This is a genomic window from Rhodococcus zopfii NBRC 100606 = JCM 9919 (assembly GCF_001895025.1).
In the GTDB taxonomy this organism is placed as follows: Bacteria; Actinomycetota; Actinomycetes; order Mycobacteriales; family Mycobacteriaceae; genus Rhodococcus; species Rhodococcus zopfii.
This window is the reverse complement of the sequence record NZ_BCXI01000030.1, coordinates 1-115,343: the sequence shown is the minus strand read 5'-3', so window position 1 is coordinate 115,343 and position 115,343 is coordinate 1. Positions and strand designations below refer to the sequence as shown.

Annotated in this window: 107 protein-coding genes and 1 pseudogene (1 of these 108 running past the window's edge); 83 read left to right on the top strand and 25 right to left on the bottom strand. The window is 68.9% G+C overall.

The window, feature by feature from the left end; translation table 11 throughout:
- From RZ1_RS19095 to RZ1_RS19070, 6 genes are all read left to right on the top strand, one after another.
- Window positions 1-403, top strand: the 3' end of a protein-coding gene (locus RZ1_RS19095; RefSeq protein WP_072814068.1) for an MCE family protein. Its footprint begins 851 nt before the window's first position; the window shows 403 of its 1,254 coding nt (coding positions 852-1,254); the start codon falls outside the window, past its left edge; its stop codon occupies window positions 401-403.
- The gene (locus RZ1_RS19090) at window positions 400-1,647 is read left to right on the top strand and encodes an MCE family protein (protein ID WP_072814067.1); all 1,248 of its coding nucleotides are present in this window, start codon (window positions 400-402) and stop codon (window positions 1,645-1,647) included. The genes RZ1_RS19095 and RZ1_RS19090 overlap by 4 nt, the downstream gene beginning before the upstream one ends.
- Before the next feature lie 74 nt (window positions 1,648-1,721).
- Window positions 1,722-2,276, top strand: coding sequence for a hypothetical protein (locus tag RZ1_RS19085; RefSeq protein ID WP_072814092.1), 555 nt, complete (start codon window positions 1,722-1,724; stop codon window positions 2,274-2,276).
- 21 nt (window positions 2,277-2,297) lie between these two features.
- Complete coding sequence (locus RZ1_RS19080) at window positions 2,298-3,080, top strand: hypothetical protein (RefSeq protein WP_072814066.1); 783 nt, start codon at window positions 2,298-2,300, stop codon at window positions 3,078-3,080.
- 358 nt (window positions 3,081-3,438) lie between these two features.
- Window positions 3,439-6,945 carry a DNA-directed RNA polymerase subunit beta gene (rpoB, locus tag RZ1_RS19075; RefSeq protein WP_072814065.1) on the top strand — a complete coding sequence of 1,169 codons (3,507 nt, stop codon included), beginning with the start codon at window positions 3,439-3,441 and terminating at the stop codon, window positions 6,943-6,945.
- 134 nt (window positions 6,946-7,079) lie between these two features.
- On the top strand, window positions 7,080-11,051 hold the full coding sequence (locus RZ1_RS19070; protein ID WP_072814064.1) for a DNA-directed RNA polymerase subunit beta': 3,972 nt from the start codon (window positions 7,080-7,082) through the stop codon (window positions 11,049-11,051).
- A 98-nt stretch (window positions 11,052-11,149) separates the two neighbouring features.
- Here RZ1_RS19070 and RZ1_RS19065 read toward each other — a convergent pair whose 3' ends face one another.
- Both RZ1_RS19065 and RZ1_RS19060 read right to left on the bottom strand, forming a co-directional pair.
- Complete coding sequence (locus tag RZ1_RS19065) at window positions 11,150-11,641, bottom strand: SixA phosphatase family protein (protein WP_072814063.1); 492 nt, start codon at window positions 11,639-11,641, stop codon at window positions 11,150-11,152.
- The gene (locus tag RZ1_RS19060) at window positions 11,638-12,498 is read right to left on the bottom strand and encodes an acyl-[acyl-carrier-protein] thioesterase (RefSeq protein ID WP_083583778.1); all 861 of its coding nucleotides are present in this window, start codon (window positions 12,496-12,498) and stop codon (window positions 11,638-11,640) included. Before RZ1_RS19060 ends, RZ1_RS19065 begins: the two co-directional genes overlap by 4 nt.
- Before the next feature lie 169 nt (window positions 12,499-12,667).
- Between RZ1_RS19060 and RZ1_RS19055 the strand changes: the two genes are divergently transcribed.
- The 5 genes from RZ1_RS19055 to RZ1_RS19035 all read left to right on the top strand — a co-directional run bounded on the left by RZ1_RS19055 (window position 12,668) and on the right by RZ1_RS19035 (window position 17,468).
- A complete protein-coding gene (locus RZ1_RS19055; RefSeq protein ID WP_072814062.1) occupies window positions 12,668-14,350 on the top strand; it encodes an FAD-dependent oxidoreductase in 1,683 nt (560 codons plus the stop codon).
- 218 nt (window positions 14,351-14,568) lie between these two features.
- Window positions 14,569-16,119 (top strand): DHA2 family efflux MFS transporter permease subunit, encoded by a 1,551-nt coding sequence (locus tag RZ1_RS19050; RefSeq protein WP_072814061.1) that lies wholly within the window; start codon window positions 14,569-14,571, stop codon window positions 16,117-16,119.
- Window positions 16,120-16,234: 115 nt separating this feature from the next.
- Window positions 16,235-16,711, top strand: a complete 477-nt coding sequence (locus RZ1_RS19045) for a Rieske (2Fe-2S) protein (protein ID WP_072814060.1) — start codon at window positions 16,235-16,237, stop codon at window positions 16,709-16,711.
- Window positions 16,712-16,776: 65 nt separating this feature from the next.
- Entirely contained in the window at window positions 16,777-17,145 is a 369-nt protein-coding gene (locus tag RZ1_RS19040) for a YidH family protein (RefSeq protein WP_072814059.1), read from the top strand.
- Window positions 17,142-17,468, top strand: coding sequence for a DUF202 domain-containing protein (locus tag RZ1_RS19035; protein WP_072814058.1), 327 nt, complete (start codon window positions 17,142-17,144; stop codon window positions 17,466-17,468). Before RZ1_RS19040 ends, RZ1_RS19035 begins: the two co-directional genes overlap by 4 nt.
- On the opposite strand, the gene RZ1_RS19030 is transcribed toward RZ1_RS19035, so the two are convergent.
- The gene (locus RZ1_RS19030; RefSeq protein ID WP_072814057.1) at window positions 17,465-17,887 is read right to left on the bottom strand and encodes a PaaI family thioesterase; all 423 of its coding nucleotides are present in this window, start codon (window positions 17,885-17,887) and stop codon (window positions 17,465-17,467) included. The genes RZ1_RS19035 and RZ1_RS19030 overlap by 4 nt on opposite strands.
- Window positions 17,888-18,133: 246 nt before the next feature.
- Between RZ1_RS19030 and RZ1_RS19025 the strand changes: the two genes are divergently transcribed.
- From RZ1_RS19025 to RZ1_RS18970, 12 genes are all read left to right on the top strand, one after another.
- Window positions 18,134-19,033, top strand: a complete 900-nt coding sequence (locus tag RZ1_RS19025) for a LysR family transcriptional regulator (RefSeq protein ID WP_072814056.1) — start codon at window positions 18,134-18,136, stop codon at window positions 19,031-19,033.
- Between the two features lie 110 nt (window positions 19,034-19,143).
- Window positions 19,144-19,470: a TerD family protein gene (locus tag RZ1_RS19020; protein WP_072814055.1), complete on the top strand. Its 327-nt coding sequence runs from the start codon at window positions 19,144-19,146 to the stop codon at window positions 19,468-19,470.
- 64 nt (window positions 19,471-19,534) lie between these two features.
- Window positions 19,535-20,110 (top strand): TerD family protein, encoded by a 576-nt coding sequence (locus RZ1_RS19015; protein WP_072814054.1) that lies wholly within the window; start codon window positions 19,535-19,537, stop codon window positions 20,108-20,110.
- Entirely contained in the window at window positions 20,110-21,252 is a 1,143-nt protein-coding gene (locus RZ1_RS19010; RefSeq protein WP_072814053.1) for a DUF475 domain-containing protein, read from the top strand. The genes RZ1_RS19015 and RZ1_RS19010 overlap by 1 nt, the downstream gene beginning before the upstream one ends.
- A 174-nt stretch (window positions 21,253-21,426) precedes the next feature.
- A complete protein-coding gene (locus tag RZ1_RS19005) occupies window positions 21,427-22,218 on the top strand; it encodes a TIGR03084 family metal-binding protein (protein ID WP_072814052.1) in 792 nt (263 codons plus the stop codon).
- Window positions 22,215-23,930 (top strand): acyclic terpene utilization AtuA family protein, encoded by a 1,716-nt coding sequence (locus tag RZ1_RS19000; protein WP_072814051.1) that lies wholly within the window; start codon window positions 22,215-22,217, stop codon window positions 23,928-23,930. Before RZ1_RS19005 ends, RZ1_RS19000 begins: the two co-directional genes overlap by 4 nt.
- Window positions 23,927-25,075, top strand: coding sequence for an acyl-CoA dehydrogenase family protein (locus tag RZ1_RS18995; protein WP_072814050.1), 1,149 nt, complete (start codon window positions 23,927-23,929; stop codon window positions 25,073-25,075). Before RZ1_RS19000 ends, RZ1_RS18995 begins: the two co-directional genes overlap by 4 nt.
- Window positions 25,072-26,670, top strand: a complete 1,599-nt coding sequence (locus RZ1_RS18990) for an acyl-CoA carboxylase subunit beta (RefSeq protein WP_072814049.1) — start codon at window positions 25,072-25,074, stop codon at window positions 26,668-26,670. The genes RZ1_RS18995 and RZ1_RS18990 overlap by 4 nt, the downstream gene beginning before the upstream one ends.
- A gap of 7 nt (window positions 26,671-26,677) precedes the next feature.
- Window positions 26,678-28,762: an acetyl/propionyl/methylcrotonyl-CoA carboxylase subunit alpha gene (locus tag RZ1_RS18985; RefSeq protein WP_072814048.1), complete on the top strand. Its 2,085-nt coding sequence runs from the start codon at window positions 26,678-26,680 to the stop codon at window positions 28,760-28,762.
- Window positions 28,759-29,919 (top strand): acyl-CoA dehydrogenase family protein, encoded by a 1,161-nt coding sequence (locus RZ1_RS18980; protein WP_072814047.1) that lies wholly within the window; start codon window positions 28,759-28,761, stop codon window positions 29,917-29,919. Before RZ1_RS18985 ends, RZ1_RS18980 begins: the two co-directional genes overlap by 4 nt.
- A gap of 52 nt (window positions 29,920-29,971) precedes the next feature.
- Window positions 29,972-30,757: an enoyl-CoA hydratase family protein gene (locus tag RZ1_RS18975; protein ID WP_072814046.1), complete on the top strand. Its 786-nt coding sequence runs from the start codon at window positions 29,972-29,974 to the stop codon at window positions 30,755-30,757.
- Window positions 30,758-30,814: 57 nt separating this feature from the next.
- A complete protein-coding gene (locus tag RZ1_RS18970; protein WP_072814045.1) occupies window positions 30,815-31,441 on the top strand; it encodes a TetR/AcrR family transcriptional regulator in 627 nt (208 codons plus the stop codon).
- A 79-nt stretch (window positions 31,442-31,520) separates the two neighbouring features.
- On the opposite strand, the gene RZ1_RS18965 is transcribed toward RZ1_RS18970, so the two are convergent.
- Window positions 31,521-32,072 carry a TetR/AcrR family transcriptional regulator gene (locus RZ1_RS18965; RefSeq protein ID WP_072814044.1) on the bottom strand — a complete coding sequence of 184 codons (552 nt, stop codon included), beginning with the start codon at window positions 32,070-32,072 and terminating at the stop codon, window positions 31,521-31,523.
- Window positions 32,073-32,230: 158 nt separating this feature from the next.
- Between RZ1_RS18965 and RZ1_RS18960 the strand changes: the two genes are divergently transcribed.
- The 7 genes from RZ1_RS18960 to tuf all read left to right on the top strand — a co-directional run bounded on the left by RZ1_RS18960 (window position 32,231) and on the right by tuf (window position 38,674).
- The gene (locus RZ1_RS18960) at window positions 32,231-32,860 is read left to right on the top strand and encodes a TetR/AcrR family transcriptional regulator (RefSeq protein WP_072814043.1); all 630 of its coding nucleotides are present in this window, start codon (window positions 32,231-32,233) and stop codon (window positions 32,858-32,860) included.
- A gap of 11 nt (window positions 32,861-32,871) precedes the next feature.
- Window positions 32,872-33,414 (top strand): DUF3558 domain-containing protein, encoded by a 543-nt coding sequence (locus RZ1_RS18955; RefSeq protein WP_083583780.1) that lies wholly within the window; start codon window positions 32,872-32,874, stop codon window positions 33,412-33,414.
- Entirely contained in the window at window positions 33,411-33,974 is a 564-nt protein-coding gene (locus tag RZ1_RS18950; RefSeq protein WP_072814042.1) for a DUF3558 domain-containing protein, read from the top strand. The genes RZ1_RS18955 and RZ1_RS18950 overlap by 4 nt, the downstream gene beginning before the upstream one ends.
- A 322-nt stretch (window positions 33,975-34,296) precedes the next feature.
- Entirely contained in the window at window positions 34,297-34,671 is a 375-nt protein-coding gene (gene rpsL / locus RZ1_RS18945) for a 30S ribosomal protein S12 (protein ID WP_072814041.1), read from the top strand.
- On the top strand, window positions 34,671-35,141 hold the full coding sequence (gene rpsG / locus RZ1_RS18940) for a 30S ribosomal protein S7 (protein WP_068159523.1): 471 nt from the start codon (window positions 34,671-34,673) through the stop codon (window positions 35,139-35,141). The genes rpsL and rpsG overlap by 1 nt, the downstream gene beginning before the upstream one ends.
- A 146-nt stretch (window positions 35,142-35,287) precedes the next feature.
- Complete coding sequence (fusA, locus tag RZ1_RS18935; protein ID WP_072814040.1) at window positions 35,288-37,390, top strand: elongation factor G; 2,103 nt, start codon at window positions 35,288-35,290, stop codon at window positions 37,388-37,390.
- A gap of 93 nt (window positions 37,391-37,483) precedes the next feature.
- A complete protein-coding gene (gene tuf / locus RZ1_RS18930; RefSeq protein ID WP_072814039.1) occupies window positions 37,484-38,674 on the top strand; it encodes an elongation factor Tu in 1,191 nt (396 codons plus the stop codon).
- A gap of 1 nt (window position 38,675) precedes the next feature.
- Here tuf and RZ1_RS18925 read toward each other — a convergent pair whose 3' ends face one another.
- A complete protein-coding gene (locus tag RZ1_RS18925; protein WP_072814038.1) occupies window positions 38,676-39,578 on the bottom strand; it encodes a LysR family transcriptional regulator in 903 nt (300 codons plus the stop codon).
- A gap of 102 nt (window positions 39,579-39,680) precedes the next feature.
- Here RZ1_RS18925 and RZ1_RS18920 point away from each other — a divergent pair, with 102 nt between their 5' ends.
- The 5 genes and pseudogenes from RZ1_RS18920 to RZ1_RS31420 form a co-directional block, all read left to right on the top strand.
- Window positions 39,681-40,058 carry a YybH family protein gene (locus RZ1_RS18920; protein ID WP_072814037.1) on the top strand — a complete coding sequence of 126 codons (378 nt, stop codon included), beginning with the start codon at window positions 39,681-39,683 and terminating at the stop codon, window positions 40,056-40,058.
- 309 nt (window positions 40,059-40,367) lie between these two features.
- Window positions 40,368-40,520 (top strand): hypothetical protein, encoded by a 153-nt coding sequence (locus tag RZ1_RS30955; protein ID WP_218020470.1) that lies wholly within the window; start codon window positions 40,368-40,370, stop codon window positions 40,518-40,520.
- 332 nt (window positions 40,521-40,852) lie between these two features.
- Window positions 40,853-42,856 (top strand): ABC transporter ATP-binding protein, encoded by a 2,004-nt coding sequence (locus RZ1_RS18915; protein ID WP_218020469.1) that lies wholly within the window; start codon window positions 40,853-40,855, stop codon window positions 42,854-42,856.
- Entirely contained in the window at window positions 42,853-43,617 is a 765-nt protein-coding gene (locus tag RZ1_RS18910; protein ID WP_072814036.1) for an energy-coupling factor transporter transmembrane component T family protein, read from the top strand. The genes RZ1_RS18915 and RZ1_RS18910 overlap by 4 nt, the downstream gene beginning before the upstream one ends.
- A gap of 17 nt (window positions 43,618-43,634) precedes the next feature.
- Window positions 43,635-43,805, top strand: a pseudogene (locus RZ1_RS31420) (sterol carrier protein domain-containing protein); the annotation flags it as partial.
- A 75-nt stretch (window positions 43,806-43,880) separates the two neighbouring features.
- Here RZ1_RS31420 and RZ1_RS18900 read toward each other — a convergent pair.
- From RZ1_RS18900 to RZ1_RS18855, 10 genes are all read right to left on the bottom strand, one after another.
- Window positions 43,881-44,507, bottom strand: a complete 627-nt coding sequence (locus tag RZ1_RS18900) for a TetR/AcrR family transcriptional regulator (protein WP_072814034.1) — start codon at window positions 44,505-44,507, stop codon at window positions 43,881-43,883.
- Complete coding sequence (locus RZ1_RS18895) at window positions 44,504-45,262, bottom strand: tyrosine-protein phosphatase (protein ID WP_072814033.1); 759 nt, start codon at window positions 45,260-45,262, stop codon at window positions 44,504-44,506. Before RZ1_RS18895 ends, RZ1_RS18900 begins: the two co-directional genes overlap by 4 nt.
- Entirely contained in the window at window positions 45,259-46,110 is an 852-nt protein-coding gene (gene phnE, locus RZ1_RS18890; protein ID WP_072814032.1) for a phosphonate ABC transporter, permease protein PhnE, read from the bottom strand. Before phnE ends, RZ1_RS18895 begins: the two co-directional genes overlap by 4 nt.
- Window positions 46,094-46,933, bottom strand: a complete 840-nt coding sequence (locus tag RZ1_RS18885) for a phosphonate ABC transporter ATP-binding protein (RefSeq protein ID WP_083583777.1) — start codon at window positions 46,931-46,933, stop codon at window positions 46,094-46,096. Before RZ1_RS18885 ends, phnE begins: the two co-directional genes overlap by 17 nt.
- Window positions 46,930-47,841: a phosphate/phosphite/phosphonate ABC transporter substrate-binding protein gene (gene phnD / locus RZ1_RS18880; protein ID WP_072814030.1), complete on the bottom strand. Its 912-nt coding sequence runs from the start codon at window positions 47,839-47,841 to the stop codon at window positions 46,930-46,932. The genes RZ1_RS18885 and phnD overlap by 4 nt, the downstream gene beginning before the upstream one ends.
- A 199-nt stretch (window positions 47,842-48,040) precedes the next feature.
- Entirely contained in the window at window positions 48,041-48,604 is a 564-nt protein-coding gene (locus RZ1_RS18875; RefSeq protein WP_072814029.1) for an Asp23/Gls24 family envelope stress response protein, read from the bottom strand.
- Complete coding sequence (locus RZ1_RS18870; protein WP_072814028.1) at window positions 48,601-49,587, bottom strand: Asp23/Gls24 family envelope stress response protein; 987 nt, start codon at window positions 49,585-49,587, stop codon at window positions 48,601-48,603. The genes RZ1_RS18875 and RZ1_RS18870 overlap by 4 nt, the downstream gene beginning before the upstream one ends.
- Window positions 49,580-49,759, bottom strand: coding sequence for a DUF2273 domain-containing protein (locus tag RZ1_RS18865; RefSeq protein WP_072814089.1), 180 nt, complete (start codon window positions 49,757-49,759; stop codon window positions 49,580-49,582). The genes RZ1_RS18870 and RZ1_RS18865 overlap by 8 nt, the downstream gene beginning before the upstream one ends.
- Window positions 49,760-49,770: 11 nt before the next feature.
- Window positions 49,771-50,133, bottom strand: coding sequence for an Asp23/Gls24 family envelope stress response protein (locus RZ1_RS18860; protein ID WP_238071801.1), 363 nt, complete (start codon window positions 50,131-50,133; stop codon window positions 49,771-49,773).
- A gap of 2 nt (window positions 50,134-50,135) precedes the next feature.
- Window positions 50,136-50,597 carry an Asp23/Gls24 family envelope stress response protein gene (locus RZ1_RS18855; protein ID WP_072814088.1) on the bottom strand — a complete coding sequence of 154 codons (462 nt, stop codon included), beginning with the start codon at window positions 50,595-50,597 and terminating at the stop codon, window positions 50,136-50,138.
- Between the two features lie 222 nt (window positions 50,598-50,819).
- On the opposite strand from RZ1_RS18855, the gene RZ1_RS18850 reads away from it, so the two are divergent.
- Entirely contained in the window at window positions 50,820-52,025 is a 1,206-nt protein-coding gene (locus tag RZ1_RS18850) for an NAD(P)/FAD-dependent oxidoreductase (protein ID WP_072814027.1), read from the top strand.
- A gap of 49 nt (window positions 52,026-52,074) precedes the next feature.
- Window positions 52,075-52,851, top strand: a complete 777-nt coding sequence (locus RZ1_RS18845; RefSeq protein ID WP_072814026.1) for a glutamate racemase — start codon at window positions 52,075-52,077, stop codon at window positions 52,849-52,851.
- A gap of 4 nt (window positions 52,852-52,855) precedes the next feature.
- Here the strand turns inward: RZ1_RS18845 and RZ1_RS18840 are convergent, their stop codons facing one another.
- Complete coding sequence (locus tag RZ1_RS18840; RefSeq protein ID WP_072814025.1) at window positions 52,856-53,485, bottom strand: TetR/AcrR family transcriptional regulator; 630 nt, start codon at window positions 53,483-53,485, stop codon at window positions 52,856-52,858.
- Window positions 53,486-53,562: 77 nt separating this feature from the next.
- Window positions 53,563-53,925, bottom strand: a complete 363-nt coding sequence (locus RZ1_RS18835; RefSeq protein ID WP_072814024.1) for an SPW repeat domain-containing protein — start codon at window positions 53,923-53,925, stop codon at window positions 53,563-53,565.
- Window positions 53,926-54,110: 185 nt separating this feature from the next.
- On the opposite strand from RZ1_RS18835, the gene RZ1_RS18830 reads away from it, so the two are divergent.
- A complete protein-coding gene (locus RZ1_RS18830; RefSeq protein WP_072814023.1) occupies window positions 54,111-54,836 on the top strand; it encodes a DNA alkylation repair protein in 726 nt (241 codons plus the stop codon).
- 52 nt (window positions 54,837-54,888) lie between these two features.
- Here the strand turns inward: RZ1_RS18830 and RZ1_RS18825 are convergent, their stop codons facing one another.
- The gene (locus tag RZ1_RS18825) at window positions 54,889-55,944 is read right to left on the bottom strand and encodes a ferredoxin--NADP reductase (protein ID WP_072814022.1); all 1,056 of its coding nucleotides are present in this window, start codon (window positions 55,942-55,944) and stop codon (window positions 54,889-54,891) included.
- A 372-nt stretch (window positions 55,945-56,316) separates the two neighbouring features.
- Here RZ1_RS18825 and mdo point away from each other — a divergent pair, with 372 nt between their 5' ends.
- The 5 genes from mdo (at window position 56,317) to ggt (ending at window position 62,717) form a co-directional block, all read left to right on the top strand.
- Window positions 56,317-57,588, top strand: coding sequence for an NDMA-dependent methanol dehydrogenase (gene mdo / locus RZ1_RS18820; RefSeq protein WP_072814021.1), 1,272 nt, complete (start codon window positions 56,317-56,319; stop codon window positions 57,586-57,588).
- 121 nt (window positions 57,589-57,709) lie between these two features.
- Window positions 57,710-58,810: a MadB family AAA-type ATPase gene (locus RZ1_RS18815; protein ID WP_072814020.1), complete on the top strand. Its 1,101-nt coding sequence runs from the start codon at window positions 57,710-57,712 to the stop codon at window positions 58,808-58,810.
- Between the two features lie 10 nt (window positions 58,811-58,820).
- Window positions 58,821-60,338 (top strand): MadC family VWA domain-containing protein, encoded by a 1,518-nt coding sequence (gene madC, locus RZ1_RS18810; protein ID WP_083583779.1) that lies wholly within the window; start codon window positions 58,821-58,823, stop codon window positions 60,336-60,338.
- Between the two features lie 120 nt (window positions 60,339-60,458).
- The gene (locus RZ1_RS18805; RefSeq protein WP_072814086.1) at window positions 60,459-60,698 is read left to right on the top strand and encodes a hypothetical protein; all 240 of its coding nucleotides are present in this window, start codon (window positions 60,459-60,461) and stop codon (window positions 60,696-60,698) included.
- Window positions 60,699-60,758: 60 nt separating this feature from the next.
- Window positions 60,759-62,717, top strand: a complete 1,959-nt coding sequence (gene ggt / locus RZ1_RS18800) for a gamma-glutamyltransferase (RefSeq protein WP_218020471.1) — start codon at window positions 60,759-60,761, stop codon at window positions 62,715-62,717.
- On the opposite strand, the gene RZ1_RS18795 is transcribed toward ggt, so the two are convergent.
- Window positions 62,698-63,192 carry a hypothetical protein gene (locus tag RZ1_RS18795; RefSeq protein ID WP_072814018.1) on the bottom strand — a complete coding sequence of 165 codons (495 nt, stop codon included), beginning with the start codon at window positions 63,190-63,192 and terminating at the stop codon, window positions 62,698-62,700. The genes ggt and RZ1_RS18795 overlap by 20 nt on opposite strands.
- 245 nt (window positions 63,193-63,437) lie before the next feature.
- Here RZ1_RS18795 and RZ1_RS18790 point away from each other — a divergent pair, with 245 nt between their 5' ends.
- The 3 genes from RZ1_RS18790 to RZ1_RS18780 are packed head-to-tail and all read left to right on the top strand — an operon-like array spanning window position 63,438 to window position 66,648.
- Window positions 63,438-64,595: an iron-containing alcohol dehydrogenase gene (locus RZ1_RS18790; RefSeq protein WP_307718285.1), complete on the top strand. Its 1,158-nt coding sequence runs from the start codon at window positions 63,438-63,440 to the stop codon at window positions 64,593-64,595.
- Window positions 64,592-65,983, top strand: a complete 1,392-nt coding sequence (locus RZ1_RS18785; RefSeq protein ID WP_072814017.1) for a MadS family sensor histidine kinase — start codon at window positions 64,592-64,594, stop codon at window positions 65,981-65,983. The genes RZ1_RS18790 and RZ1_RS18785 overlap by 4 nt, the downstream gene beginning before the upstream one ends.
- On the top strand, window positions 65,983-66,648 hold the full coding sequence (locus RZ1_RS18780; protein WP_072814016.1) for a MadR family response regulator transcription factor: 666 nt from the start codon (window positions 65,983-65,985) through the stop codon (window positions 66,646-66,648). The genes RZ1_RS18785 and RZ1_RS18780 overlap by 1 nt, the downstream gene beginning before the upstream one ends.
- A gap of 67 nt (window positions 66,649-66,715) precedes the next feature.
- Here RZ1_RS18780 and RZ1_RS18775 read toward each other — a convergent pair whose 3' ends face one another.
- Entirely contained in the window at window positions 66,716-67,933 is a 1,218-nt protein-coding gene (locus tag RZ1_RS18775; protein WP_139281895.1) for a lipase family protein, read from the bottom strand.
- 210 nt (window positions 67,934-68,143) lie between these two features.
- On the opposite strand from RZ1_RS18775, the gene RZ1_RS18770 reads away from it, so the two are divergent.
- Both RZ1_RS18770 and RZ1_RS18765 read left to right on the top strand, forming a co-directional pair.
- Window positions 68,144-69,049, top strand: a complete 906-nt coding sequence (locus RZ1_RS18770; RefSeq protein ID WP_072814083.1) for an ABC transporter ATP-binding protein — start codon at window positions 68,144-68,146, stop codon at window positions 69,047-69,049.
- Window positions 69,046-70,707, top strand: a complete 1,662-nt coding sequence (locus RZ1_RS18765) for an ABC transporter permease (protein ID WP_072814015.1) — start codon at window positions 69,046-69,048, stop codon at window positions 70,705-70,707. The genes RZ1_RS18770 and RZ1_RS18765 overlap by 4 nt, the downstream gene beginning before the upstream one ends.
- 70 nt (window positions 70,708-70,777) lie before the next feature.
- On the opposite strand, the gene mftM is transcribed toward RZ1_RS18765, so the two are convergent.
- The gene (gene mftM, locus RZ1_RS18760; RefSeq protein WP_072814014.1) at window positions 70,778-71,584 is read right to left on the bottom strand and encodes a mycofactocin oligosaccharide methyltransferase MftM; all 807 of its coding nucleotides are present in this window, start codon (window positions 71,582-71,584) and stop codon (window positions 70,778-70,780) included.
- On the bottom strand, window positions 71,581-72,210 hold the full coding sequence (mftR, locus tag RZ1_RS18755) for a mycofactocin system transcriptional regulator MftR (RefSeq protein ID WP_072814013.1): 630 nt from the start codon (window positions 72,208-72,210) through the stop codon (window positions 71,581-71,583). The genes mftM and mftR overlap by 4 nt, the downstream gene beginning before the upstream one ends.
- Before the next feature lie 142 nt (window positions 72,211-72,352).
- On the opposite strand from mftR, the gene mftA reads away from it, so the two are divergent.
- The 11 genes from mftA to RZ1_RS18700 all read left to right on the top strand — a co-directional run bounded on the left by mftA (window position 72,353) and on the right by RZ1_RS18700 (window position 84,463).
- On the top strand, window positions 72,353-72,448 hold the full coding sequence (gene mftA, locus RZ1_RS18750; protein ID WP_068159438.1) for a mycofactocin precursor MftA: 96 nt from the start codon (window positions 72,353-72,355) through the stop codon (window positions 72,446-72,448).
- A 2-nt stretch (window positions 72,449-72,450) separates the two neighbouring features.
- Window positions 72,451-72,750, top strand: coding sequence for a mycofactocin biosynthesis chaperone MftB (mftB, locus tag RZ1_RS18745; RefSeq protein ID WP_083583774.1), 300 nt, complete (start codon window positions 72,451-72,453; stop codon window positions 72,748-72,750).
- Between the two features lie 26 nt (window positions 72,751-72,776).
- On the top strand, window positions 72,777-74,021 hold the full coding sequence (gene mftC, locus RZ1_RS18740; RefSeq protein WP_072814011.1) for a mycofactocin radical SAM maturase: 1,245 nt from the start codon (window positions 72,777-72,779) through the stop codon (window positions 74,019-74,021).
- A gap of 19 nt (window positions 74,022-74,040) precedes the next feature.
- On the top strand, window positions 74,041-75,249 hold the full coding sequence (gene mftD / locus RZ1_RS18735; RefSeq protein WP_072814010.1) for a pre-mycofactocin synthase MftD: 1,209 nt from the start codon (window positions 74,041-74,043) through the stop codon (window positions 75,247-75,249).
- 24 nt (window positions 75,250-75,273) lie between these two features.
- Window positions 75,274-77,172, top strand: coding sequence for a mycofactocin system FadH/OYE family oxidoreductase 1 (locus tag RZ1_RS18730; protein ID WP_072814009.1), 1,899 nt, complete (start codon window positions 75,274-75,276; stop codon window positions 77,170-77,172).
- Between the two features lie 32 nt (window positions 77,173-77,204).
- Window positions 77,205-78,017 (top strand): mycofactocin-coupled SDR family oxidoreductase, encoded by an 813-nt coding sequence (locus RZ1_RS18725; RefSeq protein ID WP_072814008.1) that lies wholly within the window; start codon window positions 77,205-77,207, stop codon window positions 78,015-78,017.
- Between the two features lie 3 nt (window positions 78,018-78,020).
- The gene (locus tag RZ1_RS18720; RefSeq protein ID WP_083583773.1) at window positions 78,021-79,979 is read left to right on the top strand and encodes a mycofactocin system FadH/OYE family oxidoreductase 2; all 1,959 of its coding nucleotides are present in this window, start codon (window positions 78,021-78,023) and stop codon (window positions 79,977-79,979) included.
- Window positions 79,980-80,069: 90 nt separating this feature from the next.
- A complete protein-coding gene (locus tag RZ1_RS31415; protein WP_072814007.1) occupies window positions 80,070-80,987 on the top strand; it encodes a carbohydrate ABC transporter permease in 918 nt (305 codons plus the stop codon).
- Window positions 80,984-81,910 carry a carbohydrate ABC transporter permease gene (locus RZ1_RS29675; RefSeq protein WP_238071640.1) on the top strand — a complete coding sequence of 309 codons (927 nt, stop codon included), beginning with the start codon at window positions 80,984-80,986 and terminating at the stop codon, window positions 81,908-81,910. Before RZ1_RS31415 ends, RZ1_RS29675 begins: the two co-directional genes overlap by 4 nt.
- Before the next feature lie 112 nt (window positions 81,911-82,022).
- The gene (locus RZ1_RS18705; RefSeq protein ID WP_072814080.1) at window positions 82,023-83,330 is read left to right on the top strand and encodes an ABC transporter substrate-binding protein; all 1,308 of its coding nucleotides are present in this window, start codon (window positions 82,023-82,025) and stop codon (window positions 83,328-83,330) included.
- Window positions 83,331-83,377: 47 nt separating this feature from the next.
- Window positions 83,378-84,463, top strand: a complete 1,086-nt coding sequence (locus RZ1_RS18700; RefSeq protein ID WP_072814006.1) for an ABC transporter ATP-binding protein — start codon at window positions 83,378-83,380, stop codon at window positions 84,461-84,463.
- 1 nt (window position 84,464) lies between these two features.
- On the opposite strand, the gene RZ1_RS18695 is transcribed toward RZ1_RS18700, so the two are convergent.
- Entirely contained in the window at window positions 84,465-85,445 is a 981-nt protein-coding gene (locus RZ1_RS18695; RefSeq protein WP_072814005.1) for a GNAT family N-acetyltransferase, read from the bottom strand.
- A gap of 68 nt (window positions 85,446-85,513) precedes the next feature.
- Here RZ1_RS18695 and RZ1_RS18690 point away from each other — a divergent pair, with 68 nt between their 5' ends.
- The 10 genes from RZ1_RS18690 (at window position 85,514) to eutC (ending at window position 96,086) form a co-directional block, all read left to right on the top strand.
- Window positions 85,514-86,083 carry a CGNR zinc finger domain-containing protein gene (locus RZ1_RS18690; protein WP_083583770.1) on the top strand — a complete coding sequence of 190 codons (570 nt, stop codon included), beginning with the start codon at window positions 85,514-85,516 and terminating at the stop codon, window positions 86,081-86,083.
- Window positions 86,080-86,505 (top strand): SRPBCC family protein, encoded by a 426-nt coding sequence (locus RZ1_RS18685; RefSeq protein ID WP_072814004.1) that lies wholly within the window; start codon window positions 86,080-86,082, stop codon window positions 86,503-86,505. Before RZ1_RS18690 ends, RZ1_RS18685 begins: the two co-directional genes overlap by 4 nt.
- A 10-nt stretch (window positions 86,506-86,515) precedes the next feature.
- Complete coding sequence (gene mftE / locus RZ1_RS18680) at window positions 86,516-87,202, top strand: mycofactocin biosynthesis peptidyl-dipeptidase MftE (RefSeq protein WP_072814003.1); 687 nt, start codon at window positions 86,516-86,518, stop codon at window positions 87,200-87,202.
- Window positions 87,199-88,608, top strand: coding sequence for a mycofactocin biosynthesis glycosyltransferase MftF (mftF, locus tag RZ1_RS18675; RefSeq protein WP_072814002.1), 1,410 nt, complete (start codon window positions 87,199-87,201; stop codon window positions 88,606-88,608). Before mftE ends, mftF begins: the two co-directional genes overlap by 4 nt.
- 1 nt (window position 88,609) lies before the next feature.
- Window positions 88,610-90,046: a mycofactocin dehydrogenase MftG gene (mftG, locus tag RZ1_RS18670; RefSeq protein ID WP_072814001.1), complete on the top strand. Its 1,437-nt coding sequence runs from the start codon at window positions 88,610-88,612 to the stop codon at window positions 90,044-90,046.
- A gap of 84 nt (window positions 90,047-90,130) precedes the next feature.
- Window positions 90,131-91,423: a sigma-54-dependent transcriptional regulator family protein gene (locus tag RZ1_RS18665; protein WP_072814000.1), complete on the top strand. Its 1,293-nt coding sequence runs from the start codon at window positions 90,131-90,133 to the stop codon at window positions 91,421-91,423.
- Window positions 91,424-91,524: 101 nt separating this feature from the next.
- Window positions 91,525-93,048 carry an aldehyde dehydrogenase gene (adh, locus tag RZ1_RS18660; protein ID WP_072813999.1) on the top strand — a complete coding sequence of 508 codons (1,524 nt, stop codon included), beginning with the start codon at window positions 91,525-91,527 and terminating at the stop codon, window positions 93,046-93,048.
- Between the two features lie 194 nt (window positions 93,049-93,242).
- Window positions 93,243-93,779 carry a DUF779 domain-containing protein gene (locus tag RZ1_RS18655; protein WP_072813998.1) on the top strand — a complete coding sequence of 179 codons (537 nt, stop codon included), beginning with the start codon at window positions 93,243-93,245 and terminating at the stop codon, window positions 93,777-93,779.
- Window positions 93,780-93,888: 109 nt separating this feature from the next.
- Window positions 93,889-95,304, top strand: a complete 1,416-nt coding sequence (locus RZ1_RS18650; protein ID WP_072813997.1) for an ethanolamine ammonia-lyase subunit EutB — start codon at window positions 93,889-93,891, stop codon at window positions 95,302-95,304.
- The gene (gene eutC, locus RZ1_RS18645; protein WP_072813996.1) at window positions 95,301-96,086 is read left to right on the top strand and encodes an ethanolamine ammonia-lyase subunit EutC; all 786 of its coding nucleotides are present in this window, start codon (window positions 95,301-95,303) and stop codon (window positions 96,084-96,086) included. Before RZ1_RS18650 ends, eutC begins: the two co-directional genes overlap by 4 nt.
- Here the strand turns inward: eutC and RZ1_RS18640 are convergent.
- Window positions 96,069-97,088 (bottom strand): ABC transporter substrate-binding protein, encoded by a 1,020-nt coding sequence (locus tag RZ1_RS18640; RefSeq protein WP_072813995.1) that lies wholly within the window; start codon window positions 97,086-97,088, stop codon window positions 96,069-96,071. The two genes, eutC and RZ1_RS18640, sit on opposite strands and share 18 nt — an antisense overlap.
- A 152-nt stretch (window positions 97,089-97,240) precedes the next feature.
- Between RZ1_RS18640 and RZ1_RS18635 the strand changes: the two genes are divergently transcribed.
- The 7 genes from RZ1_RS18635 to RZ1_RS18605 all read left to right on the top strand — a co-directional run bounded on the left by RZ1_RS18635 (window position 97,241) and on the right by RZ1_RS18605 (window position 106,040).
- Window positions 97,241-97,789, top strand: a complete 549-nt coding sequence (locus RZ1_RS18635) for a hypothetical protein (RefSeq protein ID WP_072813994.1) — start codon at window positions 97,241-97,243, stop codon at window positions 97,787-97,789.
- Between the two features lie 166 nt (window positions 97,790-97,955).
- Window positions 97,956-99,341, top strand: a complete 1,386-nt coding sequence (locus RZ1_RS18630) for an MFS transporter (protein ID WP_072813993.1) — start codon at window positions 97,956-97,958, stop codon at window positions 99,339-99,341.
- 154 nt (window positions 99,342-99,495) lie between these two features.
- The gene (locus tag RZ1_RS18625; RefSeq protein WP_072814078.1) at window positions 99,496-101,154 is read left to right on the top strand and encodes an AMP-binding protein; all 1,659 of its coding nucleotides are present in this window, start codon (window positions 99,496-99,498) and stop codon (window positions 101,152-101,154) included.
- Window positions 101,151-102,794, top strand: coding sequence for a sigma-54-dependent Fis family transcriptional regulator (locus RZ1_RS18620; protein ID WP_072813992.1), 1,644 nt, complete (start codon window positions 101,151-101,153; stop codon window positions 102,792-102,794). Before RZ1_RS18625 ends, RZ1_RS18620 begins: the two co-directional genes overlap by 4 nt.
- Before the next feature lie 168 nt (window positions 102,795-102,962).
- Window positions 102,963-104,462 carry an aldehyde dehydrogenase family protein gene (locus RZ1_RS18615; RefSeq protein WP_072814077.1) on the top strand — a complete coding sequence of 500 codons (1,500 nt, stop codon included), beginning with the start codon at window positions 102,963-102,965 and terminating at the stop codon, window positions 104,460-104,462.
- Between the two features lie 40 nt (window positions 104,463-104,502).
- Window positions 104,503-105,615, top strand: a complete 1,113-nt coding sequence (locus RZ1_RS18610; RefSeq protein WP_072813991.1) for an NDMA-dependent alcohol dehydrogenase — start codon at window positions 104,503-104,505, stop codon at window positions 105,613-105,615.
- A gap of 158 nt (window positions 105,616-105,773) precedes the next feature.
- Window positions 105,774-106,040 (top strand): GlsB/YeaQ/YmgE family stress response membrane protein, encoded by a 267-nt coding sequence (locus RZ1_RS18605; protein ID WP_072813990.1) that lies wholly within the window; start codon window positions 105,774-105,776, stop codon window positions 106,038-106,040.
- A gap of 101 nt (window positions 106,041-106,141) precedes the next feature.
- Here the strand turns inward: RZ1_RS18605 and RZ1_RS18600 are convergent, their stop codons facing one another.
- Window positions 106,142-106,780 (bottom strand): SACE_7040 family transcriptional regulator, encoded by a 639-nt coding sequence (locus tag RZ1_RS18600; RefSeq protein ID WP_072813989.1) that lies wholly within the window; start codon window positions 106,778-106,780, stop codon window positions 106,142-106,144.
- A 103-nt stretch (window positions 106,781-106,883) separates the two neighbouring features.
- Between RZ1_RS18600 and RZ1_RS18595 the strand changes: the two genes are divergently transcribed.
- The 7 genes from RZ1_RS18595 to RZ1_RS18565 all read left to right on the top strand — a co-directional run.
- Window positions 106,884-108,488, top strand: coding sequence for a carboxyl transferase domain-containing protein (locus tag RZ1_RS18595; RefSeq protein ID WP_072813988.1), 1,605 nt, complete (start codon window positions 106,884-106,886; stop codon window positions 108,486-108,488).
- 7 nt (window positions 108,489-108,495) lie between these two features.
- Window positions 108,496-110,562 carry an acetyl-CoA carboxylase biotin carboxylase subunit gene (locus RZ1_RS18590; RefSeq protein ID WP_072813987.1) on the top strand — a complete coding sequence of 689 codons (2,067 nt, stop codon included), beginning with the start codon at window positions 108,496-108,498 and terminating at the stop codon, window positions 110,560-110,562.
- Between the two features lie 10 nt (window positions 110,563-110,572).
- Window positions 110,573-111,733: an acyl-CoA dehydrogenase family protein gene (locus RZ1_RS18585; protein ID WP_072813986.1), complete on the top strand. Its 1,161-nt coding sequence runs from the start codon at window positions 110,573-110,575 to the stop codon at window positions 111,731-111,733.
- Window positions 111,734-111,738: 5 nt separating this feature from the next.
- Window positions 111,739-112,248 (top strand): MaoC family dehydratase, encoded by a 510-nt coding sequence (locus RZ1_RS18580; protein ID WP_072814075.1) that lies wholly within the window; start codon window positions 111,739-111,741, stop codon window positions 112,246-112,248.
- 5 nt (window positions 112,249-112,253) lie between these two features.
- Window positions 112,254-113,108, top strand: a complete 855-nt coding sequence (locus tag RZ1_RS18575) for an HpcH/HpaI aldolase/citrate lyase family protein (RefSeq protein ID WP_072814076.1) — start codon at window positions 112,254-112,256, stop codon at window positions 113,106-113,108.
- A 175-nt stretch (window positions 113,109-113,283) separates the two neighbouring features.
- Window positions 113,284-113,634, top strand: coding sequence for a hypothetical protein (locus tag RZ1_RS18570; protein ID WP_072813985.1), 351 nt, complete (start codon window positions 113,284-113,286; stop codon window positions 113,632-113,634).
- A gap of 382 nt (window positions 113,635-114,016) precedes the next feature.
- Window positions 114,017-115,343 (top strand): condensation domain-containing protein (locus tag RZ1_RS18565; protein ID WP_244899356.1); only part of this gene is annotated, 1,327 nt, incomplete at its 3' end.

Below are 115,343 nucleotides of genomic sequence, written 5' to 3'. Positions count from 1 at the left end.
CATCCCGACCGTGCCGTTCCCGGATGGTGTCGAGAAGATCGCACTCGGAAGTTCGGTGAACCTGTTCCTCAGCGTCGATCTGCAGATCGGGGACGCGCTCGCGTCCCTCGGCGTGGGACAGGGCGACCCGGTCTACCGCGAACCCAAGTTCGGTAACCCCAAGCCGCTGGTCGACCCGTCGAATCCGTACTACAACGGCAACGGTCCGCGGCCGGGATGGCCGACGGTGTCGCTGCTGCCGATTCTGCCGACACCGACGCTGCCCGAAACGGTCGCGCTGCCGGGTCTGCCGGCGGGTGTGTCCCTGCCGGCAGGCGTCGCCGATCCCGGGGGCGACGGAGCCGCGCCGGCCGATCCGTTGGAGGGCCTGATGAACCAGCTCGGACTCGGGGGTGGCCGATGAGATCGCGCCTGATCAAAGCGCAGCTCGCGGTGTTCGTAGCGATCGCGCTGCTCGGTGTGCTGTTCGTCGGCGCCAGATACGTGCGCCTCGACAATCTGCTGGGATTCGGCCAGTACAGGGTGAACGCGCAGTTCGCGAACTCCGGTGGAGTGTTCCAGAACGCGGAGGTTACCTACCGCGGGGTCCCGGTCGGCCGAGTCGGCGGCCTGTCGCTCACCGCCGAGGGCATCAACGTCGAGCTCATGCTCGACAACGGCGGCCCGGACATTCCGGCGTCGGCGCGGGCCGTCGTCGCGAACCGCTCTGCGATCGGTGAGCAGTACGTCGACCTGCGGCCCGATACCGACGAAGGCCCGTTCCTGAAGGACGGGTCGATCATCGAGCAGGACCGCACCGAGGTTCCGATTCCCGTCGAGGACCTGCTGGTGAGCACGAACGACCTGGTGCGTTCGGTCCCGGTGGACGCGCTGCACACGGTCATCACGGAACTCGGCGACGCGTTCGACGGTCGCGGTGACGACCTTCAGGTGCTCGTCGACTCGCTCGCCGAACTCAGCGCCGCCGGAGTGGACTACCTGCCGCAGACGGTCACCCTCGTCCGGGACAGCGAAACCGTCCTGAACACGCAGTCGGCGCAGTCGTCCGCGATCCAGCAGTTCAGTTCGGATCTGGACCTCGTCGCGGCGCAGTTGCGCGACAGCGATCCGGATATCCGGCGCCTCATCGAAACGGGGCAGGCCGCCAGCGACCAGCTGTCCCAGCTGGTCGAGGACACCGGTCCCGGTCTGACCACCGATCTCACCAACCTCGCCCTGCTCGGCGACAAGCTCGCGCCGCAGGCGGTCGCGTTGCAGCCGCTGCTGGCGTTCCTGCCTGCGGTGGCGGGCAGCTCCGGGACGGTCGCGCCGGGTGACGGCACGGTCCGGCAGGGAATCGTCCTCGAGACGAACAACCCGCCGTCCTGCACGATCGGTTACGAGGGCACCTACGAGATCCTCGACGAGCTGCACCGGCAGAATCCGAACTTCGACGACACCCAGCAGGACTTCCCGTTCAACACGAACGCGTCGTGCGAAGTGCCGCAGGGCAGTGTCACGGGCGTGCGCAGCGCCAACCGGATCGTGTTCGCCGATCCGCTGACCCTCCAGCCGTGGGACTTCATCCCGAAGAAGGACCCGGACAAGTTGAACCTGAATCCGATCGCGACGCAGCTGGCGCCGCTGCTCGGCGTCACCCCGAAGTGAGAAGTGAGTAGGTTGTTGGAGTGAGCGAGGAGACCACAACCCGGCCGGCCGGTGACGGGCTTCGCACGGCGGGACTGGCGGTCGTCGCCGTCGTCACGCTGGTCGCGTTGGCCGCGGCGGTCTGGTTCGGAGTCGGCTGGGGGCGGTCGCTGTTCGTCGAACGGCCCACGGCGGACGCGCGGGACGCGGCGCTGTCCGGCGCGATGCAGGCGGCGATCAATCTGAACAGTGTCGACGCGGACAATGTCGACGAATCACTCGACAACATGCGTTCGTCGATCACCGGTGAGGCGCTGGTGAACGATCTGAACGCCACCGAACAGCAGATCCGCGAGCAGGTTGCCGCGACCGGTACCGGCATGGCGGCGAACGTTCTGTTCGGATCGCTGACGGCGCTGAACACCGACGACGACACCGCGCGTGCGCTCGTCGTGTTGTCGGTGACCACGACGACGCCGGCGAACTTCGTGAAGAACAAGGTGTCGGTCGAGGTTGCGGTCCGCAAGGACGGCGAGACGTGGAAGGCCGAGACGATCCAGCCGCTCGGCTCGGTCGAGCTCGAGTCCGGCGCGAATCCGGAGGCTGCTCCGGCGCCCGCGGAACCGACTGCACCCGCCGAAGGTGAGTGAGCCGATGAAGGAGTGTGTGTAGTGCCCCCGCAGCGACGCAACCCGGGGACCGGCGGTCCGCGCCGACGCCCGAAGATCGCCGGTACCGGCCGTCTGCAGGGCGCCGGGTCCGCGCAGCCGTCGTCTCCGGCGAATGACGCGACCGTGCCGGAACCCGAGGCGGTCGAACAGGCGGCCGGGGCCGCCGAACCCGACGAGACGGCGGTCGATCTGGCGAAGAAGGCCGAGCCCGCCGCCGAGACCGGGCCGGAGCCTGTCGAGGTCCCTGCCCCCGACGTCCCTGCCCCCGACGTCGCTGCAGCGTCCGGACCTGCGCAGCGCAACATGCGTCCACTCGTGTTCCTCGGTGTCGGCGCCGTCGCGCTGGGTGTGTTCGCGGTGCTGGCCGCATTCCAGCCCGGTGCGCAGGTCGAGAACCGGGCGTGGGTAGACGCCGCCGCGACCGAGGAGGTGCAGCGGGCCGCCACGCAAGCCATCGAGACGATGCACGGCTACAACTACGAGACGATCGACGACAACTTCGCTGCGATCCGCGAATTGCTGACGCCGCAGATGCAGGAACAGTTCGACAGGACCGCGGAGGTGACGAAGCGGGCCGCGGTGCAGACGCACACGGTCACGGAGGTCACGGTCACGCACATCGGGGTGTCGATGCTCGACGATTCGCGTGCGGAGGTGGCGGCGTACATCAACGTCAGTGCGACGGGGGACGGGATCGCCCAGGGGAGCGCTGCGGCGCCGCTGCTCGTGCGGATGGAGAACGTCGACGGACGCTGGCTGGTGTCGGAGCTGACCGACAGCTGACAGCCGGGGCAGTTTCGGTGCGGTCCGGGACGCTCTCGGAAATCGATCTCTTGACGCGGAGAGCGGCAGCGGTCACTCTATCGGTACGCCCGCGCGAACTCGCGAGAAGTCCGAGTTCCGGAGAGGGGCTTGCTTCAGGCACCCCTGTTGGACATCTGCCGTTTTTCGGTGTAGGTTAGGACTTTGCGCTGGCTGCCTCCTGTCCAAACCTCGTTCGCAAAGCCGGAAGTACCCCCTCGCGGGGTGTTCGCCGCCGGTCTTCGTGATGGGGCTGTCGTTCGGGTTGTGACCAGCCGAAACGCCCCACTGAAGAAGCAGGTACAGCGGCGGTCGCACCGGTTGGAGCGGCCCGCGTGAGGTGCTGGAAGGACGCATCTTGGCAGTCTCTAGCCAGACCAAGGCAGTTGCCGGAATCCCCGGAGCCCCGAAGAGAGTCTCGTTCGCGAAGATTCGCGAGCCGCTCGAAGTCCCAGGGCTCCTCGATATACAGACAGATTCCTTCGAATGGTTGATCGGCTCCGAGCGCTGGCGGGCGAAGGCTGCCGAACGTGGTGACGGCCCGGTCGTCGGCGGCCTCGAGGAGATCCTCACGGAACTCTCGCCGATCGAGGACTTCTCGGGTTCGATGTCCCTTTCCTTCTCCGACCCGCGCTTCGACGAGGTCAAGGCCTCCGTCGAGGAGTGCAAGGACAAGGACATGACGTACGCGGCCCCGCTGTTCGTCACGGCCGAGTTCATCAACAACAACACCGGCGAGATCAAGAGCCAGACGGTCTTCATGGGTGACTTCCCGATGATGACCGACAAGGGCACCTTCATCATCAACGGCACCGAGCGCGTCGTGGTGTCGCAGCTCGTGCGGTCCCCGGGTGTGTACTTCGACCGCAACGTCGACAAGAGCACCGAGAAGGACCTGCACAGCGTCAAGGTCATCCCGGGCCGTGGTGCGTGGCTCGAGTTCGACGTCGACAAGCGCGACACCGTCGGTGTCCGCATCGACCGCAAGCGCCGCCAGCCAGTCACCGTGCTGCTCAAGGCGCTCGGGTGGACGAACGAGCAGATCGTTCAGCGCTTCGGGTTCTCCGAGATCATGATGTCCACGCTCGAGAAGGACAACACGGCCGGTACCGACGAGGCCCTGCTCGACATCTACCGCAAGCTGCGTCCGGGCGAGCCGCCGACCAAGGAGTCCGCGCAGACCCTGCTGGAGAACCTGTTCTTCAAGGACAAGCGCTACGACCTGGCGCGCGTGGGTCGTTACAAGATCAACAAGAAGCTGGGCCTGAACAGCGGCCAGCCGATCGCGGCGTCCACCCTCACCGAGGAAGACATCGTCGCGACGATCGAGTACCTGGTGCGCCTGCACGCGGGTGAGACCGTGATGACCGCGCCCGAGGGCGTCGAGGTTCCGGTCGAGGTCGACGACATCGACCACTTCGGCAACCGTCGTCTGCGCACCGTCGGCGAGCTCATCCAGAACCAGATCCGTGTCGGCCTGTCCCGCATGGAGCGCGTGGTGCGCGAGCGCATGACCACGCAGGACGTCGAGGCGATCACGCCGCAGTCGCTGATCAACATCCGTCCCGTCGTGGCCGCGATCAAGGAGTTCTTCGGAACGTCCCAGCTGTCGCAGTTCATGGACCAGAACAACCCGCTCTCGGGTCTGACCCACAAGCGCCGCCTGTCCGCGCTGGGCCCCGGCGGTCTGTCTCGTGAGCGTGCCGGCCTCGAGGTCCGCGACGTCCACTCCTCGCACTACGGACGCATGTGCCCGATCGAGACGCCGGAAGGCCCGAACATCGGCCTGATCGGCTCGCTGTCGGTGTACGCGCGGGTCAACCCGTTCGGTTTCATCGAGACCCCGTACCGCAAGGTCGAGAACGGCATCGTCACCGACGAGGTCGTCTACCTGACCGCCGACGAGGAGGACCGCCACGTCGTGGCGCAGGCCAACTCGCCGATCGCTGCGGACGGCCACTTCGCCGAGGACCGCGTTCTCGTCCGCAAGAAGGGCGGCGAGATCGAGTACATCCCGGCCGGCGAGGTCGACTTCATGGACGTTTCGCCGCGTCAGATGGTCTCCGTCGCGACCGCGATGATCCCGTTCCTCGAGCACGACGACGCCAACCGTGCCCTGATGGGTGCGAACATGCAGCGTCAGGCGGTGCCGCTGGTCCGCAGCGAGTCGCCCGTCGTCGGTACCGGCATGGAGCTGCGTGCCGCCGTCGACGCCGGTGACGTCATCGTCACCGAGAAGTCCGGGGTGGTCGAGGAGGTGTCCGCCGACTTCATCACCGTGATGGCCGACGACGGCACCCGCAAGACGTACCGCCTGCGCAAGTTCGACCGCTCCAACCAGGGCACCTGCTCCAACCAGCGTCCGATCGTGGACGAGGGGCAGCGCGTCGAATCCGGCCAGGTCCTCGCCGACGGCCCCTGCACCCAGAACGGTGAGATGGCGCTCGGCAAGAACCTGCTCGTGGCGATCATGCCGTGGGAAGGCCACAACTACGAGGACGCGATCATCCTGTCGCAGCGCCTCGTGGAAGAGGACGTGCTCACCTCGATCCACATCGAGGAGCACGAGATCGACGCCCGCGACACCAAGCTCGGTGCCGAGGAGATCACCCGCGACATCCCGAACGTCTCCGACGAGGTCCTTGCCGACCTCGACGAGCGCGGCATCGTCCGTATCGGTGCCGAGGTCCGCGACGGCGACATCCTCGTCGGCAAGGTCACCCCGAAGGGCGAGACCGAGCTGACCCCCGAGGAGCGCCTGCTCCGCGCGATCTTCGGTGAGAAGGCCCGCGAGGTGCGCGACACGTCGCTCAAGGTGCCCCACGGCGAGACCGGCAAGGTCATCGGCGTCCGCGTGTTCTCGCGCGAGGACGACGACGATCTGCCCCCCGGTGTCAACGAGCTCGTCCGCGTGTACGTGGCGCAGAAGCGCAAGATCCAGGACGGCGACAAGCTCGCCGGCCGCCACGGCAACAAGGGCGTCATCGGCAAGATCCTCCCGCAGGAGGACATGCCGTTCCTGCCCGACGGCACCCCGGTCGACATCATCCTCAACACCCACGGTGTTCCGCGTCGTATGAACATCGGCCAGATCCTCGAGACGCATCTCGGCTGGATCGGCAAGGCCGGCTGGAACATCCAGGTCGCCGATGACGGCAGTCGTCCCGAGTGGGCGCAGAACCTGTCCGACGAGATGCTGGCGGCGGATCCGAACACCAACATCGCGACCCCGGTGTTCGACGGTGCCCGCGAGGACCAACTGACCGGTCTGCTCGGCTCGACCCTGCCGAACCGCGACGGTGAGGTCATGGTCGGTGCGAACGGCAAGGCGACGCTGTTCGACGGTCGTTCCGGCGAGCCGTTCCCGTACCCGGTGTCGGTCGGCTACATGTACATCATCAAGCTGCACCACCTGGTCGACGACAAGATCCACGCGCGTTCGACCGGTCCGTACTCGATGATCACCCAGCAGCCGCTCGGCGGTAAGGCCCAGTTCGGTGGCCAGCGCTTCGGTGAGATGGAGTGCTGGGCCATGCAGGCCTACGGTGCGGCGTACACGCTGCAGGAGCTCCTCACCATCAAGTCCGACGATGTCGTCGGTCGCGTGAAGGTGTACGAGGCGATCGTCAAGGGCGAGAACATCCCGGAGCCGGGTATCCCGGAGTCCTTCAAGGTTCTCCTGAAGGAACTCCAGTCGCTGTGCCTGAACGTCGAGGTGCTCTCGAGCGACGGCGCGGCCATCGCGATGGCCGACGGCGACGACGAGGACCTCGAGCGGGCGGCGGCCAACCTGGGCATCAACCTTTCCCGCAACGAGTCGGCCACGGTCGACGACCTCGCGAACTAGGAAGCCGACCCCGAGGGAGGCGCACATGGACAACTCGTCACCGTTGCGGTGATGTTCGGTGCGCCTCCCCGGGGGCCCGGCAGCGATAGCGACAACTAGCAGCAACACAACCCGCACAGGGGAAAGGAAGTTACGTGCTCGACGTCAACTTCTTCGATGAACTCCGCATCGGCCTGGCCACCGCAGAGGACATCCGCAACTGGTCGTACGGCGAGGTCAAGAAGCCGGAGACCATCAACTACCGCACGCTCAAGCCCGAGAAGGACGGACTCTTCTGCGAGAAGATCTTCGGTCCCACCCGGGACTGGGAGTGCTACTGCGGTAAGTACAAGCGCGTCCGCTTCAAGGGCATCATCTGCGAGCGCTGCGGCGTCGAGGTGACCCGCGCGAAGGTACGCCGTGAGCGGATGGGCCACATCGAACTGGCCGCACCCGTCACCCACATCTGGTACTTCAAGGGCGTGCCGAGCCGTCTCGGCTACCTCCTCGACCTGGCGCCGAAGGATCTCGAGAAGATCATCTACTTCGCCGCCTACGTCATCACCTCGGTCGACGACGAGCTGCGCCACAACGAGCTCTCGACCCTCGAGGCCGAGATGGAGGTCGAGAAGAAGACCGTCGCCGACCAGCGCGACGCCGACCTCGAGGCCCGCGCCCAGAAGCTCGAGGCCGACCTGGCCGAGCTGGAGGCAGAGGGCGCCAAGTCGGACGTGCGCCGCAAGGTCAAGGACGGCGGCGAGCGTGAGATGCGTCAGCTGCGCGACCGCGCGCAGCGCGAGCTGGACCGCCTCGACGAGATTTGGACCACCTTCTCCAAGCTGGCTCCGAAGCAGCTCATCGTCGACGAGCTGATCTACCGCGAGCTGCAGGACCGCTACGGTGAGTACTTCACCGGCGCGATGGGTGCCGAGGCCATCCAGAAGCTCATCGAGACCTTCGACATCCACGCCGAGGCCGAGTTGCTGCGCGAGATCATCCGCAGCGGCAAGGGTCAGAAGAAGCTGCGTGCGCTCAAGCGACTGAAGGTCGTCGCGGCGTTCCAGCAGTCCGGCAACTCGCCGATGGGCATGGTGCTCGACGCCGTTCCGGTGATCCCGCCGGAACTGCGCCCGATGGTTCAGCTCGACGGTGGCCGCTTCGCGACCTCCGACCTGAACGACCTGTACCGCCGCGTCATCAACCGCAACAACCGCCTCAAGCGACTGATCGATCTCGGCGCCCCCGAGATCATCGTCAACAACGAGAAGCGGATGCTGCAGGAATCCGTCGACGCGCTGTTCGACAACGGCCGTCGCGGCCGGCCGGTCACCGGTCCGGGTAACCGCCCGCTCAAGTCGCTGTCCGATCTGCTCAAGGGCAAGCAGGGTCGTTTCCGTCAGAACCTGCTCGGTAAGCGCGTCGACTACTCGGGCCGTTCGGTCATCGTCGTCGGCCCGCAGCTCAAGCTGCACCAGTGCGGTCTGCCGAAGCTGATGGCGCTCGAGCTGTTCAAGCCGTTCGTGATGAAGCGTCTGGTCGACCTGAACCATGCGCAGAACATCAAGTCCGCCAAGCGCATGGTCGAGCGTCAGCGCCCGCAGGTGTGGGACGTCCTCGAAGAGGTCATCAACGAGCACCCGGTGCTGCTGAACCGCGCACCGACGCTGCACCGCCTCGGCATCCAGGCGTTCGAGCCGCAGCTCGTCGAGGGCAAGGCCATCCAGCTGCACCCGCTGGTGTGTGAGGCCTTCAACGCCGACTTCGACGGCGACCAGATGGCCGTGCACCTCCCGCTGTCGGCGGAGGCGCAGGCCGAGGCCCGCATCCTGATGCTGTCCTCGAACAACATCCTGTCGCCGGCATCGGGCCGCCCGCTCGCCATGCCGCGTCTGGACATGGTCACGGGTCTGTTCCACCTGACCCGTCTCGTCGAGGATGCTCCCGGCGCGTACGCCCCGGCAACGGCGGACCAGCCGGAGCAGGGTGTCTACTCGTCCCCGGCCGAGGCCATCATGGCCGTCGACCGCGGTGCGCTGTCGGTGCAGGCCCCGATCAAGGTGCGTCTGACGCAGCAGCGTCCGTCGCGCGAGGTCGAGTCGGAGCTGTTCCCGGAGGGCTGGAGGTACGGCGCCGCGTGGACCGCGCACACGACCCTCGGCCGCGTGCTGTTCAACGAGCTGCTGCCCGTCAACTACGGCTTCGTCAACGACATCATGCCGAAGAAGCGCCAGGCCGCGATCATCAACGATCTCGCCGAGCGTTACCCGATGATCGTCGTCGCGCAGACCGTCGACAAGCTCAAGGACGCCGGTTTCTACTGGGCGACCCGTTCGGGTGTGACCGTCTCGATGGCGGACGTGCTCGTTCCGCCGGAGAAGAAGGAAATCCTCGAGCGGTACGAGGCGCAGGCCGATCAGCTCGAGCGCAAGTTCGCGCGTGGTGCTCTCTCCAAGGAAGAGCGTCGCGACTCGCTGGTGAAGCTGTGGCAGGAAGCGACCGAAGAGGTCGGTCAGGCCATGGAGGCGCACTACCCGGATGAGAACCCGATCCCGACGATCGTCAAGTCCGGTGCTGCCGGCAACATGACCCAGATCCGCGCGCTCGCGGGCATGAAGGGTCTGGTGACGAACCCGAAGGGCGAGTTCATCCCGCGTCCGATCAAGTCCTCGTTCCGTGAGGGCCTGACCGTTCTCGAGTACTTCATCAACACGCACGGTGCCCGTAAGGGTCTGGCCGATACCGCCCTGCGTACCGCCGACTCGGGTTACCTGACCCGTCGTCTGGTGGACGTCTCGCAGGACGTCATCGTCCGCGAGGTCGACTGTGGCACGCCGCGCGGCATCGAGATGACCATCGCGGAGCCGGAGCGCGACGCCGAGGGCAACGAGACCGGCAAGCTGGTTCGCGACGCCCACATCGAGACGAGCACGTACGCCCGTACCCTCGCCTCCGATGCGGTCGACGCGAACGGGAACGTCGTCGTCGAGCGCGGTTCCGACCTGGGCGACCCGGCCATCGAAGCGCTGCTCGAGGCCGGCATCCAGAAGGTTCGCGTCCGTTCGGTCCTGACCTGCGACACCGGCACCGGCGTCTGCGCCACGTGCTACGGCCGCTCGATGGCGACCGGCAAGCTCGTCGACATCGGCGAGGCCGTCGGTATCGTCGCCGCGCAGTCCATCGGTGAGCCGGGTACGCAGCTGACGATGCGTACCTTCCACCAGGGTGGCGTCGGTGAGGACATCACCGGTGGTCTGCCTCGTGTCCAGGAGCTGTTCGAGGCCCGCGTCCCGAAGGGCAAGGCCCCGATCGCCGACGTCTCCGGCCGTATCCGGCTCGAGGACGACGACCGCTTCTACAAGATCACGATCGTCCCGGACGACGGTGGCGAAGAGGTCGTGTACGACAAGCTGTCGAAGCGTCAGCGCCTGCACGTCATCCGCAAGGCGAACGGCACCGAGGGTGTTCTCGCCGACGGTGACTTCGTGGAGGTCGGTCAGCAGCTCCTCGAGGGTGCTGCCGATCCGCACGAGGTGCTGCGCGTGATGGGTCCCCGCCAGGTGCAGATCCACCTCGTCAACGAGGTCCAGGAGGTGTACCGGAGCCAGGGCGTGTCGATCCACGACAAGCACATCGAGGTCATCGTGCGCCAGATGCTGCGCCGCGTGACGATCATCGATTCGGGTGCGACGGAGTTCCTGCCCGGTTCGCTGGTCGAGCGCAGCGAGTTCGAGGCGTCGAACCGTCGGGTCGTGTCCGAGGGCGGCGAGCCCGCTGCCGGTCGTCCCGTGCTCATGGGTATCACGAAGGCGTCGCTGGCCACCGATTCGTGGCTGTCGGCGGCGTCGTTCCAGGAGACCACTCGCGTGCTGACCGATGCGGCGATCAACTGCCGCTCGGACAAGCTGATCGGTCTCAAGGAGAACGTGATCATCGGTAAGCTGATCCCGGCCGGTACCGGCATCAACCGGTACCGGAACATCCAGGTCCAGCCGACCGAGGAGGCCCGCGCGGCCGCGTACGCCATCCCGGCGTACGACGACCAGTACTACTCGCCGGAAGGCTTCGGCCAGAACACCGGCGCCGCGGTCCCGCTCGACGACTACGGTTACTCGAGCGACTACCGGTAGGCGACTGCCGTAGACACGAAGGTCCCGCCCCTTTCTCTTCGGGGGCGGGACCTTTGTGTTCCCGTGCGTCTGGGGGCGCCCGAAAGACGCACGAGCAGCTACCTCGGTATATGAAAATCCGTGAGCTCGGCGCGGCCGGCCTCGAGTTCGTGCCAGGCTCCGCGGACGGTCAGCACCGCAACCGCGGACGTCGGGAACTTCTCGGCGAGTTGGTGCGCGGCCTCGCTGTCGTGATCGGGGGCGAGGAGCAGCGCCGTCCGCGACAGGCTCGGTTCGTGGCCGACGACCAGCAGTGTCGTCACGTCGTCGCGGACTGCGCGGATCGCACCGACGAGGATGTCCGGGGTCGTGTCGTACAGATCGTCCCGGTAGTCGACCGGTGCCTCGATCGCTGCTTCGGCGAGCGTCTTGCGGGTGCGCACGGCCGTGGAGCACAGAACCGCGTCGATCGGCGGCTGATTGGCCCGGAGCCACCGGCCGGCGAGCCCGGCTTCTCGTCGTCCGCGCGGGGCCAGGGGACGCTCGTGGTCGGCGACGCCGTCCGGGTAGGCGGACTTGCCGTGGCGCAGCAGCATCAGGGTACGGGTCATGCGTCCCACCGTAAGTGCTCGGGTTCGTCGGCGGCCGGAGCGCCGATGTCGGATCTGCCGGGTGTCGACGTCGTGGATCGCGCGACCCTTGCGACGGCCCGGACCTGGTCGTCGACGGTGAACCAGAGCGAGAGAGCGTCGGGCTCATGGTGGGCGCGGATGGTCAGGTCGTCGCCCGCGACGACGGGCCGCAGGTGTTCGACGATCGCGCGATATGGACCTTCCTGCAGGTCGCCGCGCTCGGCGAGGTGTTCCTCGACGCCGTGCCAGTAGGTCGCATTGTTGACGTGGTCGAACGGGTCGATGTCGGTGACCCGCAGCGGGAACGGTGTCGCGGTGTGGTCCGCGTCGGTGGGGTCGGGGGAGAGCCAGGCGTGCCACCGGAGCCGGGTGTCGTGGGCGTGCCTCGACATGTGCTCGAACAGCGGGTCGCTGATGCGGGTGGGTGTGCCGCTGGTCGGGCTGATGTCGATCCAGAATCCCGCGGTCTCGATGAGTGAGCCCTCGCCGTCGGGCTCGACCCCGTCCATCCGCACGCGGACGTTCGCCCATCGGGTGGACAGGGCGTCGCACCAGCGGCGCAGACGCAGCTGCTGGGGATACCGCGCCGGGCGATGCACGTCGATGACGGTGCGGCGGACGATCCACAGCGGATCGGTGCGGGTCGCGTCGACGGCGGCGAGATTGTCGGTGCCGATGTCCTGGAGATACCGGGCGATGCCGTCGAGCCGCAGTCTCTGGTTGTTGTCGACGTCGCCGGTTCGGACGGTGCGTTCGGTGGTGTACGGAGACGCGTTCGCAGGTAGTTCGCACAGCGGCTGTGTCCAGCGCGGTGTGGCAGTCGTGTCGGTCCCCATCCCATGCCCCCTCGTGTTCGTGGATCGCCCGATTCTCGCAGCAACGGTTGTCGTGCGCAGTGCGTCTTGCGGTCTTCGTGCGGTGGCGACTACAGTCTCATTTAACTGTTACGCAGTGTCACATGAAATGCGGCCGGTTGTGCCGCCCGGCGCCCCGAGGACCCAGACCATGGCCTACGTGATCACCCAGACGTGCTGCAACGACGCGAGCTGCGTGGCCGTCTGCCCGGTCAACTGCATCCACCCGACCCCCGAGGAACGCGAGTTCGCGACCACCGAGATGCTGCACATCGATCCGCAGGCGTGCATCGACTGCGGTGCCTGCGCGGACGCGTGCCCGGTCGAGGCGATCTTCCCGGAGGACACCCTCACCCCGGAGCAGGCCCGGTTCACCGAGCTCAACGCCGCCTACTACACCGCTCACCCGACGCCCGACGGCTGGATTCCGCTCACGCCCACCCCGGCTCCGCCGCGCGACCGCGGCACGTTGCGGGTCGCGATCGTCGGAGCCGGACCCGCCGCCTGCTATGCCGCACAGGAACTGCTCGAACGATCCGACGTCGAGGTCGAGATGTTCGACCGCCTGCCGACTCCCTTCGGCCTGGTCCGCGCCGGCGTCGCCCCGGACCATCCCGGTACCAAGACCGTCACCGACTCGTTCGAGCGGTCGTTCCGGCGCGACGCATTCGGGCTGCACCTCGACGTCGAGATCGGCCGCGACCTCACCCACGCCGATCTGCTCGACCATCACCACGCCGTGATCTACGCGGTCGGTGCGTCCGCCGACCGGCACCTCGGCATCCCCGGTGAGGACCTGCCCGGTAGTCACGCCGCGACCGAGTTCGTCGCCTGGTACAACGGGCACCCCGACTACGCGGACCAGACCTTCGACTTCAGCGGCACCACCGCGGTCGTCGTCGGCAACGGCAACGTCGCGATCGACGTCGCGCGGATCCTGACGACGGACGTCGACGAGCTGGCTCGCACCGACATCGCCGACCATGCGCTGGAGGCGCTGCGCCGTAGCAACATCCGGGAGGTCGTGCTCCTCGGGCGTCGCGGCCCGGCCCAGGCCGCCTACAGCAACCCCGAGTTCCTGGCGCTCGGTGACCTGCACGGCGTCGACGTCGTCGTCGACGAGTCCGAGCTGGAACTCGATCCGGTCAGCGCGCGGACCGCAGCGGCCGACCCCGCCGTCGGACTGCGCATGCGTCTGGCGCGCGAGTACGCGCAGACTCCGCCGCGACCCGGCCGCAAGCGCATCGTCTTCCGTTATCTGGCCGCGCCGACCGAACTGCTCGGTGCCGACCGCGTCACCGGCGTTCGGCTCGTGCGCACCGAGCTGGTCGGAGGGGAAGACGGCACCCTCGTGGCCCGGCCTGCCGGCGACCACGAGGATCTGCCCGCGCAGCTGGTGCTGCGATCCATCGGCTACCGGGGAGTGCCGCTGCCCGACGTGCCGTTCGACGAGCGTCGCGGCATCATTCCGAACACCGGCGGACGCGTCGAGGACGCCGTGTACGTCACCGGCTGGATCAAGCGCGGCCCGAGCGGCGTGATCGGCACCAACAAGGCCTGCGCGAAGGAGACGGTCGCGGCGCTGCTCGCCGACTTCGACGCCGGGCGGCTCACTGCACCGCCCGCGGGGCGCCGCGAGCTGACGCGACTGCTCGCGTCGCGACGCCCGAACCGAGTGGATCTGCGCGGCTGGCAGGCGATCGACGACGCCGAGCGCGCCGCCGGCCGGGTGCACGGCCGCCCGCGGGTGAAGATCACCGACCGGGCCGGGCTCGTCGAGATCGGCGCTCGCCGCGGCCCGGCCCGGCTGTTCCGCCGCCTTGCACCACTGTGACGTAGATCGCTCCCGGTGGGTCTTTCGGGCCCCCTGAACAGCCAAAAGGACACACGGGGGTGAGCAACTCGGTTGGGGTCTGTCGGGGACAGTCGCTACGATCCGGGAAGATCGGCACCGCCCCGGTTCTTCGCTGACGAAACACCACGCGCATCTCCGGCGTCCTCCTCGGCGCGGGTGGGCGTGCGCCGTCCCACCAGCGACGAGGAGAAACATCCATGACAGCCCCATCCGAGGGTCCGAACGCTGCCGCGTCCGACGGCAAACTCGACGCTGCCGCGTCCGACGGCAAACTCGACGCTGCCGTACTGAAGATCGCCTCCGTGGTGGTCCTCGGTGCCATCATGTCCATCCTCGACGTCACCGTCGTGTCCGTCGCCCTGCCGACGTTCATGCAGGAATTCCAGGCCAGCTATGCGACCGTCGCCTGGACGATGACCGGCTACACGCTTGCGCTGGCCAGCGTCATCCCACTGACCGGCTGGGCCGCCGACCGTTTCGGTTCCAAGCGGCTGTACCTCACCGCGCTCGTGCTGTTCGTCGCCGGTTCGGTGCTGTGCAGCATGGCGTGGGACATCTCGTCGCTGATCGCGTTCCGTGTGGTGCAGGGTCTCGGCGGCGGCATGCTCATGCCGCTCGGTATGACGATCATGACCCGCGCGGCCGGACCGCACCGCGTCGGGCGCGTGATGGCCGTGCTCGGCATCCCGATGCTGCTCGGCCCCATCGGCGGACCCATCCTCGGTGGCTGGCTGATCGAGTCCGCGAGCTGGCACTGGATCTTCCTCATCAACCTGCCGATCGGCATCGTCGCGCTCATCACCGCGTTCGTTGTGCTGCCCAAGGACCAGCCCAGCAAGTCCGAGTCGTTCGACTTCATCGGCATGCTGCTGCTGTCGCCCGGCCTGGCACTGTTCCTGTTCGGTGTCTCGTCGATTCCCGAAGTCGGGACCATCGCGTCCGCACGCGTTCTCGTCAACGGTCTCATCGGCCTCGCGCTGATCACCGCGTTCGTGTTCCACGCCCTCCGGGCGCAGAATGCGCTGGTCGACCTGTATCTGTTCCGCAACCGGCAGCTCACCTTCGCGGTGCTCACCATGTCGGTGTTCGCCATCGGTTTCTTCGGTGCCGGCCTGTTGTTCCCCAGCTACTTCCTGCAGGTGCGCGGTGAGACCACCTTGTCGGCCGGTCTGCTGCTCGCCCCGCAGGGCCTCGGCGCCATGCTGACGATGCCGATCGCCGGCCAGCTCGTCGACCGCATCGGTCCCGGCAAGATCGTCATGGTCGGCCTGACGCTCATCACCGCCGGCATGGCCGTGTTCACCCAGGTCGGTGTCGACACGTCGTACGGGCTGCTGCTCGGTGCTCTGTTCGTGATGGGTATGGGCATGGGCTGCACCATGATGCCGACGATGACCGCGGCACTGCAGACCCTCACCGACCAGAGCATCGCGCGCGGGTCGACGCTGATGAACATCGTGCAGCAGGTCGCCGGTTCGATCGGCACAGCCACGATGTCGGTGATCCTCACCAGCCAGATGGTCACCCCGCCCGGCGCCCCCGAGGGCGCCGCGACACCCGACGCCGACATGGTCGCGCAGCTCCCCCCGGAGGTGCAGCAGTCGCTGCTGTCCTCGCTCGCCGACGCATTCGGGACCACGTTCCTCGTCGCGACGTGCGTCATGGTGCTCGCGCTGATCCCGGCCGCGTTCCTGCCCCGTAAGCGCGCCGAGCTTCCGGCCGAGAGCACCCCGGCCGTGATGCACTGATCACCGGATCCTGACGACACCGCCGGGCGCGGGCCGTGACGCACGTCGCTGCCCGCGCCCGGCGTCGTCGCTAGGCTCTTCGACGCACACCACAGCGACCGGAACGGATACGCGAATGAACACCGCGGCATCGGAAACACAGGCAACATCGACCGCCCTGCCCCGCCGGGCACTGCTCGGCGGTGTCGGTGCTGTCGCGGCGACCGCGGCGCTCACCGCGTGCGGTGCCTCGACCGACGGGGGTTCCGAGGCGGGGACAGCCGACGGGGACCTCGCCGCGACCACGACCGCGCCGCCCGGACCGGACGCGGAGGTGGTCGCCGCCGTCTCGGACGTGCCGGTGGGTGGTGCGGTGATGATCGAAGACAAGCGCCTGGTCGTGTCGCAGCCGGTCGCCGGCGACTTCCGTGCGTTCGTCGCGATCTGTACCCATTCCGGCTGCAACATCAGCGGCGTCGAGGGCGACGAAATCGTCTGCAACTGCCACGGAAGCCGATTCCGGCTCGACGGCACGGTCGCGCAGGGTCCCGCGAAGCGGCCCTTGAAGGCGCGCTCCGTCGAGGCACGCGGTACCGACCTCGTCGTAGGCTGACCGCGTTCTCGCAGCCTGAACCATCGCGCCACCATGGAGCGCTGCCGCCGCTACTGTTCGTAGCTGTGACGACACCTGGACGGAACTGGCGACCGCGAGCGCTGCGGGAGGGAACCGAACCCGATGCGCGCTTCACTCTCGCCAACGAACGCACGTTCCTCGCGTGGATCCGCACGTCGCTCGGCATCGTCGCGGCCGCGGTCGCCCTCGAGACGTTCGGCGGCGACGTGGTGGGTCCCGCGGTGCGTACGGGCGTGTCCTGCATGCTGCTGGTGTTCGCCGCAATTCTGGTGATCAGCGCGCTGATCCGCTGGGTGCGCGTCGAGGAAGCCATGCGCACCGAACGCCCTCTGTCACCGCCGTGGGCGGCGTTCCTGCTGGCGGGACTGCTCGCGGTCGCGGCGGTGGTGCTGGCCGTGGCGATCCTCGTATGACGCCGCCGACCCACGGCGATCCCGGGCTGCAGCCCGAACGCACCAGCCTCGCCTGGCTGCGCACGGCTGCCGTGCTCGGTGCGGTCGCGCTCGGATTCATGCGATTCGCACCGGGACCGGGCATCGTGGTCGTGGTGATCGGGCTGCTGTGCCTGGCTCCGGCGCTGTATCTGCTGCTCACCGCCGGACGCGGCCACCGTGCGCGGGTCCGGCGCTTCGCCGCCGGGACGGCCGCGCAGCACTGGTGGCGCAACGTCGTGGTCACCGCGGCGGTCGCGGTGCTCGCGCTCGCCTCGGTGGTCCTGATCGTGACCAGCAGTTAGCGCGACAGGTCGATCAGCCGGGCGCTGCCCTGCGCGGCCGCGCACACCTTCTCGGTTCCGTCCTCGGCGACCGCGATGATCTCGCACCGGCACAGCGCCTGCCGTTTCGTCGATTCGACGACCGCAGCCTCGGCGCGCAGCAGAACGCCTGCGGCGGGCCGCAGGTAGTCGATCGTGAAACCGGTGGTGACGATCGACGGGCCGAGAACCGTCCCCGCGGCGAACGTGATCGCGTTGTCCGCCGCATACGACAGCACGCCGCCGTGGACGAAACCGAACTGCTGCAACAACTCCGGTCGCAGTGGAATCTCGAGGACCGCGCGCGGCGGCAGGTAGGTGGTCAGGTTCGCGCCGACGAGGACGCTGAACGGCTGCGCGGCCAGGACGGCGGCGGCATCGTCGAAATCCAGGGCTTCCATGAGACTGGAGTGTGCCCCTATCCGAGCCGGTGGACCAACAGAACACCGGTCAGCGCGATCGCCGTGACCCCGAGGCCACGCACCATGTCCGGACGCACGCCCGGCCGAGCGGGAACATCGCCGCCGCGAGCAGGGCGCCCTGCACCGCACACGCGATCTCCGGGGCTGGGTGTCGTCACTAGCCCCGAAACCGCATCGATTCATATCGAATCGATATCGCTATGGGCGTGGGCATATCATTCGGTCATGACCGAATGGCCGGACCTCGCAGCTCTCGAGCTTCTCGTCGGTGTCGACGACCACGGCAGTCTCGGGGCCGCCGCCCGTGCTGCGGACATCGCGCAACCCAACGCGAGCCGATCCCTGCGTCGCCTCGAGCGGCAACTCGGAGCCGGGCTGGTGCGGCGCGGGCGCGCCGGATCGTCCCTCACCCCGGAAGGGACGGTCGTTGCGCACTGGGCCCGCGAGGCGCTCGCCGACGTCCGGGGGCTCCTCGACGCCGCCGGCGCGCTGCGCGTCGAACGCCATGCCGAACTGACCGTCGCGGCCAGCATGACGGTCGCCGAGCACCTCATCCCGCGTTGGCTGGGCCGGTTCCGGGCGGTGCGTGACGACGTGCAGATCCAGCTGCAGGTGCACAACTCGATGCAGGTGTGCGATGCGGTTGCGGACGGTCGTGTCCATGTCGGCTTCGTCGAAGGGCCCACCGTCCCGGACGGGCTGCACAGCGTCGAGGTCGCCCGGGACCGCCTCGTGGTGGTCGTCGCGCCGGAGCATCCGTGGGTACGGCGCCGCCGCCCCGTGACCGTGGCGGAACTCGCCGCGACCCCGCTGGTGGTACGGGAACAGGGCTCGGGTACCCGGCGCACCCTCGACCTCGCACTCGAGGAGTACGACCGGCCCGCCCCGCTGCTCGAACTGGGCAGCGGCGCCGCGGTGCGCACCAGTGTCCTGAGCGGTGTCGGTCCCGCGGTGCTGAGCACCCTCGCCGTCGCCGACCATCTGACGTCGGGGGAACTGCGGAGCATCGACGTCGAGGGCTTGGACCTGGCCCGCACGCTGCGCGCGGTGTGGCGCCCGCCGCGTGCTCTGGCCGGCCCGGCGGGTGAGTTGGTGCGCATGATCGTGCGGACGCGGGTGCCGTGATCTCCGGGTAGGTTCTTGTTGCCGCTAACAGTGCCGGCCGAAGCGGCGATCAACCGATCGCGTGGTTCGGTGGAACTGTGTAGATTCGACCAGGAGGTCGCGGGAACGAAATGTCCGAACTGACGCGCGGTGCCAACACCGCTATCGACGGCGGTCGCCTCGCCCTGTCGGTGTCCGGGGTCCGGCCCGGCTCGGTCGACCCGATGGCCTTCCGGTTCGACGACTCGCATCGGGTCCGGGCCGACGACGACTTCGTGTTCTTCAACCGGCCCATGTCCCGCGAGGACGCGGTGCGACTGGACAGCCCGGGCCGAATCACGGTGGACCTGAACCGGATTCGGCCGGCCATCGGGAAGCTCACGGTCGCCGTCGCGTTGGACGACGCGGCCGGCCGTGCCCACCGATTCGGCCTGAAGTGGCCCCCCTGCTCCAGATGACCTTCGGTCGAAAAGAATACGGCCACAACAGTTTCGAAGTATCCAATCACGAAGGAGTGCACAGATGAGCGTATCCCTGGCCAAGGGCGGCAACGTTTCGCTGTCCAAACAGACCGCCAACCTCACCGCGATCACCGTCGGCCTGGGCTGGGACCAGCGGACCACGACGGGCGCCGCCTATGACCTGGACGCTTCGGCGCTGCTCACCGGACAGGACCGGCGCGTCCTGTCCGACCATCACTTCGTGTTCTACAACAACCTGCGCTCGCCCGACGGCGCCGTCGAACACGCCGGCGACAACCTCACGGGTGAAGGCGACGGCGACGACGAATCGATCGACATCGACCTCGTCGCGCTCGATCCTCGCGTCACCAACATCTTCTTCCCCGTCTCGATCCACGAGGCGATCGAACGCGGACAGTCGTTCGGCCAGGTCGTCAATGCCTTCATCCGCGTCGTCGACCGCAACACCGGCGTCGAACTCGCCCGCTACGACCTCTCCGAGGATGCCTCCACCGAAACCGCGATGATCTTCGGCGAGGTCTACCGGCACGGCGGCGAATGGAAGTTCCGCGCCATCGGCCAGGGCTACGCGTCCGGGCTCACCGGCATCGCCCGCGACTACGGCGTCAACGTCTGATGATCTTCCGCATTTTCGGCGTCTCGTTCGCCGTCTCCGTCGCCGCCCTGGTGGTCGCCTTCCTCTACGGCGGCCCCCAGGCGCTGCTGCTCTGCGCGATCCTCGGCATCCTCGAGGTGTCCCTCTCGTTCGACAACGCGGTCATCAACGCGACGGTCCTGCAGCGGATGAGCGAGTTCTGGCAGAAGATATTCCTCACCGTCGGCGTCCTCATCGCCGTGTTCGGCATGCGCCTGGTGTTCCCGCTGGCGATCGTGTGGCTCGCATCCGGGCTCGGCCCGGTCGAAGCGCTCGACCTGGCACTCAACCCGCCCGCCGACGGCGGCGCCTACTTCCCGGACGGCAGCCCCAGCTACGAAACGCTGATCACCGACGCGCACCCGCAGATCGCGGCGTTCGGCGGCATGTTCCTGCTGATGCTCTTCCTCGGATTCATCCTCGAGGAGAAGGAGATCACCTGGCTGAGCTGGATCGAACGACCCCTCGCCCGTGTCGGCAAGCTCGACCAGCTCGAGGTCGTCGTCGCGACCACCCTGCTCATCGTCACCGCGGTGTTCATCGCCCCCGAGGACAAGACATCGACGGTCATGATCGCCGGCGCGCTCGGCATGATCACCTACATCGCCGTCAACGGCCTCGGCGAACTGTTCAACGTCGAGGAAGAATCCGACGACTCGCGGCGCACCGGGCCGACCGAACTCGCGAAGGCCACCGGTAAGGCGGGGTTCTTCCTGTTCCTCTACCTCGAAGTGCTCGACGCGTCGTTCTCCTTCGACGGTGTGATCGGGGCCTTCGCGATCACCGCGGACCCGATCATCATCGCCCTGGGCCTCGGGTTCATCGGCGCGATGTTCGTCCGGTCGCTCACCGTGTACCTGGTCCGCCAGGGCACCCTGTCGGAGTACGTGTACCTCGAGCACGGCGCCCACTGGGCGATCGGCGCGCTCGCGCTGATCCTGATGTACTCGATCGGAACCCACGTCTCCGAGATCGTCACCGGACTCGTCGGCGTGGTCCTGATCGCCGCCGCCCTCGTCACGAGCATCGTCCGCAACCGTCGCCACCCGGACGGTGACCCGGACGGTGACCCGGACGGCGACACGCCGGCCGGAAGCGACCAGAAGGTGCCCGCCACCGCCTGACACACCCAACCGCAGACGAGAAAGACAGCCGCACGCGTCCAGGACGCATGCGGCTGTCCTATCGGTGGGCGGACCTCGGGATCATCGCGACCCGCGCCACGCGCCGGAGCCGGCCGCGCCCAAAAACAATCATGGGAGCTTGATTTTTCGGGGATGCCGTGTGACCCTGAACTCATGACGGAGCTGCACGCGCTTCTGGACGACCTGCGCGCCGAGGGCGACGACCTCGACGCCCTGGTCGCGGACCTTCCCGCCGACGAGTGGGCGACCCCGACCCCGGCCGCCGGCTGGACCGTCGCCCATCAGATCGGCCACCTCCTGTGGACCGACCGGGCGGCGCTGACCGCGATCGGCGACCCGGACGCGTTCGTCGCATCCGCGCACGCCGCTCTCGCCGACCCGACCGGGTTCGTCGACAAGGCTGCCGCCGAGCTGGCGGCCCGGCCGCCGGCTGAGCTGCTCGCGGACTGGCGTGGCGCCCGCCGCGAACTCGCCGCTGCGCTCGCCGCGGTCCCGGCCGGCACCAAGATCCTCTGGTACGGGCCTCCGATGGGTGCGGCATCGATGGCCACCGCCCGGCTCATGGAGACCTGGGCGCACGGCGGCGACGTCGCGGACGCGCTCGGGGCGACCCGGACTCCCACCGCGCGACTGCGCCATGTCGCGCACCTCGGCGTCCGCACCCGCGACTTCGCGTTCATCGTTCACGACCGCACCCCGCCCGCCGAGCCGTTCCGGGTGCGCCTCGACGCCCCCGACGGCACCGCCTGGGAATGGGGACCCGCCGACGCTGCCCAGGCCGTCACCGGCCCGGCTCTCGATTTCTGCCGCCTCGTCACCCAACGGGTGCATCGAGACGACACCGCGCTCGTCGCCACGGGACCCGACGCCGCCGCGTGGCTGGATCTCGCCCAGGCGTTCGCGGGACCGCCCGGAGCCGGCCGCGACAACGAGGCCGCCCGATGAGCGCACCCGTGCGGATCGGAAACTGCTCGGGCTTCTACGGCGACCGGCTCGCGGCGATGCGCGAGATGCTCGAGGGCGGCGACCTCGATTATCTGACCGGCGACTACCTCGCCGAACTGACGATGCTCATCCTCGGCCGGGATCGGCTGAAGGACCCGAACCTCGGCTACGCCAAGACGTTTCTGCGTCAGGCCGAGGACTGCCTCGGTCTCGCCCTGGACAAGGGCGTCCGGATCGTCACCAACGCCGGCGGCCTGAACCCGGCGGGATTGGCGGCCGCGCTGCGCGAACTCGCCCGGCGCCTCGGCGTCGCCGCGACCGTCGCGCACGTCGAGGGCGACGACCTCATCCGCCGCGTCGACGAACTCGGGCTCGCCGCCGACCCGCCACCGCTGACCGCCAACGCCTATCTCGGTGCGTGGGGCATTGTCCGGTGCCTCGACGCCGGCGCCGACATCGTCGTCACCGGACGGGTCACCGACGCCTCCGTCATCGTCGGGCCCGCGGCCGCACACTTCGGCTGGGCGCGAGACGATTTCGATGAACTCGCCGGAGCCGTCGTCGCCGGGCACGTCATCGAGTGCGGCACCCAGGCCACCGGCGGCAACTACGCGTTCTTCACCGAGATCGACGACCTGGACCGCCCCGGATTCCCGATCGCCGAGATCGCCGCCGACGGCTCGTCGACCATTACCAAACATCCGGGCACCGGGGGAGCGGTCACCGTCGGTACCGTCACCGCGCAACTGCTCTACGAGGTGACCGGCGGACGTTACGCCGGACCCGATGTCACGGCGCGCCTCGACACCGCACGGCTGACCCAGGACGGGCCGGACCGCGTCCGCATCAGCGGGGTGCGCGGCGAAGCTCCGCCGCCGACGCTCAAGGTCTGCCTCAACACCCTCGCCGGGTTCCGCAACGAAGCGGTGTTCGTGCTCACCGGCCTCGACATCGAGGCCAAGGCCGCGCTCACCCGGCGGCAGGTCGAGGCGAACCTGTCGGCCCGGCCCGCCGAACTCGACTGGACGCTGGCCCGCACCGACCACTCCGACGCCGACACCGAGGAAACTGCGAGCGCGCTGCTGCGCTGCACCGCCCGCGACCGCGACCCGAATGTCGTGGGACGCGCATTCTCCTCCGTCGCAGTCGAATTCGCGCTCGCGAGCTATCCAGGATTCTCGCTCACCGCGCCGCCCGGTGCCGGCCAGCCGTACGGGGTGTACACCGCCGCCTACGTCGACGCCGGGCTCGTCCCGCACACCGCGGTACTGCCGGACGGGACCGCGGTCGCGATCGACGCCGTGACGCCGACCCGGCCGCTCGAACCCCTGCCCGAACCGGAACTGCCGCACCCGCTGCCGCCGGGACCCGCCCGTCGCGTCCCGCTCGGCACCCTTGCCGGTGCACGCAGCGGCGACAAGGGAGGCGATGCCAACATCGGCGTGTGGGTCCGCACCGACGATCAGTGGCGCTGGCTGGTCCACACCCTCACCGCCGACGCCGTCAAGGAACTGCTGCCCGAGACGCGACCGCTGACCGTCACCCGGTACGTGCTGCCGCACCTGCGGGCCGTCAATTTCGTCGTCGAAGGCATCCTCGGGCGCGGCGTCGCATCCGGCGCCCGATTCGACCCGCAGGCCAAAGGCCTCGGCGAATGGCTGCGCTCGCGGCACCTCGACATCCCCGAAACCCTGCTGGAGGCCACCGAGTGAGCATCTGGACAACACCCGAACGCACCGCCCTGCGTGACACCGTCACCGGATTCGTGCAACGGGAAATCCTGCCGCATCTCGCGGACTGGGAACGCGACGGGGAGCTGCCCCGTGACCTGCACAAGAAAGCGGCCGCGCTGGGACTGCTCGGCGCCGGATTCCCCGAATCGGTCGGCGGGTCCGGCGGCGACGCCGCCGACACCCTGACGATCTGCGAGGCGTTCCACGAGGCGGGCGCCTCCGGCGGTGCCTTCGCGTCGTTGTTCACCTGCGGCATCGCACTGCCGCACCTGATCGCCGCGGGCGATCCCGAACAGATCCGCAGGTGGGTTGCGCCGACCCTCGCCGGGGATTCGATCGGTTCGCTCGCGATCACCGAACCCGGGGGCGGCTCCGACGTCGGGCACCTGACGACCCGCGCGGACCGCGACGGCGACCACTACATCGTCAACGGTGCCAAGACGTACATCACGTCCGGATGCCGCGCGGACTTCGTCGTCACCGCGGTACGCACCGGTGGTGTCGGAGCCGGTGGGGTATCCCTGCTCGTGATCGAAAAGGGCACACCGGGATTCACGGTCTCCCGTAAGCTCGACAAGATGGGCTGGCGCGCCTCCGACACCGCCGAACTGTCCTTCGTGGACGTGCGGGTCCCCGCCGCGAACCTGGTCGGCGCCGAGAACACCGGATTCGGCCAGATCGCGATGGCCTTCGTCTCCGAGCGCATCGCCCTGGCCGCACAGGCCTACTCCAGCGCGCAGCGCTGCCTCGATCTGACCGTCGCGTGGTGCCGCGACCGCGAGACCTTCGGCCGCCCGCTCATCACCCGGCAGTCCGTGCAACGCACCCTCGCGGAGATGGCCCGGCGCACGGACGTGGCCCGCGTCTACTCGCGGCGCGTTGTCGAACGCGCTCTCGACGGCGACGGCGACCTCCTCGCCGAAGTGTGCTTCGCCAAGAACACCGCCGTCGAAGCCGGCGAGTGGGTCGCGAACCAGGCCGTCCAGCTGTTCGGCGGCCTCGGCTACATGGCCGAATCCGAGGTGGAGCGCCAGTACCGGGACATGCGCATCCTCGGCATCGGCGGTGGCACCTCCGAGATCCTCACCGAACTCGCCGCGAAACGATTGGGGTACACCGGATGAGCGTCCTGACCACCCGGATCGACCCGGCATCGGCCGAGTACGCCGCGGCCTCGCTGACCATGACCGCCAAACTCGCCGAGCTCGACACCGAACACGCGAAGGCCCTCGCCGGCGGCGGCGAGAAGTACGTCGCGCGTCACCATGCGCGCGGCAAACTGCTGCCCCGCGAACGTATCGAACTGCTGATCGACCCCGACTCGCCTTTCCTGGAGCTGTCCCCGCTCGCCGCGTGGGGCACCGAATTCCCGGTCGGCGCCAGCATCGTCACCGGGATCGGCGTCGTCGAGGGCGTCGAGTGCGTGATCGTCGCCAACGACCCCACCGTCCGTGGTGGCACCAGCAATCCGTGGACGTTGCGTAAAAGCCTGCGCGCCAACGATATTGCTCTGCAGAACCGCCTGCCCCTGATTTCGCTGGTCGAGTCGGGCGGCGCCGACCTGCCGACTCAGAAGGAGGTGTTCATTCCGGGCGGCCGGTTGTTCCGCGACCTCACACGCCTGTCCGCGGCCGGGATCCCCACCATCGCGTTGGTCTTCGGGAACTCCACCGCCGGCGGCGCCTACATGCCGGGCATGTCCGACCACGTCGTGATGATCGAGAAACGTTCCAAGGTGTTCCTCGCCGGTCCGCCGCTGGTGAAGATGGCGACCGGGGAGGATTCCGACGACGAGACGCTCGGCGGCGCCGAAATGCATGCGCGCACTTCCGGTCTCGCGGACCATCTCGCTGTCGACGAGCACGACGCGCTGCGCATCGGCCGCAGCATCGTCCGGCGTCTGAACTGGCGCAAGCAGGGACCGGCTCCGCGCGTGGACGTCCGCGGACCCCGCCACGACCCCGAAGAACTCCTGGGCATCGTTCCGGAGGATCTGCGCAAGCCGTTCGACCCGCGCGAGGTGATCGCCCGTGTCGTCGACGATTCCGACTTCGACGAGTTCAAACCCCTGTACGGCTCGTCGCTGGTCACCGGGTGGGCGCAGGTGCACGGCTTCCCGGTCGGGATCCTCGCCAACGCCCGCGGCGTACTGTTCAACGAGGAGTCGCAGAAGGCCGCCCAGTTCATCCAGCTCGCGAACCGTGCGGACACGCCACTGTTGTTCCTGCACAACACCACCGGCTACATGGTGGGCCGCGAATACGAGGAACGCGGCATGATCAAACACGGCGCGATGATGATCAACGCGGTCTCCAACTCGACCGTCCCGCACATCTCGATCCTGCTCGGCGCCTCCTACGGTGCGGGCCACTACGGCATGTGCGGGCGCGCGTACGATCCGCGTTTCCTGTTCGCGTGGCCCAGCGCCAAATCCGCGGTGATGGGCGGGGCGCAACTTGCCGGCGTCGTCTCGATCGTGGGTCGCGCCGCCGCCGAAGCGCGAGGCCAGGCGTTCGACGAGGCTGCCGACGAAGCGATGCGCGCCGCGATCGAGCAGCAGATCGAAGCCGAATCGCTTCCGATGTTCCTGTCCGGGCGCCTCTACGACGACGGCGTCATCGACCCCCGGGACACCCGAACCGTGGTGGGGATGTGCCTGTCGGCCGTCGCCACCGCCCCGATCGAAGGCGCCGACGGTTTCGGTGTCTTCCGGATGTGAGGCCGCGATGACAGTGGAACCGTCCCTGACCGGCGCAGCGGTGCCGGCCCCCGTGTCCAGGGTGCTCGTGGCCAACCGCGGCGAGATCGCGCGCCGCGTCTTCGCGACCTGCCGGCGCACCGGCCTCGCGACCGTCGCGGTGTTCTCCGACGCCGACGCGAACAGTCCGCACGTGGACGACGCCGACGTCGCGGTACGCCTGCCGGGGCACGCCCCGGCCGACACCTACCTGCGCGGCGACCTCATCGTCGCCGCCGCGCTCGCCGCCGGTGCCGACGCCGTCCACCCCGGATACGGATTCCTTTCGGAGAACGCCGGGTTCGCCCGGAGCGTCCGGGACGCGGGACTCACGTGGATCGGTCCGCCGCCGGCCTCGATCGAACAGATGGGGTCGAAGGTCGAGGCCAAGAAGATCATGGCCGCGGCCGGGGTGCCGGTGCTCGCCGAACTCGATCCGGCGGCGGTCACCGCCGCGGATCTACCCGTGCTCATCAAAGCCTCCGCCGGGGGCGGGGGCCGCGGCATGCGGGTGGTGCGCGAGCTCGCGGACCTCGACGAGCAACTGGCTGCGGCCCGGCGCGAGGCACAGTCCGCCTTCGGCGATCCCACCGTGTTCTGCGAGCGCTATCTCGAGACCGGCAGGCACATCGAAGTGCAGGTGCTCGCCGACCGGCACGGCACCGTGTGGGCGGTCGGGGAACGTGAATGCTCCATTCAGCGCCGGCACCAGAAGGTCGTCGAGGAGGCACCCTCGCCGCTCGTCGAGGCCGTGCCCGGGATGCGGGAGCGTCTGTTCGAGGCGGCGCGGCTCGCGGCCTCGGCCATCGGCTACGAGGGCGCCGGGACCGTCGAGTTCCTCGCCACGGGCGATACCGGGCAGGGCAGCACAGCGGGTGAGTTCTACTTCCTGGAGATGAACACCCGCCTGCAGGTCGAGCATCCGGTCACCGAATGCACCACCGGCCTCGACCTCGTCGAGCTGCAACTCCATGTCGCGGCCGGAGGACGGCTCGCTCCCGAACCCCCCGCGGTCCGAGGGCACTCGATCGAGGCTCGGCTCTACGCCGAGGACCCCGCGCGGGGCTGGCAACCGCAGTCCGGCACGGTGCACCGGCTCGCGCTCGCCACCCTGCCCGCCGAGTTCACGGTGCTGCGCGAGACCGGGATACGACTGGATTCGGGGGTTGTCGACGGCACCGAGGTCGGGGTGAACTACGACCCGATGCTGGCCAAGGTCATCTCCTGGGCGCCGACCCGCGCGGTCGCGGCACGGCTGCTCGCCGCCACCCTCGCCTCCGCCGAGGTACACGGTGTGCGCACCAACCGCGACCTGCTGGTCAACGTGCTGCGGCACCCCGCGTTCCTGGCCGGCGACACCGATACCGCGTTCTTCGACACGCACGGCCTCGAAGCGCTGTCGGCTCCCTTGGCGGACCGGCGGGCCGAGGCGGCCTCGGCGCTGGCCGCGGCCCTCGCCGACGCCGCACACCGCCGTGCAACCGCGCTCGTGAACGCGGGCCTGCCGAGTGGCTGGCGGAACCTGCCGTCCGGGCCGCAGGTCAAGACGTACGTCGGCGACCACGGTGAGCACGAGGTGCGTTACCGGCTCGGCCGCACCGGTCTCGACACAGCCGGGTTCGACACAGCCGGGTTCGACACAGTTGTCCTTCTCGACCAGCGGCCCGACCGGGTGGTACTCGAATTGGACGGGCTGCGCCGAGAATTCCGGGTCGCGCGCTACGACGACGGGGTGTCTGTCGACGCGGTGTATGTCGACTCGGGGCTCGGACCGGTCCGGTTGCACGAGGTCCCTCGCTTCACCGATCCGTCCACGCAGGTCGCCGCGGGGTCGCTGCTTGCGCCGATGCCGGGCGCGGTGATCCGTCTCGGCGCCGACGTCGGCGACACCGTCGCCGCCGGGCAGCCGATCCTCTGGCTCGACGCGATGAAGATGGAACACACGATCACCGCCCCCGCCTCGGGGGTGCTCACCGAATTGAACGTCACCGTCGGCGCGCAGGTCACCGTCGGCGCGCTCCTGGCCGTCGTGGCGGAGGCGGACGCGCAAATCTCAGAAGGAGATCAGGCATGAGTGTCATCGAAACCGACGAACAGAAGCAGTTGCGAGCCGCGGTCGCGGCGCTCGCCGAACGGTACAACTACGTCGACTACGTGTTGCCGAAGGCTCGACGCCACGAACCGCTCACCGAATTGTGGCAGGAGGCATCGAAACTCGGCTTCCTCGGTGTGAACCTGCCGGAGGAGTACGGCGGCGGCGGCGCCGGCATCTACGAACTCGCGCTCGTCCAGGAGGAACTCGCTGCCAAGGGCTGTGGCCTGCTCCTGGTGGTGGTGTCGCCCGCGATCTGCGGCACCATCATCTCCAAGTACGGCACCGATGCGCAGAAGCAGCAGTGGTTGCCCGGAATCGCGGACGGCTCGAAGATCATGGCGTTCGGAATCACCGAGGCCGACGCCGGCTCGAACTCGCACCGGATCTCTACGGTCGCCAAGCGTGACGGCGAGGATTGGATCCTGAGCGGCAGTAAGATCTTCATCTCCGGTGTCGACCAGGCCGACGCGGTGCTCGTCGTCGCCCGGACGGAGGACGCGAAGACCGGCAAGTTGCGGCCCGCCCTGTTCATCGTGCCCACCGATACCCCCGGTTTCGTCAAGACGCCCATGGAAATGGACATCATCGAACCCGACCACCAGTTCGCGTTGTTCCTGGACGACGTGCGGCTGCCCGCCGACGCGTTGGTCGGTGAACCGGAAGCGGCGTTGATGCAGTTGTTCGCCGGGCTCAACCCCGAACGCATCCTCGGTGCGGCGATGGCGGTCGGGATCGGCCGCTACGCCCTCGACGCGGCGGTGCGCTACGCCGGGGAGCGCACCGTGTGGAAGGACCCGATCGGTGCGCACCAGGGCATCGCACATCCGTTGGCGCAGTGCAAGATCGAACTCGAGCTCGCGAAGCTGATGATGCAGAAGGCCGCCGTCCTGTACGACAGCGGCGACGACTTCGGCGCGGCGGAAGCGGCGAACATGGCGAAGTACGCGGGCGCCGAGGCCAGCATCAAGACACTCGACCAGGCGATCCAGACCCACGGCGGTGGCGGTCTCACCCAGGAGTACGGTCTCGCGTCGCTGCTCGGTGCCGCTCGCATCGCGCGGGTCGCTCCGGTGAGCCGGGAAATGATCCTCAACTTCGTGTCCCAGCATTCCCTGGGGCTGCCGCGGTCGTACTGAGTTCGCAGACGCGAAAGTTCGTGGAGGCGACGGTTTTGTAGAGGAGACACAAGTGACCGGTTCGGAACGCTCCGAGACGTACGTGCGGTACGAGGCGTCGCGCGGGTTCGCCAAGCTGACCCTGGACTCGCCGCACAACCGCAACGCACTGTCGGCGCGCATGCTCGACGAGTTGCATCGCGGTCTGGACGCGGCCGCGTCCGATCCCGGGGTTCGCGCGGTCGTTCTCACCCACACGGGCGGAACATTTTGTGCAGGAGCCGATCTCGGTGAGGCGTCGGGCAATCCGTCTGAGGCGGCTGCGCAGCGGACCCGTGAGATGACGGCGCTGCTGCGCGCGATTCTGGAACTTCCGAAACCGGTCGTCGGGACGATCGACGGTCACGTGCGGGCCGGGGGGATGGGCCTGGTCGGCGCGTGCGACATCGTCGTCGCGGGACCACGCTCGACGTTCGCGCTGACCGAGGCCAAGCTCGGTCTCGCCGCGTCGATCGTCTCCCTGACCGTGCTGCCGCGTCTGTCCCAGCGGGCCGCGGGCCGGTACTTCCTCACCGGGGAACGCTTCGGTCCGGAGGAGGCGGTCGGGATCGGCCTGGTCACGATGGAGACGGACGATCCCGCCGCGACCGTGCACGAACTGCTCGCCGAACTGGCCGAGTGCTCGCCGCAGGGCCTGGCCGAATCCAAACGGCTCACCACGATGCGCGTCCTCGCCGACTTCGACCGCTACGGGGACGAACTGGCCGCGCAGTCGGCCCGCCTGTTCGGTTCCGACGAAGCGATCGAAGGAATGACCGCGTTCCTGCAGCGCAGGCCTGCATCGTGGACGCGGATGTGAATCGGTCGGCCGCGGGTGCTTTTGATCGAGCGGACCCCGGTGAGGAACAGTGCAGTCATGAGCACAGGGCCGGCCGACGACAGCCGACGCCGCGCGGAGCAGGAACGCAGCCGCGCCACCCGCACGACGATCCTCGACGCCGCCGTCGAGGTCCTCGTCGCACACGGCTACTCGCGGGCGACCACCGTGCGGATCCAGCAGGCCGCCGGTGTGTCCCGCGGTCGGTTGCTGCACCACTATCCGAATCGGGACTCGCTGCTCGTCGCCGCCGTCCACCACCTCGCCGCGAGGGGAGTGCGCGACGTCGGCCGGGATCGGCGGTGGCCGACGGACCCGGTCGAGCGCATCGAGGTGGCCGTGGACCTGATGTGGCAGCACTTCCGCCAGCCGTACTTCTGGGCATCGATGGAACTGTGGTTGGCTGCGCGTTCGCACGAGGATCTGCGCACCGAGCTGCTCCCGTTGGAACGGGCACTCGGCGGCATGATCAAGGAACAGACGGACAGGTTCTTCGGATCGGACCTGACTGCGCATTCCCGCTACGCCGAGATCCGCGACCTCGTGTACACGAGCATGCGCGGTGTCGCCCTCGGCTACGCGATCGATCCGCGTGACGCCGGGACGGATCCGTACCTGCGCGAGTGGCGCCGTCAGTTCGAACAGGTGTTGCTCGACCGTGCCTGACGACGACGGCAACCGCGGCGGGCCGCGAATTCTGTACCGCGGCGGGCCGCGAATTCTGTACCGCGGCGGGCCGCGGGAGCTATGCCACCGCGCGCGCGGCCAGCGCGTCCGAGAACGTGCGTTTCAGTGCCCATCGGAGTTGCTCGAGATCCGGCTGCGGCATCGACTGCTGGTAGCCGTACAGGATGAGCAGGCCCATCCGGGCGAAGTTCTCGGCGTCGACGCCGGGTCCGAGCAGTCCGGAGGTGGCTTCGAGCACGACCGCGAATCGTTGCTCGTCGACCACGCTCTGTACGGCCCGGACTTCGCCGTCGCTGTGTGCCCAGGCCCGGATCGCGGATTCTGCGCGGTGCGGCAGCGCACATGCGAACTCGATGAGCAGCTCGAGGCGCTGATCGGAAGCGCCGACGAGCCGGGCGGCGTCGACGAGCTGCAGCGTGCGCTGGTCGAGCCAGTGCTGCAGAAACTCGGTCTTGAATTGACCCCAGCTCTGGAAATAGTTGTAGAACGATCCGGTCGTGACCGACAGGTGCCGGCACAGGGGCGCCTGTTTGAGACCACCGTGGTCGTCCGTCGACAGAATCTCGATGGCGGCGTCGAAATAGTCCTCCCGCCTGACAAGTGTCGCCACGATGAGACCTCCCCTTCCCGTTCGTGTCGTTCTCGAGTGTACGAAAGGGCGCGCCGTGCACCCGGCGACCTGCCGTGCGGTGCCATCATGGGTCAGCTGCCGGCTCCGGGGAAGAGTGCCGTGGCAGCCGCACAGCACGACACACACGGAGGGCAGCAGTGAGGCGCGAGCCCAAGCAGGACCGCAGCCGCGCGACGCGCCAGCGGCTGCTCGAAGCGACGATCGACTGCCTCGCCGAACTCGGGTGGAGTGCGACCACCGTCGGTGTCGTCGCCGAACGTGCCGGTGTGTCGCGGGGCGCGACCCAGCATCATTTCCCGACCCGCGAGGAGCTGATCACCGCCGCGCTCGAGTTCATGTTCGACAGCCGCATGGACATGGTGCGCAGCGAGAGCATCGACCTTCCGTTCGGTCCGGCCCGCACCGAGGCCGTCGTCGCCCGGCTCGTCGAGCAGTACACCGGCAGCTTGTTCCGGGCTGCGCTACAGGTGTGGACCGCTGCGGCCGCCGACCCGGAACTGCGGGCGCGCATCGTGCCGCTCGAGGAGCGCTTCGGACGCGTCGCGCATCGCGTGGCCGTGGAGGAACTCGGCGCGGACGGCTCCGACCCGGTCGTGCACCGCATGGTGCAGGCCACGCTGGACCTGGCCCGCGGTCTCGGTCTCGCGGACGTGCTCACCGACGATTCGCGCCGCCGCGCCGAGATCGTGCGGCACTGGGCCGCCCAGCTCGACACGGTCATCGACCCCGCGCGTCGTCGTCCGGCGACCGAGGGCTCGGCTCGGTAAGGTCAGTGCTCATGCTTGCCAAGCAGGCCACGATGCTGGCCGCGGTCGCGGTCGTCGGGTTCGCCGCCACCGGGTGCGGCTCCGGTGACGACGGGCCTCCGGTCGCCGATGCGCCGTCCGCCCCGCAGGTCACCGAGCCCGGTCCGTTCTTCGGGGAGTGCAGCTCGGTCACGGACGACGAGGTGGCCGCCGCCTTCGGTCTGGGGACGTTCGCGACGGTCACCCGCAACTCGGTGGGGTGTGAGTGGGAGACCGTGGTGGGTGGGCCGAGCGTCACGTTCTCCTGGTACCGCGGCAGTCCCATCGGGCGGGAACGTGCCGGCTCCGATCTGATCGGCCGTCCTGCCGCCGACGTCGAGATCGGTGGGCACGAGGGGTTCATGGGCTCGGCGCAGAACGAGTTGGGGCAGATCGTGCTGTGTGAGATCGGCCTGCAGTTCGGCGGCGATTTCGTCCACTGGTCCGTCACGTACTCCGACTTCACGCCCGCCGCGGATGCGTGCGTGGTCGCGCGCCGGCTCGCGGAGCTGTCCGTGGAGAGGTCGGCGAAATGATCACGACCGGAATCGCCGCGGCACGCCGGCGGCGCACGGCGGCGGTACTGACCTGCGTGGCCGCCGTGGCTGCGCTCACCGGCTGCGGTCGCACCGTCGAGGGCAGGGCAGTTCAGGAGGGCGCCGGCGGGGCCGGCGCGTCGGCGGAGTTCACCAAGCTGCTCACCGAGTGCGATGCCGTCACCGACGAGCAGATCGCGCAGAGCGTCGGATCGGACTACGTGCTGCGCGGGTTCTTCGGTGCGATCTGCCGCTGGGACGGTGACGGGCCCACCGGTCCCGTCAAGGTCACCTTCAACTGGTTCGAGACGGGCGCGCTCGACACCGAACGCGAGGCCGGTGAACGGCTCGGATACGCGGTGGAGAACACCACAGTCGAGGGCAGGCGGGCGATCCAGATGCGGCGACCTGCCGATCCGGATTCGTGCGGTGTCTCGGCGAACGCGTCCACCGCGGGCATCTTCGGCTGGTGGGTGCAGTACGCACCGGGATCGGGGCATCCCGACCCGTGCGAGGCGGCCGCCACGTTGGTTCGGCTCACACTGAACCTGAGCAGTTGAGCGACGGTCCGAGGCGGTGGTACGAGCCGTTGCTCACTTTGACCCGGTGGCTCGGCGCCAGGTATCGTTGTGGGTCGTGTCCGGCATGCCCGGGCCGATCTGTGTGCCTATGCGAGGTAGTGCCGTGCGCGCGGTCTGTAGACAACTGCAGTTTGCGAGCCCCCGGCTGCCTGTGTGGGGGTACGCGACACGCCCGACCTCGTGTGCACACGGGGGGCCGGGTGCGGGGCAGTTGCTTCCTTGCCCCAACCGATGGATCCCTAATTTCAGAACAGCCGAGGTTGCTCGTATGAGCAGCTCCAGACAACGAGAAAGCCTGTAGATGCCAACCATCAATCAGCTGGTCCGCAAGGGCCGCCGCGACAAGACCGCCAAGGTCAAGACCGCGGCCCTCAAGGGCAGCCCGCAGCGCCGTGGCGTGTGCACCCGCGTGTACACCACCACCCCGAAGAAGCCGAACTCGGCTCTCCGGAAGGTCGCCCGCGTGCGTCTGACCTCCCAGGTCGAGGTCACCGCGTACATCCCCGGTGAGGGTCACAACCTCCAGGAGCACTCGATGGTGCTCGTGCGCGGCGGTCGTGTGAAGGACCTCCCGGGTGTCCGCTACAAGATCATCCGTGGCTCGCTCGACACCCAGGGTGTCAAGAACCGCAAGCAGGCGCGTAGCCGCTACGGCGCGAAGAAGGAGAAGGGCTGATGCCACGTAAGGGTCCCGCTCCCAAGCGCCCGCTGATCGCCGATCCGGTCTACGGTTCGCCGCTGGTCACGCAGCTTGTCAACAAGATTCTCCTGGACGGTAAGAAGTCCACCGCCGAGCGCATCGTCTACGAGGCACTCGAGCAGGCTCGCGAGAAGACCGGCACCGATCCGGTCGTCACCCTCAAGCGCGCGCTCGACAACGTCAAGCCCGCCCTCGAGGTCCGCAGCCGCCGCGTCGGTGGCGCCACCTACCAGGTCCCGGTCGAGGTTCGCCCCGGCCGTTCCACCACGCTGGCCCTGCGCTGGCTGGTTACCTTCGCGCGTCAGCGTCGTGAGAAGACCATGGTGGAGCGTCTGGCCAACGAGCTTCTCGACGCGAGCAACGGTCTCGGCGCGTCCGTGAAGCGTCGCGAGGACACCCACAAGATGGCTGAAGCCAACAAGGCGTTCGCGCACTACCGCTGGTGAGTCGGTGCCGGCCGGGAGGATCGGTTACCGCGTCCTCCCGGTCGGCTGCTCGCACATCTGTGTCGGTCCTGTGACGGCCGGCTGACAACACAAGAACACGTGGTCCGCACCCAAGGACCGACACGAGCTACGAGCGGGGTTTACCTGTGGCACAGGAAGTGCTGACCGACCTGAACAAGGTCCGCAACATCGGCATCATGGCGCACATCGATGCCGGCAAGACCACCACGACCGAGCGCATCCTCTTCTACACCGGTGTGAACTACAAGATCGGTGAGACCCACGACGGTGCCTCGACCACCGACTGGATGGAGCAGGAGAAGGAGCGTGGTATCACCATCACCTCCGCCGCCGTGACCTGCTTCTGGAACAAGAACCAGATCAACATCATCGACACCCCCGGCCACGTCGACTTCACGGTCGAGGTCGAGCGGTCGCTGCGCGTCCTCGACGGCGCGGTCGCCGTGTTCGACGGCAAGGAGGGCGTCGAGCCCCAGTCCGAGCAGGTCTGGCGCCAGGCTGCCAAGTACGACGTTCCGCGCATCTGCTTCGTCAACAAGATGGACAAGATGGGCGCGGACTTCTACTTCACCGTGCAGACGATCATCGATCGTCTCGGTGCGAAGCCGCTGGTCCTGCAGCTCCCGATCGGTGCCGAGGATGCCTTCGACGGCGTCGTCGACCTCGTCGAGATGAAGGCCATCACCTGGCGCGGCACCGTCGAGATCGGCGCCGAGCCGACCTACGAGGAGATCCCCGCCGACCTCGCCGACAAGGCCGCCGAGTACCGCGAGAAGCTGCTCGAGACCGTCGCCGAGTCCGACGAAGAGCTCATGGAGAAGTACTTCGGCGGCGAGGAACTCACCGTCGCGGAGATCAAGGCCGCCATCCGCAAGATGACGGTGAACTCCGAGCTCTACCCGGTGCTGTGCGGCTCCGCGTTCAAGAACAAGGGTGTTCAGCCCATGCTCGACGCGGTCATCGACTACCTGCCGAACCCGCTGGACATCGGCGAGGTCCAGGGCACCAAGCTGAACGACGAGGAGACCGTCCTCACGCGCAAGCCGAGCAAGGACGAGCCGTTCTCGGCTCTGGCCTTCAAGATCGCCGCGCACCCGTTCTTCGGCAAGCTGACCTTCGTCCGCGTGTACTCCGGCCGGGTCGAGCCCGGTGCCCAGGTGCTCAACGCCACCAAGGGCAAGAAGGAGCGCATCGGCAAGCTGTTCCAGATGCACGCCAACAAGGAGAACCCGGTCGACGAGGCCGTCGCGGGCCACATCTACGCGATGATCGGCCTGAAGGACACCACGACCGGCGACACCCTGTGCGCGCAGGACGCTCCGATCGTCCTCGAGTCCATGACCTTCCCGGATCCGGTCATCCAGGTTTCCATCGAGCCCAAGACCAAGTCCGACCAGGAGAAGCTGGGCACCGCGATCCAGAAGCTCGCCGAAGAGGACCCGACCTTCTCGGTCGAGCTCGACGAGGAGACCGGCCAGACCGTCATCGGCGGCATGGGCGAGCTCCACCTCGACATCCTCGTCGACCGCATGCGTCGCGAGTTCAAGGTCGAGGCCAATGTCGGCAAGCCGCAGGTCGCGTACCGCGAGACCATCACCAAGCCGGTCGAGAAGCTCGAGTTCACGCACAAGAAGCAGACCGGTGGTTCCGGCCAGTTCGCAAAGGTCATCATCGCTCTGGAGCCCTTCAAGGGCGAGGACGGCGCGACCTACGAGTTCGAGAACAAGGTCACCGGTGGCCGCGTGCCGCGCGAGTACATCCCGTCCGTCGACGCCGGTGCGCAGGACGCGATGCAGTACGGCGTGCTCGCCGGCTACCCGCTGGTGAACGTGAAGGTCACGCTGCTCGACGGCGCGTACCACGACGTCGACTCGTCGGAAATGGCGTTCAAGATCGCCGGTTCGCAGGCCCTGAAGGAAGCTGCCCGCAAGGCTGCTCCGGTCATCCTCGAGCCGCTCATGGCTGTCGAGGTCACCACCCCCGAGGACTACATGGGTGAAGTGATCGGCGACCTCAACTCCCGCCGTGGCCAGATCCAGGCCATGGAGGAACGCAGTGGTGCCCGTGTCGTGAAGGCGCTGGTTCCGCTCTCGGAGATGTTCGGTTACATCGGTGACCTGCGGTCGAAGACCCAGGGCCGGGCGAACTTCTCCATGGTGTTCGATTCCTACGCAGAGGTTCCGTCGAACGTCTCGAAGGAAATCATCGCCAAGGCGACCGGCGAGTAACCTCCGGGTTATCCCCTCGGTCACCTGCACGACCAAGTAATAAAACCGCACTGCTGCATACTGCAAGCAACAACAGTCCAGGAGGACATTCCAGTGGCGAAGGCGAAGTTCGAGCGGACCAAGCCGCACGTGAACATCGGCACCATCGGTCACGTCGACCATGGCAAGACCACCACCACGGCTGCGATCACCAAGGTGCTGGCCGACAAGTACCCGGATCTCAACGAGAGCTTCGCGTTCGACCAGATCGACAAGGCTCCCGAGGAGAAGGCTCGTGGTATCACGATCAACATCTCCCACGTCGAGTACCAGACGGAGAAGCGCCACTACGCGCACGTCGACGCTCCGGGTCACGCCGACTACATCAAGAACATGATCACCGGCGCTGCTCAGATGGACGGCGCGATCCTGGTCGTGGCCGCCACCGACGGCCCGATGCCGCAGACGCGTGAGCACGTGCTGCTCGCCCGCCAGGTCGGCGTGCCCTACATCCTCGTCGCCCTGAACAAGGCCGACATGGTCGACGACGAGGAAATCCTCGAGCTCGTCGAGATGGAGGTCCGCGAGCTGCTGGCCGCCCAGGAGTTCGACGAGAACGCTCCGGTCGTCCCGATCTCGGCGCTCAAGGCGCTCGAGGGCGACGCGAAGTGGGTCAAGTCCATCGAGGATCTGATGGATGCCGTCGACGAGTCGATCCCGGACCCGGTCCGTGAGACCGACAAGCCGTTCCTCATGCCCGTCGAGGACGTCTTCACGATCACCGGTCGTGGCACCGTCGTCACCGGCCGCATCGAGCGCGGTGTCATCAACGTGAACGAGGAAGTCGAGATCGTCGGCATCAAGCCGACCTCGACCAAGACCACGGTCACCGGCATCGAGATGTTCCGCAAGCTGCTCGACCAGGGCCAGGCCGGCGACAACGTCGGTCTGCTGGTCCGTGGCATCAAGCGCGAGGACGTCGAGCGCGGCCAGGTCGTCGTCAAGCCGGGCACCACGACTCCCCACACGGAGTTCGAGGGCCAGGCCTACATCCTCAACAAGGAAGAGGGCGGCCGCCACACGCCGTTCTTCAACAACTACCGTCCGCAGTTCTACTTCCGTACCACGGACGTGACGGGCGTTGTTACCCTTCCCGAGGGCACCGAGATGGTCATGCCGGGCGACAACACCGAGATGTCGGTCGTCCTGATCCAGCCGGTCGCCATGGACGAGGGCCTGCGCTTCGCGATCCGCGAGGGTGGCCGCACCGTCGGCGCCGGTCGCGTCACGAAGATCATCAAGTGAGCTAGTTCTCACTGACGCCGATGGCGCTCACTCCTCCGGGGGTGAGCGCCATCGTGCGTTTCAGCGCCTGCACGGCGGGCGACGGATCGGGTCGCCACACCAGCGCGAGGACCGCGGCGACGTCGGCATCTTCCAGCGGTAGGGGAACGAGGCCCGGGTACGACCGGGCCATCGACGTGCTGAGGATCGCCACTCCCAGTCCGCGTGCCGCCAGGTCCGCCACGGCGTCGGGCGCGCTGGCCTGCATCGCGACATCGACGGTGACCGCTCGCGACGCGCATGTTCGATCCAGGACCGTCCGGATACCGGTGCCCCGGGGCAAGCAGATCAACGGGTGCGGAGCCAGATCCGACAGGCGCACCGCGGGAAGCTCCGTGAGCGGATGTGCCGGCGGCACGGCAACGACGATCCGCTCGGACACGATCGTCAGCGACTCGAGGTCATCCGGCGGTGCGTCCGCAAGTCCGACCAGTGCCACGTCGAGAGTGCCGGCACGCACCCGGTCCACCAGCACGTCCGAGTTGTCCTCCACGAGATCGACGGTGACGCCGGGATGTGCGCGACGGCACGCGGACAGCGCGTCGAACAACGGTGTCACCGTGCACGCGGTGACCATACCGACCGCGAGCCGGCCCCGGACCAGCTCGTTCACGTCGTCGACGGCCGCGCGCACGGCGTGTGCCGCGGCCAGGGTCGCCCGGGCGTGGGGGAGCGCGGCTTCCCCGGCGGCGGTGAGTGTGGCCACACGGCTACTGCGGTCGAACAGCGCGGCGCCCAGTTCGTTCTCCAGCTGCCGGATCCGGGCACTAACCCCGGATTGGCTGATGTGCACGCGGGCGGCCGCGCGGGTGAAGTTGGCTTCTTCGGCTACCGCGACGAAGTACTCGAGCTGGCGAAGTTCCATAACTACTGATTCTAGTTACGACAAGAACTATCTGTTGGACTTCTCGTGTCCGGCCCACGAAGGTGGAGAGATACCGATTCCCCATCCGGAGAGGACACACCGATGTCGACAAAGCGCGAGAAGGCGATGACGCCGGAGGACATCACCCGGCTGTTCGTCGAACGATCCAATGCCGGCGATGCGGACGGCGTGGCCGCCCTGTACGAGGAGGACGCCGTTCTGGCGTACCCGCCGGGATCCGTCACGGTCGGGCGTGCCGCCATTCGGAATCTGTGGGCGGCAGTGCTCGCCAGGGCACCGCGATTCGAACCCGAACCGCCGCTGCCGACGCTCGTCAGCGGCGACCTTGCGCTGACGTCGACCCCGCCGCGCGACGGCGCCGGGGCCCGCGCGCAGGTCGTCCGCCGGCAGGCGGACGGAAGCTGGCTGCGAGTGCTGGACCAGCCGGAATTCATCACGCCCACCCCCGCGGAGGGTTGACATCCGCGGCCGCGGGCCCGAACCCATCGGGGATGTCGCGGACCGCCCGGCACCCCGCGCGGTGTGCGGGGGTCCCTCGCGGCCACCTTCGTCGATTTCAGCATCGAAGATCTTGCCCGGTTCCAGCTGATGAACGAACGGATCGTCTTCGACTGCGAGCCGCGGGTCGACTCGTACGCGCATGGACGTCATGTTGCGCGGATGCGGCGTGGAAGTGCGAAACATCAAAGCCCTCACGGTCCCCGGGGGTGGTGCCTACTGTGGAAGTCACCGTCCTGTGGAAGCCACCGTCGGACATCGGAGACAGTCATGCCGAGAAGTGCCGGAGAACGCTACGCCTGCGAGAAGTGCGGGTCACAGATCGTCTACGAGAAGCCGTGCCCCTGCACCGAGGAGGGGATGGAGCACTCGGAGATCTGCTGCGGCGACCAGATGAAGCGCGTCTCGGAGGGCCAGACATAGAGGGAAACCGGCAGTCGGCCGAACTGATATCGGGACTGACGCCCGCCGCGTCTGGACGCTGTGCGGGGCTGTCCCTCTGACGTCCGGAGGTCGGTTCACCCGGTCGAGCGGCACCCGATCGATCGTGCCGCTTACGCATTGGCCCGAGTCCTGCTGTTTCGTCGCGTCGCAGCAGTTCGGCTGCGGCTCCGACTATCCGGACGTGCACCTGGACGCACACCACCGGCTCCTCATCGTCCACGTCGTCGTCGCTCGGCGGGTGCTCGCTGGGTGCGAGGCCGACGACCGGGCGCCGCCGACCGACCCGGCGCCTGGCTGGCACACTGGGGTCGGTGCGCGCGGTAACCACGACAGCAAGAGGCCCGCTGAGGCCGTTCGAGATCTCGGCCGCGGCGGTGTTCGGAGCATTGACCTCCGTCGTCACCGTCGTCACCGGGTTCATCCCGGTCGGTGTCGCGCAGGTCCTCATCACCCTGCCGATCGCATTCCTCGCCGCCGGGAACCGGATGCGATCCGCGATCGCCGCGACCGTCGCGGCGAGTGTCGTCGCGCTCATCGCAGGCGGCCCGTTCGCGGTCGTGACACTGCTGGTCCTCGTCGGTGTCGGCATGCTCGTCGGATACGCGGAGCGGCGATGGGGAAGGAATGCGGTGCTGGTGGTGTTCGCCGGCGCGGTTCCGCTGGGTCTCGCGGTCGCCGCGTTCGCGGTGGGAATGCTGCTCCTGTTCGAACAGTCCAGGATTCTGCTGCTCGATTCGCTCGCCGCGTCGATGCAAGGCACGCTGCGCGCGTTCCAGGCGGCGGGTGCCGGCCAGGAATTCGTCGACACCTTCACCCGCACCATCGACTTCCTCGTCGACTACTGGTGGTTGTGGATCGGCGGCGCGGCGGTCGCCGGGATTGTCGGCAGTGCACTGCTGAGCTTCGGGATCTTCCGGACGATCGCGCTCCGCACCCGGTGGAGCAGCCCGCCCATCGAATGGCCGGCCACGGCGGCGGAACCGGCGCCGCTGCCCGTGCGCCTGAGCTCGGTCACCTACCGCTACCCGGGCGCCGCCACCGACGCGCTCGCCGACATCGACCTGACGATTGCTGCCGGTGAATTCGTCGCGGTGGTCGGCGCCAACGGTTCGGGCAAGTCCACCCTCGCGCGGGTCCTCGCCGGACTCGACCCGACGACCGGTCTTGTCGATCGCCCCGGCGACGTCGGCCTCGGCGCCCCGGGCGGCACGGCCCTGGTATTCCAGCATCCGGAATCCCACATCCTCGGGCGGACGGTCGCCGAGGACGTGCGCTGGGGGCTCGTCGACGGCGATATCGACGTCGACGGACTGCTCGCGCGGGTCGGGCTCGGTGGGCTCGCGGACCGGCCCACCGAGGACCTGTCCGGCGGGCAACTGCAGCGCCTGACACTGGCTGCTGCGCTCGCCCGCCGCCCGGCTCTGCTGATCGCCGACGAGATCACCGCGATGGTCGACGATGCGAGCCGTGCCGCCCTGCTCGGCCTGCTCGCCGGTATCGCCCGCGACGGCACCGCCGTCGTGCTCGTCACCCACGTCGAGGGGGAAGCCGCCACGGCCCGTCGCGTCGTCCACCTCGAACGTGGACGGCTCGTCCCGGCGCCCGCACCGGCGACCCGGGCCGTTTCCGCGGCAACCCCTCCGATCGTTGCCCATCCGATCCTCGAGATCCGCGACGTCACCCACACCTACGCCGCGCGCACCCCGTGGGCGCACACCGCGCTGCGGGACGTGTCGCTGACGGTCGGTCGCGGCGAGGGCGTGCTCGTCGTCGGCGCGAACGGCTCCGGCAAATCGACCCTCGCCTGGGTGCTCGCCGGACTGCACCGGCCGACCACCGGCACCTGCACGCTGAACGGCACCCCCACCGCCGACCGACGCGGCGACATCGGCCTGGTATTCCAGCAGGCGCGCCTGCAGTTGCAGCGACCCACCGTCGCCGAGGAGATCTGCGACGTCGCCGGCCTCGACTACATCGACCGCCCGTACGTGGCCGCGGTGCTGCACCGCGTCGGTCTCGGTGCACACCTGGTGGACCGGGCCGTCGACACGCTCAGCGGCGGCGAGATGCGGCGCATCGCGGTCGCCGCGCAACTCACCCGCGCCCCGCGCGTGCTGGTGCTCGACGAACCGCTCGCCGGACTCGACGACACCGGCCGCCACGACCTCGTCGCACTGCTCGGATACCTGCGCGCGACCGAGCACATGACGATCGTCGTGATCTCCCACGACCTGCACGGCATGGAAGCGGTCTGTTCGCGCACCGTGGTGCTCGACGGCGGCACGATCGTCGACGACAGGACGGTGGCGGCATGAGACGCGCCCGTTCGAGAACCACGACCAGAGCACCCCGGCGCCCCCTGATCCTGCTGCGGCCGGTACCGCGGGAAACACCCGTGCACCGGTTGTGGGCCGGCACCAAACTCCTCGCCGCCACCGCACTGGCGGTGACGGTCGCGTTCGTTCCGACCTGGAGGAGTCTCCTGGTGCTGGGCGTCGTCCTCGCGACGACGATCGTGGTCGCGCGCATCCCGCGCGGTGCGGTGCCCACCGTGCCGTGGTGGGTGTTCGCGTCCGTCGGTTTCTTCGCCGCGCTCAACTCGTTCGGCGGTGGCCTCGACCCCTATGTGCGGTCGGTGCTGGTGGGCCTCGCGCTGCTGATCGTCGCGTCGCTGGTGGGGTGGACGACCCGGCTGAGCGACATCGTCGACGCCCTGCCGGTGCTGTTCGCGCCGCTGCGGCTGCTGCGGTGCCCGGTCGATGAATGGGTGACCACGTGCACCCTCGCGCTGCGGGTGCTGCCGTCGATCCGGGAGGAGCTGCGCATGGTCTTCGCGGCCCGAGCGCTGCGCGGCCGTCCCGGTGTGCCGACGCCCAGGGGACTGTGGCACCAGGTCGTCGACGCCGTCGGCGCCGTCGTGTCGGTGTCGCTGCGTCAGGTCCGTGACCTCGGGGATGCACTGGCCGTCCGGGGGCAGCGGACGGTGGTGCGGACCCGGCCGCGCTGGGGGACAGGCGATCTCGTGACGGTACTGGTCGTGGCCTCCGCGTGCACGGTGATGGCCGTGTGGGGGTGAACCCGTAGGCTGCGGCCATGCCCGAGATCGGCGGTGTCGGCGCAGCACCCCAGGTCGAGGTGGATGTCGCGACGCTCGCCGCAGTGCTGATCGGGGGAACCCGATGGCACCAGCTCGACCGCGCCGGTCTCGTACGCATGCACGACGAGGCGGCGCTGCCGCAGCTCGAACGGCTGTTCGCCACCGCGGAGGCACCGTTCGCCGGGGTGATGTTCCAGCGGTGCCCATCGCGCGGCGGCCGGAGCGCCCCCTCGTTGCGATGGCTACCCGGCGAGCATCCCGCGCCACGCGACGTCGAGGGCCCGACGGCAGCGGGCGCGTACGGCCTCGTCCGTGAGCCGGTCACCGCGAACGACGAGTTGGTAGTAGAACACTCCGGCGAGTAGATCGAAGCAGGCCTCGACGTCGAGGTCGTCGCGGAGCACCCCCCGCGTGATCGCGTCGCGCAGGGCCTTCTCGATCGGTACCCGACGTCGCGACACGTGCGAGACCCAGTACGTCTTCTGCAGGTCCGGGTCCTCCATGGCGAGCCGGATACGTTGGCGGAACCGCTCTTCGGGATATCCGGCGGGTTGTTCGCCTCCTGCGGTACCGAGGAAGGCGCCGAGTATCGCCTCGCGCGGATCGCCGTCGGTGGCGATCGGTTCCGGTTGTTGCCGTCCGGCGTCGACGGCAGCGGCGACGAGTGCGGTGATCGACGGCCACCGCAGATACAACGCGGCACGGCTCACGCCGCTGCGCTGCACGATGCGCGTCACCGTGATGGCCTCGTTCTCGTCGATGAGTTCTCTTGCTGCAGTGAGGACCTGCGCGCCGATGTCCTCGTTGCGGGGGCGTCCGGGGCCGCGGGCAGCGGATGCCCGCGGCCCGGTCGAGCCGGCGACCGTCACGAGCCGAGGGCCCGTCGCCGCAGCAACGCGACGGTGTCGTCGCCGAGACCTGCTGCGCGTAGCGGCGCGAGGGCGTCACCGTGCCGTTCCCGGAGCAGGGCGAGCATGGACCGCATGGCGACGTCCCACGGCTCGTCGTCGCGTGCCGGGGCGGCCTCGTCGAAATCGAATCCCAGCCGCGCCAGCAGAACACCCATGACGGGGGCCAGTCGCCGGGCGATCGCGTCCATGTTGGTGCCGGTGACGCGGTAGTCGGCGACGATGTCGTCGTCGGCTGCGCCCAGCGTCAGGAGCAGCGCGGCGGCCAGGACCCCGGTGCGGTCGGCGCCCGCCGCGCAGTGGAACGCGGTCGCTCCGGGTGCGACGGCGATGATCGCCAGTGCGCTCGCCAGTTGCGGTGCGGCGCTTTCCATCATCGTCGCGTACATCTCGCCGAACTCCGCTCGCGAGGTGGGGAAGGGTTTCTCGGCTGTTCTCCCGGCGCGGATATCCGACATCAGCGGCAGGTGGTGGTACGCGACGGCGTGATCGGCGAGGGGGCCGCGGCCGGTCAGCGCGACCTCGCCGTTCGTGCGCAGGTCGATGACACTGACGAGTCCGCGTGAGACCAGGTCGTGGGCGGTTTCGGGGGTGACGGTCGACAGGTCGTCGGAGCGGATCGCCAGGCCGCTGCGCAGGATCCCGCCCGAGATCGGGATGCCGCCGAGGTCGCGGAGATTGACGGGTGTGGTGAGGGTGATCTCGACGGTGGTCACGTGATTTTCCTTCGGATGAGAGCGCTGCCCTGGTCTATGACCGTGACGAGCACGATGATGCACAGGACGATTGCGCTGAGATGGCCGTAGTTGTACATCTTCATCGCGGTGGTGAGTTCGAGCCCGATGCCGCCCGCGCCGACGAGTCCGAGAATGGTTGCGCCCCGGACATTTCCCTCGAACAGCAGCAGTGTGTACGAGACGAGCAGTGGTGCGGCCTGCGGCAGGATCCCGTAGGCGATGACCTGCCGTTTCGACGCGCCGACCGCCTCCATCGCGGTGACGGGTCCACGATCGACGGCTTCCATCGCCTCGGCGTAGATCTTTCCGATCGAGCCGATGGAACCGAGTGTCATGGCGAGGATGCCGGCGAACGGGCCGAGCCCGACGGCGGAGACGAACATGAGGGCGAATACCAGGTCGGGAACCGACCGGATCACGTTCATCACCCACCGCGCCGGGTAGTACAGCCACTTGGGTGCGATGTTCGACGCCGCCGCGAACGCCACGAGCAGCGACAGCCCCGCGCCGAGGACGGTACCGACGATCGCCATCTGCAGCGTCTCGATCAGCAGTTCGACGATGGTGCCGAACTTCGAGAAGTCCGGCGGAAAGAGCCGCGAGAGAAACTCGGCCGTGTTGACGCTGCCGCCGGCGAGCTTCGCGAAGTCGAAGTCGGCGCCCTCGAAGGACCACAGCAGCACCAGCGCGGCGATCGGGATTCCGGCGAGGAAGCGGGTGCGGGGAATCGAGAATGCGCGCTCGAGACGATGGCGCTCGGCCGGGTCGAGGGACCGGGTGGACGGCTGCGCCCGTTCGGTGCGGGTGGAGTCAGTCGAGGTCGTCATCACCGTCGTCCTCGTGGTCGTAGAGCGGAAGCAGCCGGGCGTCGTCGAGTTCGGACGTGGGTGCCGAGACGAGCATCCGGCCTCGGCGCAGCCCGACGACGCGGTCGCTGTGGCGTAGCGCGAGCGGAAGTACGTGCAGGCTCACGAGCGCGGGAATCCGGTATTCGGCCGCGATGCCGCGGACCAGGTCGAGTACGGAGTCGGCGAGTCTCGGGTCGAGCGAGGCCACCGGTTCGTCGGCGAGCAGCACACTCGGCTGCTGCATGAGGGCGCGGGCGATCGCGACCCGTTGCTGCTGACCGCCGCTGAGGGAGCGGGCGGGCTCGGTCGCCTTGTGCGCGATGCCGACGCGGTCGAGGTAGTGCATGGCGAGTTTCCGGTGTTCACCGGAGAAGCCGCCGACGAGGTTGAGCGGGCCCGCGCTGTGCAATGCGCCGGTGAGCACGTTCGTGAGCACACTCAGGCGGGGAATCAGGTTGAATTGCTGGAAGACCTGCCCGACCTCGGCCCTCAGCCGCCGCAGGTCGCGACCGCGGGCGGCGGTGACGTCGAACCCGGCGACCCGAACGCTGCCCGCGGTGACGGGCGCGAACCCGGTGAGGCTCTTCATGAGCGTCGACTTGCCCGAACCCGACGCGCCGAGCAGTGCGACGGTCTCGCCGGGGTGCAGATCGAGGTCCACACCGTCGAGCACCACGTGCTCGCCGTACGCCACTCGAAGTCCGCGGACCGTCACCGGAGCCGACGACTCGGAGCGGCGCGGTGTCCCAGGTCGACGGCGGTCGCTCTGCGTGCGGACCGGCGGCAGTGTCGGGGCGCTCATCCGTCCAGGTCCGCGAGCTCGACACCGGCGACCGCGGCGATGTCGACGAAGGACTGGAACTCGGCGGGGGCGGGATCGAGGATCTCGTCGAGTCCGATGAAGCCGGCGCCGAGTGCGCCGAGCGTTTCGGCGTTCGGCTCCGAGAACACCTTCGGCAGTGCGTCCTGCAACAGTGCACGGGTCTCGTCGTCGAGCGACGGCCGGGCGAGAACCGCGCCCATCACCGGCATCGACGGGCTCTGGCCGACCCCTCGCCACTCGCCGTCCGCGAACGGGAACATCGGCTCGCCGAGTTCGGTGAGCATGATTGCCGTGCACGCCGCGTCGACCTGACCCTGTTCGAGGGCGGCGAAGCTGCCCTCGTGGCCGCCGGCGAAGATCGCGTTGTAGTCGGTGTTCTGCTCGAGTCCGGCCTCGTGGAGCATGTAGACGGGCATGAAATACCCGGAGCTCGACGCCTGGTCGGCGAAGGCGACCGTCTTGCCGCGCAGATCGGTGAGTTCGCGAACCGGTGATTCGTCGAGCACCACGCAGGTCGACACGGGTTTGTCGCTGCCCTTCCACGCCATCAATGCATCCACCTCGCCGGTGCTGACGGCGAGTGCGGAGGGAAACCCGCTCATGATGCCGAAGTCGACGTGATCCGAGCGGATGGCCTCGACGACGCTGAGGTAGTCGGGTACATCGAGAATGTCCACGCTGCGGCCGGTTTCGGATTCCAGCAGCTCGGCAAGCGCCTCGACGGGGTTCGCCTTGGTCGGATCGTCACCGAGCGGGGTGGTGGCGATGGTGATCGTCGAGGCATCGGCCGGGCCGTCGGATCCATCCGCCGACGAACAGCCGGCGAGTGCGACGACGAGGGCACTGATGCCCAGGAGGCCCACGAGAGGCGGGGTGTGGCGGCGCATGGCGTCCCTTTCACGCAGTCACGCAAGGTATTTACGAGAACACCCGTATGCAAACCCGCCGAGGTGACACGGAATTACGAGACTGCGGTACCGGAAATGGGCCGCAAGATGAACACTCGGGAACCGGTCACTGCTTCCGAACCGAACAGCGCCGGCACCGCGACTGTCGAGGGGACTCGGCCACGGATCGTCCCGGCTCTCAACGGACCTCGACAGCCGGATCGAGGTGCAGCAGCACCTGCGTGGCGACCCGCGCCCCGCCGAGCGCCCGGGCCGCGCGCAGCGCGGTCTCCTCGGCGCTGGCGGTGAACTCGGTGACGTCGATGTTCGGATCGGCGTGCACCGTCACCGACAGGGTCGGCAGGTGCCGTTCGACGACCGCCCGGCTCCGCACCGACCGCACCCCGGGCAGTGCCGCGAGCTCGGCGGCGACACCGTCGGCGACGGGTCCGAGTTCGACGCCGAGCGTCGCGTGCGTGACCTCGTCGTAGAGCTGCACGGTGGAGGTGCGGCGCCGCGACAGGTTCACCACGAGCAGTACGATGCCGACGGTCAGGCCCACCGCGACCGCACCCCACAGCGCCGCCGTCCACCACGGCTGGTCGGGCACATCGATGACGCGGGGCCGGTCGAGCCGCGCGAGCGAATCCCGGGTGAACGGCACCTTGCCCACCCAGGCCAGCGCGAACGCGCCCATACCGAGCAGGACGAGGCCGATCCCGAATGTGATGAACCGATTGACCAGGACGGTGCGCAGTTTCACCGGTTCACCTTCACGACGAGTGGGATCGGCTTCGCGAGCAGGGCCAGGTTCGGTTCCACCGCGGCCCGGACCGCGGCGGTGAGCTCGGCGACGGGGGTCTCGTCCTCGACGGTGATCCGGACGACCGCGCGCCGCCGATCGACGACGGTGCGCGCGGTGGCCACCCCGGTCAGGGCCGTCGCGTGGGCGCTGCACATGCGGGCCAGGTCGGTGCGACGCATCCACACCGTCGCCACCGGACCGTCGACCTGCAGCGGCAGATGCGTGCGTCGCCGCGGTTTGCAGGCCACCACCAGCAGCACGATCCCGGCGGCGACGCACGCGGCGGCGGCCGGCGCGATCCACGGCTCCCAGTGCAGCCGACCGAACCATTCGAAGGAGTTCCGCAGCCACGGCGCGCCCCCGTAGGTGCCCCGCACGATGAGCAGTTCCCGCGCGGCGGTGAACGCCAGGAGCAGCGCCGCGACGGCGATGAGCGCCGCGGCCGGAGCGGCCGCCGGATACGCCAGCGGCGGCAACGGTGCGACGACCGGAACCGCGGTGCGCGGTTCGGTGCGGGCAGAGACGATGTCCGATTCGAGGTACTCGACCGGCATCGCCGTGTCGCTGTCCCCGTCGCCCTCGGGGACGGCGGTCGCGGCGACCAGCACGTTCAGTTCGTGCACCGACAGGCCGGTGAGTTCGCGCAGCTGCCGCTCGACGGAATCGTGCACACGGCGGGTGAGCATCGCCGCGTCGTACGGCCATTCGGCGGCGACGTACAGGTTGACGGCCACGGCGTTGGCGCCGGTGGTGACGTCGGCGCGCGGCAGCTCACGACCGGTGAGCAGACTCAGACCGCCGCTGCGGCGGACCACGCCCGGGACCTGCAGCGCCGCGGCCGTGGCGATCCGTGCGACCGCGCGGTCCTTGATGACGAGCGAACCGCGGTGTGCGCGCGTGTCCTCCGGTGCGGGTGTGGTGGACAGGCTCGGATCAGCCACGACCCCGGCTCCTGAGCAGGGCGCCGAGGTCGAGCAGTCCGTCGCGGTGTGCGCCGATCGCCATGCCGAGGGCGCCGAGCAGCACCGCGAACAGCAGACCGCTGAATCCGCCGAGGATGCCCGCGATGGCCAGCAGCAGTCCCGCGAGGAGACCGATGACGGTGTTGTTGATGGGCGTGTGGTTCACGGTGCCGCCTCTGTGTTGTCGCCGGGACAGGGGTTATCGCCGGGGCGGGGCTTTTCGCCGGGACGGTGGTTCTCGCCGGTGTGCAGATCTTCGATCGTCACCTGAACGGGCATCGCGACCATCGGCGCGACCCGCGCCCGCACCGCTTCGGCGACCGCGGGCAGATCGGCCGGATAGCGGGCCACGATGTGCACCGCGCACAGGTCGCTGCCGATCCGGATGCCCTCGATGCGCCGGCCCGGCAGATAGGTGGCGATCTCGCCGAACGCCCCGCCGTGCAGACCCGCGACATCGGGGACGGCGAGCACGGCGTCGGCGACGCGCTCTGCGAGTCCCGCCGCGGGTGGCGTCCCGGCGATCGTCACTGCACTCGCGGCTTGGCGTCGTCGACGAGAGCGGCGGCTTCGTCGTGCAGGACGACGTCGAACACGGTGATGTTGACCTCGGTGACCTCGAGGCCGGTCATCCGTTCGACCGCGCCGATCACGTTGTGCCTGATCGCAACTGCGAGTTCGTGCAGTGCCACGCCGTATTCGGCGACAATGCCGATGTCGATCGCGGCCTGTTTCTCACCGACCTCCACGGCGACACCCTGACCGTGGTTGATGCGCGCGCCGGGGATGCGGTCGCGCAGCGCGCCCACGACGCGGGTGGATCCGGCGCCCACGTCGAACACACCGCTGATCTCGCGGGTGGCGATGCCGGCGATCTTGGCGACGACGGCGTCGGCGATGATCGTGCGGCCCTGCGTGTCGACGGGGCCCGGCGAGATGCCGGCGCCGAACTGTACGCGGCTGATTCCTGCGCCGCTGTCGCTGGTCATGAGGGGCTCCTCGGAAGCGCTGCCGGTGATGTCCGTGGTCGACTCCGTTGTCTGCACGTTGCCCTCGACTCTAGTGACTCCGGCGTTCGGATGGGACGCACGCCCCGGTGTTTCCCCGGCCGGGTAGCGGGGCCCTAGGACTGTCACCCGACCTCACCTTTTTGGTAGAAAAGTTGAACGGTATCGAGGAGACCGGCGTCACCACAATCGAAGGAAGAGCACTTGTCGAATGATCATGTGACCGAGGACGGCACCAGGAAGGTCGTCGTCGTCGGCGCCGGTCTGGCCGGCGTCCGCACCGCCGAGGAGTTGCGGCGGGCCGGGTTCGACGGCGAGATCGTGTTGGTCGGTGCCGAGGAGCACCTGCCGTACGACCGGCCGCCGCTGTCGAAGGACGTGATCCGCGGCGAACGCGAGAACACCACTTTGCGCCCGCGCGAATTCTTCGACGAGCAGCGCATCGATCTGCGACTCGGTGTCGCGGTCGAGTCGCTCGACGCCGCGGCGCGCACCGTCGTCCTGGTCGACGGCACTTCGCTCGGCTACGACGAACTGATCGTCGCGACGGGCCTGCGTCCGCGCCGCATCCCGGGCCTGCCCGAACTGGCCGGCGTGCACGTGCTGCGGTCCGTCGAGGACAGCGTGGGCCTGCGCGCCGACATCACCCCGGGTGGCCGGGCACTGATCGTCGGCGCCGGCTTCATCGGCTGCGAGGTCGCGGCGAGCCTGCGGGCCTGCGGCATGGACGTCGTGCTCGTCGAGCCGCAGCCCACGCCCCTCGCGTCGGTGCTCGGCACCGAGGTCGGCACGTTCGTCGAACGCCTGCACACGGCCGAGGGTGTCGACGTGCGCTCCGGGGTCGGGCTCGCCGAGCTTCGCGGCGAGGGCCGGGTCACCGGCGCGGTGCTCGGGGACGGCACCGAGATCGCCGTGGACCTCGTGGTCCTCGGCATCGGATCGGTGCCGGTCACCGAGTTCCTCGAAGGTTCGGGCATCGAACTCGACAACGGTGTGGTGTGCGACAGCGTGGGGCGCACCTCCGCCGATCACGTGTGGGCGGTCGGCGACGTCGCGTCCTGGCAGCTGCCCGACGGCGGCCGCAAGCGTGTCGAACACTGGACGAGCGCAGGCGAGCAGGCCGCCGTGCTGGCGAAGGCCCTGCTCGGCGCCGGCGGCGACCGGGCGGCTCAGGTCCCGTACTTCTGGAGCGACCAGTACGACGTGAAGATCCAGGGCCTCGGCGCGGTGTCGGCTCAGGACACCGTGCACGTCGTGCGCGACGACGGCCGTAAGTTCCTCGTCTACTACGAGCGCGACGGACGCCTCGTCGGGGTCGTCGGCGGTGGTCTGCCGGCGCAGGTGATGAAGACCCGCGCGAAGATCGCGGCGGGTGCGCCGATCGAGGAGATGCTCGCCCCGACGTCGTGATCCGGCACGTCCCGCCAGGCCCGTCGGCGCCGCGCGCTAGATTCGTACGGTGATCGTTGCGCTCATCGACTCGGGTTTCGGCTTGCTGCCGACCTCGGCGTGGCTGCGCCGATTGCGGCCCGAACTGGATCTGATGTTGTCGATGGACCCGGACGGCGCGCCGTGGGGTCCGAAACCGCGGGACTGGGTGATCGAACAGGTCGTCACCACGGCGAGACGCGCGGTCCGGCGCGGCGCCGAGGTCGTCGTGTTGCCGTGCAACACCGCGTCCGTCACCGCCCTCGACGAGGTCCGCCGCGACCTCGGCGACGGAATTCCCGTGGTCGGCACGGTCCCGGCGATCAAACCGGCCGCGGCGGCGTGCGAGTCCGTGGCCATCTGGGCGACCGCCGCGACCACAGCCAGCAGCTATCAGGCCGATCTCATCGCGCAGTTCGCCAACGGAAGCGAGGTCGTCGGCGTCGCATGTCATGGACTGGCCGACGCCATCGACCGTGGCGACCGGGGCGGGGCCGCGGCCGCCATCGAATCCGCGGTCGCGCGGACCCCACCGGGCGTCAGCGGGGTCGTGCTCGGCTGCACCCACTATCCGCTGGTCGCCGACTCGATCGCGGCGCAGCTGCCCCGCGGGGTGCGGTTGTTCGACAGCGCCGAGGCCGTCGCACGTCAGACGCTGCGCCGTATCGATGCGCTCGGCCGCCCGATTTCCGGATCGGGCCGCGTCGAAGTGTTCCTCAGCGGCGAGCCCGGAGAGCTGCCGGAGGGTGCCCGCGCCTTCGAAGCGGGGCGGATTCTGCTCGCTCCCGCCGACGACGCCGTCGGCTGACCGTTCACCCGAACGAGAGCTTCCCCATCCCGGACATCCCGGCCGCGACGACCCGCGCCACGGTACGCAGGTCCTCGCGGTTCCGGGGCAGCCCGTCCAGGGCGAGCAGCCGGTCGGTGCTCGCCGCCGAGAACATCGCCGACACCCATGTGGTCGCGCACGCCCGCAGGGTGCCCGGCTGCACCGGGCCGGGGGCGCTCGCCTGCAGCAGCCGCATCGTGACGTCGTGCAGGTTCGACCGCAGCCGGTGCAGGTGGCTCCGCACGTCGGGATGGGTGTCGGCCTCGCGCCAGATGATCACCCGCAGCACCGACGACCGGTGGTCGCGCAGGTTCAGCGCGGTGTCCAGGTTGACGAGACTGGCCGCTGGATCGCCGGGTTCGACGAGTGCGTTCACATCGGTGATGGGTTCGGCCGGCATCCGTTCGGTGACGAGCGTTTCGAGAATGGCCTCCTTGGTCGGGAAGTAGTAGAAGATCAGGCCTTTCGGCACGCCTGCCTGCACGGCGATCGCCGCGGTGGCGGTGGCGTCGAAACCGTGGGTTGCGAACAGCGTTTCGGCGGCGTCGAGGATGCGGGTCCGGCTCTCGTCTCGCGCGCGGCGACCGCCCGGCCGGGGAACGTGTGTGCTCACCTGCGCACCACTTTCGGTGATCCGTGAGGGGGCGAGGGCGCGGTGGCCGCTCGCCCCGGTCCCGGATCGTGTGCGGATCAGTGATGGGTTGCCAGTCCGCCTCCGTGCATGCGGGCGTTCATGACGGGCAGGGCCGCGACGGCAACGACAACGGTGAGAACACCGACGATCCACGCGGTCCACGAGGCGCCGTTGTAGGCGGTGAAGTCCATGACCCAGGGGGACAGGAACAACAGCACACCGAAGACACCCATTGCATAGTCGATCGCGGCCATCGACGGCCGGACGATCTGCGCGAGGCCGCTCAGCGCGACCAGCACACCGAGGACGATCAGCGACCACATGGCCGCATCGTTGGTGTCGAGCCACAACGGCGAAAGGGCGGCGAAGACGCCCAGAATCACGGCCACATAGTCCTGCAGCCGACTGTCGGAGAACATGGTGAGCCTCCTCGTGAGAGTGTGTCCTTCCGTTTTCCGGTATAGGTCTGATCGACCGGTCGGTCAAGATGTGCACGGTTGCGGTGCGGTAACTCCGCATGCAGGTCAGAGCGGGTTTCTTCGTCGAATCGTGATCCGGTGTCGTTACCGGTCTCGGGCGCGGGGACGCCGTACGCTCGACAGCCGTGACCGTTGAGAAGAGCGCCGGGGACGTGCGGGTCGCGCTCGACGCCCTGGCCGACCCGGCCGCGGCCGCGCAACTGCGCCGCTTCTTCAAGACCGGCCCGGGCGAGTACGGGGAGGGCGACGAGTTCCTCGGGCTGCGGGTCCCGCAGACCCGCGCGGTCGCCGGTCGCTTCCGGGCGTTGCCGATCGACCAGGCGCGGGCCCTGCTCGACAGTCCCGTTCACGAACACCGACTCGCGGGACTGCTGATTCTCGTCGACCGGTTCGCGCGCGACCGCGGCGCCCGGAATCGGATCGTCGAGTGCTACCTCGACGCGCTGCGGTGCGGCCGTGTGAACAACTGGGACCTGGTCGATTCGTCGGCGGACCGCATCGTCGGCGATTGGGTGCGTGAGAACCCCGGCGAGTCCGGGCTGCTGACCGAACTCGTCGACAACCCGGATCTGTGGCGACGGCGGGCCGGTCTGCTCGCGAGTTTCGCGTTCATCAAACGCGGTGAGGCGGAACCGACGCTGACGTTGGTCGCGCGGGTGCTGGGCGACCGGCGGGACCTGATCCAGAAGGCGTCGGGGTGGATGCTGCGGGAGGTCGGCAAACGCGTCGACCGCGACGTCTTGGTGAGCTTTCTCGATCTCCACGCCGCGGCGATGGGCCGCACAGCGCTGAGCTACGCGACCGAGCACCTCGACGCGGCCGAACGGGCCCGGCTGCGGGCATTGCGGTGATCCGGCGGGCGCGGTTGCGCACGCCGGATCGGCGGCAGGCAGATGCGGTGGATCAGAACTGGATCTTGAGGTTGTCGCTGACCGGCTTGGCCTGGCAGCCCAGGATGTAGCCGGACTCGATGTCCTCGGGGTCGAGGATGTCGCAGTGCTCCATCTCGACCTCACCCTCGAGGACGGTGCACGCGCACGATCCGCACTCGCCTTCCTGGCACGAGTAGGGCACGTCGAGGCCCTTGGCCAGCATGAGGTCGACGAGCGTCTGCTTGCGTGGCCACGCCAGGGTGTGGGTTTCGCCGTCGAGTTCGACCTCGACGGTCGCGGCGTCGGCCGCTTCCTCGTCGCTGATCTCGACCGGGGCGGCGTCGGCGAAGGGGTCGCCGGCGAGCGAGTTGAACACCTCGGCGTGGACCCGGGTGCGGTCCATGCCCGCGGCGTGCAGGGCGGCGTGCACGGTGTCCATGAACGGGCCGGGCCCGCACATGAACGCCTCGTACCCGGTGTACGGCGTGGCGAGGGCGGCGAGCTGGTCGGCGGTGGGCAGGCCCTGCACGGACTCGAGCCAGTGCACGACGGTCAGCCGTGTCGGGTACTTGTCGGCCAGGGCGCGCAGTTCCTCGGCGAAGATGACCGACGCCTCGTCCCGGTTGGCGTAGACGAGCACGACCCGGCCGGAGCCCTGAGTCAGCGCCGACTTGAGGATCGAGATCACCGGGGTGATGCCGCTGCCGGCGCCGAACAGCAGGAAGTCGTGGTCGAGCGACTTCGGGGTGAACACGCCGGACGGGGGGAGCACCTCGATGCGGTCGCCGGGGGAGATCTCGTCGCACAGCCAGTTCGAGCCGTAGCCGTCGACGGTGCGTTTGACGGTGACCTTGGGCGAGTCGTCGGTGAACGGCGAGCTGGCCAGCGAATAGCAGCGCGCTACCGAGCCGGTGCGGTCGCTGGGGATGCGCAGGGTGAGGAACTGTCCGGGCTTGTACTCGAACTTGTCCCGCAGGTCGGCGGGTACCTCGAAGACGAGCGAGCGTGCGTCGGACGTCTCCTCGATGACGGCGGAGACGGTGAGAATCACCGATCGTGAGCCGTGCGGCACCTCGACTGTCGTCATGGGGTGTTTCGTCCTCTCGTCGTGCAGGCTGGGCCTTGGAACGGCTGCGCCTTGGAACAGGTGGTGCGGTCGCCGGCCTGCCCAGCCGAACCCAATCTAGAACGTGTTCTAGTTCAAGGGTAGCAGCCGGACCGGGCGGCAGGGAAACGGTACCGGGCACCCCGCGGCATCGGCATCGCCGTATCCCGGTCGGCGGGACGCGCACCCTGGCCGATCGGGCAGGCGACCGCGCTCGACCGGACGGCTTCGGCGCGCAAACCGGACGGTTCCGGCCCGCAGCTCTTCACTGCCGGGCGGGCGTCCGCCACGGTGGAACCCGGATGAGATGTGGGTCACACACCGTGAACCACCCGGCGACCGAGGAGAGACACGATGGCCATCGAGCTCAATCAGATCTGGGACTTCCCGATCAAGGAGTTCCATCCCTTCCCGCGTGCACTGATGGGTGTCGGTGCACACGACATCATCGGCGTCGAGGCCAAGAACCTCGGATTCAAGCGCGCCCTGCTGATGACGACGGGTCTGCGCGGCTCCGGCATCATCGAGGAGCTGATCGGCAAGATCGAGTACCAGGGTGTCGAGGTCGTCCTCTACGACAAGGTCGAGTCCAACCCCAAGGACTACAACGTGATGGAGGCCGCCGCCCTCTACCAGCAGGAGAAGTGCGACTCGATCATCTCCGTCGGCGGCGGTTCCAGCCACGACGCCGCCAAGGGCGCCCGCGTCGTCATCGCCCACGACGGCCGCAACATCAACGAGTTCGAAGGCTTCGCGAAGTCCACCAACAAGGAGAACCCGCCGCACATCGCCGTCTCCACCACCGCCGGCACCGGCTCGGAGACGTCGTGGGCGTACGTCATCACCGACACCTCCGACATGGACCACCCGCACAAGTGGGTCGGCTTCGACGAGGCGACCATCGTCACCCTCGCCATCGACGATCCGCTGCTGTACTACACCTGCCCCCAGCACTTCACCGCCTACTGCGGATTCGACGTCCTCGCACACGGCTCCGAGCCGTACGTCTCGCGCCTGGACTTCGCACCGTCGCTGGGCAACGCGCTCTACTCGATCGAGCTGGTCGCGAAGAACCTGCGCGAGGCCGTCTTCGAGCCGCGCAACCTCAAGGCCCGCGAAGGCATGATGAACGCCCAGTACATCGCCGCGCAGGCGTTCAACTCCGGTGGTCTGGGCATCGTGCACTCGATCTCGCACGCCGTGTCCGCGTTCTTCGACAGCCACCACGGCCTCAACAACGCGATCGCGCTGCCCCGGGTGTGGGAGTACAACCTGCCCTCGCGGTACGAGCACTACGCCCGCATCGCGACCGCGATGGGCGTCGACACCCGCAACATGACCACCGTGCAGGCCGCCGATGCCGCGGTCGAGGCCGCGATCCGGCTCGCCAAGGACGTCGGGATCCCCGACAACTTCGGATCCGTGCGCACCGACTCGTACGAGAAGAACCAGATGAACACCAAGAAGTACGCGGGTCGCGGTGACACGATCCGCGGCGACGAGAAGACCGTGCGCGCCATCTCCGAGCACATTCAGGGCGACTGGTGCACCCCCGGCAACCCGCGCGAGGTGACGGTCGAATCGATGATCCCGGTCGTCGACCACTGCATCAACCGGTCCTACTGACACTGCATCGACCGGTCCTACGGTCCGACGGATCGATGGACCGACCCCGCAGAACTCGCGCCCGGGGCGGAGTCCCCTGCCCCGCCCCGGGCGCGTTCCGACCGCGCGACAGGAGTACCCGATGACCAGCTTCGCCGACAGGGCCGAACCGACCAGCTTCGCCGACAGTGCCGAACTGAAGGATGCGCTGCGCCGCCACGACTACATCGCCGACGACGAATTCGCCGTCGTCGTGCACCTGGCCACCGTCCTCGACCGGCCGCTGCTGCTCGAAGGACCCGCCGGGGTCGGCAAGACCGAACTCGCCAAGGCTCTCGCAGCGGCCGGCGGACGCAAACTCGTGCGCCTGCAGTGCTACGAGGGCCTCGACGACAGCCGCGCCCTGTACGAATGGGACTACGCCAAACAACTGCTGCACGTGCAGATGCTGCGCGACCGCATCGGCGACCGGCTCGCCGCGTACCCGGACATCGCCGACGCCTCACGCTTCCTCGCCGAGCAGGACTTCGGGCTGTACTCCGAGAGCTTCCTCGCCGTCCGGCCGCTGCTCGAGGCCGTGCTCTCACCCGAGCCGGTGGTGCTGCTCGTCGACGAGGTCGACCGCACCGAGGAATCGATGGAAGCGCTGCTGCTCGAGATCCTCGCCGAACGGCAGATCACCATCCCCGAGGTCGGCACGTTCACGGCGCGCTCGGCGCCCTGGGTGATCCTCACCTCCAACGACACCCGCGAACTGTCCGCCGCCCTGAAACGGCGGTGCCTGCACTACCACGTCGGCTACCCGACTCCCGAACGTGAACGCGAGATCGTCACCGCCCGCGCCCCCGAGGTGCTGCCGGCGACCGCCGCCGAGGTCGTCGAATTCGCCCGCACCCTCCGGGAACTGCCGCTGCGCAAGAGCCCGTCCATCTCCGAGGTCATCGACGCGGCCCGCGCGGCCACCGTCCTGAACGCGCACGCCGGGGACGGTTCGATCCGCGATGTGCGCGACGTTCTGCTCGCGGCGCTGCTCAAGTACACCGGCGACGTCACCCTCGCCCGGACCCGACTCGACGGCGCGCCGGACCCCGCCCCGGCGGTTGCCGGCGAACCGGTCGCCGGCGATCACCCCACGGAACGGGCGACGGTCGCGGCCCGGCCGGCGAACACCACCACCGCGGTGTTCCGGGGTCGCGGTGGTGGGGGAGGCCGCGACACCGCCCGCGTCGGCGCGAGGCGGTGACACCGTGCGTGTGAGTGAACTCGATGCGCATCGCCCCGCGTATCCCCTCGACGTGGTCGCGGCGGTGTTCGCGCGGTTGTTGCGATCCCGCGGGGTCGCCGCCTCACCCGCCGAAACCATCGAGATACGAAGGGTTCTCGGCCTGGTCGGCGCCCGCGACCGCGACGTCCTGCGTGCGGCGTTGCGTGCGGTGTGCGCGAAGTACGCTCACGAGCAGGGCGGATTCGACCGTGCCTTCGACGCACTGTTCCTCCCCGCGACCCCCGCCGCTGTCGACGAGGACGGTCCGCCGCTGCGCGCGCAGTTCGCGGAATCGCTTCCCGCCGCACTGGAAATCGACGACGAGCAGCAACTGGCCCGTTATGCCGAGTACAACGAGCGCGCCGCGGAGGTCGGCGACCGGTTCGACACTCCGGAGGCGGACAAGGGTTTCAACCCGCACAAGGACGACGACGATGTGTCGATGACGTCGACAGACGCGGACCTGTCCGTGGATTCGGGTGCCGACTCGGGACGTCGCGGCGTCACCTACACCGTCGACGTGGACCGTGCCGCGACCGCGACGGTCGGTGACCTGTCGTCGAATCCCGGTGCAGCCGTGTCGGGTTCGCTGTCATGGGACGATCCGGCGTCGATCCTGGCGTGGCTCGACGCCTACGACCCGCACCGCGCCTACGGCGGCGACACCGCCGACGAACAGCTCACCGAAGCACAACTGAACCGGCTCGTCGATGCCGTCGAGGCGTTCGTCGCGGCGCTCGCGCGGGCGGTCGACGCCCCGGTGGACGAACCCTCCGATACGCCGGACGATCCGACGGCCGCGCACCGCGCCGAGATCGACCTGGCCTGTCACGAGGTGCTGCGCCGCATGCGCGGCCCGGCCCGGCCCCGGCCGCGCGAGCGGGCCGCGGGCCGCCTCGATCTGCGCCGCACCGCCCGCGGTTCGATGCGCACCGAGGGGGTGCCGTTCCACCTCGTCGTCCGCTCTCCCCGCCCCGACCGGGTGCGGCTGCTCGTCCTCGCCGACGTGTCGTTGTCCGTGCGGCCTGTCACCGCGTTCACGCTTCGTCTCGCGCAGGCCATGCACGGCCGCGCGCACCGGTGCCGCGTCGTCGCGTTCGTCGACCGGCCCGTCGAGGTGACACAGCAGCTGTTTGCCGGCGGCGGCGACGGCGCGCTGGCGCGGGTGCTCGCGCATCCGGCGGTGGACCTCGAGGCGTCCAGCGACTACGGACGGGTCTTCGACGAACTGCTCACCGACCATGCTGGTCTCCTCGAGTCGCGCACCTCGGTGCTCGTCGTCGGCGACGGTCGCTGTAACGGCCTGCCCGCGCGCACCGACCGTCTCGCGGACCTGCGCCGCCGCGTGCATCGCCTGGCCTGGATCACCCCGGAACCGGAGCGGTACTGGCAGCAGGCGACGTGCGCGATGCCGGACTACGCCCAGGTCTGCGATCGCGTCGTGGTCGCCCGCGACGGAGCGCAACTCCTCGACCGCGCCGCCGAACTCGGACACGCCCTCCGCTGACTCCCTGCCGCCGAATCCGGGTGACGGTTCCCTTCACCCGGATTCGGCGGCGGGGTCCGGGTCCGGGCGATACGGTGCAGACGAAACCCGGTGGCACACCTGTGGGCGGGGGTAGTTGCGATGACCGAGCACACCGTGGCGAAGCGAGTGGTGTCATTGCGGCACGACCTCGGGGCACTCGACCGGCGGGTCGGCGACCTCGTCGAGTCGCTCGAGCTGCTCGACCGGGACCGGGGGGAGGCCGACGAGGCCGCCCGGCGGGAAATGCTCAACATGCTCAGCGACGCTCGCCTCGACCTGCACGCGGCCCGCGACCACATCGAGGCGTTGGCCCGGTACGCTGCCAAGTTCGATCTGTGAGCGTCCGCGCCGAACCGGCCCGGCAACGGATCGGGCGCTGTTAGCGTCGGACGGGTGACGATGCCAGCCGAGGCCCGGCGGGGTATCCGGGCAGCAATCGCCCTGGTGGCCGCCGTCGGAATGCTCGGTGCGTGCACGTCGTCGGCGGACGACGCCCCGCAGGACACGTCCGCCGCGTGCACCGCCGCACCGAACGGCACTCCGCTCGCTGCCTCACCGCCGCCGGCGCAGGAGACCGAGCGCAATCTGTCCACCAACCCGGAGATCGCCACCGGATACCGCGACGGGATGGTTGCGGTGGACGTCGGGGAGTTCGCGGTCTCGACCGCCAATCCCGTCTCGACGGAGGCGGCGTGCGAGGTGCTCCGCGACGGCGGCACCGCAGCGGACGCGCTGGTCGTCGCGCAGACCGTGCTCGGTCTGGTGGAACCGCAGTCCTCCGGGATCGGCGGCGGCGCGTTCCTGATGTACTTCGACGCCGCGACCGGGCAGGTTCAGGCGTACGACGGCCGGGAGACCGCGCCGGCGGCGGCCACCGAGAACTATCTGCGGTGGATCAGCGACACCGACCGCACCGAACCGCTCCCCAACACCCGCGCCAGCGGCCGCTCCATCGGCGTGCCCGGGGTGCTGCGCATGCTCGAGGACGTCCACCGCAGTCACGGAAACACCGGCTGGGCACAGCTTTTCGAGAGGGCGGTGAGGCTCGCCGACGACGGCATCGAGATCAGCGACCGGCTCGCACAGTCCATCGCGGACTCCGCCGCGGACCTCGCCCGGGACGAGGCCGCCGCCGCGTACTTCCTCGAACCGGACGGCGCCCCGAAGACCGAGGGCACCGTCCTCACCAACCCGGCGATGAGCAAGACCCTCGGTGCGATCGCGTCGGGTGGTGCGGACGCCTTCTACACCGGCACCGTCGCGACCGCGATCGTCGACGCCGTCGGCACCGCCTCCGGCGGGCGCACCCCGGGAGCGATGACCGTCGACGACCTCGCCGGGTACCGGGCAACGCAGCGAACCCCGCTGTGCACCCCCTACCGTTCCTACGAGATCTGCGGGATGCCGAATCCGTCGTCGGGCGGGATCGCGGTCGCCGCGACCCTCGGCATCCTCGAGAACTTCGACCTGGCGGAATACCCGCCGGCCGACGTCGACTCGAACGGCGGTGTCCCGGCCGCGCACGCCGTTCACCTGATCTCCGAGGCCGAACGTCTCGCGTACGCGGATCGCGACAAGTACGTCGCCGACTCGGATTTCGTGCCCCTGCCGGGTGGCTCGCCCGACGCACTCCTGGACGACACCTACCTGAAGCAGCGCGCCGCGCTGATCGATCCGGACCGCAGCATGGGGGCCGCACAGCCCGGTGACTTCGGGCCCGTTCAGGTCGGCACACCACCGCAGGTCCCCGAGCACGGAACCAGCCACATCTCCGTCGCCGACCGCTACGGGAACATCGCCGCGATGACCACCACCGTCGAATCGGCCTTCGGGTCATTCCACATGATCGACGGATTCCTCTTGAACAACCAGCTCACCGACTTCGCGACCGTGCCGGTCGGCGAGGACGGCATGCCGGTCGCGAACCGGGTGGAACCCGGCAAGCGCCCGCGCAGTTCGATGTCGCCGACCGTCGTGTTCGAGCGCGCTCCCGACGGCACCCGCGGCGATCCGGTGCTCGTCACCGGATCGCCCGGCGGCTCGGTGATCATCCAATTCGTGGTCAAAACCCTCGTCGGCATGCTGGATTGGGGTCTGGACCCGCAGCAGGCGGTGTCCGCCGTCTCGTTCGGCGCAGCGAACACCCCGGTCACCGGTGTCGGCGGGGAACATCCCGCGATCGACGGGTCCGACGACGGCGCCCACGACCCGCTCGTCGTCGCCCTGCGGGAACGCGGGCACCAGGTGTCGGTCGCGCCGCAGTCCAGCGGACTCAGCGCGCTGTGGCGTGCGGACGGCGGCTGGGTCGGCGGTGCGGATCCGCGCCGGGAAGGTGTGGTCATGGGCGAGCACGGATGAGCGGACGTGCATCCGGTGACGAGCCCTGACGGGCCGGCGGGTACCAGTCCACCACGATGGACCGAGCGCCCGAGCACGCCAGCATGGAGCGCAGGGGGCCCCCGGTGCACAGTTGCCGATCCAATTCCCGTTGCTGCACGCGCACATCGCTGCCGTCGGGCACACCCACGAAGATCTCGACGGGTTCGTGGCTCCGTCCCGCCTCCAGGATCAGCCGTTCCTCGGACACGGTATGAACCGGAACGTCGTCGGCTCCGACCGCGTCCCCGACGACGAGCGCGACACAGTCGGTGTCGTCGTCGCGGTACGCGACCACGCGGCTCCGGCGCGGAGCCGAGTCCAGCGCGTGATCGATCGTCAGGCCGGCCCCGGAATCGAGTGCGGAATCGGCCACGCCGTGATCCGGGTGCAGTGTCCGGGGCAGCATCACCCGTCTCGCGGTCCGGCTGAAGAATCCCGGGGTCGGTACGTTCATGGCTCGGCCTCCTCGCCGCTGTCCCCTCACAGGGGCATTCGGCACCGCGACCGTCCCGGACGAGTCACCTACCCGATCGGGTAGGTACCGGCCCTACCCGTCGACCCGGTGCCCCGGCCGCCCATCCGGCCTACGCTCGGAAGGACCGTAAGCTGGATCACATCGGAACGCCGGGGATCGTCAGGAGTGCTGTAGTGGCCGTCGCCATACCGGAACGTCGGACCGAATCGGGGAGCGCCGGGCAGGTGGAGACACCGACGCTCGCGAAGTTCCATGCCCCCGAGATCGTGTTCGGGGCCGGGTCGCTCGCCGAGGCCGCGCACGCGACCGTGCGGCTCGGCGGCAGCCGGCCGATGCTGGTCACCGACCCCGGGCTCGTCGAGGCCGGATGGGTCGACGAGTTGCGCCACCACCTCGTCGAGCAGGGCCTGACCCCGGTCGTGTGGAGCGAGCTGACCCCGAATCCGAAGGACTTCGAGGTCGCCGCCGGCCACGAGCTGTACCGCGCCGAGGGGTGCGACGTGTTGGTCGGGCTCGGTGGTGGTTCGGTGATCGACGCGGCGAAGGGCATCGCGGTGCTCGCCGCGAACGGCGGCAGCATCCTCGACTACGAGGGCGTGGACCGCGCGCCGCTGCCGATCCCGCCGATGGTGATGGTGCCGTCCACCTCCGGCACCGGCGCGGACGTGTCGCAGTTCTGCGTCGTCACCGACACCACCCGCAACACCAAGATCACCATCATCGGCCGGTCTCTGGTGCCCGACCTGACGGTCATCGACCCGCGGCTGCTCACCACCATGCCGGACGACCTCAACGCCGCGACCGGCCTGGACGCCCTCACCCACGGCATCGAGGCGTTCGTCTCCCGCGCCCACAATCCGCTCACCGACCATCACGCGCTGCGGGCCGTCGCGATGGTCACCGGCACCCTCGTCCACACCATCGACGATCCGCACGAGATGACGCACCGCACCGCCATGGCCCAGGCCAGTCTCGAGGCGGGCCTGGCATTCACCAACGCTATCCTCGGTGCCGCACACGCGATGAGCCACCAGGTCGGCGGCCTGCTCGATCAGCCGCACGGCGTCATCAACGGCGTGCTGCTCCCGCACGTGATCCGGTTCAATGCCGCCGCCGACCCGGCGCCGTTCGCGGCGATCGCCGCGGCGCTCGGCCTGGACGAGCACCGCGGCCCCGAACCGGAGGCCGCGCTCGCCGTCGCCGACCGCGTCGAACGCCTCGCCCGCGAGGTCGGTGTGCCGCGGGGGCTGCGGGAACTCGGTGTGCGAGAACGGGATCTGACCCGGCTGGCGGAGGGGGCCCTCCGCGACGCGTGCATGTCCACCAACCCACGCGCGGCGACCCACGAACAGATGGTCGCGCTGTTCCGGGCGGCGCTGTGAACCCCGCCGCCCCCGACCTGTCCCAGCTCACCGGCCTGCGGTCCGGCAAGTCCACGTTCTATCCGCAGTACCGCGGCGCCGCCGAACGACTCGAGCGGGTCGTGCACGCCCTCGAACTCATCTCGCGGGCGCTCGTGCGGACCGTCGAGGGACCCGAAACGCTGATCTGTGCGGTCGCCGAGGCCGCCCGCGCGCACCTGAGTGCCCGCTGGGTGGTCTTCGCGCTCACCGACGGCATGCTGCCCGACGCCGGACCTCGCCGTCTCGTGCTCGGACCCGACGCCACCCCGTTCCTCGTCGACAATGTCGAGGGGCCACCGCTGCCCGACGAGGTCGTGCGCTGCCTCGACGACATCCGCGGCGGCACCGTCGACCGTGATCCGGTCGTCGACGCTCATCACGCGTTCGTGCCGATCGTCCTCGGAGGTGGGGTCGCCGGTGCCATCGCGGCATGGACACCGGAGCATCGGACCCTCGACGCCACCGATCGCGCGGTGCTGTCCATCCTGGCCAGTCAAACCGCCGTGGCCCTGCAGAATTCGGCACTGTATCAACGGGGGCAGTTGCTGCTCGAGCGCGCCGAGGAAGCCTACCGGGAAGCCAACCGGGCCGCGGCCGACCTGCAGTCGCGCAACGCCGAACTCGAAGCGACCCTGCGCGAACTGGAACGGACCCAACGGCAGCTCGGCGCCGCCCACCGGCATCAGGCGCTCGACGAGGAACGGCACCGGATCGCCCGCGAACTGCACGACAGTGTCACGCAGGCCGTGCTGTCGGCGGGCATGCAGATCGAGGTGTGCCGCAGCGACATTCCCGACAGCGAACGTTCCGGACGTCTGGACCTGGCGAAGGAGCTGACGCGCCGGGCCGTCGAACAGTTGCGGTCGGCGATCTACGCGCTCAACCACCCGTCGGATGCGGATCGGTCGTCGCTGCCGGAGATGCTCGAGCAGCTCCGGGTGGCGCACACCCCCGGTGAACTCGATATCGCGATCCGGGTCGGCGGCACCCCCGTCGAACTGTCCGGCGACGTCGAACACGCGTTGCTGCGAATCGCGGGGGAGGCGCTGTTCAACGCCGTCGTGCACGCGAACGCGACCCGCGCCGTCCTCCGGCTGACGTACGGGCCCGAGTCGGTGCTGCTGTCGGTTGCCGACGACGGCGACGGCGACCCCGCCCGCATCCGGGTGATGCTGCGGCTGGCCGCCGGCAGTGACCTCGACGGCCGGCACCGCGGCCTGGCGAACATGCAGGCGCGTGCCCACGAGTTCGGCGGCCGGCTCGAGGTGCGCAGGGCCCGGATCGGGGGAGTCCGGGTCGCGGTGCGCATACCCGTGCCGAAAAGCTTTCCGCAGGAAGCGGATACGGTGAGAACAGGAGACCAGTGATGACGGTGACACCGCCGCGGACCCGTCGGGACACCGTGCGGATCGTGCTCGTCGACGACCACGCGATTCTCCGTCAGGGATTGCGGTCGATCCTCGACCGGGAACCCGACCTCGAGGTCGTCGGGGAGGCATCCGCGGAGGACGAAGCACTCGTCCTCGTCGACCGGATGCGTCCCGACATCGTCCTGATGGACCTGAAGCTCTCGGCCGGATCGGACTACGAGGGGTTGACGCTGTGCAGCCAGTTGTCCGCCGCGCATCCCGGGCTCGGCCTGCTCGTGCTCACCACCTTCCTCGACGAGCAGCTCGTCGTGCGGGCCGTGCACGCCGGTGCGCGGGGGTATGTCGTCAAGGACGTCGACACGACCGAACTGGTCCGCGCGATCCGTGCGGTCTCCCGCGGCGAGAGCGCATTCGACTCGCGCAGCGCCGCGGCGGTGGTGCGCACGCTCAGCGGCAAGGTCGCGCCGACCGAGCAGCTCACCGACCGTGAGCTCGAGGTGCTGCGATTGCTCGCCGCCGGCCTGTCGAATGCGAAGATCGGTGAACAGCTGTTCATTTCGGCCACGACGGTCAAGTTCCACGTGAGCAACATCATGCGCAAGCTCGGTGTCGGCCGTCGTGCCGAGGCGGTGTACGCGGCGAGCAAGCGAGGGCTCATCTGACGAGTTCGACGGGGACCTGGTGGTTCCTTCGGGCTGCTCGGGCCGCCCGAAGGAACCACGGGTGCGGTCAGCAGGTGCGGGGGGTTTCCTCTCCCGCGAAACGCTTGGTCAGGAAGTCCGCCGCCTGCCCGAGCCCGAGCACCGCCGCCGACATGTGGTCGGGGGTGGGAGTCTCCAGGCTCTGGACGTGCGCACCCGCCGCGCAGTACCGGGCGAGCGTTGCGACGATCGAATCCACCGGGATCAGCGCGTCGGTGGGGCTGTGCCATTCGAAGATGGGCATGTCCGGGACACCCGGGAAGTACTCGAGGCTGTTCTCGTCGGCGACGGCGAGCGCGCCCGGTTCGTCGGTCAACCGGCTGATCGGGCTGACCTGCGGCAGGCTTCCGCCCGCGCCGATCCGCAGGATGTCGTTGGTGCATGCGGCGGTGAGCCCGTCGCGCATCGCGAGCCCGGCGGGGGTGAGCTGCCCGCTGAGGTTGATGCGGTCGGGGTATTCGCGTTCGAGTCCGAGGGCCGCGGCGAATGCGAGACCGAACACCGGGTGCGGCTCGGTGCCGATACCGTCGGCCATCTTCCGCAGGTTCATCGGGACACCGCCCATCGCGGCCCCGACGATGTTGAGTTCGGGGGCGTAGCTCGGTGCGAGCGCGGCCGCCCACCCCGTGGCCATTCCGCCGCCGGAATACCCGGCGAGCGCGACCGGGCTGTTCGCGACCTGAAGTTCCGGCGCACGCTGCACGGCCCGGATGCCGTCGAGCGTGATCTGGCCGCCCAGCTTGGCGGCTCCATATGCGCTGGTCGGTCCGAGATGGTCCGGAATCGCCACCGTCCAGCCGCGCTGCAGGGCGACGTTCAATCCGGCGGCCTCGCGGATCGCCAGATTCGGATCGGTGGTCCACAGCGTCTGCGACGGTGCGCACTGCGGGCCGAGTGCGTTGATCACGTGCTGGAACGACAGCAGCGGCCCGTCGGGGGCCTTGCCGACGGGCGCGAGCACGGTGGTCACCGCGGTGATCGGATCACCCTGCGAATTCGTGGAGCGGAAGCTGATCTGCCAGGCGTCGGCCCCGACGATCTCCGCCGGGGTGGGCATCCGCCGGATACCGACGATGTCGCCCGGTGCCGAGGGGTAGGCCTCCGCGGCGGCACGATAGAACGGATCGGCCGGCAGCGGCGGGTAGAGGGGTGCGGCGCCGGCCGGGCCGGTGGATGTGACGGCGGCGAACGCCGCTGCGGCGCACACGGCCGCTGTCAGAATTCCACGGCGAAGTCGGATACGCACAGGACAACCTCCACAGACGAACACCCCGGCAAGAAGTGACGGGATACAACGGTTCGTTACATTACCGACCCTCGATCACAGCTTGTTACAAGCCGGGCGCCGGAGGCTCGACTCGTTACCGAACGGACACCACCCCGGTCGCGCTGCGCGGCGATCCCGCATCGCTGTGTCGAACCCGGCACCGCCGTGTTCCGGAGTAACGTCCGGGACATGACGACGGCCCTCAGCGCAGTTCAACTCGTCAAATCGTTCGGGTCGACCCGGGCACTCGACGAACTCGACCTGGAGGTGCGCCGCGGGGAGGTGCACGGCTTCCTGGGACCCAACGGCGCAGGCAAATCCACCACCATCCGCATTCTGCTCGGTTTGCTGCGCGCCGACTCCGGCCGGGTGGAACTGCTCGGCAAGGACCCGTGGCGCGACTCCGTCGACCTGCACCGGCGGCTGGCATACGTGCCGGGCGAGGTGAACCTCTGGCCCAACCTGACCGGTGGCGAGGCCATCGACCTGCTGGCGGGGCTGCGCGGGGGCATCGACGAGCGCCGCCGCGCCGACCTCCTGGACAGATTCGACCTCGATCCCACCAAGAAGGCCCGCACCTATTCGAAGGGAAACCGGCAGAAGGTCGCGATCGTCGCCGCGCTGTCCTCGGACGTGGAACTGTTCCTGTTCGACGAGCCCACCTCCGGACTGGATCCGCTCAAGGACGAGGTGTTCCGGGACTGCGTGCGCGAAGCCGTCGCCGACGGCCGATCGGTGCTGTTGTCCAGCCACACCCTGTCCGAGGTCGAGGCGCTCTGCGATCGGGTCACGATCATCCGGCGGGGGCGCACGGTCGAATCGGGAACGCTGAGCGAACTGCGGCACCTGACCCGCACCTCGATCCGAGCCGAGACTGCCCGCCCCGCAGCCGGTTTCGGTGAGCATCCCGGCGTCCACGACCTCGAAATCGACGGATTGCGGGTGCGCTGCGAGGTCGACACCGCGCAACTCGACGAGGTGCTGCGACGCCTCCTCGACTACCAGCTGACATCGCTGACCTGCACTCCACCCACGCTGGAGGAGCTGTTCCTGCGGCACTACGGGGACGAGGTACCCGGCGGGAGTGGGCGATGACCACCGTCACGACCGGCAGACACCCGAACCCCGCCTACGCCGGCACCGGCAGGCTGATCCGCCTGGCGCTGCGCCGCGACCGCCTCCAGGTACCGGTGTGGCTGGTGGCGTTCGCCGTCGTCTACGCGGTGTCGGTGTGGAGTCTGAAGGACCTGTACCCGACATCGAACGACCTGCATCTGATCGCGGTCAGTTCCGCGGTCTCCCCGGTGGTGCTCGCGACCAACGGGCTGGTGTCGGGCGACAGCCTCGGTGCGGTTGTCGCCGCGCAGGCCCTGCTGTTCCTCGCGCTCGCCGCCGGACTGATGAACTCCATGATGGTCGTCCGGCACACCCGCCAGAACGAGGAGACCGGTCGCGCGGAACTGGTCGGCGCGGCCGTCGTCGGCCGCCGGGCCATGCTCACGGCGGCGCTGCTGGTCGCCCTCGCCACCGACGTCGTGCTCGTGGTGCTGATCGCCGCGATCTCCGCCGCGTTCGGCCTGCCCGTCGGCGGCTCGGTGGCGATCGGAGCCGCGACGGGCGCAGCCGGGCTCGCCTTCGCCGGGATCGGCGCGGTGACGGCGCAGGTCACACAGGGCTCCCGCGCCGCGAACGGACTCGCCGGCGCCGCACTCGGCCTGTCGTTCCTGTTGCGCGCGGTCGGGGACAGCACCGGCAGCGTCGACGAGAGCGGTGTCCGGGTCACCAGCTCGTGGCCCTCGTGGCTCACTCCGATCGGCTGGGCGCAGCAGGTCCGGCCGTTCGACACCGACAGCTGGTGGGTGTTCGCGATCTTCGCGGTGTTCCTCGTCGCGATCGTGTGGCTCGCCTATGCCTTGACCGGGCGACGCGATCACGGTGCCGGACTCGTGCAGCCGCGGCCGGGCCCACCCAGGGCCGCCCCGCGCCTGCCGACCGCCCTCGGGTTCGCGTGGCGCATGCAACGCACCACGCTGCTGTGGTGGGCCCTGGGCATCGCGGTGCTCGCGGCGACGTACGGCAGCGTCGCGGACGAGATGGACAACTTCCTCGACGAGGGCGGCGCGGTCGCCGACATGATGACCCAGCTCGGCGGTGGGGCCAAGGCGCTCACCGACGCCTACTTCGCGGTGATCTTCCTGATGATGTCGTTCTTCACCGCCGCGTATGCGGTGCAGTCGGTGTTGCGCATGCACGGGGAGGAGGCGTCGGGCCGCGTCGAACCGCTGTTGTCGACCGCGTTGAGCCGCACCCGATGGATGTTGTCCCACATCGCGGTGGTCGTCGGCGGAATCGTGGTTCTGCACGTGATTCTCGGTGTGGTCGTCGCGATCACGTACGGCATCGCGATCGGTGACCTCGGCGGTCCGCTCGGCAGTCTGCTGCCGGCGGCGCTCGCGTTCGTCCCGGCCGTGCTGCTGGTCGCGGCGACGGCGATCCTGTGTGTCGGCGCCCTTCCCCACCGTGCGGGGAGCGTCGCGTGGGGGCTGTTCGCGGTGTGGATGCTCATCGGTCAGATCGGCCCGCTCCTGAACCTGCCGCAGTGGGTGATGGATCTGTCGCCGTTCGTTCACGTGCCGGCGCTGCCGGCGGCCGACCTGCGAGCCCTACCGTTGATCGTGCTCACCGTCGTGGCGGTGTTGCTCGCCGCTGCCGGCGTGGCGGCACTGCGTCGGCGCGACATCGCCGTGCAGTGACGGCGTCGTGTTCTGTGTGGAATTGTGTTTGCGTGGCGGGCACAATTCCACACAGAACGGTCGGACGACGTCACGCGTCGAGCACCAACCACCCGCCGTGATGTTCGAACACCTCGAAGTCCCGGCCCGTGGATTCCCCGAGTCGGCGCAGCGCGTCGAGGTCGAAGGTGCGCACGTGGCCGTGGCACGCGGTGGCCTCGTCCTCGAACGGCACCGCGATCACCACCCGCGCCCGGGCGATGCGCAGCGCTTCCGCGACGACGGCCGCGCCGATCGTGTCGTCGACGTGTTCGAGCAGGTGGATCGCGGTGACCGTGTCGGCGCTGCCATCGGGGACCGGCACGTGTGCGGCGTCGCAGACGAGGGTGTCGACGGACAGGCCCAGCCGGGGGGCGACGGCGTCGAGCAGGGACATGGTTCCGGGGAGGATGTCGGTGGCGGTCACGGGTGTACCGGCGCGGGCCAGCCGCAGCGGCAGGAACCCGAAGCAGGACCCGAGATCGAGTACCCGACCGCGGACCAGTTCGGCGGCCTTGTCGTGGATGGGTGCGAAATCCGCTGTGCCGTCGAGAAGTTCACCAAGGGAGTTGTGGTAGTAGGTGACCCAGGCATCGAGCGGGTCGGGGACGGTCGAGCGCACCAGCCCGACCATCGTCAGCTCGAACTCGTCCTGGCCGAAGTCGGCGTCCTCGATGGAGGCGGTGACGCCGGCGACGAGCCGTTCGCTGAGTTCGTCGGGACCGAGTGAGTGCGTCACATGCAGGCGGCCGTCGTTGCGCCGCAACGTCACCGGCCCCGATTCGATGCGTTCGACGGTGACGTGGTCGTGCGTCCAGCGTCCGGGAGTGCAGGGGGCGAGGGAATCGAGCACGCTCATGACACAGCCTCGTTCGGTGGGATGGCCGGGGAATTGAGCCCACTGTAGAGCGTGTGCATCCCCGAGGCCAGCAGGTCGGACAGTTCGGCGGAATCGTCGGCGAGCCACTGCTCGTACGCCGAGACCGCCACGGCGAGCATGAGATAGCCGACGGTGCGCGGGAAGTGATCGTCGAGCGAGGTGCCGGTGCGGTGCGCGACGAACTCGGCGATGACCTGCCGCCACCCCTGGTACATCACCGACGAATACGCCTGCAGCGTCGGGTTGCGCAGGATCAGCTCCATACGGGCGCGGTGCCGCTCGGCCTCGGACTCGGGAAAGGTGTTGAAGTTCAGGAGTGCCGACCTCAGGGCCTCGGCGAGCGGCATGTCGCGGGGGAGTTCCGACAGGTGGGCGCGCATGTGTGCGAGGTGCTCGTCGAAATCTCCCCACGGCACCGCGTTCTTGGACGGGAAGTAGCGGAAGAACGTGCGGCGTGCGATCCCGGCGGCCTCGGCGATCTCGTCGACGCTGGTCTCGTCGAAGCCGCGTTCGCGGAACAGTTCGATGCCGACGGCGCTGAGTCCCTCTCGCGAAGTGGAGGGGCGCCGACCTGTCCGAGCGGACGGTTTCCGGCGGCTACGCATGTTTCCCTCGATCCATGGATGACATTCTGCACTCGATGCCATTACAGTGGTGAACCGAGTCACAGCGCAAGTCCGGCTGTGGCCTCCGGCTCCCGCTGTGGAGTGCACGAACTGTGGTGAAGAACGAACCGAGGAGGAAAACATGTCCGATCGTGACAACGCGGTGATCGAGTCCGAGCTCATCGAGGAGTCCCTCGTGGAAGAGGTCTCCATCGACGGTATGTGCGGCGTGTACTGATCATGACCGCACCCGGAGCCACCGCCGTGGCAACTGCACAGTTCGATCCGGGCGCCACGTGGCGGCTCCACCCGCAGGTAGCGCTTCGCCCCGAGCCGTTCGGGGCGTTGCTCTACCACTTCGGCACCCGCAAGCTGTCGTTCCTGAAGAACACCGTGATCGTCGAGGTCGTCCGCTCGCTGGGCGAGCACGACTCGGTGCGGGATGCGTTGCGCGCCCACGGGATCGACGAGAACGCCGAGCGGCCCTATGTGCGTGCCCTCGGCACGCTGGCCGACTCCCACATGATCGTCCCCGCCTGACGCCCCGACCCCAGCAAGGACCCGCTATGACGTCTCTGCTCGAACCGCCCGTCACCACCGCGCCCCCGAAGGTCGGCCGTCTCGTCGACCAGTTCGAAAAGGGCCTCGACGCCCCGATCTGCCTGACCTGGGAACTGACCTACGCCTGCAACCTGTCGTGCGTGCACTGCCTGTCCTCGTCCGGTAAACGCGACCCGAACGAACTGTCGACCGAGCAGTGCAAGGCGATCATCGACGAGCTGCAGCGCATGCAGGTCTTCTACGTCAACATCGGGGGCGGCGAACCCACCGTGCGCTCGGACTTCTGGGAGCTGGTCGACTACGCCACCGAGCACCAGGTGGGCGTGAAATTCTCCACCAACGGTGTACGCATCGACAAGAAGGTCGCGGCGCGTCTGGCCGCGTCCGACTACGTCGACGTGCAGATCTCCCTCGACGGCGCGACCGCCGAGGTCAACGACGCGGTCCGCGGACCGGGCTCGTTCGCGATGGCCGTGCGCGCGCTGGAGAACCTGTCCGAGGCCGGGTTCCGCGACGCCAAGATCTCCGTCGTCGTCACTCGCGAGAACGTCGACCAGCTCGACGAATTCAAGGCACTCGCCGACAAATACGGTGCGACCCTGCGCATCACGCGGCTGCGTCCGTCCGGGCGTGCGGTGGATGTGTGGGACGACCTGCACCCCACCCACGAACAGCAGCGGCAGCTCTACGACTGGCTCGTCGCGCACGGCGAGGGTGTGCTCACCGGCGATTCGTTCTTCCACCTGTCCGCATTCGGGGGTCAGAGCGGTGCAGGTGCCCTGCCGGGGCTGAACCTGTGCGGCGCGGGCCGGGTGGTGTGCCTGATCGACCCGGTCGGCGACGTCTACGCCTGCCCGTTCGCGATCCACGACAACTTCCATGCCGGCAACATCCTCACCGACGGTGGATTCGCCTCGGTCTGGAAGAACTCGGACCTGTTCCGTGAGCTGCGCGAACCGCAATCGGCCGGCGCGTGCGCGTCGTGCAACTTCTTCGACGCGTGCCGCGGCGGCTGCATGGCCGCGAAGTTCTTCACCGGTCTGCCCATGGACGGCCCGGACCCCGAATGCGTCCAGGGCTACGGGCAGCCGGCGCTCGAGGGCGATCGCACCGTGCCGCAGTCCAGCGTCGACCACTCACGCACCGGCAAGCGCGCCGAGCGCCGCACCCCGCAGGCGCCGGTTCCGCTGACCCTGCTCACCAAGCCCCCCGCCAAGTTCTGCGACGAAAATCCGCTCGCAGGCCTGTAATTCGAGGAGACCACAGACCATGGCCAAGCCATCCTGGCTGAAGAACCCGTGGGCGCAGGACCCCTGGTTCGAGACCGTCGCCGTCGCTCAGGAACGCGCCCGCAAGCGGCTGCCGAAATCTGTCTACGGTGCGCTCGTCGCCGGCTCCGAAGCCGGCCTGACGGTCGACGACAACACCGCCGCGTTCCGGGAACTCGGGTTCGCCCCGCACGTCGCCGGACTGTCGGACAAGCGGGAGATGAGCACGACCATCCTCGGGCAGCACGTGTCACTGCCGGTGATGATCTCCCCGACCGGGGTGCAGGCCGTGCACCCCGACGGTGAGGTCGCCGTCGCACGGGCCGCCGCCGCCCGCGGGACCGCGATGGGTCTGAGCTCGTTCGCGAGCAAGTCCGTCGAAGAGGTCGCAGCCGTCAACGACAAGACCTTCTTCCAGATGTACTGGGTCGGCAGCCGCGACGTCCTGGTCCAGCGCATGGAACGGGCCCGCGCCGCCGGCGCCAAGGGCTTGATCATGACCCTGGACTGGTCGTTCTCCAACGGGCGTGACTGGGGAAGCCCGGCCATCCCCGAGCGGATGAACCTCGACGCGATGATCAAGTTCGCGCCCGAGGGCATCTTCCGCCCGAAGTGGATGCTGCAGTGGGCGAAGTCTCTCGGTCTGCCGGATCTGACGACGCCGAACCTCACCCCGCCCGGTGGCGCGGCGCCCACCTTCTTCGGTGCGTACGGGGAGTGGATGGGCACCCCGCTGCCCACCTGGGAGGACGTGGCGTGGCTGCGGGAGCAGTGGGGTGATGCTCCGTTCATGCTCAAGGGCGTGATGCGTGTCGACGACGCCAAGCGCGCCGTCGACGCCGGTGTCACCGCGATCTCGGTGTCCAACCACGGCGGCAACAACCTCGACGGCACCCCGGCGCCGATCCGGGCGCTGCCGGCGATCGCTGAAGCGGTCGGCAAGGACGTCGAGGTGCTGCTCGACGGTGGTATCCGCCGCGGCAGCGACGTCGTCAAGGCCGTTGCGTTGGGTGCCAGGGCGGTGCTCATCGGCCGTGCCTACCTGTGGGGTCTGGCCGCGAACGGTCAGGCAGGCGTCGAGAATGTTCTCGACATCCTCAGCGGCGGAATCGGTTCCGCGCTGTTGGGTCTTGGCAAGACCTCGATCCACGAGCTCACCCCGGACGACGTGGTCGTGCCCGACGGATTCCGCCGGGACCTCGGTATCTGACCGGGGCCGGACGCACGAGGCCCCGTGCTCACCGTCCCGATCACCCTCGCCGGACGCACCGCCCCGGCGAGGGTGATCTTCGGTCCACACGAAACGAATCTTGCTGCGGGACGAGAGCTCTCGCGTCGACATGTCGACTACTACGCGCGGCGCGCCCGTGGCGGCGCGGGCATCGTCGTCACCGAGGTCGCGTCGGTGCACCCCGCCGACCATCCTTACGAGCGGGCGCCGCTGGCCGCGGACTGCGCCGCCGGCTGGGCCGAGACGGTCGCCGCGTGCCGCCCGTACGGCACGCTCGTGCTCGCCGGGCTCGGCCACACCGGGCTGCAGGGCTCGAGCGCCTGGACCCGGTCTCCGCTGAACGCGCCGTCTCGGGTTCCGGATCCGGCGACCCGCGAAATGCCCGCCGAGATGAGCGCGGCCGATATCGCCGCGGTGCTCGACGGCTTCCGCCGAGCCACCGCGACCGCGGTCGCCGCCGGTGTCGACGGCATCGAACTCGACGCCGGCCCCACCTCGCTGCTGCGGCAGTTCCTGTCCGGGCTGACCAACCTGCGTTCGGACCGCTACGGGACCGACCGGACCCTGCTGCTGCGCCGCGTGATTGCCACCGTCCGAGGCGAACTCGGCGCCGGGAGGATTCTCGCGTTGCGGCTCAGCTGCGACGAGAGTGCGCCGTGGGCCGGGATCACTCCGGACCTCGCCGCCGGGCACGCAGCCGAGTTCGCCCCGCACCTGGATCTGCTCACCGTGGTGCGCGGCGGCCTGTTCACGCCCGGCACGTATCGTCCCGACGCGCACACCCCGCCCGGATTCAACGCTGAACTCTGCCGCCGCATCCGTGACGCCGTCGCCGGGGCAGTGCCGATTGTGCTGCAGGGCAGCATCGTCGACGCGGAGCACGCCCAGGGCATGCTCGACGACGGTGTCTGCGATGCCGTCGAGATGACCCGTGCGCAGATCGCCGACCCGGACCTCGTCGCGACCGTCCGCGACGGGCGGACCCCGCGACCGTGCGTGTTGTGCAACCAGGCGTGCCTCGTACGGGACTTCCACAACCCGGTCGTCGGGTGCATCGGCAATCCGGAGGCCGGGCACGAGTCCGAGAACTCCGCGCCGCCGTCCGGCCGGATCCGCGACGTCCTCGTCGTCGGCGGGGGCCCCGCCGGTCTCGAGGCGGCCCGCGCCCTCGCCGCGCGCGGCCACCGCGTCCAGCTCCGTGAGCGTGCCGACCGGTGCGGCGGCATGCTGCGGACCGCGGCGGTCGGCGCCGGACGCGACCGCCTCGCGATCCTCGTGGACTGGCTCGAGGACCGGTGCCGCGACGGTGGGGTGGATCTGCGCACCGGCACCACCGTCACCGCCGCCGACCTCGACGACGCCCACGCCGCCGGCGCCGCGATCGTGCTCGCGACCGGCAGCCGGCCCCGGCCTCCGGGCTTCCCGGTCGCTGCCGGTACCGGCTGCTACACCACCGCGAGCCGGGTTCTGGGGCATCCGCCGGCGCAGCCGCGGGAGGTCCTGGTGTGGGACCCGGTCGGCGGGCCCGTTGCGGTCGCGGTGGCCGAGCGGCTGGCCGCGCTCGGCCACAGGGTGCACTACGCGACGTGCGATCCCATCGCCGGATCGCGGCTCGCCCCCACCGGCGACCTGGTCGACGCGAACGCGCGGCTGCTCCGGGCCGGCATCACCCGGCATCTCGGTGTCACGGTGCGTGCCGTCGAGCCGACCGGTGTGCACCTCGAACACCCGGTCACAGGGGAGCGGACCACCGTGCCGGGCGCCCTGCTCGTCGACTGCTCACCGGGATGGCCGGATGACAAACTCGCCGATGTGGGGCGCAATGGAATAGGTGACTGCGTCGCACCACGGACGGTGCGGGAGGCGATCCTGGAAGGGTATCGTCTCGCCGCAGAACTGTAATCGGTTTCACTGCGAATCGAAGGGAACGCCACATGGGCGAGTTCGACGGCAAGGTCGTCTTCATCACGGGTATCGCACGCGGTCAAGGCCGTAACCACGCGTTGCGTTTCGCGCGGGAAGGCGCTTCGATCATCGGCGTCGACGTCGCGGGACCGGTCTCGGAGTACATCTCCTACGACCAGGCCACCCGGGACGACTTCGACGAGACCGTCCGGCTCGTCGAGGAAACCGGCGGCAAGATCGTCGCCCGCATCGCCGACGTGCGCGACAGCGCGGCGCTCGAGGCGGCCGTCGACGAGGGTGTCGCCCAGTTCGGTCGCCTCGACGTCGTGGTCGCCAACGCGGGCATCTGCTCGTGGAACCGCTTCTGGGAAATGCCGGACGAGCAGTTCGAGGAACTGATCGACATCAACCTGACCGGCGTCTTCAAGACCCTCAAGGCCGCCGCCCCCGCGATGATCGAGGCAGGCAACGGCGGATCGATCATTCTCGTCAGCTCGGTCGCGGGCCTCAAGGCCATGCCCGGTCAGATCAACTATGCCGCAGCAAAATTCGGGCTCGTCGGGATGACGCAGACCGCGGCGAAGGAACTGGGCGAGTACCGTATCCGCGTCAACTCGATCCACCCGTACGGCGTCAACACACCGATGGGCACCGATCCGGGCGCGCTGAAGATGTTCGAGAAGTTCCCGCACTGGCTCCCCAGCTTCGCGCCCATCCTCACCGAGAAGCCGATCGCCGATCCCGACGACACGTCCGACGCGGTGCTGTTCCTCGCGAGCGACCGTGCCAAGACCATCACGGGCAGCCAGATGGCGCTCGATCAGGGCAACTCGAAGGTCTGATCGGTGCCGCGCGACGTGACCGGCGCCGACCCGCACGATCGGTTGCGGCTCGGTCCGGTCACGCTGCGCAACCGCATCGTCTTTCCCGCGCACCTGACCAACTTCGCCGTCGACGGCGAGATCACCGACCGGCACATCGCCTACTACGTCGCCCGCGCCCGCGGCGGCGCCGCGATGATCGTCACCGAGGAGCACACGGTGCACCCCTCGGATCGGCCGTACGAGAAGCTGATCCGCGGCTGGGATCCGGCCGTGCTGCCCGGCTATCGCCGTCTCACCGACGCGGTGCACGCCCACGGCGCGCGAATTCTTGCTCAGCTCAACCACAACGGCGCTCAGGGCACCGGGATGTACACCGGCCGGCCGTTGTGGGCGCCCGCACCGGACCCGGATCCGCTGTTCCGGGAGGTGCCCGTCGCGATCGGCGACGGCGAGGTCCGCGAACTCGTCGCGGGGTACGCGGCCGTCGCCCGCCGGTGCGCAGACGGCGGCTTCGACGGCGTCGAGATCCAGTGCTCGCAGGCGTCGATCCTGCGGGCGTTCCTCGTGCCGGGTACCAACCCGCGCACCGACGAGTACGGCGACAGCATCGAGGGCCGAGCCCGGCTGCTGCTCGAGGTGGTCGCCGCGGTCCGCGATGCCATCGGTCCGGGTCACGTTGTCGGGGTCAGGTTGAGTGGGCACGACGGCACCCCCGGCGGCATCGACCTCGACGACGCCGTGCGTGTCGCGGGTCTGATCGAGGCGACCGGGCACGTGGACTACCTGAGCACGTCGGTCGGGGTCGCGACCGAGACGCTGTTTCTCGTCGAAGCTCCCATGTCGACTCCGCACGGCTATTCGCTGTTCGTGCCCGACGCCATCCGCGCTGCCGTCGACCTGCCCGTCGTCGGCGTCGGCCGGTTCACCACCCCGGACCAGGTCCGGGCCGCTCTGGCCGACGGGGTCTGTGATCTCGTCGGCGCGGTACGCGCCCACATCGCCGATCCGGGTTTCGCGGGCAAGACCCTCGACGGACGCGGCGACGAGATCCGCCCGTGCATCGGCTGCAATCAGGACTGCATCGGCCGCGTCGGCCTGGGCCGCCCGATCGGGTGCGCCGTCAACCCGTATGCCGGTTGCGAGGATACTCCGCTGCCCGACCCGGCCGCGCCGATGCGGGTGCTGGTGGTCGGTGGGGGACCGGCCGGCCTGCAGGCCGCCGCGACCGCCGCCGAGCGCGGCCATGCCGTGGCGGTGCTGGAACGGGAATCGTCGGTAGGCGGGCAGATTCGACTCGCCGCGACGGCTCCGCATAGAGGGGAATTGCTCGGCGTCGTGTCGAGTCTCGAAGCCGAGTGCCGCCGGCTGGGTGTGGAGATCCACACCGGCGTCGACGTCGACGCCGCGACCGTACGGGCGTATCGACCGGGAGCGGTCGTGATCGCCACCGGGGCCCGGCCGAAACGACCGGCCTGGGCGGGGAATTCGCGACGGGTGGTGGACGTACGCGACGTGCTCGACGGTCGCGCCGAACCGGACGGTCAGGTGCTCGTCGTCGACGACCTCGGTTTCCACCAGGCGACTTCGGTTGCGGAGCTGCTCGCCGACCGCGGATGCGCGGTCACCGTGTGCACCAGCGGGATGATCGTCGGACAGGATCTCGGCCTCACCCTGGAGATGAACGGCTGGATCCGGCGCGCGCACGCCAGGGGCATCGAGCAGGCCACCGACGTGGTGGTCGCCGCGGTCGCGGACGCCGACGGCGGGGTCGAGGTGACGCTGCTCAATCACCTCACCGGCGAAACCGACTCCTGTGCAGTTGATTATGTCGTGGCTGCGACGCACCAGGATCCGGTCGACGAGCTGGAGCACGCGCTGCAGGGTGAGGACTTCCGGGTTGTGCGCGTCGGGGACGCGGTGACGCCGCGACGGTTGGACTCGGCGATCATCGAGGGGATGCGGGCGGCCGCGGACCTCTGATCCGATCGTCACCGGAAGCCCCCGAATCGGACATACGGCCGCCACGTTGCGGCCACCGCCGGTTCGATTCGGCCGGGCACACTGCCGCGGGTGCCCACCGACACCGAACGCGTATTACCCGACTCCGGATCCGGACCCCGGTTCCGACGCGACGCCGTGCTGTTCGCCGCGATCGTCGGGCCGAACATCCTTCTCCTGGCGTTGTTCACCTACCGGCCCCTCGTCGACAACATCCGTCTGTCGTTCTTCGAGTGGAACATCTCCAGCCCCACGTCGAAGTTTGTGGGACTGGCGAACTACCGGGAGTGGTTCGGCCGGTCCGACACCTGGCAGATCGTCGGAAACTCGCTCGTGTTCACGGGGGTCGCGGTCGTCGGGTCCCTGGCCCTCGGACTCGCCCTCGCATTGTTGCTGGATCGGCAGCTGAAGGGCCGCAACTTCGTCAGGTCGGCGCTCTTCGCTCCGTTCGTGCTGTCGGGCGCCGCGGTGGGTGTCGCCTTCCAGTTCGTCTTCGACCCGACGTTCGGACTGATCCAGGATCTGATGTCGCGTATCGGCCTCACCGCGCCGAACTTCTATCAGGAACCCGGATGGGCGCTGTTCATGGTGACGATGACGTACCTGTGGAAGAACCTCGGCTACACCTTCGTCATCTACCTGGCCGCGCTGCAGGGGCGCCGTATCGAACTGGACGAGGCCGCGCTCATCGACGGTGCGTCCTCCTGGACGCGGTTCCGTCGTGTTCTCGCCCCGCAACTGCGGTTGGCCACGTACTTCCTGTCGATCACGGTGCTGCTCAACTCGTTGCAGGTGTTCGACATCATCAACGTGATGACCCGCGGTGGCCCGCTCGGAACCGGCACGACCACGATGGTGTACCAGGTCTACCAGGAGACCTTCGTGAACTTCCGCGCCGGCTACGGCGCGACCGTCGCGACCGTCCTGTTCCTCGTCCTGCTCGTCGTCACCGTCGCTCAGGTGCGGGTGATGGATCGGAACGCCCGATGACGGCCGCACCCGGCACATCGGTCGGCCGCGCGTCCCACCCGGCGGATCCCGACGTCGACGGCCCCGTCGTGGCCGCGGCGATTCGCGGGCAGGACCGTCACGGTCGCCGCGCGCTCCGGATCGCCGCGTATGCGGCCATGCTTCTCGCCCTTGCGGTGATCGCGCTTCCGCTCGTGTGGATCGTCCTTGCCTCGTTCAAGGAACGGTCGGAGATCTACACGCTTCCCGTGACGTGGTGGCCACAATCGCTTTACCTGCACAACTATTCGGACGCGACGACGACCTTCGACTTCTGGACGTTCCTGCGCAACTCGGTGATCATCACGTCCGTACTGGCGGTGGTGAAGCTGACGCTCGGGGTGCTCAGCGCATACGGTCTGGTCTTCCTGAGATTCCCGGGTAAGAACGCCGTCTTCCTGCTGATCATCGCGGCGCTGATGGTGCCCAATCAGATCACCGTCATCTCCAACTACGCACTGGTTGCGAATTGGGGCTGGCGCAACACCTTTGCCGGAATCATCGTTCCGCTCGCGGGTGTCGCCTTCGGTACGTTCCTCATGCGCAACCATTTCCTGTCGATTCCGAGCGAGCTGATCGAGGCGGCCAGGATGGACGGCGCCGGGCACGTGCGCCTGCTCACCCGCGTCGTCCTCCCCATCTCCGGACCGACCTTGGTGGCGTTCGCGCTCATCACCATCGTCAACGAATGGAACGAATACCTGTGGCCGTTCCTGATGGCCGACAACAGTGACGTCGCGCCCCTGCCGGTCGGCCTCACGCTGCTGCAGAACAACGAGGGCCTCACCGACTGGGGTGTCGTGATGGCCGCGACGCTGCTGACGATGATCCCGGTCCTTGCGGTGTTCCTCGTGCTGCAGCGCCACATGATCAAGGGACTGACCTCCGGCGCGGTGAAGGGATGATCTCCGTTCCCGCGCAGTCGCTTCCACCGACGACCATCACCCGAACCCGCTGCCGTTCCCGGCATCGGGAGCCCGTCCATCATCACCTCAGGAGTTGGCAGTGAAACCGTTCATGCAGTCCTACACCCGCCGTTCGTTCCTCGGCCTCGGCGGTGCCGCCCTCGCCACGGCGACGCTCGCTGCCTGCGCCGGCACCGGCGGGTCGTCGTCCGAGGCCTCGTCCGAGACCGGCACCATCACGTTCTGGTCGAATCATCCAGGCAAGTCGCAGGACGTGGAGAAGGAACTGATCAGCCGGTTCCGGTCCGCGCACCCGGACCTCCAGGTCAACCTCGTCAGTGCGGGCAAGAACTACGAGGAGGTGTCGCAGAAGTTCAACGCGGCGCTGTCCGGGGGTGAGCTGCCCGACGTGGTCGTCCTGTCGGATGTCTGGTGGTTCAATTACGCACTGAACAAGACGATCACACCCCTCGACGACCTCTACAGCCAGGTCGGAATCGACACGTCGGACTACGTGGACTCGCTCGTCGCGGACTACGAGTTCGCAGGCAACCACTGGGCGCTCCCGTACGCGCGGTCCACTCCGCTCTTCTACTACAACAAGCCGCTGTGGCAGCAGGCCGGTCTTCCCGACCGTGGCCCGCAGACCTGGCAGGAGTTCGGCGAGTGGGGGCCGCGCCTGCAGCAGGCGATCGGATCCGGCAAGCACGCGCACGGCTGGGGTGATGCGAAGGACTACCTGGGATGGACGTTCGAGGGGCCGGTGTGGACCTTCGACGGCGCCTACTCGGACGAGTGGGCGCTCCGGTTCACCGACGAGAAGACCCTCACCGCAGCGCGATTCCTCGCCGACACGATCCACACCGGCAAGTACGCGGTGGTGTCCAACGACATCGCGAACGACTTCGCCGCCGGCGTCATCGGCTCGACGATCGCCTCGACCGGGGACCTGTCCGGCATCACGACCAACGCGACTTTCGAGTTCGGCACCGCCTTCCTCCCCAGCATCGACGGCAAACCCGGCTGCCCCACCGGCGGCGCCGGCCTGGCCGTGCCCGCGAACATCTCCGACGAGCGCAAGCGGAACGCCCTGACGTTCATCGAGTTCGTCACCAACCCGGAGAACACCGCTTACTTCTCGCAGAACGTCGGCTACATGCCCGTCCGCAAGTCCGCCGTGAACGACCCGTCGATGAAGGCGTTCCTGGAACAGAACCCCAATTCCCGCACCGCGGTGGATCAGCTGGCGCACACACGATCACAGGACTACGCGCGGGTGTTCGTCCCGGGCGGCGACCAGATCATCGGCACCGGACTCGAACAGATCGCATTGCAGAACGTCGATCCGGCCGTCGCGCTGGGCGGGGTCCAGGATCGCATCCAGCAGATCGTCGACCGGCAGATCGCCCCGAATCTGTGACATCTGCCGGCTCACGGTGAGCCGGCCCCGAACACGAAGGACCATCAGTGGCCTCCATCAGCTTCCGCTCGGTCTCCCACCGGTACCCCGGATCGGACCGTCTCGCCGTGGACCGGCTCGATCTCGATGTCGCCGACGGCGAGTTCCTCGTCGTCGTCGGCCCGTCGGGGTGCGGGAAATCGACGACGCTGCGGATGGTCGCGGGTCTCGAAGCGATCGACTCCGGTCACATCGAGATCGGCGGCCGCGACGTCACCGGCATGGCGCCGAAGGATCGCGACGTTGCCATGGTGTTCCAGAACTACGCGCTCTACCCGAACATGACGGTTGCGCAGAACATGAGCTTTGCGCTCCGCAACGCCGGTGTGGGCAGGGACGAGTGCAGCAGGCGCGTCGCGGACGCGGCGCGCCTGCTCGACCTCACGGAGTACCTGGACCGGCGACCGGCACGACTGTCGGGTGGTCAGCGCCAGCGGGTCGCGATGGGCCGGGCGATCGTCCGTGAACCCGCGGTGTTCTGCATGGACGAACCGCTCAGCAACCTCGACGCCAAGCTGCGTGTGCAGACCCGATCCCAGATCTCGACGTTGCAGCGCCGGCTCGGCACCACCACCGTGTACGTGACCCACGACCAGGTCGAGGCCATGACGATGGGGGACCGGGTCGCCGTGCTCGACCGTGGGGTTCTCCAGCAGGTCGCGACCCCGGAGCAGCTCTACAACGATCCGGTCAACACGATGGTCGCGGGATTCCTCGGTGCGCCCGCCACCAATCTGATCACCGCACCGGTGGTCGACGGTGCCGCGCGTATCGGAGATCTGTCGATCCCGGTACCGCCCGGTCGCTCCGGTCCGCGTGTCACGGTCGGAATCCGTCCCGAGGCGTTCGACCTCGCCGCGGACACCGAACCGGGAACCCTGGCTCTCGCGGTCGGCAACGTCGAGTACCTGGGTGCCGAATCCCTTCTCTACCTGAATGTTCCGAAGGGATCGGACTGGACGACCGAGACCGGCAGCGTCGTCGTGCGGGTCCCCGGACGGATCCCGGCAACACCGTGGGAGACGGTGCACGTGAGGCCGGGCGGCACCCGGGTGTTGTTCTTCGACCCGGCCGGCGGGCAGCGGGTGCGTTGATTCAGAGCTCGCGCCGCATCGCGGCCCTCGGCCACCGGTCCAGTCCGTGGTGTGTCTCGGCCGCGCGGATCTCCCGCAGCTCGGGACCGAGGTGCGGGTCGTCGAGGAACCGGAAGCCGAGGCGCTCGTAGTACGGCGCGTTCCACGGCACGTCCACGTAGGTGGTGAGCGTCAAGGCGCGGTGGCCGCGGTCCCGGGCCCAGCCCGCGGCGTGGTCGATGAGCATCCTGCCGATGCCGGCGCGCGCGTGGTCGGGATGCACCGACACCTGCTCGATGTGGGCCTGCCCGTCGACGACATCGGCGAGCAGATAGCCGTCCGGCCGGCCTCCGGAATCGAGATGGACCCATGCCTGTCCGGCGTCGCAATAGTGTCGCAGTTCCTCGATGCCGGGTGGCTCGTCGTCGGCGACGGCGGTCATGCCGAGCTCCGCGAACGGTGCGCCCGCGGCTCGTTCGATGTCCTGGAGGAGTGGCAGGTCGGCGGCGGTCGCCAGGCGTAGCGGCGGCAGGTCCTTGCTGTAGTAGCGCGCGAACTCCGTGTACGCGTATCGGCCGTAGCGCTCGGTCATCGGGGCGTATCCGCCCGCCTCGTACAGGGCGATCGCCTCGGGTTGCGCGGTACCGGTCTCGAGGACGATCCGGCGGCGTCCGGCGTCGGTGGCGGTGCGCTCCAGGGCGCCGAGGAGGCGCCGGGCGACACCGCGGCGACGCGTCGTGGCCCGCACGTACATCCGTTTGATCTCGGCGTCGTCGTCACGGATCCCGGAATAGGACGACACGTCGAGGGTGCGCCAGCCGCCGATGCCGACGGGGAGCCCCTCGTGGCATGCCAGCAGGAAGGTGCCGTGCGGGGTGGTGAATTCGGTCGAGGACAGTTCGGTCTCGTCGGGGCCGCCGTACCGATGGACGTATTCGAGTTGCAGTTCGCCGAGGAGTTCGAGGACAGCCGGGTCGTCGAGGCTGCGCGGTTCGATCAGCACGGGGGAAGCCTACGCGCCGTGTTCCGCGCACCGGTTGCGCAGTCCATGTAACTTGTTAAGATAGTTACATGGTGATGCTGCGTTCCCCCGAAGGGATCGACTTCGAGGTCGACTCCGGCTCGCTGTGCGTCGACCTCGTCTACACCGGCGGTGCGGAGGAACGGGCCCGGTGGGAAACGCTCCGCACGCCCGACGACCTGGCGGACTGGATTGCCGCGCGCATGCGGGTGCCGGCCGAGCACGTTCACCTCGGCCCGCGCGACCTCGTGCGGGCAAAGGATCTGCGGGAAGTGCTGTGGCGCAGCCTGAACCGGCGCATCGACGGAAGCGGGCCGAGCCCTTCGGATGCCGCTGCCCTCGACGCCGCTGCGGCCCGGCCGGACATCGCGCCCCAACTCCGGTCGCCGGGCGTGGCCGTCCCGGTCACCGGCGATCAGGCACTCTCGACCCTCGCCCGCGACGCCGTCGACCTGCTCGCCGGCCCCCGCGCGCCCCGGATCAAGCGTTGCGCCGCCGGCGACTGCCCGCTCGTCTTCGTCGACACCTCGCGCGCCGGCAACCGCCGGTGGTGCTCGATGGCCCGGTGCGGCAACCGGGACAAGGTCCGCGCACATCGACGGAAGGAGATGCACAGATGATCGACACCGGAACCGTCGGCAAGACCCGGGACGTCGGCTGGCAGATCGGCGTCTCGAAGACGCTGCCGTACCCCATCGACGCGGTCTGGTCGCTGATCGTCGGCGACCCCTCCCTCTGGCTCGGCGCCGGCTCCGAGATCCCGCACGACAAGGGGGTGCAGTGGCAGTCCGACGACGGCACCACCGGGGAACTGCGCAGCCGCCACGAGTCCGACCGCGTTCGCCTGACCTGGCGGCCATCGACGTGGAGTCACGACACCACGGTGCAGGTGGCGGTGCAGGCCACCCCGGCGGGGACCGTCCTGAGATTCCACCAGGAACGCCTCGCCGGCCCCGGCGAACGGCAGCAGCAACGCGGCCACTGGCAGGCGGCGCTGGCCCGGATCGAACGCGCGCTCGAACGGTCGACCGGCACCGCATAACATCGGGTCGGTGAACCGGAACCTCGACACCGCCCGCTGGCCCGACCTCGCGCCGGGGCGCGCAACCGTCGCCGTTCCGGTCGGCGCCGTCGAGCAGCACGGTCCGCACCTGCCACTCGACACGGACACGCGCATCGCCGCCGCGGTCGCCGCGGCGCTGCCGGACGTGGTGATCGCGCCGCCGCTGGCCTACGGGGCCAGCGGCGAACACGAGGCGTTTGCGGGCACCGTCTCGATCGGCGCGGACGTCATGGAATCGCTGCTTGTCGAGTACGGCCGGTCGGTGTGCCGGTGGGCCGCGCGCGTCGTCTTCGTCAACGGTCACGGAGGCAACGCGCACGCCCTCGCGAAAGCGGTTGCCCTGCTGCGCTACGAGGGCCGGGACGCGGCGTGGCTGCCGTGCGCGGTACCCGGCGGCGATGCGCACGCCGGTGACACCGAAACCAGTCTCCTGCTGCACCTGGCCCCCGGGGCCGTCGACATGACCCGCGCCGAGGCGGGTTCGACAGAATCCATCGCGACTCTGCTGCCCCGATTGCGTGAGGGCGGTATCGTCGCCGTGTCGGCGAACGGGGTACTGGGCGATCCCACGGCCGCCAGCGCGGAACGGGGCGCCCACATGTTCGCAGACCTGGTCGAACGTGCGACTGCACAGGTTGCCCGCTGGCAGCCCGGTGCAGAGGGGAGACTCCGGTGACACAGGGTGCAACGACGCGCACTCCCACCTCGCGTCTGCCCGACGGCTTCGGCGTCCGGATCGACCCGCGCGTGCGGGCATTCTCCGACGGACGTGTCCTGATCGGCGGGTCGCCGACCCGCATGCTCAAACTCGCCCCGGCCGCGGCGGCGATGCTGGACGACGGCTACCTGAGGGTCGTCGATTCGAAGACCGCGGTCGTGGCCCGCCGGCTCCTCGACTCGGGGGTCGGCAACCCCCGGCCCACCGCCCTGCCCTCGACCTCGGACGTCACCGTCGTGGTCCCGGCGAAGGACAACCCGGCCGGGTTGCGTCGCCTGCTGCAGGCGCTCGAATCCGTCCAGGTGATCGTCGTCGACGACGGCTCCGCGACGCCCTTCACCGCACCCGGGACCGGGCGGGTGACGGTCCTGCGGCACGAGACGTCGCGGGGACCGGCGGCGGCACGGAACACCGGAATGCGCGCGGCTACAACACCGTTCGTTGCCTTCCTGGATTCCGACGTGGTGCCGCGCGTCGGCTGGCTCGAAGCGATCCTCGGACACTTCACCGACCCGGCGGTCGCGCTCGTCGCACCGCGCATCGTCGCGCTCGACCCGGACAGTGCCCCGCTCGCCCGCTACGAACACGCGCGGTCGTCGCTGGATCTCGGCCGCCGTGAAGCAGCGGTGGTCGCCGGCAGTCCCGTCGCCTACGTGCCGAGCGCCGCGATGATCGTGCGCCGCGACGTCCTCGACGACCTCGGCGGGTTCGACGAAACCATGCACGTCGCGGAGGACGTCGACCTGTGCTGGCGGTTGCAGCAGTCCGGCTGGCGGCTGCGGTACGAGCCGGTCGCCCGGGTCGCGCACGACCACCGGATCGGATTCCGGAAGTGGTTCACGCGCAAGGCCTTCTATGGGACCGGTGCCGCGCCGCTCGCGGCACGGCACCCCGGGTCGGTTGCGCCGATGGTGATGTCGGTGTGGACGTTGTTCGCCTGCGTCGCCGCCGCAACCTGCACCCGCATCGGCGTGGTCGGCTCCGCCGTCTCGCTGACCGTGACCCTGCTGCGGCTGCGGCGCATGTTCTCCGAACTGGACCAGCCCACCCGTATCGCCGCGGTACTCACCGCGCAGAGTTTCGCGGGGGGCCTGTGGCAACTCGCGTCCGCTCTGTGCCGGCACTACTGGCCGGTCACGTTCGTCGCGTCGCTGTTCTCCGCCCGGGTGCGTCGGGCTGTCATGGCTTTCGCTGTCGCGGAAGGACTCTGGGACTGGTTCGGTCATCGGGAGGACGGCGGGCTCGATCCCGTGCGCTATGTGCTCTACAAGCGGCTCGACGACATCGCCTACGGTGCCGGCCTGTGGAAGGGCGCGCTCGACGCCCGCGACCCGGCCGCGCTGATCCCGGACATCCGGAACTGACGTGCTGCCGGCGCACGCCGACGTCGTCGTGGTCGGCGGAGGAAGCTGCGGATCCGTGGTCGCGGCGCGGCTCAGCGGCGACCCCGACCGATCTGTTCTGCTCGTCGAAGCCGGTCCCGGCTACCGGTCCGTGCTCGAGATGGCGACCGAAATCCGCGATGCGGCAACAGTTCCCGTCGGGCCGCACAGTTCGTGGACGACGACATTCCCGGCGCGGCTCACGCCGGAGATCGTCACCACCGTGTCGCGGGGGTGTGTTCTCGGCGGTTCCGGAGCCGTCAACGGCGCCTATTTCGTGCGGGCCCGGCCCGGCGATCTCGCGCGCTGGCCGGCGTCGTGGTCGTACGACGAGGTCCTGGCCGACTTCCGCGCCGTCGAAACCGACGCCGACTTTCCCGGCGACCTGCACGGCAGCGACGGTCCCGTGCCGGTCGCGCGGGTCCCGTGGGAGCGCCTGCATCCGGTGTCCGCCGCGTTCCACGAGACGGCGGTCTCGGCGGGATTCGGGACCGTCGACGACCTCAACGCCCCCGGCCCCGACGGGGTCGGCCGTGTTCCGCTCAACATCCGCGACGGGGTGCGCGTCGGTCCCGCGCTCGCATACCTGCTGCCGGTCCTGCACCGGACCAACCTCGCCGTGGCCACCGGCACGGACGTGCTGCGTGTCGTCGTGGAGAACGGTCGCGGGGTGGGCGTGGAGGTCGCAGACGGCGCCGGCATCCGCAGGGTCACAGCGGACCGCGTCGTGGTCTGCGCGGGAGCCGTGCGCTCACCGCAACTGCTGATGCTCTCCGGCATCGGCCCCGCCGACGAACTGCAGCGACTCGGAATCGCTGTGCTGCACGACCTTCCCGGGGTCGGCCGGGACTTCACCGACCATCCGGAGGTCGCGATCGGATACCGCTACCGGCGTGATCTGCCGACGGGGTCGCCGCTGATCGAAACGGTTTTGCACACCGACACGCTCGAATTGCGGCCGTACACCGTGCCGTTCGGGACGGCGATCCCCGGAAGCGGTGTCGCCGACCCGGTGCTCGGCGTCGTGCTCACCCGACCCCGCAGCCGCGGGCGGGTCGTGCTCGATCCCGCCGATCCCCGGTCCGCGCCCACCCTCGACTACCGCTACCTCGGGCACCCGCAGGATCGCGCCGACCTGCGTGAGGGCGTGCGCCTCGCGGCGGACCTTCTCGCCGCGATGCCCGACATCGTCGACGCGAGCGGTCTCACTACGCACCTCGGGACGTCGCTGCACCTGTCGGGTACCTGCCGGATGGGCGCAGACGACGGGTCGGTCGTCGACGAGCGGTGCCGCGTCCACGGCATCGACGGCCTGAGCATCGTCGACACCTCCGTGTTCCCGGCTGTGCCCAGCCGGGGTCCCCACGCCACCGCCGTCATGCTCGCCCACCGCATCGCCACCCGTGCGTGGTTTCGGTAGCGCCCGCTACCGAAACCACGCACGAGGGGTTTGGCGCGACCGGTGTGATCCGGACTACAGTGTCGGCAAGGAGGACGCCGGTAGATGACCGAACGAACGAGCCCGTCGGTGAACCCCTGGGTCGCGCTGCGTCCCGGGGACGACGCCGCCGCGCACGCAGTGCGCGTGTCGTCGGCCCATCGGTCTTTCCTGGACGCGCGGGAGGGCATGTCGGCGGTGCGCGCGGTCGTGCGCGACTCGTGGTTGCGCAGCGTCGAACGGGGCATCGACCCGAATTCGGTGGATCAGCCGAGCCTGCTCACCGGCATCGACCTCGAGCAGTACCGCTCGGGACACCCGATGGCGCTGATCCGGCCGGTGGTGCGCAAACTCCTCGTCGAGGACGCCGCCGACGGTGGTCTGCTCGTCGCAATCAGCGACGAACGCGGCCGGCTGCTGTGGGTCGAAGGCGACCACTCCGCCCGCGACCGTGCGCTGTCGATGAGTTTCGTGGAGGGTGCCGACTGGAGCGAAGATCACGTCGGTACGAACGCCCCCGGAACCGCTCTGGCGCTGGATCATTCGGTGCAGATCTTCGCGGCCGAACACTTCAACCGGACCGTGCACGACTGGAGTTGTTCGGCGGCGCCGGTGCACGATCCGGTCAGTGGACGCATCCTCGGCGCCATCGACATCACCGGGGGTGCGCGCGTCGCCGTGCCGGAGGTGCTGCAACTCGTTCGTGCGACCGTCGCCGCCGCCGAAGCGGAACTGCGACTGCACCTGATGAGCGCCCCGCACCTGCTGACCGGATCGGTCCCGCGCCTCGAGACATTCGGGTCGGGCCGACCGATGCTGCACCGCGACGGGCAGCGGATTCCGTTGTCGCAGCGGCACGCCGAGATCCTGTTGTTGCTCGCCGAGCATCCGGAGGGGCTCGGCGCGGACCGGCTCGCGGTCCTGCTCGACGAGGGTGAACTCGACTCGGTGACCATTCGCGCCGAGATGTCGCGGCTCCGCAAGACGTTCGGATCCGACCGCGTGGGATCCCGGCCGTATCGGCTGCTCGGAGACCTCGTCACCGATGTGGCCGACGTCCGCGCCGCCCTCGACCGCGGCGACACCGCGGCGGCGATGCGGTTGTACACCGGGCCGGTGCTCCCCGGCTCGGTCGCACCCGGGGTCGAGGAGATCCGCGACGAACTGCGCACCCGCACGCAGGCGGCGCTGCTGCGTGGCGGCGACGCGCATCTGCTGGCGCGGTGGACGTCGTCGGTGCACGGTCGGGACGATCTCACCGCCTGGTCCGCCTACCTGACTGCCCTCGACCCGAATTCTGTCATGTATGCGCAGGTCAAGGCCCGGATCGATCTGCTGGATCGGCAGCTCGCAACGTAGTTGCAACCCCTCGGCTCCTAGTGTTCCGGATCACACCCCGCGAGGGGACGATCCGCTCGCCCCGCACACAGTGCGGCCCGACGACACGCAGGAGAGACACGATGACCGTGTACGCCCGCCCCGGTTCACCCGACGCCGTGATGTCCTTCCAGTCCCGCTACGACAACTGGATCGGCGGCCAGTGGGTCGCGCCGGTCAAGGGTCAGTACTTCGAGAACGTCACCCCGGTCACCGGGCAGCCGTTCACCGAGGTCGCCCGGTCCACCGAGGAGGACATCGAGCTCGCACTCGACGCCGCGCACGCCGCCGCCCCGGCGTGGGGCAAGACCTCGCCCGCCGAGCGTGCGATCATCCTCAACAAGATCGCCGACCGCATCGAGGAGAACCTCGAGTCGATCGCGCTCGCCGAGTCGTGGGACAACGGCAAGCCGATCCGTGAAACCCTCAACGCGGACATTCCGCTCGCGATCGATCATTTCCGCTACTTCGCGGGTGCCATTCGCGCGCAGGAAGGTTCGATCTCGGAGATCAACGCCGAGACGGTCGCGTACCATTTCCACGAGCCGCTCGGCGTCGTCGGTCAGATCATTCCGTGGAACTTCCCGATCCTCATGGCCGTGTGGAAGCTCGCGCCCGCGCTCGCCGCCGGCAACGCGGTCGTTCTCAAGCCGGCCGAGCAGACTCCGGCGTCGATCCTGCACCTGATCTCGGTCATCGGCGACCTGCTGCCCCCGGGTGTGGTCAACATCGTCAACGGTTTCGGTGTGGAAGCGGGTAAGCCGCTCGCGTCGAGCCCGCGCATCCGCAAGATCGCGTTCACCGGCGAAACCACCACCGGCCGCCTGATCATGCAGTACGCATCGCAGAACCTGATCCCGGTCACCCTCGAACTCGGCGGCAAGAGCCCGAACATCTTCTTCTCCGATGTTCTCTCGGCGAACGACGACTACCAGGACAAGGCGCTCGAGGGTTTCACCATGTTCGCGCTCAACCAGGGCGAGGTGTGCACGTGCCCGTCCCGCGCGCTCATTCAGCAGGACATCTTCGACGACTTCCTCTCGCTCGCCGCGGTCCGTACCAAGGCGGTCCGTCAGGGCAACCCGCTCGACACCGACACCATGATCGGTGCGCAGGCCTCCAACGACCAGCTCGAGAAGATTCTGTCCTACATCGAGATCGGCAAGAACGAGGGTGCCACCGTCGTCACCGGTGGTGAGCGAGCCGACCTCGGCGGCGATCTGTCCGGCGGCTATTACGTGCAGCCGACGGTGTTCAGCGGCCACAACAAGATGCGGATCTTCCAGGAGGAGATCTTCGGGCCCGTCGTGTCGGTCACCTCGTTCAGCGATTTCGACGACGCGATCTCCATCGCCAACGACACCCTGTACGGCCTGGGGGCCGGCGTGTGGTCCCGTGACGGCGGCGTCGCCTACCGGGCCGGGCGCGCGATCCAGGCCGGCCGTGTGTGGACCAACACCTACCACCAGTACCCGGCGCACGCGGCGTTCGGTGGCTACAAGCAGTCCGGCATCGGTCGCGAGAACCACCACATGATGCTCGACCACTACCAGCAGACGAAGAACCTCCTGGTGTCCTACGCCCCCAAGGCCCAGGGCTTCTTCTGATCCAAACATCCAACGCCCCAGCCAGATCCGAGCGAATGTATCGTTCGATCGATTGAAGGAGACGAACGGTACATTCGCTCGGAAACGGGCGAGGGGAACGGGCGAGGGGAACGGGCGAGGGAAACGGGCGAGGGAAACGGGCGAGGGGAAATGGGCGAGGGAAGCAGACGAAAGGAAGGGGAGGGGAGATGAGTATGCCCGCTCCGCCGCGCGTCGTGGTCACCGTCGACGCCGTCGCACTCCTGCGCCGCCTCGCCGACCGCCACGGGCCGCTGATGATGCACCAGTCCGGCGGGTGCTGCGACGGCTCGGCGCCGATGTGCTATCCGGACGGCGAGTTCGTCGTCGGCGACCGTGACGTGCTGCTCGGTGTGCTCGACCTGCGGCTCGCGGTGGGGGAGACCTCCCCCACTCTGCCCGACGACGGCGACGCGGTGCCGGTGTGGATTTCCGGTTCCCAGTTCGAGGCGTGGAAGCACACCCGGCTCGTCCTCGATGTCGTGCCGGGTCGTGGCTCGGGGTTCAGCCTGGAGGCGCCCGAGGGGTTGCGGTTCCTCAGCCGCGGAGCCGTGTTCACCGACGACGAGAACGCCGCACTGTCCGACAGTCCGCCGCTGCTCGGCAGGGACTGGGCCGCGGGTGTGCGCCCGGACTCGGCGACCGAGCCGTCCGTGACCGCCGAGGCCGCGGACGCCTGCCCGGTTCCGCCCGCCCGGACCGCAGGCTCGTAACCGATCCGTGACCGCGTGCTGACGCGGTGGGTACCGGACGTCCGTACGGTGAGGGCGCGGCGGCTCGGACAGGGCCGCCACCTCGACGAGGCGGAGGGCCGAAGCGGACGTGACGATCTACACCCAGCAGCTCGCAGGCACGACCTACCGTTTCGACGGGCTCGTCGACCTGCTCGCCAAGGCCACGCCGCTGCGGTCCGGTGACGAATTGGCGGGCTGCGCAGCCGAATCCGATGCCGAGCGCGCCGCGGCGCAGTGGGCGCTCGGCGACGTCCCACTCGACCGGTTCCTCACCGAGGCGGTGGTGCCGTACGAGTCGGACGAGGTCACCCGGCTGATCCTCGACAGGCACGACCGCGAGGCATTCCGCACGGTCGCGTCCCTGACGGTCGGCGGCCTGCGCGACCGGTTGCTCACCGACGCCGCCGCCCCCGACGCGACAGACACCTTCGTGGACCTGGCGCCGGGCCTGACACCCGAAATGGTTGCCGCTGTCAGCAAACTCATGAGCAACCAGGATCTCGTCGCGGTGGCCCGCGCGGTCACCGTCACGACCGCGTTCCGCACCACCGTCGGCCTGCCGGGCCGCCTCGCGACCCGGTTGCAGCCCAACCATCCGACGGACGACCCGCGCGGCATCGCCGCCGCGACCCTCGACGGACTGCTCATGGGTTGCGGTGACGCTGTTGTCGGCGTCAATCCGGCGTCCGATTCACCGCAGGCCACCGCGGACCTGCTGTGCCTGCTCGACGAGATGCGGCAACGGTTCGAAATCCCGATCCAGTCGTGCGTGCTTTCGCACGTGACCACGACCCTCGCGTTGATCGAGGCCGGTGCCCCGGTCGATCTGGTGTTCCAGTCGATCGCCGGCACCGAGGGCGCGAACACCGGTTTCGGGGTGAATCTGGCGATGCTGCGGGAGGCCAACGAGGCGGGGCGCTCGCTCGGGCGCGGCACCGTCGGCGACAACGTCATGTACTTCGAGACCGGTCAGGGATCGGCGCTGTCCGCCGGTGCGCATCTGGGCACCGGGGGCCGGCCGGTCGATCAGCAGACGCTCGAGGCGCGCGCGTACGCGGTCGCGCGGGAATTCGATCCGCTACTGGTCAACACGGTCGTCGGCTTCATCGGGCCGGAATACCTCTACGACGGCAAACAGATCGTGCGGGCCGGTCTCGAGGACCACTTCTGCGGCAAACTGCTGGGCCTGCCGATGGGTGTGGACGTGTGCTACACCAACCACGCGGAGGCCGACCAGGACGACATGGACACTCTGCTCACGCTGCTCGGCGTCGCCGGGGTGTCGTTCGTGATCACGGTGCCCGGCGCCGACGATGTGATGCTCGGCTACCAGTCGCTGTCGTTCCACGACGCCCTGTACGTGCGGCGGGCGCTCGGGTTGCGGCCGGCTCCCGAGTTCGAGCACTGGCTGCGCGGGCTCGGGATGGCCGACGACAACGGCCGGATCCTCCCGGTCGATCCGGCCGCGTCCCCGCTGCGCGCCCTCACCGGCGGTGCCGGGTGACGACGGACTTCTGGGGACCGCTGCGCGCGGCCACGCAGGCCCGCATCGGGCTGGGGCGCGCCGGGGACGGTGTCCCGACCGCGCGAATGCTGGAGTTCCGGGCCGCGCACGCCGCCGCCCGCGATGCCGTCCACCAGCCCCTCGACGTGGAAATGCTTGCCGCACAGATCGGCACGCTCGGGATCGGCGCTCCGGTCGTGGTTCGCAGCCGGGTTCGCGACCGCGGCGAGTACCTGCGCCGGCCCGATCTGGGCAGGCTTCCGGACGACCTGGGCGAGGTCCCGGCGACCGGCGCGGACATCGGTATCGTCGTCGCCGACGGACTGTCGTCGCGCGCGCTTGCCGAGCACGGCGCGGCGCTCGTCGCCGCGATCGTCGCCGCCCTGCCGCGTCATCTGACGGTGGCGCCACCGGTGATCGCGACGTCGGCGCGGGTTGCGCTCGGCGACCACATCGGTGCGGCTCTCGGTGTCCGCACCGTGCTGGTGGTGATCGGGGAGCGGCCGGGGTTGTCCGTGGCCGACAGTCTCGGCGTGTATCTCACTCACGATCCGAAGCCCGGACGGGTGGACGCCGAACGCAACTGCGTGTCCAACATCCATCCGCCCGGCGGTCTCGGTTACGAGAGCGCTGCCCGTGTCGTCGCAGGTCTGGTCGACGGCGCGCGCCGGCTGGGCCGGTCCGGTGTCGACCTCAAGGACACGTCGCGGGCCGTGTCGCCGGGCTCGGGCCCTGCCGTGTCGCCGGGCTCGGGCCCTGCCGTGTCACTGCCCGGTGAGTAGGCGTTCCAGGTCGTCGAGAACGAGCATCGCGCCGGTCGGCCCGAGTGCGAGGAACCAGGTTTCGTCGCTCACGGCCGCGGACCGGCCTTCCTGCACGGCCGTGAGGCTGGACCACAACGGGCCGCCGACGACCTCGGCCTCCGCGGTCTCGTTGCCGTAGCTGGAGTAGAACACCCAGTCGCCGTCGGCCTCGGTGATCGTTTCCGGGCTCACTTCCGCGGCGAGTTCCTCGATGTCCTGGATCGCCGGCCGCCGCACGCCGGTGTCCTGCAGGATCACGCCGATGAACGACAGGTTCCCGTAGAGGCGGATCTTGCCGGACATGAAGCGCACCAGGGAGACGCTCGGATCACCGTCGATTGCGTCGCGTACCTCGTCGGCGCGGCTCTGGTAGGCGTTGAGCGCCGCCTCCGCTTTCTCCTCCTCGCCCAGCGCATCCGCGACGAGCAGGAAGTTCTCCTTCCAGGGGAAGCCGGGCCGGATGGAGAAGACGGTCGGCGCGATCATCGACAGCTGCGGGTACAACTTCTCCGCGCGCAGCGTGCTCCCCAGGATCAGATCCGGCTCGAGCGCTGTGATGGCCTCGAGGTCGAGGTTGTTGATGGTGCCGACCTCGGCGACGCCGTCGAGTTCGTCGGTGAGGTAGGACGGTTGCCCGGCGGCGCTCTCGGGGCCGGCCGATCCGACGGGCGTGATGCCCAGGGACAACACTGCGTCGAGCTCGCCGCCGTCGAGGACGACCACGCGCTGGGGTTTTTCCGCGATCTCCACTTCGCCGAGCGAATGGGTGACGACGCGCGGGAACTGGCCCGGGTCGGCGTCGCTGCCGAGCTTCGCGGTTTCTTCGTCGGCGGTCGCGAACAGCCGGCCTCCGGTGGCGACGTCGGTGTTGCCGGCGGCCGAGCCACCGCTGTCGGTGTCGGTGCTGCCGCACGCGGCGAGAAGGACGGTGAGCACGAGGGCGGCGGTGAGCCGGCCGCGGCGGGTGAGACGGGTACACATAGATGGGAAGCCTATCCTTACCCGACTCCCGAGTGGAGGCAGTGTGGGTGCCGAGGCCGGATTCTTCGCGGTCGTACGCCGTGGGCAAGAATCGAGGCACCGTCCGACCGGGCGGGACGACCGCCCGCGGGCCGGGTGATGAGGAGTGGGATATGGCGTTCGCAGGGAATGTCGACGAGTTGGCACTGCTGCAGACGGTGTCGTTGAAGAAAGCCGTCACCGCGGAGGTGATTGCCGCACACCTCGGGGTGGGAGTGAGTGCGGGGCAGGCCGCCTATGCCGCGCTGATCGAGCAGGGTAAGGCCACCGAGACCGGCGACGCCATCTCGCTGAGCGACAAGGGCCGGTCGGAGCTGTCCGATCAGCTCGACGCCGAGCGGGTGTCCATCGACGAGGATTCCATCGCAGAGTTGTTCGAGCAGTTCGGGCCGCTCGACGAGGAGCTCGGCGCTCTTCTCGCGGACGTGGAGGCGGACGGTTTCGTCGACGCCCTCGTTGCATTGGATCGCAAGGCGCAGAACGTTTTCGACGATGTCTCCGCATTCGTGCCGCGCCTGTCCCGGTATCAGGACCTGTTCGCCGAGGCGCTCGGCAAGGTCAAGGGCGGCGCCCTGTCGTGGGCGACCGCGGGCAACATCGATTCGTACGCCACGGTGTGGAACGAGATGCGGGCGGAGCTGGCCGGCGCGGCGGGTCGCTGACACCTGTCCTTCACGCCCGGTTTTCTTTCGTTAACCGAACTATGTGATCCGCCTCACACCCACCCCCCTTTCGGGGGTAGTGGGGGAGTGAGGCGGATCACTACCTTTCCATCCAGTCGCAGCGGACGCCGCCGCGGCCCGGACGGAAAACCAACGGAGGACAACCGTGACCACTGTGTCGACACCGGGGGGCGAACCCTCGGTCGCGCCCGGGGGCCAGCGCCCAGCCGCGCCGCCCGCACCCACCTCGAGCGGCCCCGGCATCCGGCGAGTCGCGATCGCCAGCTGCATCGGCACCACCATCGAGTTCTACGACTTCTTCATCTACGGCACCGCCGCCGCCCTCGTGTTCCCGACAGTGTTCTTCCCCGCCCTCGGTGCCACCGCCGGCACCGTCGCCGCGTTCGCGACGTTCGCCGTCGCGTTCATTGCCCGGCCCGTCGGCGCCATGCTGTTCGGTCACTTCGGCGACCGCATCGGCCGCAAGAAGACGCTCGTGTCCACGCTGTTGCTCATGGGCATTTCGACCCTGCTCATCGGTCTGCTGCCCGGCGCCGACACCATCGGTGTCGCCGCCCCGATCATCCTGGTGCTCCTGAGATTCGCCCAGGGCTTCGCGGTCGGCGGCGAATGGGCCGGGGCGACGCTGCTCACCGCCGAATACGCCCCGCCCGGCAAGCGCGGCCTGTATGCCATGTTCCCGCAGCTCGGGCCGGCCATCGCCTTCGCGCTGTCGAGCGGAACGTTCCTCTTCACCGGCCTCGCGCTCGGCGACACCAACGAGGCGTTCCTCGCCTACGGCTGGCGGATCCCGTTCCTGTTCAGCATCGTTCTCGTCGCCATCGGCCTCTACATGCGGCTCGCCATCGAGGAAACCCCCGTCTTCCGCGCGGAGGCGGCGGCCCGCGCAGCTGCACGCACCGGAACGGCGGCGGCCGCCGAGAAGCGCACCCTGCCGTTCCTGGATGCCCTGCGTTACCAGACCAAGGAGATCCTTCTTTCGGCAGGCGCGCTGGCGATCATGTTCGCCTTCTTCTACATGGGCACCGCCTACCTGACGAGCTACGCGACGAAGACCCTCGGATTCTCCCGGCCGTTCGTGCTCCTCGTCGGCATCGCCTCGTCGCTCGTGTTCGGCGCCGCGATCGTGCTCTCGGCGCTGTACTCCGACCGTGTCGGTCGGCGCCGCGTCATCATGATCTCCTGCGGTTTCTCCGTCGTGTGGGCGTTGGCGCTGTTCCCGCTGCTCGACACCGGTTCGCCGGTCGCATTTGTCGTCGGCATGGTCGTCACCCTGGCGATCTTCGGCATCGCCTACGGCCCGTGCGGCGCGCTGCTGCCGGAGATGTTCCACACCCGGTACCGCTACACCGGTGCGGGCCTCGGCTACAACCTCGCCGGTGTCCTCGGCGGCGCCATCCCGCCGATGCTCGCCGCGCCGCTGGCCGCGTCCTACGGCGGCTTCGCCATCGGCCTGATGCTCGCTGTCCTCGGCGTCCTGAGCCTGCTCTGCACCAGGGCGCTCGTCGAGACCCGCGATCGCGCTCTGTAGATCGCGCAGGCGTCCTCCCCATCACCCCCGGGGAGGACGCCGTTCTCGCTGTCGGAAGCACGGCAGCTGTCCAGAATCCGAACATCGGTGGCCCGGGAAGAGTAAGGATGATGGACGAGTACCACTCCACCCGGGCCGCGCACAGAGGAGAATGATGACCGGCATCGCCACTCCCGAACTTCCCAGCTACACCTCGGGCGCGTGGGACGTTCCACTGCTCGGCGACACGATCGGCGACAACTTCGACCGCACCGTCGCCCGGCACGGAGACCGGGACGCCCTCGTCGACCGTCCCGCGGGGCGGCGCTGGACCTACACCGAACTCGCCGGCGAGATCGACGCCCTCGCACTCGGGATGTTGCGTGCGGGCATCGGCAAGGGCGACCGGGTGGGCATCTGGGCGCCGAACTGCGCCGAATGGGTGTTCGTGCAGTACGCCACCGCCAAGATCGGTGCGATCCTCGTCAATATCAACCCGGCCTACCGGTCGCACGAACTGCAGTACGTGCTCACCCAGGCCGGGATCCGGATGCTGGTCGCCGCACCGAGCTTCAAGACCTCCGACTACGCCGGAATGATCGCCGGGGTGCGCGGCGACTGCCCGGACCTCGAACAGGTCGTGTTGCTCGGATATCCGGAATGGAACGATCTCGTCGAGGCCGGCCGGGCCGCGCTGTCCGCCGACCGCACCCGGCTCGACGCCGCGCAGGCCGATCTGTCCCCGGACGACCCGATCAATATCCAATATACTTCGGGGACAACGGGATTCCCGAAGGGTGCGACCCTGAGTCACCACAACATCCTCAACAACGGCTTCTTCGTCGGGGAACTGTGCCACTACACCGAGAACGACAAGGTGTGCATCCCGGTGCCGTTCTACCACTGCTTCGGGATGGTCATGGGCAACCTGGCGTGCACCAGTCACGGCGCGACCATGGTGATCCCCGGCCCGTCCTTCGAGCCGGCACGAACGCTCGCGGCCGTCGCCGAGGAACGTTGCACGTCGCTCTACGGCGTACCCACGATGTTCATCGCCGAACTCGCGGACCCCGGCTTCGACGGTTACGACCTGTCGAGCCTGCGCACCGGCATCATGGCCGGCTCACCGTGCCCCGTCGAGGTGATGAAGCAGGTCATCGATCGCATGGGCATGACCGAGGTGTCCATCTGCTACGGCATGACCGAGACGTCGCCGGTGTCGCTGCAGACCCGCAGCGACGACAGCATCGACCAGCGCACCGCGACGGTCGGCCGGGTCGGTCCGCATCTCGAGATCAAGGTCGTCGATCCGGCGACCGGCCTGACCGTGCCGCGCGGTGAACCCGGGGAACTGTGCACGCGCGGATACTCGGTGATGCTTGGCTACTGGAATCAACCGGACAAGACGGCCGAAGCCATCGACGCAGCTCGCTGGATGCACACCGGCGACATCGGCGTCATGGACGGCGACGGATACGTCTCGGTCACCGGCCGCATCAAGGACATGGTCATCCGCGGTGGCGAGAACATCTACCCGCGCGAGATCGAGGAATTCCTCTACACCCACCCGGACATCCTCGACGCCCAGGTCGTCGGCGTCCCCGACGAGAAGTACGGGGAGGAGCTCATGGTGTGGATCAGGCTGCGTGAGGGCGCCGAACCGCTCGACGCGGATTCGTTGCGGGAGTACTGCACCGGCAAGCTCGCGCACTACAAGATCCCCCGCTACGTGCACATCGTCGACGAGTTCCCGATGACGGTCACCGGGAAGATCCGCAAGGTCGAGATGCGGCAGCTGTCGATGGACCTGCTCGGGGAGGCCGCGCGGGGGTGAACGGTCTGCGGCCGGAGATCGCGCTGTCCTGGAAGCGCTCACAGCTGAGCGGGATAGACCCGGGACGGCTCCCCGATCCGACCCTGCTGGGTCCGTCGGATGCGGCCGGGCGGTTGCTCGAAGCCGCCCGGCCGGTACTCGACGAGCTGCGCACGCAGCTCGCCGGTACGGGCTGCTGCATTCTCCTGGTGGACCGGGACTGCCGGATCGTGGCCCGATTGTTCGACTCGGTACCCATGCAGCGGGCCATGGAGGAGATCGGCGTGGTCCCGGGCGCCGCCCTGAGCGAGGACACCTACGGCACCAATGCCCTCGGTACTCCGTTCGAGGTGCGACAGAGCCTCGTGGTGCACGGCGAGGAGCACTACCTCGAGTTCCTCAAGGACTTCAGCTGCTACGGGCATCCGCTCGTGCATCCCGTCACCCGCCGCATCGAAGGCATCCTCGACATCACCGCCGCCGGCAAGACCGCCAATCCGCTGTTCGCGCCGTTCCTCGCCCGGGCGGGCCGCGACATCGAGGCGCGGCTGCTCGAGGGCGCCCGCGAGTCGGACCGGCGCGTCGTCGACGCGTTCCAACGGGCCGCTCAGCAGCGCGGCGTCGCGGTCGCGGCCATGGGCGAGGACATCATGCTCACCAACAAGGCCGCCGTGGAACTGCTCGTGCCGGCCGATCATGCGGCCCTGCGCGCTATCGCGGTCGATCTGCCTGCGGGGGAGTCCCGCACCATGGACTTCGCGCTGTCCGCCGGCGGGCGCACCCGTCTGCGGATCGATCGCATCCCGGGCATCGGCAGCGGGGCGCTGTTCCTGCTCGACGCTGCCGGCACCCGGGACCCCGTGCCGCGCAGCGACGTCGCGCAGGATGCGACGACGAGGCTGCTGCGGCGGCTCGGACGGCTGCGCGACGGCGCCGGTGGCGTGGCGATCCTCGGCGAGCCCGGCAGCGGACGAACCTGGGCTGCACGGGAACTCGTCCGCGGCGAGGGCACCTTCCTCGACGCCGCCCGCATCGTCGGCGAGGGTGAACACGCCTGGTCGGCCGGACTGCTGTCGGTCGCCGGCGCGGCGGGCGGTGGCGTCGTGGTCGTCGAACATGTGCACCTGGCGCCGGACCCGGTGCTGGCGCTGCTCTCGTCGATGCTCTCCGACCCGGACGCCGCCCGGCTCGTGCTCACCGCGGACCCCCTCGACGACGTCCGTCCGCCGGTGCGAGAACTGTTGGCGCGCTGCCCCGGTCAGGTCCGGGTACCGGCGCTGCGGCAACGGATCCGGGAACTCGGCGACCTCGCCTCCGCGCTGGCGCGGGAACTCGGCCGGCCGGATCTGCGCCTGGGTCCCAGTGCCCTGACGGCGCTGTCTGAACGTTCGTGGCCCGGCAATCTCGCCGAGCTACGGGCGGTGCTGGCCGCCGTCCCGGTGAGAGAGTCCCCGCTGCCGGTTCGACGGGAGGATCTGCCGGTCGACTATCGCGCCACGAGCCGGGTCTCGCGCCTGGGCGGGCGCGAGCGCGCCGAGCGGGAAGCCATCATCGAAGCGTTGCACGAGAGCGGCGGCAACAAGGTGCACGCCGCGGCGCTGCTCGGTATCAGCCGCACCACCCTCTACAGCCGGATCCGCGCGCTCGCCATCGCGGGCTGACCGCCGTGCGCGCATGCGCACCGTCGGATCCGCATGCGCCTGCGTGCACTGTCCGATCTGTGCACTGTCCGATCCATATACATGTGCGCACTGTTCAATCCTTGAACAGTTCCCGCAGGCCAGAACGAAGCAGTATGACCCGTGTCACACTACTTCAGGAGGTTGGGCATGACAGCTGTTGCCGAGCACACCGTCGCTCCGCGGGTTCGGGAGTTTCTCTCCGGGGCCAGGCAGCTCTACATCGGCGGCGAATGGGTCGACGCCGCCTCGGGTCGTGTCTTCGCGACCTACGATCCCGCGACCGGGGACAAGCTCGTCGACGTCGCCCACGGCGCCGCCGAGGACGTCGACCGGGCCGTGCGCGCCGCCCGCAAGGCGTTCGACGAGGGCCCTTGGCCGACGATGAAGGCCGCCGAGCGCGAGCGCATGATCTGGCGGGTCGGTGATCTGCTCACCGAACGCGCCGAGGAGTTCGGTCAGCTCGAGGCCCTCGACAACGGCAAGTCCGCGGCGATCGCGTCCGCCGTCGATGTGGCATGGGCGGCCGACGTCTTCCGCTACTACGCGGGCTGGGCTACCAAGATCGAGGGCAGCACCGTCAACGTGACGATGCCGTTCGCGCCGGGCGGTGAGTTCCACGCCTACACGCTGCGGGAACCGATCGGTGTGTGCGGCCTGATCGTGCCCTGGAACTTCCCGCTGCTCATGTCATCGTGGAAGCTCGCTCCGGCGCTCGCCGCCGGCAACACCGTCATCCTCAAGCCGGCCGAGCAGACCCCGCTCACTGCGCTCATGCTGGCCGAGATCTTCGAGGAGGCCGGGTTCCCGCCGGGCGTGGTCAACATCGTGCCCGGCTTCGGGGACGCCGGTGCCGCCCTGTCCGGGCACGACGACGTCGACAAGGTCGCGTTCACCGGCTCCACCGAGGTAGGCAAGAAGATCGTCGACGCCGCGAAGGGCAACCTGAAGAAGGTGTCGCTCGAGCTCGGCGGCAAGAGCCCGAACATCGTGTTCGCGGATGCCGATTTCGACGCGGCCGTGCAGGGTTCGCTCAGTGCGTGGCTGTTCAACCACGGCCAGTGCTGCGTCGCCGGCACCAGGCTGTTCGTCGAGAACAGCATCTTCGAGCGCTTCACCGAGGCCGTCGCCGAGGCCGCAAGCAAGGTGAAGATCGGCCCAGGTCTCGACCCGACCACCGAGCTGGGGCCGCTCGTGTCGCAGGAACAGCTCGATCGGGTCACCGGCTACCTGCGCGAGGGCCTCGCCGACGGGGCCCGCGCCCTCACCGGTGGCAAACGCTGGGGGGAAAGCGGCTACTTCGTCGAACCCACCGTCCTGGTCGACGTCAAGCCCGAGTTCAGCGTCGTCCGGGAGGAGATTTTCGGCCCGGTCGTCGCCGCCATGCCGTTCGACGCAGACGAGGGCATCGTCGGTGCTGCCAACGACTCCATCTACGGTCTGGCCGCCGGCATCTGGACCCGCGACATCTCGCGGGCACACCGCGTCGCCCGGCGGCTGAAGGCCGGTTCGGTGTGGGTCAACCAGTACAACGGCTTCGACACCGCGATGCCCTTCGGTGGCTACAAGCAGTCCGGCTGGGGACGCGAACTCGGCGCGTCCGGTATCGACGCCTTCACCCAGACCAAGGCCGTCAACATCGCGCTCTGACGATCCTGCCCACATTCTCGAACCTGCGAAGGAGACCCCAATGAAGACCAAAGCTGCTGTTCTGCTCGAGCCCGGAAAGCCTTTCGAGATCATGGAACTCGATCTGGACGGTCCCGGCCCCGGCGAGGTGCTGATCAAGTACACCGCCGCGGGATTGTGCCACTCGGACCTGCACCTGACCGACGGGGACCTGCCCCCGCGCTACCCGATCGTCGGCGGGCACGAGGGATCGGGCATCATCGAGGAGGTCGGCCCCGGCGTCACCAAGGTCAAGCCCGGCGACCACGTGGTGTGCAGCTTCATCCCGAACTGCGGCACCTGCCGCTACTGCGCCACCGGTCGGCAGAACCTGTGCGACATGGGCGCCACCATCCTCGAAGGGTCGATGCCCGACGGGTCGTTCCGGTTCCACGGCGACGGCAAGGATTTCGGCGCAATGTGCATGCTGGGCACGTTCGCCGAACGGGCCACCATCTCGCAGCACTCGGTGGTCAAGGTCGACGACTGGCTCCCGCTCGAGACCGCCGTGCTCGTCGGCTGCGGTGTGCCGTCCGGCTGGGGCACCGCGGTGTACTCGGGTGGGGTACGGGCCGGCGACATCGTCGTGATCTACGGCATCGGTGGCCTGGGCATCAACGCGGTCCAGGGTGCGGTACAGGCCGGCGCCCGGTATGTCGTCGTGGTCGATCCGGTCGAGTTCAAGCGTGAGACGGCCCTGAAGTTCGGTGCCACCCATGCCTTCGCGACCGCCGACGAGGCTGCGGTCAAGGTGAACGAGCTCAGCTGGGGCCAGGGTGCCGACCAGGCCCTGATTCTCGTGGGTACCGTCGACGAAGCGGTAGTGTCGGCGGCCACCGCGGTGATCGGTAAGGGTGGCACGGTCGTCATCACGGGTCTTGCGGATCCGGCCAAGCTCACCGTGCACGTGTCGGGTGCGGACTTGACGCTCAACGAGAAGACCATCAAGGGCACGTTGTTCGGTTCGGCGAATCCGCAGTACGACATCGTGCGGCTGTTGAGGATGTACGACCAGGGTCAGCTCAAGCTCGACGAACTGGTCACTCACCGGTACAGCCTCGAGGAGGTCAACCAGGGCTATCAGGACCTGCGCGACGGCAAGAACATCCGCGGAGTCATCCTGCACGACGCGTGATCCCGGAGGGTGCCCCGGCCGCCGCGGCCGGGGCACCCTTGCGCGGTTGCGCAACATTTTGCAGAAGATTTCCGGGAATTCACCCGAATCGTGCATACTCCGCGCACTGTGTGGAAATACCTTCCCCACGGTTCGATGTTCCGAGAGAGGAGCCCGTGATGGGAGAAATCATCGGCACGATCATCTTCGGTGCGGTCATCGGTGTGCTCGCACGCCTGGTGATTCCGGGGAAGCAGGCGATGGGGTGGCTCATCACCGTCGTCATCGGCATCATCGGCGCCCTGATCGGCTACTGGATCTGGGGTCTGATCAGCGACCAGGGTGATACCGAAGGTATCGACTGGATCCGCTGGATCATCAGTATCGCCGTCGCCGCGGTGCTGACGCTGGCCTACACCTCGATGACGAGGGACAAGGTCCGGTAATCACACGGTCCGGAAAACAACAGGTCCGGGAAACAACAGGTCCCGGAAACAACAGTGCGATGGAACCCCGTCCGGTGATCCGGACGGGGTTTCGTGCTTGTTCAGGCGCCGGCTTCGTGGTCCGCGTGACGCTGCGCGCCGAGGGCGGCCAGGGTCATGCGGCGCAACACCGCCCGGGTCGCGGCGGGAGAGGACCGGTCGGCGCTGTGCGGCGTCGAGTTGATGAGCCCGAACGATGCGTGGGCCATGGTCCGTGCGTCGGACTCCTCCAGGGTGGGATCGAGCCGGCGCAGGGCGCCCACCCACAGTTCCACGTACCGCCGCTGCGTCTGGCGCACCTCCCTGCGAGCGTCCTCCGGCAGGGATTGCAGCTCCCGGTCCTGCACCCGGATCAGATCCGGCTCCCCCAGCGCGAAGTCGAGGTGGAAATCCACCAGGCGGTCGAGTGTGCGCCGGGGATCGTCGGTGTGGTCCACCACGTCGGTACCACCGGCCAGGAGACGTCGGCTGATCTCGACGAGCAGCTCGACGAGCAGTGCCTCCTTGTTGGGGAAGTGCCGGTAGACGGCGGGACCGCTGATGCCTACCGCCGCACCGAGGTCCTCGAGTCGCACACCGTTGAAGCCGCGTTCGGCGACGAGCCGTGCGGCGGCCTGCAGCAAGTGCCGCCGCCGGTCGGCCTTGGCCCGGCCGCGTGCGGTGAGCAGCTGTTCGTCGGTGTCCGGCTTCAGCTCGGTCATCGGCCGCACCGTTCCTTCCTGATGTGGTCTGGACAACTCAGTTAATCACAGTTAACCTCATTTTCAGTTATCGAAGATTAACTCCAGTGACGAGGACGATGCTGTGACAACCCCTCGAACGACTCTCCCCACCCACCGCGACCAGCACCTCGCGCTCGTCGGTGAGCTGCGGGAACGCCTTGCTGCCGCAGCGCTCGGTGGTAACGAGAAATCCCGTGAACGCCACGTCTCCCGCGGCAAGCTCCTGCCCCGCGACCGCGTCGACGCCCTGCTCGATCCGGGTAGCCCGTTCCTCGAAATCGCGCCGCTCGCCGCGAACGGCATGTACGACGACGAGTGCCCGGGTGCCGGCATGATCGCCGGCATCGGACGGGTCTCGGGCCGCGAATGCGTGATCGTCGCCAACGATGCGACGGTCAAGGGCGGCACCTACTACCCGGTGACGGTCAAGAAGCATCTGCGAGCGCAGGAGATCGCGCTGCAGAACAACCTGCCGTGCCTGTACCTCGTCGACTCCGGTGGTGCGTTCCTGCCGCGGCAGGACGAGGTGTTCCCCGACCGTGAGCACTTCGGCCGCATCTTCTACAACCAGGCGACGATGAGCGCCAAGGGCATTCCGCAGATCGCGGCCGTCCTCGGTTCGTGCACCGCCGGTGGCGCGTACGTGCCGGCGATGAGCGACGAAGCCGTCATCGTCCGCAACCAGGGCACCATCTTCCTGGGTGGTCCGCCGCTGGTGAAGGCCGCGACCGGTGAGGTGGTCACGGCCGAGGAACTCGGCGGCGGCGACCTGCACTCGAAGGTCTCCGGTGTCACGGACCATCTGGCCGAGGACGACCGCGACGCGCTGAACAAGGTCCGCGACATCGTCTCCACCTTCGGGCCACGCAGCCCGCGGCCGTGGGATGTGGCGCCGACGTTCGCGCCGGCCACCGATCCGTCCGATCTGTACGACGTGGTGCCCACCGATTCGCGGACCCCGTACGACGTGCGGGAGGTCATCGAGCGGGTCGTCGACGGCGATCCGGCGGGTCCGGGTTCGAGCTTCCGTGAGTTCAAGGCCGAGTACGGCAAGACACTGGTCACCGGCTTCGCGCGGATCCACGGTCATCCGGTGGGGATCGTCGCGAACAACGGTGTGTTGTTCGCCGAGTCCGCGATGAAGGGTGCGCATTTCATCGAGTTGTGCGACAAGCGGTCGATTCCGCTGGTGTTCCTGCAGAACATCTCCGGATTCATGGTGGGCCGCGACTACGAGGCCGGCGGTATCGCCAAGCACGGCGCGAAGATGGTCACCGCGGTCGCGTGCGCGCGGGTGCCGAAGCTGACCGTCGTGGTCGGCGGGTCCTACGGCGCAGGCAACTACTCGATGTGTGGCCGGGCGTATTCGCCGCGGTTCCTGTGGATGTGGCCCAACGCCCGCATCTCGGTGATGGGTGGTGAGCAGGCGGCCTCCGTCCTCGCGACCGTCCGTTCCGAGCAGCTGGATGCGTCGGGCAAGCCGTGGTCGCCGGAGGACGAGGAGGCGTTCAAGGCGCCGATCCGTGATCAGTACGAGGCGCAGGGCAATCCGTACTACTCGACCGCCCGGTTGTGGGACGACGGCATCATCGACCCCCTCGATACCAGAGAAGTTCTCGGCCTGGCCCTGTCGGCGTGTGCGAACGCGCCGCTCGAGCCGGTCTCCTACGGCGTCTTCCGGATGTGAGTGAGAAATGAACATGTTCGATACCGTCCTGGTCGCCAACCGCGGTGAGATCGCGGTCCGGGTGATCCGCACGTTGCGCCGCATGGGCATTCGTTCGGTCGCCGTCTACAGCGATCCCGATGCCGGAGCCCTCCACGTCCGGGAAGCCGACACCGCGGTGCGGCTCGGGCCGGCCGCCGCGCGCGAGAGCTACCTCGACATCGCGAAGGTGATCGACGCGGCCCGCGGCGCCGGCGCCCAGGCGATCCACCCGGGATACGGCTTCCTGTCGGAGAATTCGACGTTCGCGCAGGCCTGCGCCGACGCCGGGCTGGTCTTCCTGGGACCGTCGGCGAAGGCGATCGAGACGATGGGCGACAAGATCACCGCGAAGAACGCCGTCTCGGCGTTCGACGTGCCCGTCGTCCCCGGCATCTCCCGGCCCGGTCTGACCGACGAGGAACTGATCGCCGCGGCAGGCGACATCGGATATCCGGTGCTGATCAAGCCGTCCGCCGGTGGCGGCGGCAAGGGCATGCGCCTGGTCACCGAACACGGTCAGCTCGCCGAGGCGCTGGCGTCGGCGCGCCGCGAGGCCTCCTCCGCGTTCGGCGACGACACCCTGTTCCTGGAACGGTTCGTGCAGCGGCCCCGCCACATCGAGGTGCAGATCCTCGCCGACACCCACGGTAACGTCGTGCACCTCGGCGAACGCGAGTGCAGCCTGCAGCGCCGCCACCAGAAGGTCATCGAAGAGGCCCCGTCGCCGCTGCTGGACGAGGCAACGCGCGCCCGCATCGGCGAAGCGGCGTGTAACACCGCCCGCAGCGTCGACTACACCGGCGCCGGCACCGTGGAGTTCATCGTCTCCGCCGACGCCCCCGACGAGTTCTTCTTCATGGAGATGAACACACGCCTGCAGGTCGAGCACCCGGTCACCGAACTGGTCACCGGCCTGGACCTGGTCGAATGGCAGGTGCGGGCGGCCGCCGGTGAACCGCTCGGCTTCACGCAGTCCGACATCACCCTGACCGGTCACGCGATCGAGGCCCGCGTCTACGCCGAGGATCCCGCGCGCGGCTTCCTGCCGACCGGTGGCACGGTGCTCGGCCTCAGCGAGCCGGGCGGCGCAAGTGTCACTGCGCAGGGCATCCGGGTCGACTCGGGCCTGCGTGAAGGCACGGTCGTCGGCAGCGACTACGACCCGATGCTGTCGAAGGTCATCGCCCACGGCCCCGACCGGGCATCCGCGTTGCGCCGCCTCGACCGGGCCCTGTCCGAAACCGCGGTGCTCGGCGTCGTCACCAACATCGATTTCGCGCGCTTCCTGCTCGCCGACCCGGACGTGAAGGCCGGTGCTCTGGACACGGGTCTCCTCGACCGCCGGCTCGGCGACTACGACGCCCCGGCCACGCCCGACGAGGTGCTCGTCGCTGCCGCCACCTACCACTGGCTGCAGCGCTGGCCCGCCGCGACGACCGCAACAGCGGTCGATCCGTGGGACCGCCCCACCGGCTGGCGCGTCGGCGCCGCGGCCCCGACGACCATCCGGTTGCACAGCCCGACCCGCACCGACCACGTGCACATCACCGGCACCCCCGGTGCCGCGACCGCCCGCATCGAGGACGGCGCCGCACGGACCCTGACCGCCGAACTCGACGGGGCGGTCCTGACCGTCACGCTCGACGGGCAGCGGTCGGTGTTCCGCGTCGCCGCCGACGACGACCACGTGTGGCTGGCCGGCAACGGCGGCACGTGGCCGGTGCGCGAATCCCGCGAACCGAACATCCGCGGCGCGGACGCGCACGCCGGTGAAGCGGAGCTCACCAGCCCCATGCCGGGCACGGTCATCGCCGCCCCCGTCGAGGCCGGTGCCACCGTCTCCGCCGGCACCACGGTCGTGGTGGTCGAGGCAATGAAGATGGAGCACGCCCTGACCGCACCGGTCGACGGCACCGTCGAACTGCTGGTCGCCGCCGGTGACCAGGTGAAGGTCGACCAGCTCCTCGCCCGCATCGTTCCCGTCCACATCGATGCAGTTCCCACCGACGCAGTTCCCACCGCCGCAGCTTCCACAGACACAGCCGAGAACTAGGACCGCACCCATGAGCAGCTACCTCTCCACCGACCAGCTTCCCGACGACTACCGGGACCTGAAGAACACCGTCGCGGACTTCGCGCGCACCGTCGTCGCGCCGGTCGCCGCCGAACACGACGCCAACCACACATTCCCGTACGAGGTCGTCGCGGGCATGGCCGATCTGGGCCTGTTCGGTCTGCCGTTCCCTGAGGAGTTCGGTGGCCAGGGCGGCGACTACTTCGCGCTGTGCCTGGCGCTCGAGGAACTGGGCAAGGTCGACCAGTCCGTCGCGATCACCCTCGAGGCGGGTGTCTCGCTCGGCGCGATGCCGATCTACCGGTTCGGTAACGACGAGCAGAAGAGCAAGTGGCTGCCGCAGCTCGCGGCGGGCCGTGCGCTCGGCGCGTTCGGCCTGACCGAGCCCGGCGCCGGCAGCGACGCGGGCGGCACGAAGACCACCGCGAAGCTCGACGGGGATCAGTGGGTGATCAACGGCAACAAGCAGTTCATCACCAACTCCGGCACGGACATCACCGAGATCGTCACCGTCACCGCCGTCACCGGCGAACGCGACGGCAAGAAGGAGATCTCCACGATCGTCGTGCCCACCGATACCCCCGGCTTCACCGCCGAGCCCGCCTACAACAAGGTCGGGTGGAATGCCTCGGACACGCACCCGCTGACGTTCAGCGATGTGCGGGTGCCGGCCGAGAACCTGCTCGGCGAGCGCGGCCGCGGCTACGCGAATTTCCTGCGCATCCTCGACGAGGGGCGTATCGCGATCGCGGCCCTGTCCACCGGCGCAGCACAGGGCTGTGTCGACGAGTCCGTCAAGTACGCCAAGGAGCGCGAGGCGTTCGGCCGTCCCATCGGACGCAACCAGGCGATTGCCTTCAAGATCGCGCGGATGGAGGCGCGGGCGCACACGGCCCGGACCGCCTACTACGACGCGGCCGCCCTGATGCTGTCCGGCAAGCCGTTCAAGAAGCAGGCCGCGATCGCCAAGCTCATCGCGTCCGAGGCGGCGATGGACAACGCGCGCGACGCCACCCAGATCCACGGCGGCTACGGCTTCATGAACGAGTACGCGGTGGCGCGGCACTACCGCGACAGCAAGATCCTCGAGATCGGCGAGGGCACGACCGAGGTCCAGTTGATGCTGGTGGCACGGGAGCTGGGCCTGTGAGCAGCCTGCCGGGGAACAGCACGGGGAACGCCAAGCGCGTCGTCCAGCGCGGCCTGTGGTTCGAGGAGTTCGAACTCGGCGCCGTCTACGAGCACCGGCCCGGCCGCACCGTGACCGAGGCGGACAACGTTCTGTTCACGACGTTGACGATGAACACCCAGGCCCTGCACCTCGATGCCGCCTACAGCGCCGGCACCGAGTTCGGCGAGCCGCTGGTGAACTCGATGTTCACTCTGTCCACGCTGATCGGCCTGTCCGTCGCGCAGCTCACGCAGGGCACGATCGTCGCCAACCTCGGTTTCTCGGAGATCAAGTTCCCGCACCCCGTCCGCCACGGCGACACCATGTATGCGGAGACCCTCATCACCGACAAGCGCGAATCGAAGTCCCGGCCGGGGCAGGGCATCGTCACGTTCGAACACACCGCCCGGAACCAGCACGGCGACGTCGTTGCGCTCGCGGTGCGGCAGACTCTCGTCCACAAGCGCCCGGTCGTTCCGGCGCAGGAAGGATGACGACGATGAGCACCATTCCGGGCCCCGCGTGGCTGTTCTGCCCGGCGGACCGTCCCGAGCGGTACGGGAAGGCCGCTGCGATCGCCGACGTCGTGATCCTCGACCTCGAGGACGGGGTCGCGCACGCCGACAAGGACTACGCGCGCCGCTGCCTCCTCGACACACCCCTCGATCCGGACCGGACCGTGGTGCGGGTCAACCCGGCAGGCACCGAGGAACACGACGCGGACCTGAAGGCGCTCGCACAGACCGCGTACACCCGCGTGATGCTCGCCAAGTGCGAATCCGCACAGCAGATCACCTCCCTCGCTCCGCGCGAGGTGATCGCGCTGATCGAGTCGCCGCCCGGTGCCCTCGCGGTCGCGGAGATCGCGCTCGCCGCCGGCACGATCGGCGTCATGTGGGGAGCGGAGGACCTCGTCGTCGGGTTGGGTGGCCAGTCCAGCCGGCACGCGGACGGTTCGTACCGCGACGTCGCACGGCATGTGCGCTCGTCGTCGCTGCTCGCGGCGAAGACCTACCGCCGGTGGGCGCTGGACTCGGTGTACCTCGACATCAAGGACCACGAGGGTCTGCGCTCCGAGACGCTCGACGCCGTGGCGGTGGGCTTCGACGCGAAGGTCGCGATCCATCCCGGCCAGATCGAGGTCATCCGGCAGGCCTACGCCCCGACGGAGGAACAGGTCGAATGGGCGCGCAGGGTGCTGGCCGCGGTGCCCGAGGAACGCGGCGTGTTCCAGTTCGAGGGAAAGATGGTCGATGCGCCGGTGCTGCGCCACGCCGAGCAGATTCTGCATCGCTCCGTCGAGGCCCGCGTCAAGGGGCACGCCTCGACGGGCGGCGAGGACGCCCGGAGCTGACAACGGGCCATCGTGACGCGACAGGCCGCACCGCCGCCGGAGCCGCAAGGGCCCCGGCGGCGGTGCGGCGTCGTCCATCCCGGTCGATCGGTGCTGCGACCAGGAGTGACGTCGGCCACCTGCTGAGCATGGCCTAACTGGACAAAACGCCGCGGCTGATGCTCGGATGGCGGGCATGGACGTCGCCATCAAAATCTTCCTGATCCTGCACTTCATCGGCCTCGCGGGCATCATCGGCTCCTGGCTCGCCGTGATGAGGGATCCCCGCGTCGTGACCGGCATGCTCCACGGCGCGATCCTGCAGCTCGTGACCGGCGTCGCCCTGGTGGGTCTTCGCGAGGCTCAGGACGTGGTGGAGCTGAACCACATGAAGATCGGCATCAAGCTCCTCGTCGCCGTCGTGATCCTGGTCCTCGCGATCGTGGGGCTGAAGAAGGAGAAGCAGAATCCGGGATCGACGGGTGCGCTCGCCCACACGATCGGCGGACTGGGCATTCTCAACGTGATCATCGCCGTGCTCTGGTGAGCAGGTGATCCAAAACGCGACCGGTGTCGCTACTGCTCGGTAGATTCACTTCCCGCGGGGTTCGGCGCGCAGCGCCGGGTCCCGCGTGGTCGTTTTCGGCGGCGGTATGACCAGACGGTAGATTGGGGCGATGTGCGCGCGCCGAATGCCCACCTCACCGCCCCGGTACAACGGGGCGGTCTTCGGCGCGCCGGGGGAGGCGGACGGAGGTCCGCGCAGGGGGTTCGCAGATGCGCCGGTGAAACGGAGTAGGACCGACTGGCTATAGACGTTAAGCATCGGTTGCTTTTGTGCGAGTAGCGGTCGGTTCCTGGGTGCACGGGTGAGGAACTGGGCGTTTGTGGTGTGGGAACTCGAAGATGTTCCGGAAACGAGGTAACGGTTGGACCCGCGAGAAATCGACGGAATCGACAGCGCTGATCAGGCGTTGCAGGGAAGCGCATTCCCGCTTTCCCCGGCGCAGCTCGGATTGTGGTACGCGCAGCACCGTAACCCGTCCGTCGCGATCAACAACGCGCAGTACGTCGACCTCCGCGGGGACCTCGACACCGAGGTGCTCGAACGGGTCAGCCGGATCGCCGCAGGTGACCTCCAGTCCGGGTTCGTGCGGCTCCTCGAGATCGACGGTGTGCCGCACCAGATAGTCGACCCGTCCCTCGACACGCCCCTTCAGCTCGTCGACCTGCGGGACGCTCCCGACCCGGAGCAGGCCGCGGACGAGTGGATGCGCGCCGAGTACAGCCGCCCGATCGACATCGTCACCGACCGGCTGATCGTCGCGGCCGCGCTGCGTCTCGAGGACTCCCGCTACTACTGGTACGCCCGGGTGCACCACGTCGTGCTCGACGGCTTCGGTGCCATGAACTTCATGACGCGCGTCGCGGAGCTCTACTCCGCCGCGGTCGAGGGCCGCGACCCGGAACCGCTCGTGGTCGGGGACCTCCCGGATCTGCGCGAGGCCGAGCTCGCCTACCGCAACAGCGCCCGGTTCGAACGGGACCGCGACTACTGGCGTGAACGCATCGCCGGACTCGAGGACGGCGTGGGCCTGAGTCCTCGGATCGCCCCGCCGGCGGCCCGCAAGGAACTGACCTCGGCGACGCTCTCGGAGACGCTGTCCGCGCGATTCGATGCCGCCGTCGAACGCCACGACACCATTCGGTCCACCTTCCTCATTGCTGCCGTCGCGGCCTTCCTGTCCCGGATGACCGGGCGGGAGGACGTCGTCCTGAGCTTGCCCGTCACGGGCCGGACCACGGCGCTGACGCGGCGCTCGGGCGGCATGCTGTCCAACATCGTTCCGCTGACCGTGCATGTCGGGCACGACACGACCGTCGCCGATCTGATCGCCGAGGTTCATGTCGCGGTGGCCGGTGCTCTGCGGCACCAGCTGTTCCGCCACGAGGACATCCGCCGCGACTCGGCGGAGCCGAACGGGGGTCTGTTCGGCCCGCTCGTGAACGTCATGCTGTTCCACGGCGGTATCCCGTTCGGCCCCATCCTGGGCGAGCTCACCATCCTGTCGACCGGCACGGTCGAGGACATGGGCATCAACTTCTACGAAAACGTCAACGGCACCCGCCTCAACATCGACTTCGAGGCAAACCCCGATCGCTACACGGCGGAAGAGAACGCTGCGCACCACGCGCGTTTCCTGGACTTCTTCTCCGCGTTCGTCGACGCCGATGCCTCGCAGCCCGCCCGCACCG

Bases quoted from the DNA above. Each gene is read 5' to 3' on its own strand.
- RZ1_RS19090 (WP_072814067.1), top strand. From the start codon at position 400: ATGAGATCGCGCCTGATCAAAGCGCAGCTCGCGGTGTTCGTAGCGATC.
- RZ1_RS19065 (WP_072814063.1), bottom strand. From the start codon at position 11,641: ATGACCCGTACCCTGATGCTGCTGCGCCACGGCAAGTCCGCCTACCCG.
- RZ1_RS19060 (WP_083583778.1), bottom strand. From the start codon at position 12,498: ATGGGGACCGACACGACTGCCACACCGCGCTGGACACAGCCGCTGTGC.
- RZ1_RS19055 (WP_072814062.1), top strand. From the start codon at position 12,668: ATGGCCTACGTGATCACCCAGACGTGCTGCAACGACGCGAGCTGCGTG.
- RZ1_RS19050 (WP_072814061.1), top strand. From the start codon at position 14,569: ATGACAGCCCCATCCGAGGGTCCGAACGCTGCCGCGTCCGACGGCAAA.
- RZ1_RS19045 (WP_072814060.1), top strand. From the start codon at position 16,235: ATGAACACCGCGGCATCGGAAACACAGGCAACATCGACCGCCCTGCCC.
- RZ1_RS19035 (WP_072814058.1), top strand. From the start codon at position 17,142: ATGACGCCGCCGACCCACGGCGATCCCGGGCTGCAGCCCGAACGCACC.
- RZ1_RS19030 (WP_072814057.1), bottom strand. From the start codon at position 17,887: ATGGAAGCCCTGGATTTCGACGATGCCGCCGCCGTCCTGGCCGCGCAG.
- RZ1_RS19025 (WP_072814056.1), top strand. From the start codon at position 18,134: ATGACCGAATGGCCGGACCTCGCAGCTCTCGAGCTTCTCGTCGGTGTC.
- RZ1_RS19020 (WP_072814055.1), top strand. From the start codon at position 19,144: ATGTCCGAACTGACGCGCGGTGCCAACACCGCTATCGACGGCGGTCGC.
- RZ1_RS19015 (WP_072814054.1), top strand. From the start codon at position 19,535: ATGAGCGTATCCCTGGCCAAGGGCGGCAACGTTTCGCTGTCCAAACAG.
- RZ1_RS19010 (WP_072814053.1), top strand. From the start codon at position 20,110: ATGATCTTCCGCATTTTCGGCGTCTCGTTCGCCGTCTCCGTCGCCGCC.
- RZ1_RS19005 (WP_072814052.1), top strand. From the start codon at position 21,427: ATGACGGAGCTGCACGCGCTTCTGGACGACCTGCGCGCCGAGGGCGAC.
- RZ1_RS19000 (WP_072814051.1), top strand. From the start codon at position 22,215: ATGAGCGCACCCGTGCGGATCGGAAACTGCTCGGGCTTCTACGGCGAC.
- RZ1_RS18990 (WP_072814049.1), top strand. From the start codon at position 25,072: ATGAGCGTCCTGACCACCCGGATCGACCCGGCATCGGCCGAGTACGCC.
- RZ1_RS18985 (WP_072814048.1), top strand. From the start codon at position 26,678: ATGACAGTGGAACCGTCCCTGACCGGCGCAGCGGTGCCGGCCCCCGTG.
- RZ1_RS18980 (WP_072814047.1), top strand. From the start codon at position 28,759: ATGAGTGTCATCGAAACCGACGAACAGAAGCAGTTGCGAGCCGCGGTC.
- RZ1_RS18970 (WP_072814045.1), top strand. From the start codon at position 30,815: ATGAGCACAGGGCCGGCCGACGACAGCCGACGCCGCGCGGAGCAGGAA.
- RZ1_RS18955 (WP_083583780.1), top strand. From the start codon at position 32,872: ATGCTTGCCAAGCAGGCCACGATGCTGGCCGCGGTCGCGGTCGTCGGG.
- RZ1_RS18950 (WP_072814042.1), top strand. From the start codon at position 33,411: ATGATCACGACCGGAATCGCCGCGGCACGCCGGCGGCGCACGGCGGCG.
- rpsL (WP_072814041.1), top strand. From the start codon at position 34,297: ATGCCAACCATCAATCAGCTGGTCCGCAAGGGCCGCCGCGACAAGACC.
- rpsG (WP_068159523.1), top strand. From the start codon at position 34,671: ATGCCACGTAAGGGTCCCGCTCCCAAGCGCCCGCTGATCGCCGATCCG.
- RZ1_RS18925 (WP_072814038.1), bottom strand. From the start codon at position 39,578: ATGGAACTTCGCCAGCTCGAGTACTTCGTCGCGGTAGCCGAAGAAGCC.
- RZ1_RS18920 (WP_072814037.1), top strand. From the start codon at position 39,681: ATGTCGACAAAGCGCGAGAAGGCGATGACGCCGGAGGACATCACCCGG.
- RZ1_RS30955 (WP_218020470.1), top strand. From the start codon at position 40,368: ATGCCGAGAAGTGCCGGAGAACGCTACGCCTGCGAGAAGTGCGGGTCA.
- RZ1_RS18910 (WP_072814036.1), top strand. From the start codon at position 42,853: ATGAGACGCGCCCGTTCGAGAACCACGACCAGAGCACCCCGGCGCCCC.
- phnE (WP_072814032.1), bottom strand. From the start codon at position 46,110: ATGACGACCTCGACTGACTCCACCCGCACCGAACGGGCGCAGCCGTCC.
- RZ1_RS18885 (WP_083583777.1), bottom strand. From the start codon at position 46,933: ATGAGCGCCCCGACACTGCCGCCGGTCCGCACGCAGAGCGACCGCCGT.
- phnD (WP_072814030.1), bottom strand. From the start codon at position 47,841: ATGCGCCGCCACACCCCGCCTCTCGTGGGCCTCCTGGGCATCAGTGCC.
- RZ1_RS18855 (WP_072814088.1), bottom strand. From the start codon at position 50,597: ATGACCAGCGACAGCGGCGCAGGAATCAGCCGCGTACAGTTCGGCGCC.
- RZ1_RS18835 (WP_072814024.1), bottom strand. From the start codon at position 53,925: ATGTTCTCCGACAGTCGGCTGCAGGACTATGTGGCCGTGATTCTGGGC.
- RZ1_RS18825 (WP_072814022.1), bottom strand. From the start codon at position 55,944: ATGACGACAGTCGAGGTGCCGCACGGCTCACGATCGGTGATTCTCACC.
- mdo (WP_072814021.1), top strand. From the start codon at position 56,317: ATGGCCATCGAGCTCAATCAGATCTGGGACTTCCCGATCAAGGAGTTC.
- RZ1_RS18815 (WP_072814020.1), top strand. From the start codon at position 57,710: ATGACCAGCTTCGCCGACAGGGCCGAACCGACCAGCTTCGCCGACAGT.
- RZ1_RS18805 (WP_072814086.1), top strand. From the start codon at position 60,459: ATGACCGAGCACACCGTGGCGAAGCGAGTGGTGTCATTGCGGCACGAC.
- ggt (WP_218020471.1), top strand. From the start codon at position 60,759: ATGCCAGCCGAGGCCCGGCGGGGTATCCGGGCAGCAATCGCCCTGGTG.
- RZ1_RS18795 (WP_072814018.1), bottom strand. From the start codon at position 63,192: ATGAACGTACCGACCCCGGGATTCTTCAGCCGGACCGCGAGACGGGTG.
- RZ1_RS18780 (WP_072814016.1), top strand. From the start codon at position 65,983: ATGACGGTGACACCGCCGCGGACCCGTCGGGACACCGTGCGGATCGTG.
- RZ1_RS18770 (WP_072814083.1), top strand. From the start codon at position 68,144: ATGACGACGGCCCTCAGCGCAGTTCAACTCGTCAAATCGTTCGGGTCG.
- RZ1_RS18765 (WP_072814015.1), top strand. From the start codon at position 69,046: ATGACCACCGTCACGACCGGCAGACACCCGAACCCCGCCTACGCCGGC.
- mftM (WP_072814014.1), bottom strand. From the start codon at position 71,584: ATGAGCGTGCTCGATTCCCTCGCCCCCTGCACTCCCGGACGCTGGACG.
- mftR (WP_072814013.1), bottom strand. From the start codon at position 72,210: ATGCGTAGCCGCCGGAAACCGTCCGCTCGGACAGGTCGGCGCCCCTCC.
- mftA (WP_068159438.1), top strand. From the start codon at position 72,353: ATGTCCGATCGTGACAACGCGGTGATCGAGTCCGAGCTCATCGAGGAG.
- mftB (WP_083583774.1), top strand. From the start codon at position 72,451: ATGACCGCACCCGGAGCCACCGCCGTGGCAACTGCACAGTTCGATCCG.
- mftC (WP_072814011.1), top strand. From the start codon at position 72,777: ATGACGTCTCTGCTCGAACCGCCCGTCACCACCGCGCCCCCGAAGGTC.
- mftD (WP_072814010.1), top strand. From the start codon at position 74,041: ATGGCCAAGCCATCCTGGCTGAAGAACCCGTGGGCGCAGGACCCCTGG.
- RZ1_RS18725 (WP_072814008.1), top strand. From the start codon at position 77,205: ATGGGCGAGTTCGACGGCAAGGTCGTCTTCATCACGGGTATCGCACGC.
- RZ1_RS29675 (WP_238071640.1), top strand. From the start codon at position 80,984: ATGACGGCCGCACCCGGCACATCGGTCGGCCGCGCGTCCCACCCGGCG.
- RZ1_RS18705 (WP_072814080.1), top strand. From the start codon at position 82,023: ATGCAGTCCTACACCCGCCGTTCGTTCCTCGGCCTCGGCGGTGCCGCC.
- RZ1_RS18690 (WP_083583770.1), top strand. From the start codon at position 85,514: ATGGTGATGCTGCGTTCCCCCGAAGGGATCGACTTCGAGGTCGACTCC.
- RZ1_RS18685 (WP_072814004.1), top strand. From the start codon at position 86,080: ATGATCGACACCGGAACCGTCGGCAAGACCCGGGACGTCGGCTGGCAG.
- RZ1_RS18665 (WP_072814000.1), top strand. From the start codon at position 90,131: ATGACCGAACGAACGAGCCCGTCGGTGAACCCCTGGGTCGCGCTGCGT.
- adh (WP_072813999.1), top strand. From the start codon at position 91,525: ATGACCGTGTACGCCCGCCCCGGTTCACCCGACGCCGTGATGTCCTTC.
- RZ1_RS18655 (WP_072813998.1), top strand. From the start codon at position 93,243: ATGCCCGCTCCGCCGCGCGTCGTGGTCACCGTCGACGCCGTCGCACTC.
- RZ1_RS18640 (WP_072813995.1), bottom strand. From the start codon at position 97,088: ATGTGTACCCGTCTCACCCGCCGCGGCCGGCTCACCGCCGCCCTCGTG.
- RZ1_RS18635 (WP_072813994.1), top strand. From the start codon at position 97,241: ATGGCGTTCGCAGGGAATGTCGACGAGTTGGCACTGCTGCAGACGGTG.
- RZ1_RS18625 (WP_072814078.1), top strand. From the start codon at position 99,496: ATGACCGGCATCGCCACTCCCGAACTTCCCAGCTACACCTCGGGCGCG.
- RZ1_RS18615 (WP_072814077.1), top strand. From the start codon at position 102,963: ATGACAGCTGTTGCCGAGCACACCGTCGCTCCGCGGGTTCGGGAGTTT.
- RZ1_RS18610 (WP_072813991.1), top strand. From the start codon at position 104,503: ATGAAGACCAAAGCTGCTGTTCTGCTCGAGCCCGGAAAGCCTTTCGAG.
- RZ1_RS18605 (WP_072813990.1), top strand. From the start codon at position 105,774: ATGGGAGAAATCATCGGCACGATCATCTTCGGTGCGGTCATCGGTGTG.
- RZ1_RS18600 (WP_072813989.1), bottom strand. From the start codon at position 106,780: ATGACCGAGCTGAAGCCGGACACCGACGAACAGCTGCTCACCGCACGC.
- RZ1_RS18590 (WP_072813987.1), top strand. From the start codon at position 108,496: ATGAACATGTTCGATACCGTCCTGGTCGCCAACCGCGGTGAGATCGCG.
- RZ1_RS18585 (WP_072813986.1), top strand. From the start codon at position 110,573: ATGAGCAGCTACCTCTCCACCGACCAGCTTCCCGACGACTACCGGGAC.
- RZ1_RS18575 (WP_072814076.1), top strand. From the start codon at position 112,254: ATGAGCACCATTCCGGGCCCCGCGTGGCTGTTCTGCCCGGCGGACCGT.
- RZ1_RS18570 (WP_072813985.1), top strand. From the start codon at position 113,284: ATGGACGTCGCCATCAAAATCTTCCTGATCCTGCACTTCATCGGCCTC.